The following is an 85882-nucleotide window of genomic DNA, read 5'->3' on the forward strand; positions in this document are numbered from 1 at the left end:
CCTCCAGCCTCTAGCTCGTCTTCATCGCATAATCGAGCACGATGCCCAGCAGAATCGCCAGTCCCGCCCAGTGATTGTGCAGGAAGGCCTGGAAGCATACCTGTGGCTTGCGCGAGCGGGTTGTCCAGAACTCCCAGGCAAAGCAGGCCGCGGCGATGGTCAGCCCGAGATGAAACCATTGCCCGAGTTCGAAGCGCAGGCCAGCGAGAACCAGGCAGAACAGGGCGAGGCCCTGCAGCGTGGCGATGATGACCCGGTCAGCTTCGCCGAAGAGAATGGCGGTGGATTTGATGCCAATCTTCAGGTCGTCATCGCGGTCGGCCATGGCGTAGTAGGTGTCATAGCCCACGGTCCAGACCACGTTGGCGATGAACAGCAGCCAGGCTTCGGGGGGTAACTCGCCTCGCTCGGCGGTGAAGGCCATCGGCATGCCCCAGGAAAAGGCTGCCCCGAGCACGACCTGCGGGTAATAGGTGTAGCGCTTCATGAAAGGGTAGAGCGCAGCGACGCCAAGGGCGCCGAAGGACAGCCAAACGGTCGCTGCGTTGGTGAACAGGACCAGGACCAAGCTGAGTGACACGAGGACGGCAAAGAGGATCCAGGCCTCCTTCGAGGTGACCCTGCCCGTCGCCAGCGGACGGCCCTTGGTACGGCTGACGTGCCCGTCCAGGTTGCGGTCGGCGAAATCGTTGATCACGCAGCCGGCGGCGCGCATGAGGATGACGCCGAGGACGAAGATGACAACATTCTTGACACTCGGTGAGCCCTCGCCGGCAATCCACAACGCCCAGAGCGTCGGCCAGAGCAGCAGATAGGCGCCGATCGGGCGATCCAGACGCATCAGCTTGATAAAGTCCCAGGCGCGCGGGTGGAGGCGATTGCTCGATTGCAGAAGCTTCTGATACATCGGCGGGTCTCCGGTCGGTGAGCGGCGGTTACGGGCAGCCTGTGCCGCGTTCAGGTGGTGATCCGTGCGGCCTGCCACAGTGCTGGCAGAAACACTTCGGCCACCAGCACGCGCAAGTTGCCCTGGCTGAAGCAGGAGCGGCGTGCCCAGAGCCGAGGCTGTCGAACGTCCTGCGGCAGCCAAGCGCCGGGATAATGGCGGGCCTGCAGCGGGCCGCGTGCGAAGGCCGGGTCGCTGAACAGCAGTTCGCCCAGCGAGCGGTTGCCCAGGTGTGGCAGATCCAGCCCGGACTCTTCCAGCGCACGACGCGCGGCGACACTGCGGGCGAATACCCAGGGCTCATGGTGGCCACGTAGATAGACTTCGCGAACCCAGCCCTCGCTCCCTTTGGTCACGCCTAGCGCGGCGCATTCATCCTCGCGCAGCAGTTGCCAGCCCTCGGTCAGCGGCGTCACGCTGAACGCGCCAGTGGCCAGTGCGGTGAGGCGCCGTGTGAGCGAGCCATTATCGACGTACAGCCAGTTGTGCAGGTCCGGGGCGAGCGGGGTGGGGAGGCGGTCGGCGGGCAGCCAATCTTGAGAGTCGGGCACGAGCATTTAGGGGCAGCGAAAAGAAGCGGCCAGTCTAGCATGCGGGTAGAAGAGCAGCTGCAAGCTGCAAACTGCAAGCTTCAAGCTTCAAGCTTCAAGCTTCAGGCTTCAAGCCAAAGCTGGCAGGGGCTCGCTTGCGGCTTGTCGCTTGGCGCTGCTTTTTACGTCCAGCCTTCCAGGCGCATGGTCGCGCGCACCAGGCGTTGCTCCTCCTGCTCGATCTCCTTGAGATTGTCGCGAATGCTGTGGATGTGATCCCGGGCGGCGCGTTGGGCCTGATCTGGCAGGCGCTCGGTGATCGCATGAAACAGTCGCGAGTGCTGCCGGTCGATCTGCCGTTTCTGCAGCGGCCGGTGATAGAGGTTGTTCACCGAGGCGAACACGGTGGAGAGCATCAGGTCGGTCAACGACTGCAGGGTGTGGACTAGTACGGGGTTGTGCGAGGCCTCGCTGACAGCGAGATGGAAGGCGTGGTCGAGGCGCGCATGTTCGCGCGGGTCGGCCACCTCGGTGGTGTGCGCGGCGAGCATTTCTTCGTAGCGCCGGCGCAGCAGGACGAAATCGGCGTCGGTGCCGCGCAGCGCCGCCAGCCGGGCCGATTCGCCCTCCAGCAGGGCGCGGACTTCGAGCAGGTCGTAAAGCGTGCGCGGCTGCGAGTTGAACAGATGCATCAGCGGGCTGGCATCCTGTTCGCCGGACAGCTTGGCCACGTGTGAACCGCGCCCCTGAGCGGTCTCGATGATGCCGCGCCCGCGAAGCACCCGTAGCCCCTCGCGCAGCGCCGAGCGCGAAATACCGAGCTTCTCGCACAGGCGGCGCTCGGACGGCAGTGTCTGGCCGACCTTGAGCACGCCATCGACGATCAGGCGCTCGATACGCTCAGCCACCACGTCCGCGAGCTGACGACGTTGCCCGGAATTTTCAAGCAGCATATAGGACTCCGTCACTGGTAGGACCAGTTTGGCCGAAGTCTACCGCAGCTGAGGCTGATTGGCTGCAAGGCCCCGCTACTTGTACGTTCGTGTCATATCGATCGACAGCTTCGTGAAAGAAACTGGTAGGACCAGTGGTTTTTGCGGTGGACGGCAGAGGGACGACGCCTAATGATGCGTCAAACCACCGCAGCTGGCCGTGTGCGGTGAACGCAAAGAAGAGCACCGACTGCCATGAATATCCTTTACGACGAACGCGTCGACGGTGAGCTGCCCAAGGTCGACAAAGCGGCATTGCTTGCCGAGCTCAAGGCGCAATTGCCCGACATGGACATTCTCCACCGCGGCGAAGACCTCAAGCCCTACGAGTGTGACGGCCTGTCCGCCTACCGCACTACGCCGATGCTGGTGGTGCTGCCCGAGCGCATCGAACAGGTCGAAACCCTGCTGAAGATCGCTCACCAGCGTGGCGTGCCGGTGGTTGCACGCGGCGCCGGAACCGGGCTGTCGGGCGGTGCGCTGCCGTTGGAGCAGGGCATCCTGCTGGTGATGGCGCGCTTCAACAAGATTCTCGAAGTCGACCCGGCCGGTCGCTTCGCTCGCGTCCAGCCCGGCGTGCGCAACCTGGCGATTTCCCAAGCGGCGGCGCCCTATGATCTTTATTACGCCCCGGATCCCTCGTCCCAGATCGCCTGCTCCATCGGCGGCAACGTCGCCGAGAATGCCGGTGGTGTGCACTGCCTGAAATACGGCCTGACGGTGCATAACCTGCTCAAGGTCGAGATCCTCACCGTCGAGGGCGAGCGCATGGTGCTGGGCTCCGACGCGCTGGACTCACCCGGCTTCGACCTGCTGGCGCTGTTTACCGGTTCCGAAGGCATGCTCGGCATCATCACCGAGGTGACGGTCAAGCTGCTGCCCAAGCCGCAGGTCGCCAAGGTGCTGCTGGCGGCGTTCGACTCGGTGGAAAAGGCCGGCCGAGCGGTGGGCGACATCATTGCCGCCGGCATCATTCCCGGCGGGCTGGAAATGATGGACAGCCTGTCGATCCGCGCCGCTGAAGACTTTATCCACGCCGGTTACCCGGTGGATGCCGAGGCGATCCTGCTCTGTGAGCTCGATGGCGTCGAGGCTGATGTACACGATGACTGCGCCCGCGTGGGCGAGGTGCTCAAGCTGGCCGGCGCCACCGAAGTGCGGCTGGCCAGGGACGAAGCCGAGCGGGTCAAGTTCTGGGCCGGGCGCAAGAATGCCTTCCCGGCGGTCGGGCGGATTTCGCCGGATTACTACTGCATGGACGGCACCATCCCGCGCCGCGAGCTGCCGGGCGTGCTCAAGGGCATTTCCGACCTGTCCGGAGAGTACGGTCTGCGCGTGGCCAACGTATTCCACGCCGGCGACGGCAACATGCACCCGCTGATCCTCTTCGATGCCAACACCGAAGGCGAGCTGGAGCGTGCCGAAGCGCTGGGCGGCAAGATTCTGGAACTCTGCGTCAAGGTTGGTGGCTCGATTACCGGCGAACACGGTGTCGGTCGCGAGAAGATCAACCAGATGTGCGCCCAGTTCAACGCCGACGAGCTGGCCCTGTTCCATGCCGTGAAGGCGGCGTTCGATCCCAGCGGCCTGCTCAACCCTGGCAAGAACATCCCGACGCTGCATCGCTGCGCCGAATTCGGCGGCATGCACGTCCATGGCGGGCAGTTGCCCTTCCCTGAACTGGAGCGCTTCTGATGACGGTTTCCTTCGACGACAGCCAGCAGCTGCTCGACCAGGTCAACCAGGCGTTGGCCAGCAACACCCCGCTGCGCATTCAGGGCGGCGGCAGCAAGGCGTTTCTCGGCCGCGAGGTGCAGGGCACGCTGCTCGACACCTGCGCCCATCGCGGCATCGTCACCTATGACCCGACCGAGCTGGTGGTCAGCGTTCGCGCCGGCACCCCGTTGGCGGAGCTGGAAGCCGCGCTCGACGAGGCCAACCAGATGCTGCCGTGCGAACCGCCGCATCTGGGCGAAGGCGCCACCGTTGGTGGGATGATCGCCGCTGGCCTGTCCGGTCCGCGCCGGCCCTGGAGCGGCTCGGTGCGAGACTTCGTGCTCGGTTCGCGGGTGATCACCGGCCACGGCAAGCACCTGCGCTTCGGCGGCGAAGTGATGAAGAACGTCGCCGGTTACGACCTGTCACGGCTGATGGCCGGCAGTTTCGGTTGCCTTGGCCTGCTCACCGAAGTCTCGCTGAAAGTGCTGCCCAAGCCGCGTCTGTGCCGCAGCCTGCGGGTCGAAATGCCGGTCGAGCGTGCGTTGCTCAAGCTCGCCGAGTGGGGCCAGCAGCCGGTGCCGATCACGGCGGCGAGCCATGACGGCCAGGCGCTGCATCTGCGCCTCGAAGGTGGCGAAGGGTCGGTCAATGCCGCTTGCGACCGTATCGGTGGCGAGACGCTGGACGTCGGCTACTGGAATGAACTGCGCGAACAGCGCCTGGGCTTCTTCGCTGATGCCCGTCCGCTGTGGCGTCTGTCGCTGCCTACCGATACCCCGGTGCTGGCGCTCCCCGGCGAGCAGCTGATCGACTGGGCCGGCGCCCAGCGCTGGCTCAAATCCGATGCCGATGCGCAAACCATCCGCGCCATCGTCAGCGAGGTGGGCGGTCATGCCACCTGTTTCACCGCCGGCGCCGCCGCCAGCCCGTTCCAGCCGCTGGCCGAGCCCTTGCTGCGCTACCACCGCCAGCTCAAGACGGCGCTCGACCCGCAGGGGATTTTCAATCCCGGCCGCATGTATTCCGAGGTCTAGACCTAACTATGCAAACGAATCTGAGCGAAGCGGCGAAAAAGCTGCCACGGGCAAAGGAGGCCGAAAGCATCCTCCGCTCCTGCGTGCATTGCGGCTTCTGCAATGCCACCTGCCCGACCTACCAGCTGCTCGGCGACGAGCTGGACGGCCCGCGTGGGCGCATCTACCTAATGAAGCAGATGTTCGAAGGCGGCGAAGTCACCGAGGCCACCCAGACCCATCTGGACCGCTGCCTGACCTGCCGCAACTGCGAAACCACCTGCCCATCGGGCGTGCAGTATCACAACCTGCTGGACATCGGCCGCGACTTCATGGAGCAGCAGGTCCAGCGCTCGGCGGGGGAACGGCTGCTGCGCACCGGCTTGCGTACCGTCATCCCGCGTCCAGGGCTGTTCAAGGCGCTGCTGGGTACCGGCAATGCGCTGCGCCCGTTGATGCCGGCGACGCTCAAGGCGCACATGCCACGCCAGGTCACCCCGGCCAAGCCGCGGCCCCAGGTGTTGCACCCACGCCGCGTGCTGATCCTCGAAGGCTGCGTGCAGCCGAGCCTGTCGCCGAACACCAACGCCGCCACGGCACGCGTGCTTGATCGCCTTGGCATCAGCGTGACGACCGCCCGTGAAGCCGGCTGCTGCGGTGCGGTGGACTATCACCTGAACGCCCAGCAAGCCGGCCTCGACCGCGCGCGCCGCAACATCGATGCCTGGTGGCCCGCCATCGAAGCTGGCGCCGAAGCCATCGTGCAGACCGCCAGTGGTTGCGGAGCCTTCATCAAGGACTATGGTCATCTGCTGCGAGGTGATCCGGCGTACGCGACCAAGGCCGCGCGGGTCAGCGAGCTGGCCAAGGATCTGGTGGAGGTGATGCGCAGCGCCGAGCTGGAACGGCTGAAGGTCGAGACCGACAAGCGCATGGCCTTTCATTGCCCTTGCACCCTGCAGCACGCACAGAAACTCGGCGGCGCGGTCGAAGGCGTGCTCACCCGGCTCGGCTTCCAGCTCACCGCGGTACCGGATGCGCATCTGTGCTGTGGTTCGGCGGGCAGTTATTCGATCACCCAGCCGCTGCTGTCCAAGCAGCTGCGCGACAACAAGCTCAACGCACTGGAAAGCGGCAAGCCGGATGTCATCGTCACCGCCAACATCGGTTGCCAGACGCACCTCGACGGCGTCGGGCGGACACCGGTGCGGCACTGGATCGAGATCGTCGAGGAGGCGATGCAATAAACGCGCTTATTGACCGTTAGGATGGGCTGGGTGGCGCTCTGCGTTAGATCACCATCTCAGCTGGCCTGAGCCATTGGTGGGCTAAAGCCCACCCTACAGGTTTTTACGGAATCGCCTAATAGGCGGATGCAGCGAGGCGTGAACAGGCCCGGGCAGGAGCTGAAAAAGCGCCCCGGCGTAGGGTGGGCTTTAGCCCACCAGCCAGTTGCATGACGAATTGTTTTGATGAGCCGGGTCGGAGCGGCAACGGCCCACCCGACATAGCGAACAACCAAATACCAAGACAGGAGAAAACATGAAAACCAAAGCCGTACTGACCCAGACCGAAGTGACCGCCATCATCAACGCGGCGCGCAGCGAAGCGCAGAACAACGGCTGGGCCGTGACCATCGTGGTCGCTGACGATGGCGGCCACCCGCTGGCGCTCGAGCGTCTGGACGGCTGCGCGCCGATCGCCTCCTACATCGCCACCGAGAAGGCCCGCAGCGCGGCGGTCGGTCGTCGCGAAACCAAGGGCTACGAGGACATGGTCAACGGCGGCCGCAACGCCTTTTTGTCCGCGCCGGTGGTCTGCTCGCTGGAAGGCGGCGTGCCGGTGATCGTCGAAGGGCAGGTGATCGGCTCGGTGGGCGTTTCCGGCGTGACCGCTACCCAGGATGCACAGGTCGCCAAAGCTGGCGTCGCTGCCCTCGCCAACTGATTCAGGCCAGACAAAGGAGAACAACATGACCGAACGCGTAACCCTGGGCCGTTTGCAAGTGGCGGCCAACCTGCAACGCTTTATCGAAGATGAAGTCCTGCCCGGCACCGGCGTCGAGGCAGCCGCCTTCTGGAAAGGCTTCGATGAGCTGGTTCATGACCTGGCGCCGAAGAACCGCGCCCTGCTGGCCGAGCGTGAGCGCCTGCAAGTCAAGCTGGACAACTGGCACCGCAGCCATCCCGGCCCGATCACCGAGATGCCGGCTTACCGCAGCTTCCTCGAGTCCATCGGCTACCTGCAGCCCGAACCGGGCGAGGTGAAGATCAGCCCCCGCAACGTCGACAGCGAAATCGCCACCCAGGCCGGCCCGCAGCTGGTGGTGCCGATCGGCAATGCCCGCTACGCGCTGAACGCTGCCAATGCCCGCTGGGGCTCGCTGTATGACGCGCTCTACGGCACCGACGCCATCAGCGAGGAGAACGGCGCGCAGAAAGGCCCGGGCTACAACGAAGTGCGCGGCGCCAAGGTCATCGCCTTTGCACGCAACTTCCTCGATCAGGCCGCGCCGCTGGCCGCAGGCAGCCACGCCGATGCAGTCAGCTACCGTGTGCAGGATGGCGGGCTCAAGGTCACCCTGGAAAATGGCAGTGTCACCGGGCTGAAGCAACCCGAGAAGTTCGTGGGCTTCCAGGGCGAAGCCGTCGAGCCGACTGCGATTCTGCTGAAGAACAACGGCCTGCACGTCGAGATCCAGATCGATCCGAACAGCCCGATCGGCCAGACCGACGCCGCCGGCGTCAAGGACCTGCTGCTCGAAGCCGCCGTCACCACCATCATGGACTGCGAGGATTCCACCGCCGCGGTCGATGCCGACGACAAGGTGCTGGTCTACCGCAACTGGCTGGGCCTGATGAAGGGCGATCTGGTCGAAGACCTGGAGAAGGGCGGCAAGCGCATCACCCGCCGTCTGAACGCCGACCGTGAATACACCGCCGCTGATGGCTCCAACCTGAAGCTGCACGGCCGCTCGCTGCTGTTCATCCGCAACGTCGGCCACCTGATGACCAATCCGGCGATCATCGACGGCGAAGGCCACGAGATTCCCGAGGGCATCATGGATGGCGTGATCACCAGCCTGGTCGCCAAACATGACCAGCAGCGCAAGGGCAACTCGCGCACCGGCTCGATGTACATCGTCAAGCCGAAGATGCATGGCCCGGCCGAAGTGGCCTTCACCGACGAGCTGTTCGGTCGCGTCGAAGACCTGATCGGCCTGCCGCGCCACACCCTGAAGGTCGGCATCATGGACGAGGAGCGCCGCACCAGCGTCAACCTCAAGGCCTGTATCGGCGCGGCGAAGAATCGCGTCGCCTTCATCAATACCGGCTTCCTCGACCGCACCGGTGACGAGATGCACAGCATCATGGAAGCCGGCGCCGTGCTGCGTAAAGGCGACATGAAGAGCACCCCGTGGATCCAGGCCTACGAGCGCAACAACGTGCTGGTCGGTCTGAACTGCGGGCTGCGTGGCAAGGCGCAGATCGGCAAGGGCATGTGGGCCATGCCGGACCTGATGGCGGCGATGCTCGAGCAGAAGATCGCTCACCCCAAGGCCGGCGCCAACACCGCCTGGGTGCCGTCGCCGACCGGTGCCACCCTGCATGCGCTGCACTACCACCAGGTGGACGTGCAGGCGGTGCAGAGCGAGCTGGAGAAAGTCGACCTGGCCGCCGAGCGCGAGCAGTTGCTCAACGACCTGCTGACCATCCCGGTGGTCGCCGAGGACAAGTGGAGCGCCGAGGAGAAGCAGCAGGAGCTGGACAACAACTGCCAGGGCATCCTCGGTTACGTGGTGCGCTGGGTCGAACAGGGTGTCGGTTGCTCCAAGGTGCCGGACATCCACAACGTCGGCCTGATGGAGGACCGCGCCACCCTGCGTATCTCCAGCCAGCACCTGGCCAACTGGCTGCACCATGGCGTGGTGACCCGCGAACAGGTGCAGGAAACCCTCGAGCGCATGGCCAAGGTGGTCGACCAGCAAAATGCCGGCGATCCGCTCTACCGCCCGATGGCTGACGACTATGCTCAGTCGATTGCCTTCCAGGCGGCGTGCGATCTGGTGTTCAAGGGCCGTGAGCAGCCCAGCGGATACACCGAACCGTTGCTGCACGCCTGGCGTCAGCGCTTCAAGGAGCAGGCCGGTTGAACGGATTGGTGCCGGCCATGCCGAAGCTGGCGAACAAATTCGCCCCCTACGACGGAATATGTAGGGTCGAATTTGTTCGACCGACAAGCCAGAGGCGGACCGATACGACTGAGGCGGAATCTGAAAGTTGCAATTAGACAAGCCCCGAACGCTTTCAAGCGTTCGGGGCTTTCGAGCAAGAGGGGCCGGCTAATGTGACTGGTTAGTCAGCTTTTTCGGGTTGATGTGGTTACCCTATCAACCATGCGTGGGACCGGGCTTTCCCGGATAGAAGTGGTTCACAACAAAAAACAAGGAACCCAACAATGAGTCAGACACTGCTGTCCATACTGGCCTTCGTGCCGCTGGTGCTGGCGGGGGTACTGCTGATCGGCTTTCGCTGGCCGGCCAAGTACGCAATGCCGCTGGTTTTCGTGCTCACTGCGTTGATCGGCCTGCTGGCCTGGGACATGACCTTCAACCGGGTCCTGGCTTCCACGCTGCAAGGCCTGATTCTCACCGCCGCGATCCTCTGGATCATCTTCGGCGCCATCCTTCTACTGAACACGCTTAAGCACTCCGGGGGCATCGCCTCGATTCGTCGCGGCTTCGCCAACGTGAGTCCGGACAAGCGTGTTCAGGTGCTGATCGTGGCCTGGCTGTTCGGCTGCTTCATCGAAGGCGCCTCGGGCTTCGGTACGCCGGCAGCGGTGGCTGCACCGTTGCTGGTCGCGCTGGGCTTCCCGGCACTGACGGCGGTGGTGCTGGGGATGATGGTGCAGTCCACACCGGTGTCCTTCGGTGCGGTGGGTACGCCAATTCTGGTGGGCGTCGCGGGTGGCCTCGACCAGGCCACGCTCGGCGGTCAGCTGGCAACCGTGGGGAGCAGCTGGGAGGTGTTCTTCCATCTGATCTTCTCCCGCGTGGCAATCATCCATGCGCTGTGCGGCATCCTCATGCCGCTGATCATGATCTGCATCATGACGCGCTTCTTTGGCCGTAACCGCTCCTTGCGCGAAGGCTTGTCGATGGCGCCGTTTGCGATCTTCACCGGTCTTGCGTTCGTCATTCCGTACGCCGCGGCGGGCGTATTCCTCGGTCCGGAATTCCCGTCGATGATCGGCGCCCTGGTCGGTCTGGCCATCGTCGTACCGGCGGCCAAGGCGGGGTTCCTGCTGCCCAAGGACAGCTGGGATTTCGCCCCCGCCAGCGAGTGGCCGGTGGAGTGGATGGGCAAGATCGAGATGAAGATCGAAGACGTCGCCGGACGCACGCCGATCTCCGTGCCGATGGCCTGGGCGCCCTATCTGCTGCTGGCGATCTTCCTGGTGATGTCGCGGGTGTTCCCGCAGCTCAAGGCGGCACTGATGTCGGTCAGCTTCGGTTGGAAGGACATCCTCGGTGAAACCGGCGTGTCCGGCACCCTGGAGCCGTTGTATCTGCCAGGCGGGATTCTCTGCATGGTGGTACTGGTGACCTTCTTCCTGCACCGGATGAAGGCCGCCCAACTGGGCGCCGCGATTTCCGAGTCGAGCAAGACGCTGCTGGGCGCCGGCTTCGTGCTGATCTTCACCATTCCGATGGTGCGGATCCTGATCAACTCCGGCGTCAACGGTTCGGATCTGGTCTCCATGCCGGTGGCCATGGCACAACTGGTGGCCAACAGCGTGGGCGGGGTCTACCCCTTCTTCTCGCCAGCGGTTGGCGCACTGGGTGCTTTCATTGCCGGCTCCAACACCGTGTCGAACCTGATGCTGTCGCAGTTCCAGTACAACACCGCTGGGCTGTTGGGTATCTCCGGCGCGTTGATGGTAGCGCTGCAATCAGTGGGCGCCGCAGCCGGTAACATGATTGCCATTCACAACGTGGTGGCGGCCTCGGCCACGGTCGGTCTGCTGGGTCGCGAGGGCATCACGCTGCGCAAGACCATGCTGCCGACCCTGTACTACCTCGTACTGGCTGGCACCATCGGTCTGATCGGCTTCTATGTGATGGATATCAGCGATCCGCTGGTGGGGATCGCGACCGCCAGTTAAAGGCAGCTGCAAGATGGACCCGGACGGGCGGCTCAGGCCGCCCGTTTCGATTTGGTGCAAGCCGCTCTGTGCGTGCGGATGCACACCGGAGCGCTGGCATTTGGCGGTCCGTGGCGTTCTGGTATAGCGTGCAGCGCAACCGAGTCTGATCGAGGTGAATAATGAAAAAGTGGCAATGCGTGGTGTGTGGGTTCATCTATGACGAAGCCGAGGGCTGGCCGGACGACGGCATCGCGCCAGGCACCGCCTGGGAAGACGTGCCCGAGGACTGGCTGTGCCCCGACTGTGGCGTCGGCAAGATGGACTTCGAAATGATCGCGATCGGCTGATATGAACGACTCGAACACAACCGCACCCTTGGTCATCATTGGCACCGGCCTGGCGGGCTACAACCTCGCCCGGGAATTCCGCAAGCTGGACCGGGAAACGCCGCTGTTGCTGATCACTGCTGACGATGGCCGCTCCTATTCCAAGCCCATGCTCTCGACCGGCTTCGCCACGAACAAGGATGCCGATGCCCTGAGCATGACGATGGCCGGCCTGATGGCCATTCAGCTCAACGCCGAGATTCGCACCCATACCCGAGTGACGCGTCTCGATCCGGCCAACCGTCGCGTCTGGATCGGCAACGAGCCCGTGCCCTACCGCGATCTGGTGCTCGCCTGGGGCGCGCAGACCATTCGGGTATCGGTCGACGGCGATGCGCAGGACGCCATCTTCCCGATCAACGACCTGCTCGATTACGGGCGCTTCCGCGAGGCCGCACAGGGTAAGCGGCGCGTGTTGATCCTCGGGGCCGGGTTGATCGGCTGCGAGTTCGCCAATGACCTGCTGCAAGGCGGCTACGAGGTCGATCTGGTCGCGCCGTGCGAGCAACTCATGCCGTCACTGCTACCACCCGAACCCGCGGCCGCGGTCCGCCGAGGGCTTGAGTCTCTGGGTGCGCGGTTTCACCTGGGGCCGGTGCTCGAACGGCTGGAACGTAACGGTGACGCCCTGCAGGCGCAGCTGTCAGACGGCCAGCGGCTGGAGTGCGATCTGGTGGTCGGCGCGGTGGGATTGCGTCCACGTATCGAGCTGGCCGAGGCGGCAGGCTTGAAGGTCAATCGCGGCATCGAAGTGGACCGCCTGCTGCAGACCTCGACCGGGCATGTGTATGCATTGGGCGATTGTGCTGAGGTCGACGGGCTCAACCTGCTCTATGTGATGCCGTTGATGAGCGGCGTCCGGGCGCTGGCCAGAACGCTCGTTGGTCAACCGACGCCAGTCACCTACGGGCCGATGCCTATCACTGTGAAAACACCGGTGTGCCCCCTGGTGGTGTCCCCTCCCGCTGCCGGTAGCCACGGCAGCTGGACCGTTGAAGGCGAGGGCAACAACCTCAAGGCAACCTTCCATGGACCTGACGGCAAGCTGCTCGGCTACGCACTCACCGGAACGGCCGTGCAAGAGCGCCTGGCGCTGAACAAGCAATTGCCGCCGGTGTTGGCGGAACTGCCGCAGGTTCTGTCGTTAAAGTCATCGTAATGATTCGGCAAAGCGCTGGCGAGGACTGGCGCGCGTGCTAGCAGCGTGCCATGCTCCATAGGGCGCTGCCGCAGTGTAGAGCTGTTGCAGCGCTTCGGACGCTGTTCGGAGAGCAGCGGATCACAACAACAAGAAAGTCCTAGAGGCTACCTATGCGCAAACCGGAACTCGCAGCCGCTATCGCCGACAAGGCCAATCTCACCAAGGATCAGGCCAATCGTGTACTCAACGCCGTACTGGATGAAATCACCAGCGCACTCAACCGTAAGGACAGCGTGACCCTGGTGGGTTTCGGCACCTTCGTACAGCGTCACCGTGGGGCCCGTACGGGCAAGAATCCGCAAACGGGCGAACCCGTCACCATCAAGGCCAGCAACACCGTGGCTTTCAAGCCGGGAAAGATGCTGAAAGACGCGATCAATTAAAAGCGCGTCGCCCGGGGCCGTCCAGGCTCCGGATCAGCCTGACTGAACCGTCCACTCCAGACCTTTCTGTTCTCCTGCTTTCGCCACTCAGACCAGCCGCTACAATGGCGCTTTCCTGCCAACGGTCGGCCAATCATGAAATTTCGCTTTCTTCTCTGGATGCTGGGTCGCCTGATGACCAAGGCCAGTCGCAACAACCCTGATTTCCAGACGCAACTCGGCGACAAAGACCTGACCTTCCAGCTGCACACGCTCGACGGCAAGGCGGCTCGGCATTACCGGGTCAAGGATCAGCGCGTCACCAGCCACGGCGGCCCCGTCACCGATCCGGCGTTTGCCATCGGCTTCAAGGACAGCGCCTACGGCTTTGCCACCATGAATGCGAAGAACAAGCAGCTCGCCTTCATGCAAGGCATCCAGAACAAGGACATCCAGATCCAGGGCAACCCGGCGCTGGTGATGTGGTTTCAGGGCCTGACGAAGTACCTCAAGCCTCGAAAGCCTGAGGCGGCGTGATTCGCCGGCTTTGCCGGCCCGGCGAGAGCCTTTAGGTTGAGTTGATCGGTGCAGCGCCTCTGCCGGTCGGTAGCGGCTATTGCTGCGCCGCCAGCCATGCTCGGGCTTCGTCGAGCAGCCAGTCGCGAAAGGCATTCAAGGCCGCGGACTCCACGCGTCGATCCGGGATCATCAGGTGGTAGGCCTGATCCTCACGCCGGAACGAGTGTGGATGGGCAATTACAAGATGCCCCGCGGCCAGTTCGCGCTGGATCAGGAACGGCGGAATCAGCGCCACGCCCATCTGGTGCTCGGCGGCCTGGGCGAGCATCGAGAACAGCTCCAGGCGGGGGCCAGTCATATCCCGGGCGACCTTCATGCCCAGCGAATCGAACCACTGGCGCCAGGCATAGGGGCGAGTCGTCTGCTGCAGCAAGGGCATTTCAGCAAGGGCCTGGGCACTCAGCTGGCCGGTTTCACCCAGCAACGCCGGACTGCAGACGGGTAACGAATGCTCCGGCATCAGCGGATGGGCGACCGTACCGGACCAGTCGCCGTCACCGAAGTAGATCGCCGCATCGAATTCGGTATCGGCGAACAGGAAGGGGCGGGTGCGGTTGGTCAGGTTGACGGTGATTTCCGGATGCAGCGTCTGAAACTGCCGCAGCCGTGGCAGCAGCCATTGCGTGCCGAAGGTCGGCACCAGCGCCAGCTCGATGGTCTGCGCACCCTGTTGGCCCATCACCGACAGCGTATCGCGCTCAACCGCATCGAGCTGGGTGGCGACCCGCCGTGCATAGGACTGCCCGGCCTCGGTCAGTTTCACGCCGCGGCGGGAACGGCGGAACAGCTCCAGCCCGAGGAATGCCTCCAGCCCGCCGATCTGTCGGCAGATCGCGCTCTGGGTCAGGGCCAGCTCCTCGGCAGCACGGGTAAAGCTTTGGTGGCGCGCGGCCGCCTCGAAGGCGACAAGCGCGGCGGTGCTGGGAATCTTGCGGCGCATTATGCGGCTGCCTCACTAATGAGCGGGTATTCATCCCAGTCAGCATAGCCTGGAGTGAGAAAATCGCACAGATCATTGCGAATTACTTGTTTGCCGGCTGGCGTCACAGCTTCTAGGATCAATGCATCGAATGCTGCACCGGGCGCTGAGTCCGGTTCACCGTCTACGACAAGAGGACCACCCATGGCCGGCAAAGCAAGCTTCAACTGGATCGACCCGCTGCTGCTCGATCAGCAGCTCACCGACGAAGAGCGCATGGTGCGCAACAGCGCCCAGCAGTTCGCCGCCGACAGGCTGGCGCCGCGGGTGCTCGAAGCCTTCCGTCACGAGCGCACCGATGCGGCGATCTTCCGGGAGATGGGCGCTACCGGTCTGCTTGGCGCGACCATCCCGGAAGCCTACGGTGGCAGTGGCTTGAACTACGTGTGCTACGGCCTGATCGCGCGTGAAGTCGAGCGCATCGACTCTGGCTACCGCTCGATGATGAGCGTGCAGTCGTCGCTGGTGATGGTGCCGATCAACGAGTTCGGCAATGAAGAAACCAGGCAGAAGTACCTGCCCAAACTGGCCAGCGGCGAATACATCGGCTGCTTCGGCCTGACCGAGCCGAACCATGGCTCCGACCCGGGCTCGATGGTCACCCGGGCGAAGAAGGTCGACGGCGGCTATCGCCTGTCCGGCGCCAAGATGTGGATCACCAACAGCCCGATCGCCGACGTCTTCGTGGTCTGGGCCAAGGATGACCAGGGCGCCATTCGCGGCTTCGTACTGGAGAAGGGTTGGGAAGGCCTGAGCGCCCCGGCGATTCACGGCAAGGTCGGCCTGCGCGCCTCGATCACCGGGGAGATCGTCATGGACAACGTGTTCTGCCCGGAAGAGAACGCTTTCCCCGATGTGCGCGGCCTGCGCGGTCCGTTCACCTGCCTGGATTCGGCCCGTTACGGCATCAGCTGGGGCGCGCTGGGCGCCGCCGAGTTCTGCTGGCACACCGCCCGTCAATACACCCTGGACCGCCAGCAGTTCGGTCGCCCGCTGGCTGCCAATCAGCTGATCCAGAAGAAGCTGGCCGACATGCAGACCGAGATCACCCTGGCGCTGCAAGGCTGCCTGCGCCTCGGCCGGATGAAGGACGAGGGCACCGCGGCGGTGGAGATCACCTCGATCATGAAGCGTAACAGCTGTGGCAAGGCGCTTGACGTGGCACGCCTGGCCCGCGACATGTTGGGTGGCAACGGCATCTGCGACGAATTCGGCGTGGCCCGGCATCTGGTCAACCTCGAGGTGGTCAACACCTACGAAGGCACCCATGACGTGCATGCGCTGATTCTCGGCCGCGCGCAGACCGGCATTCAGGCGTTCTTTTAAAGAGCCGAGAAGAGCGGCTATAGGCTGAAGGCTGGACGAAAGGGTGCGGGTGAAATCCTTCGTCCAGCCTCCAGCCTCGGTTTTCACCCTTCCGTTTAAGCCAATCCAGGAGCCTCGATGCCCTCCGCGTTGTCCCATATCCGCGTCCTCGACCTGTCGCGTGTGCTTGCTGGCCCGTGGAGCGGGCAGATTCTTGGTGATCTTGGCGCCGAGGTGATCAAGGTCGAGCGGCCTGGCACCGGAGATGACACTCGTCATTGGGGCCCGCCCTACCTGAAAGATCAGGAGGGCGAGAATACTTCGGAAGCGGCGTATTACCTGTCGGCCAACCGCAACAAGCAGTCTCTGACCCTGGATTTCACCCAGCCCGAGGGCCAGCGGATCATCCGTGAGCTGGTATCGCGGTGCGATGTGCTGCTGGAAAACTTCAAGGTAGGCGGGTTGGCAGCCTACGGACTCGATTACGAAAGCCTCAAAGCAATCAACCCCAAGCTCATCTATTGCTCGATCACCGGTTTCGGCAGCGATGGTCCCTATGCCCAGCGTGCCGGCTATGACTTCATGATCCAGGGCCTGGGCGGCCTGATGAGCCTGACCGGTCGCGCCGAGGACGAAGAGGGCGCCGGTCCGGTCAAGGTCGGCGTGGCGCTGACGGATATCCTCACCGGTCTGTACGCCACGGTTGGCGTGCTCGCTGCGCTCAACCATCGCGAGCAGAGCGGAATTGGCCAGCATGTCGAACTGGCGCTGCTGGACGTCCAGGTGGCCTGTCTGGCCAACCAGGCGATGAACTACTTGACCACGGGTGTCGCGCCCAAGCGCATGGGCAATGCCCATCCCAACATCGTGCCGTATCAGGATTTCCCAACCGCCGACGGCGACATCATCCTCACCATCGGTAACGACGGCCAGTTCCGCAAGTTTGCCGAAGTGGCCGGGCACCCAGAATGGGCCGAGGATCCACGCTACGCCAGCAACAAGGCACGCGTGGCGCATCGCAAGGAGCTGGTGCCACTGATCCGCCAGGTCACAGTGTTCCGCACAACGGCGGAATGGGTCACCTTACTCGAGCAGGCTGGCGTGCCCTGTGGGCCGATCAACGACCTGACCCAGGTGTTCGCCGATCCCCAGGTACAGGCGCGCGGATTGCGTGTCGAAATGCCGCATCCATTGGCCGGTACCGTACCCCAGGTAGCCAGCCCGATTCGGTTGTCCGAGTCGCCGGTGGAATATCGCAGGGCCCCGCCGCTGCTCGGCGAACACAGCGAAGCCTTGTTACAATGCCTGCTGGGCTTCGCTCCCGAGCAGATCGACACGCTGCGGCGTGCCGGGGTGATCTGACATCATGACAACCTGAACTCTCGGGCCGCACGGCTATCCTTATGCTGTACCCTGGATTTTTGGATGGACGAGCGAATCATGCAGATGCAGCGTTATCGATTCACCTGGCAACTGACGGTTGTCCTGTTCATGTCCTGGCTGCTGGCCGGCTGTGGCATCAACAACATTCCCCAATATGATGAGCAGGTGAAGTCAGCCTGGTCCCAAGTCGAGAATCAGTATCAGCGCCGCGCTGATCTCATTCCCAATCTCGTCGAGACGGTCAAGGGCTACGCCCGTCAGGAGCAGGACACGCTCACCGCAGTTACCGAGGCGCGCGCCAAGGCAACCTCGATTCAGATCAGCGCAGACGACCTCGACGATCCGCAGAAGATGCAGCAGTTTCAGCAGGCGCAAAGTCAGCTGACCGGCGCACTGAGCCGGCTGATGGCGGTGTCCGAGCGCTACCCGGATCTCAAATCCAACCAGAACTTCCTTGCGCTGCAGTCGCAGCTCGAAGGCACCGAGAACCGTATCGCTGTCGCACGTCGCGACTTCATCGCTGCCGTCGAGCGTTACAACACCGAGATCCGTACGTTTCCCGGCCGCATCTGGCACACCCTGATGTACAGCGACATGCCGATCCGCGAGAACTTCGAGGCGACGGCCGAGAACGCCGATCAAGCGCCACAAGTGCAGTTTCAATGACGCGAACGCTGCCCCTGTTTCTGGCACTGCTGTGCTGGGCTGGCAGCCTGCTGGCCCAGACGTTCGAAGTGCCCGCATTGACAGGCCGGGTGGTGGATCAGGCCGACTTGCTCGATACCCAGACCAGGGCGAGACTGACCGGCATGCTTGCCGCCCACGAGCAGGCCACCGGTGAGCAGGTGGTGGTGGTCACGCTGCCCGATTTGCAGGGTCGCAGTATCGAGGAGATTGGCCTGCAGCTGGGCCGTGAGTGGGGTATCGGGCAGAAGGACGAAGACAGCGGCGCGCTGCTGATCGTCGCCCGGGATGATCGGAAGATTCGTATCGAGGTGGGCTATGGGCTCGAAGGGCGCCTGACCGACGCGCAGTCCTCGGTGATCATCAACAGCATCATTACCCCCGCGTTCCAGCAGGACGACTTCGCTCGCGGCATCACCGAGGGCACCGCGGCGATCATTCGCGTGCTGGGTGGCGATCCGCTGCAAACGGCCGGCACCCAACCGGCCATGCCCATGGGTGCGCAGGAGCCTGGCGGGCTCGGCATTCTCGGGTTCTTTCTGATGCTGGTGGCGATCTTCGTGATCGGCGGGGGACGTGGTGGGCGCGGCGGCGGTCGTGGCGCCGGACGCGCGCTGCTGCTCGGCGCGTTGCTGGGCGGTATGGGCCGTGGCGGTGGTGGCGGCGGCTTCGGCGGCGGTGGTTTCGGTGGCGGCGGTGGCGGCTTCGGCGGCGGGGGTGCTTCCGGTGGCTGGTGATCCGACCAGCCCCAACGAGTCACGGACGGGGCCGCGTGGCGGGCTGGCATCCAGCCACCGGGTCCTCGAACCGATCAGCGCAGCACAACGAGAATTTTCATCAATGACTGACGCGCAATGACCTTACTGACCGAAAGCGAACTGCAACAGGTCGCCGAGGCGATTGATCGCATCGAACGCGACACCGATGCCGAGCTGGTGACGGTACTGGCGGCCCAGGCGGACGACTACCGTTACATCCCGCTGCTCTGGGCCAGTCTGCTGGCGCTGCTGCTGCCGGGTGCGCTGCTGTTCTTCAGCGGCTGGCTGGCGGCCTGGCAACTGCTGCTGGTGCAGTGGCTGACCTTCATCGTACTGGCGGCGGTGTTCCGCATCCCGAGCCTGACCAGCCGGCTGATCCCGCGCGCGGTGCGGCACTGGCGCGCCTGCAACCTGGCGCGGCGGCAGTTCATCGAACTGAACCTGCACCACACCGCGGCGGGCACCGGCATGCTGATCTTCGTTTCCGAAGCCGAACGCTACGTGGAAATTCTGGTGGATCGGGGAATTTCCAGCCGTATCGATGACAGCGCCTGGCAGTCGGTCGTCGACGCCTTCACCGAAGACGTGCGCAACGGCCAGGTGCTGGACGGCTTCCTCCGTTGCATCGAGACCTGCGGCTCACTGCTCAAGCAGCATGTGCCGGCGACCCATGAGCGCAACGAACTGCCGAATCATCTGGTCGTTCTGGACTAAGTCGCGGGAGGCTGGAGGGCTGGAACCACAAGCGGCCGCCGCGCAGAGCGATAGTCGGCACGCCGATCGACGCCGGCGCTTGACTGAGAACCTCAGCTTCCGCTGACCGCGGCATCACGCTCACCCAGGCCACCGGCTTCCAGCCACTGCCCGACAGCACACCACTTGGTTGCCCGGCTCTGCAGCGCCGGCATCCTGACGTCCAGCGTCCAGCGTCCAGCGTCCAGCGTCCAGCGTCCAGCCTCTTTTAAACCATCCCCGGGCCGTCGTCGTCGGGTTGTTCCACGGGTGCCAGATCGAGGAACGGGGCATTCTCCATGGCGCTGGCGGCGACGCGGTCGATGCTGCTCATGGCGTGACCGATGATCGAGCTGACGCTGGCCTGGTGATGCTGCTCGGGCAGGCGTTCGATAGCCGCGACGACGTCTTCGCCGAGTACGGTTTCCTCGGCCAGCAGCTTGTCGGCGACTTCATCCAATGCCGGTTTGAGCCGCTGCAGCAGCGCCATGCATTCGCGGTCGAGCTGCTTGAGCAGGTTATCCGCCGCGCGGATGGATTCGCCCGAATCGAACTCAATGTGCGCGTCGCGTACCGCCTGCAAGCTCAGCAGCGAACCGTTCGGGCCCATCCCCAGTGCGCCAACCATCGACAGCGCGATCTTCGAGGCTTCCTGCAGGTCCTGGCCGGCACCGGAGGAGACTTCGCGGAAGTACAGCTGCTCGGCACCCCGGCCGGCCAGCAGCATCTGGATGCGGTTGCGCAGCTCGGATTCCATGTGCAGACGCTTGTCTTCGACCGGCGTGACCAGTGTCACGCCCAGCGCCTGGCCGCGTGGCAGTATGGTGACTTTCTCTACTCGACCGGTTTTCAGCGCAGCGGCAACCAGTGCGTGACCGGCTTCGTGCACGGCAATGCGCTTGCGGTCAGTGGACGACATGGGGGTCACACCCGAAGGTTGCTCGCCGATGCGGCAGGTTTCCACCGCGTCGACGAAATGCGCCATGGTCACCGTCTTCGCGGCGCCACGTGCAGCAAGCAGGGCGGCATGGTTGGCGATGTAGGAAATAGCGGCGGGCGTCAGGCCCACGCTGTTACGCGCCAGCTGGGCGAAATCCAGGTCCTGCTCGGCGCGGATCTTGTCGGCATACAGGCGGAACAGCGCTTCGCGGTCGTTGAGTCCCGGCAGGCCGACGGCAATCGAGCGATCGAAGCGACCTTCGCGCACCAGGGCCGGGTCCAGCGAGTTGGGGAAGTTGGTGGCGCCCAGCACCAGCACGCCGCTGGCACCGTCGAAGCCGTCCATCTCGGCGAGGAACTGGTTGATGATGCGGTTGCTTTCGGCGTCGCTGGAGCGTTGCTGCTCGGCGCGCTTGCCGATGCCGTCGATTTCATCGATGAAAATGATGCACGGTGCCTGCTTGCGTGCGGTGCGGAACAGCGCTTTGACCTTCTGGATGCCGACGCCGAAGTACATCGAGGAGAAATCGCTGCCGGTGACCTGGATGAAGCTGGCGTTGGACTCGGTCGCCAGCGCCTTGGCCAACTGGGTCTTGCCGGTGCCGGGTTCACCGGTCAGCAGCACGCCTTTTGGCGGGCGGGCACCCAGCGCGGCGTAGGCGGTGGGGTCGCGCAGGTAGGCGGTGACATCGCTCAGGGCCTGCTTGGCTTCGCTGGCGCCGATCACATCGGCAAAGCTGATGCCGCTGCCTTTACGTTGTACCCGGAAGGCCTGGCTCTTGATCGCCAGGTAGCTGAGCGCACCGACCAGCAGGAGGATGAAGGGGGCGTAAGGCACGAGCGCCTTGTACCAGGGCGTCTCGCCATCGGTTTCGAACAGCGTCAGCGGGAACAACTGGCCGTCGTTGCTGGCGTAATGATTGAGCAGCAACTGAGCCACACGACCGGACTGGTCGGGTAGCCAGTAACGCAGGCCGTCGTTCAGGCTGACATAGACGGCGTCCTTACCGAGCGCCGCACTGGCGATACGGTTACCGCGCAGGTCGCTGAGCAATACCGAGAGATCCTGGCGATTGGATTCCCAGGGGGCGGTGGATTCCCGCAGAGCGTCGAGCATGCTGGCCGCGATACCTGTGGCAGGTACTTGCGGGACGGCGGGCTTGAATTGCCAGTACGCCAGGCAAGCGGCTACGGCAAGCGCCAGCAAAACGCAGAGCACAGGGCCGCGGCGACCGTGTGGCAGACGTGGTGTTTTCATTTCACATCCAATCGGGGAAGCCCGATGTTTCGACAAACAACCGCCTTAGGCGGACCACAGTTGTTCGCGGGTAAGCCCGCGGCGCCAATTGCGTGGCGCGGTACAGTACGGGAGTGTTGGATGCGATTTATATGCCGTACTGCGAGTCGGGCGCTCCGGCTCCGATAGCCGGCGAGGATACGACAAGTGCCATCATGCGCGTGGGTTGGCGACGAATGGCGGGGCTGTTTGCGACGAATGACCCTTTGACCGGGAACCTAAGCGGAGCGGCGCACTCGCTATGCGTCGATCCTTCGCTCAGGTTCGGCGCGTCGTAGTGTGCGAAGCGATCATCCATCGCGAAGTTTTTCGCTGACACGGTGCGTTAGTCTTCGTCATAGAGGGCGCGGACGTGGCGCCGTGCCGGGTGGCACGGAGCGCCGCAGTGTGCGTTCCTGCGCCGCGCGCCGGGATTGCTAAACCCGCCGTAGGATGGAGTTGAGCGAAACGATACCCATCAATCAGACGAGAGATGATGATAGGTATTCAGGATCGGCTGCTCCACGATGCGGAGTCGCGCACGCATGATTCAGTGACCTTCGTTCCGTCGCTCCGCAATCGTTTCCGGTTCCAAGTCGCCAGCCTGCGATCCGAAGTGACTGAGCATGAAATTGCTCAGTGCCGACACTTCTCGATCATTGAAATGGCGACTGAATGCCGGCATCAGATGGTGCCCGCTTGGCCCGTGGAGGGCGTCGCCCTTCAGGATCACCTGGACCAGATTCAAGCCGTTCGGATCGTTCAGCGTGCGCAGGCCACGCAGCGCGGCGTAGTCGCTCTGGCGGCCGCTGCCGTCCCACCGGTGGCAACTGGCGCAGGTATCGGCGAACAGCTTCTGCCCCAACGGATGTTCGGTCTCGGCCGGTGGCTCGTTCGCCAACGTCTTGTCAGCGGGCCGTTTGACGTCGGCCGGCTGGCCGGGCACTGACTTGAGGTAAACCACCATGGCCTGGATGTCCTCCGGCGTGAGGTGGCGCAGGCTGTGGTTGACCACCTCGGCCGGCGTGTCCAGGCGTCGGGTTGGCTTGCCGATCAGCCTGAATTGCTCGGCGGGCTTGAGCGGGATGTCTTGCTCGCGAACAGGTGGCACAGGCGCTTCGCGAGCAAGCTTGCTCTACAGATTTGGAGTTTTATTTTTCCACAAAGGCGCGCTCGATCACGTAGTCACCGGGCTCGCCCTGCTGCGGTGAGGCCTCGAAGCCCATGGCGTCGAGCATGCCGGTCAGCGCCTCGAGCATCGCCGGGCTGCCGCAGAGCATCGCTCTGTCGTTGTCCTTGTTCAGTTGCGGCAGGCCGATGTCGGCGGCGAGCTTGCCGGTTTCCACCAGGGTGGTGATGCGGCCTTGGTTGCGGAATGGCTCGCGGGTGACGGTGGGGTAGTAGATCAGCTTCTCGCGTACCTCTTCGCCGAGAAATTCATGCGCCGGCAGCTCATGGGTCAGGTAGTCGTGGTAGGCCAACTCACTGACCTGACGCACGCAATGCACCAGCACGATCTTGTCGAAGCGCTCAAAGGCTTCCGGATCGCGGACGATGCTCATGAAGGGCGCAAGACCGGTGCCGGTGCCGAACAGATAGAGATGCTTGCCGGGCCGCAGGTCGTGCATGACCAGCGTGCCGACCGGCTTGCGGCTGACGATGAGTGGGTCGCCGACCTTCAGATGCTGCAGACGTGAGGTCAGCGGGCCATCCGGCACCTTGATGCTGAGAAATTCAAGGTGCTCAGCGTGGTTGGCGCTGACGATGCTGTAGGCTCGCATCAGCGGTTTGCTCTCGACCTCGAGCCCGATCATCACGAAATGCCCGTTCTCGAAGCGCAGCGCCGGGTCGCGGGTGGTGGTGAAACTGAACAGCGTGTCGTTCCAGTGACGGACGCTGAGAACGCTTTCGGTACCGAGTGCAGCCATGACAAATCCTCCAACAGTAAGGGAAAACAAGGCAGAACAAATCGTCAGGGCGAGGCCATCGCCAGCATTGCCATCGCGGCCAACAGCAGCCCGATGCTGAGCACCGCCAGAAGCGCCATCGGCCGCCAGCCCTGGGCCAGGAGATCGCCTAGAGTGGTACGCATGCCGAGTGCTGCCATGGTCACCAGCAAGCAGGCATTGGAGGTGGCGATCAGGCCATCACGCAGCCCGGCCGGAAGCCAGCCGAAGCTGTTCAGGCCGAACAACGCCAGAAAGCCGAGCAGGAACAGCGGGAATTCGGTGCGGCCGGAATCGCCGCGACGCAGCAGCCAGCCGAGCAGCACGACCAGTGGCGCCAGAAGCGCGACCCGCAGCAATTTGGTCAGGGTGGCGACGTCACCCGCCGACTCCGAGACCAGATAACCGGCCCCGGCTGCCTGTGCGACATCATGGATGCTGGCGCCGAGCAGCAGGCCGCTTTCCACGTGGTCATAACCCAGCGTGGCGAGCAGCGGCGGATAGATGAGCATCGACAGGGTGCCCAGCGCCGTAACGCCGACGACGACACCCAGCAGTCGGCGATCTTCCAGTCTTCCGCTGGGGATGACGGCGGCGACGGCGATGGCCGCCGAGACACCGCAGATGGCCACCGCCACACCCGCCACCAGGCTGTGCAGCGTCGGCAAGCCTAGCCAGCGGCCGAGCAACAGCGCAGCACCGATCACCAGCGGGACGCTGATCAGCACCATCAATAGCGGCAGGCTACCGACCACCAGCAGCTGCTCGACACCGATCCGTGCGCCCAGCAAGGCCACGCCGATGCGCAGAATATGCCGACTGCAAAAGGCGACGCCGGGCTGCATGCGCGCATCGGTGCCCTGGTTGGCGAAGCCGAACCCCAGCAACAGGACCAGCATCAGCGCCGGCGCGCCGTAATGCTCGGCAAGAAAGCGCCCGGCCAGCGCCAGCACCGCGCACAACGCCGCGCCGGGATAGAGCCGGCAAAGCGTGGCGAAGGGCGGGGCCAACAGTTGTTGGGCGCGCGTACTCATTGCAGGCGCTCGCCCAGTTCACGCAGGTAGGCCCAGGGATAGAGGCCGCGGTAATGACCGTCGCTGAAGTAGAGCTGGACGCCGGCGACACCGGAGACTTCCAGTCGGTCGACGCCCACATCGGCGTCGATCAGCGTCAGCATGCCGCGTTGCTGCGCCTGGGCGCACATGGAGCAGGCGCAGGATTTGCGCAGGGCGAGACAGCTCAATTGGCTGCGAGCACCATCGGGCCAGAGCACTTCAAGCATCTTCTGCGCTTTGCGCAGGCGGATCTCAGTAGGCGGTGCGGTCAGGATCTGGGTAGTCATGGGCAACTCCTTAACCAATCAGAAAAAAGGGGAGGGGCAGGCGTGGTGGGTAGCCGTCCGGAACGATCAGCGCGGGCGCTTCCGGGGCTCTGACGAAGTGGCTCAAGCCCTCGACCGGGCGGGCACTCCCGGACAGCGCGGCGCTGCTGATCAGCACCCCCAGCAGGAGCCGGCTGAGCCAACTCGTCATGACAAGTTCGGGCATGGGTCAGCGCTCCAGAAACTGCAGCTTGTCGCCCTGGTCGACCCAGGTGTCGGCCTCGGCCAGCGGGCTGTTGGTCTGGGTGATCACCGGCCACACCTCGGCCAGTTCAGCGTTGAGTTCGATGAAGTGGCTCTGGCTCGCGGGCAGCGCGTTGTCGGCGAAGATCGCGTCGGCCGGGCATTCCGGTGCACAGAGGCTGCAGTCGATGCAGGTCTCCGGGTTGATCACCAGGAAGTTCGGGCCCTCGTGAAAGCAGTCCGCCGGGCAGACCTCAACGCAGTCGGTGTATTTGCAGCGGATGCAGTTCTCTGTAACGACATAGGTCATTTGGTCCTCCTCGAAACTACTGTGCGTGCGGATGCTGCGTTGAAGGTGGCGCGCGGAATGCTCATTTACCGCCAGTAAACTCCGCTTCCGCGCGCCACCTTCGCCTTGGCTAGGCGACCCCGCCCCGCCCCGCCCCGCTGCGCTCGTGACGTTTCGGCTTTAAATCCTGTGCAAAGAAAAAGGCGTAAGGATCACGCGGCCGCGTCGAGCTTGGACATGGCCCATCGCGCCAGCTTGCGGACATCCGGGTCGGGATCGTCCATGGCGGCTTCGACGAAGGGGCGACCGTCGCTGTGGCCGATGGATCCCAGCGCGCCGATGGCGGCCTTGCGCAGGTTGCTCATCGGGTCGCGGGCGCAGACGCCGAGCGCCGGAATGGCACCGATGGAACCGAGCTTGCCGAGTGAATCCACGGCCTTTTCGCGGACCTGCCAGAAGCTGTCATGGGTGGCGTCGACCAGCGACTGCAGGGCGGCCTGGTAGTTGAGCTTGCCGATGCTCACCGTCGCCTCGACGCGCACCTGCCAGTGCTCGTCGCGCAGCAGGCCAACGAGTGTCGGACCGACCTGTTCGGGCGTCGCGTAGACCAGCGCACCGGTAGCCGCGCGGCGTACCTCGGCATCACTGTCGTGCTGGGCGCGCTCCATCAGCGCGGGGAGGTTTTCGGTCTGTTTGAGCCAGCCGAGTACCGCGACCGCCTCGCGGCGCACGCCGGCATCGTTCGCCTGCATGCGCTGCAGCGCCGGGGCCTGGGCCGCCGGGTTACGCAGCGGCTTGACCGCGCGCAGGATGCCGGCCACGACGAAGGGGTCGTCCGTGCCTTCCAACGCCTCCAGCAGCGGAAGCGCGGCGGCCGGATCCTTCAAGTCGGCCAGCGCATGGGCGGCGGCGTTGCGCACCACCTCGTTGCTGTCCTGCAGCGCGGCGATCAATGCATCGGCGATATCCACCGCATCGAACTCGTCGACTACCTTGGCGGCCTCCTGGCGCACTGCGGGGTCTTCGTCGTTGAGCGCCAGGATCAGCAGTTCGGCGGCTTCCGGCTCGCCGCAATCGACCAGATCGAGCACGGCGACGCGGCGGATGCCTGGGTCGTCGGAGCCAAGGTTGTCGGCGATCTGCTGCAGCATGGGGTCGTCATAAGTCTTCATCAGCGGCTCCTCAGCGCAGCAGGTAGGGAATGTTCACCTTGACCGCATCGGTCGGGCAGTCGGTCTCGCAGGGCATGCAGTACCAACATTCGTCGTATTTCATGTGCGCTTTGCCGGTGTCCGGGTTGATCCACAGGACGTCCAGCGGACAGACGTCAATGCAGACGCGGCAGCCCTTCTCGGCGATGCATTTGTCTTCGTCGACGATGACCGGGACGGCAGAACGGTGGTTGGCTACGGGCATGATTTATCTCCTCGGGTCCAGTCGAGCGGCACGGCGGCCGCTCTTGTAGGGGCGAATTCATTCGCCCTCGTATGTCCGGTTCGGCGGGCGAATAAATTCGCCCCTACGGTCAGGCATTGGCGGCTTTTTTCACCCGCAGCTTGCTGTAGGCATCCTTTTCCTCGCCGAGCGGGACGATGTAATCGGCGACCGGGCGCTTGCCATGGGCCATCTGGCCGTTGGCGTCCTTGAACAGGCGGCTGTGGTAGAACCACTCGGTGTTGTCCTGCTCGGGGTAATCAACGCGGTAGTGGTACAGGCCCCAGCGTGATTCGGTGCGGTAGAGGGAGGCGCGCGCAGCCATCTCGGCGCAGTCGATGATCGATTGCACCTCCAGCGCACGGAGCAGTTCGTGCGGGTCGGCGGCGCTGAGCATGTGCAGGTCGTTGCGCACGGCCATGATTCGCTCCAGGCCGATCTCCATCTTCTTGGTTACTTTCGGCGGCTGCAGGTAGTCATTTACCAGGCGGCGCACCTTGTATTCCATCTGCTCGGGCGGGATGCCGTCCTTGACGTTAAGGGGCGCCTGAATGCGTGCCAGCTCCGCCTGGATAAAGGTTTCATCGAGCACCGGCACAGCGCGATCCTTGACGAACTCGGCCGCGCTTTCACCGCAGATCTGCCCGTAGACGAAGGCGCCGAGCATGTAGTTGTGCGCCACGGAGGCCATGTCCCCTGCGCCATACAGTCCGGGCACGGTGGTGGCGCCGGTTTCGTCGGTCCACACGCCGGAGGCGGAATGCCCGGAGCAGAAGCCGATCTCGGAGATGTGCATCTCCACCATGCGCTGGCGGTAGTCGACCTGGCGACCTTCATGGAAGCGGCCACGGGTCGGACGCTCGTTGGTGTGCAGAACGGTTTCGATCTCCTGAATGGTTTCCTCGGCCAGGTGATCGAGCTTGAGGAAGACAGGTCCCGTGCCGGATTCGAGCTCCTTGAAGAACTCCAGCATCATCTGCCCGGACCAGTAGTCGCACTCGATGAAACGCTCGCCGTAGGCGTTGGCGGTAAAGCCGCCGAGCGGACCGGTGACGTAGGCACAGGCGGGGCCGTTGTAGTCCTTGAGCAGCGGGTTGACCTGGAAGCACTCCAGGTTCACCAGGTCGGCGCCCACGTGATAGGCCATGGCGTGGCCGTCGCCGCAGTTGGCGGGGTTTTCATAGGTGCCGAACAGGTAACCGGAATTCGGTAGCCCGATGCGGCCGGCGGCGCCGGTGGCCATGATAACCGCCTTGGCGCGGATGATGATTGGCTCGGCGGTGCGGGTGTTGACGCCGATCATGCCGGCGATGTTGCCGTCCTGGTCCTTGAGCAGGCGGGTGGCCTGGAAGCGGTTTTCGATCTCCACGCGTACGCGGCGCAGGCGGCGATAGAGGATCTTCTTGACGTTGTGCCCTTCCGGCATCGGCAGTACGTAGGTGCCCAGGTGGTGCACCTTCTTCATGTCGTAATCGCCGGTCTCGTCCTTCTGGAAATGCACGCCCCAGGAATCGAGCTTTTCGATCATCGGGAAGGAACGAGTGGCATAGGCCATCAGCGCCGGCTGGTGCACGATGCCGTCATTGGCGATGGTGATTTCCTTGACGTACTGCTCGGGCGTGGCGTGGCCGGGGACCACCGCATTGTTGAGCCCGTCCATGCCCATGCAGATGGCGCCGGAGCGTTTGACGTTGGCCTTCTCCAGCAGGATGACCTTGAGATTCGGGTCCTGCTCTTTGACGGTCACGGCGGCCATGGGGCCGGCCGTGCCGCCGCCGATGACCAACACGTCAGTGTCGATGACTGGGATGCCGTTGATAGTGGTCATGTTGCCTCCTATTTCCGATCCACTCGGAACTGGTATTTGAATGCGTCGCCGCGGTAGCAGAGGTATTCGAAGTCGATGGGACGGCCGGCGCGGTCGTGGGTCAGCCGCTCGACGCGCAGGATGGGTTCGTCCGGCTTGAGCGCCAGGTAGTGCTGGTGTTCCTCGTCTGCCAGGGTGGCGTCGAGGCTGATGTCGGCCCGCCCCAGGGCAATCCCGAAGGTGTTTTCCAGCATCGGGAAGATGTCGCCGGACAGGTCCATGCCGAACATCCGTCGGCCGATGTCGAGGGGGAAGTAGCTGTTCTCGACGCACACCGCCTCGCGGTTGAGGTAGCGCACGCGCTTGACCTCGACCACCTCCTCACTGGTGAGCAGATGCAGTGCCGCGACTACCGCCTTGGGTGGCTTGCGCTCTTGGATCGACAGCAGCCGTGCGGTCGCCTCGTAGCCTTGCGCGGCCATGGCTTCACCGAAGCCTTGCAGGCGCTGAACGTTCTGCACCGCTTTGGGCTTGCTGACGTAGGTGCCCTTGCCTTGGGCGCTGAACACCAGCCCTTCGTTATGCAGGTCACGGAGGGCCTGGCGAATGGTGATGCGGCTGACGCCAAAGGCCTTCATCAGCTCGTTTTCCGAGGGCAGGCGCTCATGAATCACGTAGCTGCCTTCGAGAATCTTGCGCCGCAGGTCATCGCGAATCTGCACGTAAAGCGGCAGTGGGGAATGGCACGGGGCGAGTGGTTGGGTTCCTTTCATTGCTGGGGCTCCAGCCTGTCATGACAGGTCATGTCGAGCCCAGGCGAATAACGGAATGGGTTACTCATGTTCAGCCTCCGTTCTGCTGCTGAAAGGCGCGCAGGGTTTCCTGACGGATCAGGTCCAGGCACTGGCGCTTGTAGTCCATGAACGCCGCGCTGGTAAGCAGGCTCTGCTCGCGCGGCCGGGGCAGGGTGACCTTGATGTCGGCGATGATCCGGCCGGGGCTGGCGCTCATCACCACGATGCGGTCGGAGAGGAACACCGCCTCGTCGATGTCGTGGGTAACGAACACCACGGTGTTGCGGAACTCGCGCCAGATTTCCAGCAGGTTCTCCTGCATCATGATTCGCGTCTGCGCATCCAGCGCGCCGAAGGGCTCATCCATCAGCAGCACGCTGGGGTAGTTGGCCAGCGCGCGGGCAATACCGACGCGTTGCTGCATGCCGCCCGACAGCGTGCCGGGGTAGGCGTCCTCGAAGGCGGCCAGGCCAACCAGCGACAGAAAGGTGCGGGCCACGCCACACGCCTCATTGCGCGATGCGCCGGCCATCAGCGGGCCGAAGGCGACGTTGTCGCGCACGGTTTTCCAGGGGAACAGCGAGTGTTGTTGGAACACCATGCCGCGGTCGGGGCTCGGCGCATCGACGCCCTTGCCGTCGATGGTCAGCTCACCGCGGGTTGGGCTGACGAACCCGGCCATGGCATTGAGCAGGGTCGACTTGCCGCAGCCTGAGGGGCCGAGCAGGCAAACGAACTCGCCGGGACGGATGTCCAACTGGGCGTCTTGAACGGCGGCGCGCTTGCCGCCCTGATGGTCGAACTCGATGTGCAGGTTGCACACGCTGATATGGCCGCGTCCCTCGTCCTTGCTGTTGGCTTTGGCGCGCAGGCGGCTGTGGTCGAGCACGGCGAGGCGGTTGTCCTGGATGGCAGTGTTCATGGGCGACCTCCTTTGGCCTGCCAGTGCAGCAGCGGTGCGCAGGCCTTGCGCACGAGCAGCGTGCACAGGGTGCCGAGGCCGCCGATGGTGAGCATGCCGATGATGATTTCCGGGTACTTGACCAGGGTGTAGCTGGTCCAGGTGAAATAGCCGATGCCGTACTGGCCGCTGATGATTTCGCCAGCCAGCAGGGAGAACCAGGCCACGCCCATGCCGATCGCCAGCCCTGCGACAATGCTCGGCATCGCGCCAGGTATCACCACATGCCAGAGGATGGCCTTCTTGCTTGCCCCCAGGCTGCGGGCGGCGCGGACCAGCACATCGGGCGTCTGCTCCACGCCGTGCACGGTGTTGAGGACGATGGGGAAGAACGCACCGAGAAAGGTGATGAAGACGATGCTCGACTGTTCGGTGGGCAACATCAGGATCGCCAGGGGGATCCAGGCCACCGCCGGAATCGGCCGGAACAGCTCGATGTACGGCAGGATGATGTCTTCGGCCCAACGCGAGCGCCCCATCATCACCCCGGCCAGCACGCCCAGCACCACGGCGTAGGCGTAGGCAATGGCGATCCGCTCCATGCTGTGGACGATGTGCAGGTAGAACTCGGCGCTGGAGAGCTGAGTCACCAGCGCCTCACCTACCATAAGCGGCGTCGGCACGTTCTCGAAGTTGATGAAGACGTTGAAGCCACGACTGGCGGCGAAATGCCAGATCACCAGCGCCATCAGCAACGCGGCGACACGCACCAGATAGCGACCGGTCATGGCTGGCAGACGCCGCCGGGGCCGGTTGGCTGCGGGCGAATCGGGCTCGGCTGACGGGCTTGGCGCGGCGGCGACTTCCAGCGCGGGTGCCACCGTTATGGCAGGCACCGGCGTGGCTGGATCGAACACGGGGTTCGGCTTGACACTCATGGCTACGCTCCTCGGCTCAGGTTTGCTTTTGCGCTCTGCGGCGCCTATGCGCGGATCAGGGCAACATCGCGACCGGTTGCGAGGCAGTCAGTGGTACGCCGCCGCTCTCGGCCATATGCCGCTCGGAGTCAGCCTTTTTCATGAACGCGAGGACTTCGCCGCTCGGGTCCCTGATCAGATAGGCGGCTTTGCCGAACAGCTTCAGCCCGGTGAGGTTGTCGTAGACGTAGGTGGCGTAGACGGCGGCACCGTCGGCCTTGGCCTTCTCTTCGGCGGCGAGCATCTCCGCGGCGCTGTCGTAGGCGACCACTCCCTGGTCGGCGAACCAGATCTCCGCAGGCTTGCGGCCGGGAGCGCGCGGAGCCGGGCTGACCACGTTCTGCACCATGGCGGCGTAGTCCAGGTCCGACGCCGCGTAAGCGCGCTTGAGGTAGGAGTCGTCGATCCAGGCGGCGAAATCCAGGTCGGGAATATCCATTTCTTCCTGCAGCAACCCATGGTCGTACTTCATCGCCTCGACCCACTGCGGCTTGATGCTCGCTTCCATGGTCGAGATGCCGCCGTCACTGAAATAGAGGTAGAGCACTTCTTTATCGACGCCGGTCCACTCGGCCACCTGGGTGGCGGCGCGCATCGGGTCTTCGCTGATCCACTTCTGCGCGGCCAGCGTGGCCTTGAGCACGCCTTCGACGACCTCCGGGTACTTCCGTGCAAAGGCTTCGCGCACCACGATGCCGTGAAAGGTAGGAATGCCGGCCTCGCTGCCGTCGTAGATCTTCCGGCCGGTGCCACGGAACTCCATGATCTCCGACCAGGGGCAGAAATCGGCGTGGGCGTCGATCTTGCCGGCGGCAATATTGGCGGCGCCCACCGGTGGTCCCTGGTTGACCAGGGTGACCTGGTCCGATAGCCCTGCGTCGCGCAGCACCTTGAGCGTCATGCCCCAGGCAGCGCTACCAACCGGGGTGGACAGGCTCTTGCCGGCTAAATCTTGCAAACTCTGCACGGAAGACGCCGCCGGTACCACGATGCCATTACCGGTTCCCTTGAGGTTATAACCGGTCACCGCGATGAAACGCGTCTGCTGCCTACCGGTGGCCTGGAACTTGGCGCCGTTGACGATCAGCGGGTAATCGCCCATGACGCCGAAGTCGAGCTTGCCGGCCAGCATCTGATTGGTGATTGGCGGGCCGGAATCGTAATCGCGGAACTCGATCTGGTAATCGGCGCCCTTGTATTTGCCGGTCGTGGGCAAGTGCTGCTTCAGCAGGCCGAGCTTTTCCAGCACGACGCCACCAGAAACGGTGTTGGTGACCATGCTCTGATGGCCGATGCCGACGCGGATGGTTTCCGCCGCGGCAGGGCCGCTCAAGACCATGAGCGATCCGATCAACGAGGTTGTAAGCAGGCTATTCCGGTTGTCCATTTGTCTTCACCTTGGCGGTTGAGCAACTTGTACTAACAGGGCATGACGCCTGTGTTTGAAGGTGCACCGGCTGTGCCAGAACGCCGTGGTTCGGACTTATCTCCTTGTTTTGGGAATGGATTTATTGGGGTTGCTGACTGTACGGTCAGGGCCAGGCAGGCACCCGCTGCGCTCGCCTATGGTGCGTATTTACTACGAGCGTCCCAGCACGGCGCAGCGCGCGATGTAGCCTTTAGAACAAGTGGAACAAGTCGGGGAACGGCGGGCGGCTGCTTTGCCGAAGGTCGCTATTCTGGACGGCGTGCCGTGAACAACTCGGTCGTGGACGGGCTCGCTCTCAGGGCGAAACGAACCGTTCCGATGAGCGGCCTGCTAAGCGTCGGCTGCTTCGCGCAATGAGCGCCTGTTCGTAGTAAATAGCCTGGCTTTTCGCACCCAGAGCATTATCCGCACCATGTCCACCCTGACCGAGTTGGCGCAGCAGGTTGCCGCGCTCTATCCATTGCAGGACAAGACCGCCGGCAAGCGTTACCGCATCGTCAGACAACTCGCAGGCATGACGGAGCTGGAGGAGATCGGCGGCATGCCGCGTTACGTCGACACCTGCCAGCTCGACGACGAGGAGCTTTGGGATGGTCGCGTCGCCAGTTGATAAAAGTCAGCGGCACTCAGGTCGCGGTTGCAATCGGGCGCTGCAGCATTCCAGTAGCGTTCCCCGCGCTGATTGGCTAGCTGGGTATCACTCGAGCACCATGATGGCGTCCATTTCAACTTGTGCAGCCTTGGGTAGTGCGGCGATGCCGATGGCGGCGCGGGCGGGGTAGGGCTGCTGGAAATAGCGGCTCATGACCTCGTTGACAGTGGCAAAGTTGCCGAGGTCGGTGAGAAAGATATTCAGCTTGACGAGGTCCTTGAGCGAACCGCCAGCGGCTTCGGCGACAGCCTTGAGGTTTTCGAAGACCTGTACGGTCTGTGCTTCGAAGCCTTCCACCAGTTCCATGGTCTTCGGGTCCAGCGGAATCTGACCGGACATGTAGACGGTATTGCCGGCCTTGATCGCTTGGGAATAGGGGCCAATGGCGGCGGGTGCGTTGTCGCTGTTGATGACGGTGCGGGGCATGGTAAAACTCCGTTCAGAAGACGATAAAATCGCTGGGACATTGAAGGCTGAACGAATACGCGTGTTTCGTCCAGCCTCTAGCTTCCAGCGCTCTTCTCGGCTTTTTAAGCCTTCATCCGGGTGATACGCATGACGCCCTTGATCGCCCGCAGCTTCTTGATCACGCGCGCCAGGTGTACGCGGTCATGCACACTGACCACCAGCTGAACGACGCTGATGCGGCCGTCGCGCTCGTCCATGCCGATCTTTTCGATGTTGCCGTCCGCCGCATTGACGCTGCCAGCCAACAGGGCGATCAGGCCCCGCTGGTGTTCCAGTTCAACGCGTAGCTCGACGTTGAACTCACCGGTGACGTCCTTGGACCAGGACAGCTGAATGCATTTATCCGGGTTGTGCCGAACATCGGCGATGTTCCGGCAGGTGTCGAGGTGCACCACCATGCCCTTGCCCGCGGACAGGTGGCCGACGATGGGATCGCCAGGAATCGGCGTGCAACACTTGGCATAGTTGAGCACCAGACCTTCGGTGCCGCGAATAGCAAGTGGCCCTTCAGCGCTCGGTGCTTGTTCGCCTTCACTGGCCAGCAAACGTCGGGCAATGACGTAGGCCATGCGATTGCCCAGGCCGATATCCTCCAGCAGGTCTTCGATGACCTCCATATGGTACTCATTGAGCACCGTGCGGATGCGCTCCGGGGCAAGGCTTTCCAGGCTGGTGTCGAAACCGGCCAATGCCTTGTTTAGCAGGCGCTCGCCGAGGTTGATCGATTCCGAGCGACGCTGCAGCTTCAGCGCATGGCGGATGTGCGTTCGCGCCTTGCCGGTGACCACGAAATTCAGCCAGGCCGGGTTGGGGCGCGCGCCCGGAGCGGTAACGATCTCAACGGTACAACCGCTTTCCAGCGCTTGCGACAGAGGTGCCAGGCGCCTATTGACGCGGCAGGCAATGCACGTATTGCCGACGTCGGTGTGCACGGCGTAGGCGAAGTCCACCGCGGTGGAGCCCTTCGGCAACTCCATGATGCTGCCCTTGGGCGTGAAGACATAGACCTCGTCCGGGAACAGGTCGATCTTCACGCTTTCGATGAACTCAAGGGAATTGCCGGCGCGTTCCTGCAGTTCCAGCACGCCTTTGACCCACTGTCGTGCGCGGGCGTGGGTGCCTTTCGCGGTTTCTTCCCCGTTGGACTTGTACAGCCAGTGCGCAGCGATGCCGTTGTTGGCCATCTCTTCCATCTCGCGGGTGCGGATCTGGATCTCGATGGGCACCCCGTGCATGCCGAACAGGGTGGTATGCAGGGACTGGTAACCATTGGCCTTGGGGATCGCGATGTAATCCTTGAAGCGGCCCGGGAGGGGCTTGTAGAGGCTGTGTACCGCGCCGAGTACGCGATAGCAGGTATCGACTTTGTCGACGACGATCCGGAACGCGTAGACGTCCATGATCTCGTTGAACGCCTTTCGCTTGCCGCGCATCTTCTTGTAGATGCTGTAGAGGTGCTTCTCGCGGCCGACGATCTCGCCTTCAAGGCCATCGCGTTCGAGGCAGTGGATCAGCGACTGCTCGATCTTCTCGACGATCTCGTTGCGATTGCCGCGCGCGCGACGTACCGCGGCGCGTATCCGCTCCGAGCGCATCGGGTACATGGCCTTGAAGCCCAGATCCTCGAATTCCACGCGCATCGCGTGCATGCCCAGCCGGTTGGCAATGGGTGCGTAGATTTCCAGGGTTTCCTTGGCGATGCGCCGGCGCTTTTCACCGGCCAGCACCTCCAGGGTGCGCATGTTGTGCAGGCGGTCAGCGAGCTTGACCAGAATCACCCGGATGTCGCGTGCCATGGCCATGGCCATCTTCTGGAAGTTCTCGGCCTGGGCTTCGGCCTTGGTCTCGAACTTCATCTGGGTCAGTTTGCTGACACCGTCCACCAACTCGGCGACAGTTTCGCCAAATTGCGCGGTGAGCGCCTCCTTGGCGATGCCGGTGTCCTCGATGACATCATGCAGCATGGCGGCCATCAGGCTCTGATGATCCATGTGCATATCGGCGAGAATGTTGGCTACCGCAAGGGGGTGGGTGACGTAGGCTTCACCGCTGCGCCGACGCTGGCCGTCGTGGGCCTGCTCGGCGTAGAAATAGGCACGGCGGACCAGATTGACCTGGTCAGCGCCGAGATAGGTCGACAGGCGATCGGCAAGAGCGTCTATGGCTGGCAAGGGATTACTCCTTGCCGGCGGGGCGCTATGGCTGCGGTTCGACTTCGACCTGGCATTTAATCAGAGGGCCTCGTTGGGCTCTTCCTCGTACTGAACGAACAGTGGCTCGTCGACGACAATGTCGTCCTGAGCGATGACGTCATAATCCACCAGGCCTGAGGCGATTTCACGCAGGGCCACGACGGTCGGCTTGTCATTTTCCCAGGCTACCTTGGGCTCTTTGCCGCCGGTGGCCAGTTGGCGCGAGCGCTTGGTAGCGAGCATGACCAGCTCGAAGCGGTTATCTACGTTGTCCAGGCAGTCTTCAACGGTAACGCGGGCCATGGTGTTCCTCATCAATAACGGTAACGCGTGCCCGAATGGGCGAGCGGACGGGATAGTTTAAAAAATCACCAGCCAATAGGGAAGCGGTAAATCGCAGCCATGAGCTTCAAGCTTCAAGCTTCAAGCTGCAAGCTACAAGCTGCAAGCTGCAAGTGAAAGCGGGGAAGCTTGACCGCGATTAAACGCCTCCCTTCACCCCTAATCGCTTGCAGCTTGCAGCTCCTTAAGCCAGCAACTCCTCCAGCAGCGTACGGAAGCGCTGTTGCTGAGCGGCCTGCAGGAGCTGATTGGCACGGAAGATCGCCTGCAGGTCAATCAAGGCGTGGGCGAAGTCGTCGTTGATCACCAGGTAATCGTATTCGACGTAATGGGTCATTTCGCTGACCGCCTCGCGCATGCGCTTCTCGATCACCTCGTCGCTGTCCTGGCCGCGGTTGGTCAGGCGCTGGCGCAGGGCTTGCTGGGTGGGTGGGAGGATGAAGATCGACTTGGCCTGTGGCATCAGTCGACGGACCTGCTGCGCACCCTGCCAGTCGATTTCCAGGATCAGGTCGTAACCTTCGTTCAGGGTCTGCTCAAGCCAGCGCTGCGAGGTGCCGTAGAGGTTGCCGAAGACTTCGGCGTGTTCGAGAAATTCGTTCTGCTCCAGGCGTTGCAGAAACTCCCCACGGCTGACGAAGTGGTAGTTGACCCCGTCTACCTCGCCCGGGCGCATGGGGCGAGTGGTGTGTGAAACCGAGACGCGGAGCTGCGGCTGCGCATCGAGCAAGGCCTTGACCAGGCTGGTCTTGCCGGCCCCGGAAGGCGCGGAAACAATGTAGAGCGTACTGGTGGAGGCTGCCATGTAATTCTCTGAACGGTTGCTGAGGTATGCCTGGCGGGTGGCCGGCCGGTCCGCCATTGAAGGCCAAGCGTAGTTGCTATTCGATGTTCTGGACCTGTTCGCGCATCTGCTCGATGAGCACCTTGAGACTGACCGCCGCCTGGGTGCTGCGTGGGTCGAACGCCTTGGAGCCGAGGGTGTTGGCCTCGCGGTTGAGTTCCTGCATGAGAAAGTCCAGGCGCCGCCCGGCCGCTCCGCCGGACTTCAACACCCGGCGCACCTCGGTGACGTGGGTGCCAAGACGATCGAGCTCTTCGGCGACATCGCTCTTCTGCGCCAGTATTACCAGCTCCTGCTCGAGGCGCTGAGGGTCCAGTTCGACGCGCATTTCAGCGCAGCGGTCGAGGAGTTTCTGGCGCTGTGCCGCGAGCATCTGCGGCACCTGGCTGCGAAGCGTGGTGGTTTCCGTGCCGACGGCATCGAGGCGTTCGTTGATCAGGCGGGCAAGCTCTTCGCCTTCGCGTAGACGGCCGGCTTTCATCTGCTCCAAGGCCTGATCAAACAACTGCAGGGCCGCATTGTTCAGTGCTTGCGGGTCCGTCGAGTCGCCCACCAGCACGCCTGGCCAGGCGAGAATTTCCAGCGGGTTGAGTGGTGCGGGTTGCTTGATCAATGCCGCAACGCTTTCAGCCGCGCTGATCAGCTGGCGAGCCCGCTCCGGGTCGACTTGCATCGATCGTCCAGCGGCCTCTTCCGTGAAACGCAGGGTGCACTCGACCTTGCCGCGCGACAGCCCCTTGCGCAGCGCCTCCCTGACCGGGCCTTCGAGGTCGCGGAAAGCCTCGGGTAAGCGCAGGTGCGGTTCAAGGTAGCGATGGTTGACCGAGCGGATCTCCCAGCTGAGGGTGCCGTGCTCGCCGGCCTGCTCGGCACGGGCGAAAGCGGTCATGCTGTGAATCATGGGAAACCTCTCGGTACGATGACGAAAGGCGGAGGATTGTAAAGGAAAATGCAGCCAGTGACGCCGGTGTCTCGTCTCCTGCAGTTGAGCCGCTTGGCGTATCAGGCGCTCGATTGGCATGGCTGCCTGCCGATGCGAATGGTTCGGCGATGGCCCTTAGCGTAGGTCAGGCCTCTATAATGGGCTTCAATTCACTCAGACCAGGATAAGCCTCATGAAGCGTCCCAGTGGCCGCGCCGCCGATCAGCTGCGATCGATCCGCATTACTCGCCATTACACCAAGCACGCCGAGGGCTCGGTTTTGGTGGAGTTCGGCGACACCAAGGTGATCTGCACCGCCAGTATCGAAAATGGCGTGCCGCGCTTCCTCAAAGGGCAGGGGCAGGGCTGGTTGACCGCCGAGTACGGCATGCTGCCGCGAGCGACCGGCGACCGTAACCAGCGCGAAGCCAGTCGGGGCAAACAGGGTGGACGTACGCTGGAAATCCAGCGCTTGATCGGCCGTTCGTTGCGTGCCTCGCTGGACATGGGCAAGTTGGGCGAAAACACCATCTACATCGATTGTGACGTGATCCAGGCCGATGGCGGTACTCGCACTGCGTCGATCACCGGGGCGATGGTGGCGCTGGTCGATGCGCTGAAATTGCTGAAGAAGCGCGGCGGGTTGAAGAGCGGCGAGCCACTCAAGCAGATGGTCGCGGCTGTGTCGGTAGGTATGTACCAGGGCGAACCGGTCCTCGACCTTGATTATCTCGAAGACTCGACGGCCGAAACCGACCTGAACGTGGTGATGACCAGCGCTGGCGGCTTCATCGAGGTGCAAGGCACCGCAGAAGGGGCGCCGTTCCAGCCAGATGAGTTGAATGCCATGCTGGCATTGGCGCAGGCCGGTATGCAGGAGCTATTCGCTCTGCAGGTTGCCGCGCTGGCTGATTAAACCGGAGGAGAGCATCTCATGTCCGATCAGGAATTGGTTCCGCTGCCCTCTGTGCAAGCGCGGCAGTGGGCCATGTTCTGTCATTACTCGGCGTTCTTCTGGTTTCTGGTGCCAATGATCGGCAATGTGCTGGGCCCGTTGATCGTCTGGCAGTTGAAAAAGGACATGGATCCCTTCGTCGACGAGCAGGGCAAGGAAGCGCTGAACTTCCAGATCACATTCAGCATCCTGCTGATGATTTGCGGGGTGCTTGCCTGGATACTGATCGGCTTTCCGTTAATGGCGCTTATCAGCGTGGTGGCACTGGTATTGGTGGTGATCGCGGGCATCCGTGCCAACGAGGGAAAGCCCTATCGCTATCCGTTTTGCTGGCGCATTGTCAGGTAGCGTCGCGTCAGGTTGAGCCAGTCAGGTTTTTTATCTGACGGCGATGCGGGGGGCAGCGGGGTGGTCCGATCACCGCAGCGCTTCCATGAGTGGCTGAGAGCCCCGCACGCGGTGATGCGGGGCGCGCTATCAGACGGTGTGCAGGTACCAGTTGTATTCGAGGTCGGAGATGGAGTGCTCGAATTCTTCCAGCTCGCTTTCCTTGCAGGCCACGAAAATGTCGGTGTACTGCGGGCTGATGTAGCGCGCCAGGATCTCGCTGTCGTCCAGCTCGCGCAGCGCATCGCGCAGGTTGGAGGGCAGGCTCGGCTCGACCTGCTCGTAGGAGTTGCCCTCGATCGGCTCGTCCGCTGCGATCTTGTTGGTCAGACCATGGTGAATGCCTGCTAGAACGCTGGCCAGCAGCAGATAGGGGTTGGCGTCTGCGCCGGCCACCCGATGCTCGATGCGCACGGCATCGGGGCTGTCGGTTGGCACGCGCAGCGCCACGGTGCGGTTGTCCAGGCCCCAGCAGGGCGCGTTCGGTACATAGAACTGGGCACCGAAGCGGCGATAGGAGTTCACGTTGGGGCAGAGGAAAGCCATCGAGGCGGCCATGGTCTGCTGGATGCCGCCGATGGCGTGGCGCAGCGTTTCGCTTTCCAGCGGATTGCTGGTGGCGAAAATATTGTTGCCGTTCTTGTCCAGCAGCGAGATGTGCACGTGTAGCCCGTTGCCGGCCTGGCCCGGGTAGGGCTTGGCCATGAAGGTGGTGTCCATCTCGTGGTCGTAGGCGATGTTCTTGATCAGCCGTTTGAGCAGCACCGCGTAGTCGCACGCCTTGATAGGGTCGGCGACGTGATGAAGGTTGACCTCGAACTGCGCCGGGGCGCTTTCCTTGACGATGGCATCGGCGGGAATGCCCTGTTCCTTGGCGCCTTCGAGGACGTCCTGCAGGCAGTCGACGTACTCGTCCAGATCATCGATCAGGTAGACCTGGGTAGAGTGGGGGCGTTTGCCGGAGATGGGCGAACGTGGTGGTTGCGGACGACCGTTCACGTTTTCCTGGTCGATCAGGTAGAACTCCAGCTCGAACGCGGCGCAGATGGTCAGGCCCAGTTCATCGAACTTGCTGACGACCTGACGCAGCACTTCCCGTGGATCGGCGAAAAATGGCGAGCCGTCCCGCTCGTGCATGGTCATCAGCAACTGGGCGGTGGGGCGTTTCTGCCAAGGTTCGTTGCTGAGCGTATTGGGAATGGGAAAACAGGTCCTGTCGGAGTCACCGATGTCCATTCCGAGGCCGGAGCTCTCCACGGTGATGCCGTTGATGTCCAGGGCGAACAGCGAGGCCGGCAGGTTGATGCCTTTTTCATACACCTTGTGCAGGCTGGCGCGCTCGATGCGCTTGCCCCGGACGACACCGTTCATGTCTGCGATCAGCAGGTCGACGTACTGGACCTCCGGGTGTTCCTTTAGAAATGCGTTCGCTTCGTTGAGCTGAACGGCACGCGGCGGCGGAAGCATGATGAAGCACCTTAATTGTTAAAAATTTCAATCATCAAACAGCTTGTCTTGGAGTCAATCGAAAAGCCCTGCTGCTGTCAATAGTGCCCCGAAATGCCTCTTCGAGGCCCGCGGTGGGCGTTTTCGGGGCAGTCCGGAGAACGATCGCGAAACGCTGACATGGCTTTGCGAAGCGGTAACCCTCGGCTATTGTCTATAAAAACGAACAAGACTACTCTTCGAAGAGCCCCATCTGGAAAGACGAGTATCCCATGCCTCGCGTGCCATTGATCGGCGTTTCCGCCTGTACCAGGCAGATCGGCCACCACAGCTTCCATATAGCCGGCGACAAGTACCTGCGCGCGGCGGCTGTAGCCGGCATGCCGCTGGTCATCCCGGCACTCGGCGATCTGATCGACCCGGCTGCATTACTGGATAGCGTAGACGGCCTGCTCTTTACCGGCTCACCATCCAACGTCGAACCGCACCATTATGGCGGCCCGGCCAGCACCGAGGGCACCGCCCATGACCCATCCCGTGATCAAGTGACGCTGCCGCTTATTCGTGCGGCGGTGGCTGCGGGTGTTCCCGTATTCGGCGTCTGCCGCGGGTTTCAGGAAATCAACGTCGCTTTTGGCGGCAGCCTGCATCAGGAGGTTCACGAGGCCGGGCCTTATGCCGATCACCGTGAGCGCGCCGAGGATCCAGTCGAGGTGCAGTACGGTCTAAGTCATCCGTTGCACGTCCAGCCGGGTGGATTGCTGCAGCGCCTCGGGTTACCCGCGCAGATTGACGTCAATTCGCTGCATGGACAGGGCGTCGAGCGGCTCGGCGAGGGCTTGCGCATCGAGGCGCTGGCACCGGATGGGCTGATCGAGGCCTTTTCCGTCGAGGGGGCGCGCAGCTTTGCCCTTGGCGTGCAGTGGCATCCGGAATGGAAGGTGCATGAGCATCCTCATTACCTGGCGTTGTTCGAGGGCTTTGCCCGTGCCTGCCAGGAACGCGCGGGGCGGCGCTGAGCGCGGGCCGACCGGTGCTCGTTTTCTTAATTTCTGAGGTCGATATGTCCAGCAAGCTCGACCAGCTCACCGGCTGGCTGAAAGAACGCAAGATCACCGAGGTGGAGTGCCTGATCAGCGACCTGACCGGCATCGCCCGCGGCAAGATCTCACCCACCAACAAGTTCCTCGACGAAAAAGGCATGCGCCTGCCGGAAAGCGTACTGTTGCAGACCGTGACTGGCGATTATGTAGAGGACGATATCTATTACGAGCTGCTCGATCCCGCCGATATCGACATGTTCTGCCGGCCCGATCCGGGCGCGGTATTTCTTGTGCCATGGGCCATCGAGCCCACCGCGCAGGTGATCCACGACACCTACGACAAGATGGGCAATCCCATCGAAATCTCGCCGCGCAATATCTTGAAGCGTGTGCTGAAGATGTACGCCGATAAAGGCTGGCAGCCCATCGTCGCACCGGAGATGGAGTTCTACCTGACCAAGCGCTGCGAAGACCCGGACCTGCCGTTCCAGCCACCGATCGGGCGCTCGGGCCGGCAGGAGACGGGCCGGCAGTCGTTCTCCATCGATGCGGCCAACGAGTTCGACCCGCTGTTCGAGGACATGTACGACTGGTGCGAGGCCCAGGGGCTGGATCTGGATACCCTGATCCATGAGGAAGGCACCGCGCAGATGGAAATCAACTTCCGTCATGGCGAGGCGCTGCACCTGGCCGACCAGATCCTGGTGTTCAAGCGCACCATGCGTGAGGCGGCGCTCAAGCACAACGTCGCCGCCACCTTCATGGCCAAGCCGATGACCGGCGAGCCGGGCAGCGCGATGCACCTGCACCAGAGCGTGGTGGATCTGGAGACCGGGCGTAATATCTTCTCCAGCAGCGACGGCACCATGAGCCAGCTGTTCCTGTACCACGTCGGCGGCCTGCAGAAATACATTCCCGAGCTGCTGCCGCTGTTCGCGCCGAACGTGAACTCCTTCCGCCGCTTCCTGCCCGACACCTCGGCACCGGTGAACGTCGAATGGGGCGAGGAGAACCGTACCGTCGGCCTGCGAGTGCCGGACTCCGATCCGCAGAACCGTCGCGTCGAGAACCGCTTGCCGGGCGCCGACGCCAACCCTTATCTGGCCATCGCCGCCAGCCTGCTGTGCGGCTACATCGGCATGGTCGAGGAGCTGCCGCCAAGTCAGCCGGTCAAGGGTCGCGGCTACGAGCGTCGCAATCTGCGCCTGCCGCTGACGCTGGAAGCGGCTTTGGAGCGGATGGAGAACTGCCGGGCGCTGGAGAAATACCTGAGCCCGAAATTCATCACCGGCTATATCGCGGTCAAGCGCGCCGAGCAGGAAAACTACCACCGGGTGATCAGCTCCTGGGAGCGGGAATTCCTGATGCTCTCGGTGTAAATAAAGCAGCCGGAAGCCGGGCTTTTGGCTTTGTGCTTTGTGCTTTGGCTTCAAGCTTCAGGCTTCAGGCTTCAGGCTTCAAGCTTCAAGCTTCAAGCTTCAGGCTTCAGGCTTCAGGCTTCAGGCTTCAGGCTTCAGGCTTCAAGCTTACGAACCAATATAAAGAGGCGACCGATGAGCGATACGCAAACCCAGCAATGGCAAGCCCTGAGCCGCGACCATCACCTGCCGCCGTTCACCGATTTCAAAGCGCTCAATGCCAAGGGCACGCGCATCATTACCCGGGGTGAAGGCGTCTATCTCTGGGACAGCGAAGGCCACAAGATCCTCGATGCGATGGCCGGGCTCTGGTGCGTCAACCTCGGTTATGGCCGGGAAGAACTGGTGCAGGCGGCCACCAGGCAGATGCGCGAACTGCCCTACTACAACCTGTTTTTCCAGACCGCCCACCCGCCGGCGCTGGCACTGGCCAAGGCCATCGCCGAGATCGCGCCGGAAGGCATGAACCATGTGTTCTTCACCGGCTCCGGTTCGGAAGCCAACGACACCGTGCTGCGCATGGTGCGCCACTATTGGGCGATCAAGGGGCAGCCGCAGAAGAAGGTGGTGATCGGCCGCTGGAACGGCTACCACGGCTCGACCATCGCCGGCGCCAGCCTTGGCGGCATGAAGGCCATGCACGAACAGGGCGACGGTCCGATCCCGGGGATCGAGCACATCGACCAACCTTATTGGTTCGGCGAGGGCGGCGATCTGGACCCCGAGGAATTCGGCGTCCGTGTGGCCGAACAGCTGGAGCGCAAAATTCTTGAGGTGGGTGAGGACAAGGTCGCCGCCTTCATCGCCGAACCGATCCAGGGCGCCGGCGGCGTGATCATCCCGCCGGACAGCTACTGGCCGAAGATTCGCGAGATCCTCGCCCGCTACGACATCCTGTTCATTGCCGACGAAGTCATCTGCGGCTTCGGTCGCACCGGCGAGTGGTTCGGCAGCGACTACTACGGCAATGCGCCGGACCTGATGCCCATCGCCAAGGGCCTGACCTCCGGCTACCTGCCCATGGGGGGCGTGGTGGTACGCGACGAAGTGGTGCATACCCTCAACGAAGGCGGCGAGTTCTATCACGGCTTCACCTATTCCGGGCACCCGGTGGCGGCTGCGGTGGCGCTGGAGAACATCCGCATCCTGCGCGAAGAGCAGATCGTCGAGCGGGTCAAGACCAAGACGGCACCCTATTTGCAGTCTCGCTGGCGCGAGCTGGTCGAACACCCGTTGGTGGGCGAGGCCCGTGGCGTCGGCATGCTCGGCGCGCTGGAGCTGGTGAAGAACAAGAAGACCCGCGAGCGTTTCGCCGATCCGGGCGTGGGCATGCTCTGCCGCGAGCACTGCTTCCGCAACGGTCTGGTGATGCGCGCAGTCGGTGACACCATGATCATTTCGCCACCGCTGGTGATCAGTGCGGAGCAGATCGACGAGTTGATCGGCAAGGTCAGGCTGTGCCTGGACGCGACGGCCCGGGATGCCCTGGGCTAAGGCTGTCGATTGTGTGGCCGGCATGCGTTGGGCTTGTTGAAAAAACGCCCCCGACCTTGCCAGACTGCGCGCGTGCTGGAAGCCAGACCTACCGAGGGGTGTGTCGATGCCGGCACACCTCCAGGCCGCCGCGCTGTTCATGGCCTGTTCCACTGCCCCGACATTAATGATGACAACAGGAGCTGCACGGATGAATCCCTTCGCCAAGACCCTTCTTGCCATGACGCTGGCCGGCACCGTTGCCGGGGCTGCGCAGGCCCAGGAAAAGGTACTGCACGTCTACAACTGGTCCGACTACATCGCCGAAGACACCCTGGACAACTTCACCAGGGAAACCGGGATCAAGGTCGTCTACGACGTGTTCGACAGCAACGAAGTGCTGGAAGCCAAGCTGCTCGCCGGCAGCTCCGGTTACGACGTGGTGGTGCCGTCCAACCCCTTCCTGGCCAAGCAGATCAAGGCCGGGGTATTCCAGAAGCTCGACAAGAGCAAGCTGCCGAACTGGGAAACCTCGACAAGGACCTGCTCAAGGCGCTGCAGTCCAGCGACCCGGGCAACCAGTACGCCGTGCCGTACATGTGGGGCACCATCGGCATCGGCTACAACCCTGAGAAGGTCAAGGCTGCCCTTGGCGAAGATGCGCCGGTCGACTCCTGGGATCTGGTGTTCAAGCCGGAGAACATGGAAAAGCTGAAATCCTGCGGCGTCTCGTTTCTCGATTCGCCCACCGAAATCCTCCCGGCTGCACTGCATTACCTGGGCTACAAGCCTGACACCACCAACAAAGACGAGCTGAAGAAGGCCGAAGAGCTGTTCATGCAGATTCGTCCGAGCGTCGCCTATTTCCACTCCTCGAAGTACATCTCGGACCTGGCCAACGGCAACGTCTGCGTCGCCATCGGTTATTCCGGTGACGTCTACCAGGCCAAAGCGCGGGCTGAGGAAGCAGGTGACGAGGTCAAGGTCAGCTACAACATTCCCAAGGAAGGCGCAGGCACTTTCTTCGACATGCTGGCTGTACCGGCCGATGCGAAGAACGTCGATAACGCCCATGTCTTCCTTGACTACCTGATGAAGCCTGAGGTGATGGCCTCGATCACCAACTATGTGCAGTTCCCCAACGGCAACGCGGCAGCCACCGAACTGGTGGATGAAGCGATTCGCACCGACCCCGGCATCTACCCGAGCCAGGCCGTGCTGGAAAAGCTCTACACCTTCCCGGACCTTGATTCGAAGACCCAGCGCACCATGACCCGCAGCTGGACCAAGATCAAATCCGGCCGTTGATCCAGCCGCCTCGCCAGGTCTGCTTGCGGGCCTGTGCGAGGCCTCATCATCGGTGCCTCCAAGGGCTGGTTCGGATTTGCAAATCTGGCGTGCGGTCTGGCTGTAGCGCACCCTTTGAGCCTGACCGTCTCGCCAACGCGCCGGTTGATCTTTAGAGGTTTTTCCAATCAACAGCCCGCCGTTTGCCCACTGATCGCGCGGTCTGCACCCAGAGGACACTCTCATGCGCTCGACATTGAAGTCGCTTCTTATAGCCGCTGCGGTCAGCGGTGCTGCATCCGCTCAGGCTGCCACGGTGCATATCTACAACTGGTCCGATTACATCGGCGAAACCACGCTGGAAGAATTCGAGAAAGAGACGGGTATCCAGCCGGTCTATGATGTGTTCGATTCAAACGAAACCCTCGAAGGCAAACTGCTCGCTGGCCGCACCGGCTATGACGTGGTGGTGCCTTCCAACCATTTCCTCGGCAAACAGATTCGCGCCGGGGCCTTCCAGAAGCTGGACAAGAGCAAGCTACCCAATTGGGAGAACCTGGATCCCGCACTGCTCAAGCAGCTGGAGAAGAACGATCCGGGCAATGCCTACGCCGCGCCCTATCTCTGGGGCACCAACGGCGTCGGCTACAACGTTGAAAAGGTGACCGCTGCGCTGGGCATCGAGAAGGTCGATTCCTGGGCCGTGCTGTTCGAGCCGGAGAACGCCAAGAAGCTTGCCGGCTGCGGTATCGCCTTCCTTGATTCGGCTGACGAGATGATCCCGGCCGTGCTCAACTACCTCGGCCTGGACCCCAACAGCACCGATCCGGACGACTACGCCAAGGCTGAGGCGAAGCTGCTTGAGGTACGCCCCTACGTCCGTTACTTCCACTCATCCAAGTACGTGTCCGACCTGGCCAACGGCAATATCTGCATTGCCGCCGGTTTCTCCGGCGACGTGTTCCAGGCTGCGGCACGTGCCGACGAAGCCGGAAAGGGCATCGACATTGCCTACGCAATCCCCAAAGAAGGCGGCAACCTCTGGTTCGACATGTTGGCCATTCCGGCCGATGCGCAGAACGTCGACGAAGCCCATGCCTTCATCAATTACCTGCTCGAACCCGAGGTTATCGCATCGGTCAGTGACTATGTGGGCTATGCCAACCCGAATATCAAGGCAGACGAGTTGATGGACCAGGAAGTCCGTAACGACCCTTCGGTCTACCCGCCGCAAGCCGTGCTGGACCGCTTGTACGTCTCCGCAGAGCTGCCCCAGAAGGTCATCCGCCTGATGACCCGGACCTGGACCAAGGTGAAATCCGGTCAGTAGCGATACCGGGCACGCCGGGGCCGATTGCGGTTTCCCGTCGCGCCCTTACACGATGCTGTTCCCCGGCGCCGTCCGGGCCCATTATTTCAATCGGGAGTTCGTGCATGGCCGTTGCCTCCAGCGCCTACAAAAAGGCCCTCAGCGGTGAGAGCCAGAACAAGCAGGTGCTGCTGAAGATCGACCGCGTCACCAAGAAGTTCGACGAAACGGTAGCGGTCGATGATGTCTCGCTGAGCATCCGTCAGGGTGAGATATTCGCCCTGCTCGGTGGCTCGGGTTCGGGCAAGTCCACCTTGCTGCGCATGCTGGCTGGGTTCGAGCGGCCGACGGAGGGGCGGATCTTCCTCGACGGTCAGGACATCACCGACATGCCGCCGTACGAGCGGTCGATCAACATGATGTTCCAGTCCTATGCACTGTTCCCGCACATGAGCGTGGAGCAGAACATCGCCTTCGGCCTCAAGCAGGACGGACTGTCCAAGGATGAGGTAAAGACCCGCGTCGATGAAATGCTGACGCTGGTACAGATGAGCCAGTACGCCAGGCGCAAGCCGCATCAGCTGTCCGGCGGCCAGCGCCAGCGCGTGGCACTGGCCCGCTCGCTGGCCAAGCGCCCGAAGCTGCTGCTGCTCGACGAACCCATGGGTGCGCTGGACAAGAAGCTGCGCTCGCAGATGCAGCTGGAGCTGGTGCAGATCATCGAGCGCGTCGGCGTAACCTGCGTGATGGTCACCCACGACCAGGAAGAGGCCATGACCATGGCCGAGCGCATCGCCATCATGCATCTCGGCTGGATCGCTCAGGTCGGCAGCCCGATGGACATCTACGAGACCCCGGCGAGCCGCTTGGTCTGCGAGTTCATCGGCAACGTCAACCTGTTCGATGGCGAGCTGATCGAAGACGCCGAGGACCATGCGGTGATCGACTGTGCGCAACTGGAGCGGCCGATCTATGTCGGCCATGGCATCAGTACCCGCGCCGAGGACAAGCGTGTGACCTACGCCCTGCGCCCGGAGAAGCTGTTGATGAGCCTGGACAAGCCGGTGCTCGAGCTGGCCGGGTACAACTGGGTGCAGGGCGTGGTGCACGACATCGCCTACCTCGGCGGCCACTCGGTGTACTACATCAAGCTGGAGTCGGGGGTGCTGCTGCAGGCGTTCGTCGCCAACGCCGAACGCCATGTGAAATGGCCGACCTGGGAAGAGCAGGTCTACCTGCACTGGCTCAGCGACAGCGGCGTGGTACTGCAGGCATGAGCCGGGTACGGCTGAACGGCGGGCGCCGACTGGTCATCGGCGTTCCCTTCCTGTGGCTGTTCCTGTTTTTCCTGCTGCCGTTCGCCATCGTCCTGAAGATCAGCTTTTCCGAGGCGGATGTGGCAATTCCACCGTATACGCAGATCTATACGTACGCCGAGCAGCAGCTGCAAGTGGTGATCAATCTCGGCAACTACATCTTCCTCAGCGAGGACGATCTGTACTGGGCGGCCTACGCCGGCTCGCTGCGCATTGCCTTCTTCGGCACGCTGATCTGCCTGCTGGTGGGCTATCCGATGGCCTACGCTATCGCTCGAGCACGCAAGGACCTGCAGACCGTGCTGCTGCTGCTGATCATGATGCCGACCTGGACGGCGATCCTGATCCGCGTCTATGCCTGGATGGGCATTCTCAGCAGCAACGGCATTCTCAACGGCCTTTTGCAGGGCCTGGGCCTGATCGACGAACCGCTGCGCATCCTCAACACCGATCTCGCCGTCTACATCGGCGTGGTGTATTCCTACCTGCCGTTCATGATCCTGCCGCTGTACGCCAACCTGGCGAAGCATGACCTCAGCCTGTTGGAGGCTGCGTCCGACCTGGGCGCTCGCAATTTGACCAGTTTCTGGAAAATCACGGTGCCGCTGTCGAAGAACGGCATCATCGCCGGCTGCATGCTGGTATTCATTCCGGTGGTGGGCGAGTTCGTCATCCCCGAGCTGCTCGGCGGGCCGGAGACGCTGATGATCGGCAAGGTGCTGTGGCAGGAGTTCTTCAATAACCGCGACTGGCCGGTAGCGTCTGCACTGGCGGTGGTGATGTTGGCGATCCTGTTGGTGCCGATCATTCTGTTCAACCGCAACCAAACCAAGGAACTGGAGGGCAAGCTATGAAGCGTTACAGCTTTTCCAACCTGATCCTGTTCCTCGGGTTGTTGTTCATCTACCTGCCCATGGTGCTGCTGGTCATCTACTCCTTCAATGCCTCGCGGCTGGTAACGGTGTGGGGCGGCTGGTCGCTGAAGTGGTACGCGGGTTTGCTGGACAACAGGCAGTTGATGGGCGCGGTCATGCGGTCGCTGGAGATCGCTTTCTACACCGCCATTGCCGCGGTTGCGCTGGGCACCATGGCCGCCTTCGTGCTGACGCGAATACCCAACTTTCGCGGGCGCACCGTGTTTGGCGGTCTGGTCACGGCGCCGCTGGTGATGCCGGAAGTGATCACCGGTCTGTCGTTGCTGCTCTTGTTCGTGGCCATGGCGCAGCTGATCGGCTGGCCCGCCCAGCGCGGCATCGTCACCATCTGGATCGCCCATACCACCTTCTGCTCGGCCTATGTCGCCGTGGTCGTGATGGCGAGGCTGCGTGAACTTGACCAGTCCATCGAGGAAGCAGCGATGGACCTCGGGGCACGGCCCTGGAAGGTGTTTTTCCTGATCACCATGCCGATGATCGCGCCGTCACTGGCGGCCGGTGGCATGCTCTCGTTCGCCCTGTCGCTGGATGATCTGGTCCTGGCCAGCTTCGTCTCCGGTCCAGGCGCAACGACGCTGCCGATGGAGATTTTCTCGGCGGTGCGCCTGGGTGTGAAGCCGGAGATCAACGCCGTTGCCAGCCTGATCCTGCTGGTGGTGTCGCTGGCGACCTTCATTGCCTGGTACATCGGCCGTCGCGCCGAGAAGCGCCGTGTACGTGCGATGCGCCAGGCAATGGATGACAACAATGCCAACCCGACCTGGCGTCAGGTGATCGACAGTCGCAAGGTAATGACGCCACCCACGGCGCACAGCTGACCGGCGCTGCTGGCGCTCAGCGCTCAGCCGTTGACCGCTGGTTTGCCGAGGATTCAGCGACCGGCGAAGGCGCCCAGTCACAGAAACAACCTACCGCGAGCGAGTGCGTCGCCTTGACCTGGCGGCCAGCCAGCACGGCCTCGAGGACGGGCTCGATGAAGCTGTTGTCGGAGCTGCACACGGCCCCTTCGCTATAGGGGCCGATGTATACCAGTCGTCCATCGGCATCCCAGATCCCAACCGCCGGACTGGCGGGCAGGCTGCTGGCCCCCGGCAGATCGGCGAGCGCCTGCAGACCGGCCAGCTGGTCCGGCAAGCGGCCCTGGCTACCCGGCTTTTGCAACGAATAAAAGCTGACGCCCCGCCTACCGAAGCGTTGCACCAGCTCGGCCAGGTGTTGCTGGTTGCCTGCATTGCAGGGGCAGGCCGGATCCCAGAAGTGCACCACACGAACCGGCCCGGCGCCGCTCAGCGGCTCGGGCAATGCCAGCTGATCGCCAAAGAACAGCTCGGCCCGCTCGTTCTCGAACGGTCGCAGGTAGCGCGCCTCGAACCACCAGAAGGCAGCCAGCATGGCGCCACCCCAGAGCAGGGCAACGAGCGCTGCAATCAGATATTTGTTGCGTGCGGACATGATGGGGCTCTTGGATGGATGCACCAGCTTGCCACGTCGCGCTGCAGAGCTGAATATCTCGCTTACTCCTAGCAAGAAAACCGCTCATGCCTTCGCGAATCGATCCCGACGCACTCCGCGCGCAATTAAGCCCGCTTCGCCAGGCGGCCGAGCTTACCGCCGATGCACGCTTCTATCAGGCCTACTATGGGTTGGATCTGCCTCACCACGGCGGTATTCAGCGGCGCCTGGGGCGGTTTCAGGTACACGGTTATGAGGTGGTGGCACAAGCGTGGTGCCCCGAGCAGCCGGTCGCGACACTGTTGGTCCTGCACGGTTACTACGACCATATGGGCCTGTACCGGCACGTGGTGGATTGGGGGTTGCGCATGGGCTTCGCCGTGCTCGCCTGCGACCTGCCGGGGCATGGACTTTCCAGCGGGCCTCGCGCCAGCATCAATGAATTCGATGAATACCAGGCCGTGCTGCAGGGCCTGCTGCACGAAGCCGCAGCGATGAATCTGCCGCATCCCTGGCATTTGCTGGGGCAGAGCACCGGCGCCGCCATCGTGCTGGATTACCTGCTCTGCCAGCCGCTGCACCCGGCGCTGGGGCAGGGCATTCTGCTGGCGCCCCTGGTGCGGCCACGGGCCTGGGGATGGTCACGCTTCAGTTATGAAGTGATGCGGCGCTTCGTCCAGCAGATTCCCCGGCGCTTCAGTGAAAACTCAGGCGATCCGGCATTTCTCGAATTCGTCCAGTTCCATGATCCGCTGCAGCCCGATATCCTGCCAACCGCCTGGGTGGGCGCGCTGTCGCGCTGGATCCAGCGTATCGAAGGCGCGCCCCCCAGCCGGTACAGCCCGCTGATTGTTCAGGGCGAGGCCGACATGACGGTCGACTGGCAACACAACCTGCCGGTTCTGCAAGACAAGTTCGCAGCCCCGGAGATCCTTCGGCTACCCGCAGCGCGGCATCACCTGGTCAACGAGCAGGAAGCCCTGCGCCGTGAATATTTCGGGTTTCTCAGCGAACGCTTGAAGTAGCTCGGCGCGCTGGCTGAGAGGCCGTTTGCGCCTGGGTCTGGTTGCCGCTCAAGCCGACCGCCAGCCCGGCACGCAGGGCCTGCAGTGCTGCGCTGTAATAGCGCTGACCGGCCTCCGACTGGGCGAACTGGACAAACTCCTCCAGTTCGGCATCGGAGAGGTCGCGATAGATATACAGCAGCGTGTTGTCCAGATCACTCTCGACCTGTTGCTGCAAACGCTCGCGTTGGCTGTCCAGCAGCCCCTGCGCCTGGCCACCGCCGAGCAAGCCCGGAATCATCTGGCTGAGGCTATCGGCTGCGACACCGGCCAGCGCCAGGCTGACCTCAGCACCGGCTTCGGCAGCCGGCAGCGCCTGGGCCAGATGACGGATCAACAGCTGCCGGTTGCTGCCGGCCTCCATTCGAGGGATGCCGTTTTCGTATCTGGCCAGCTGCTCGCGGCGCCCGGCCAAGGCCTCGGCCGCGACCACCTTGTGGCCGAGCGGAGATTGGAAGAACGCCAGTGCTGGTTGCGGGTTGGCGAGGCTCTCCCGCAGCGCCTGCTTGGCCCGCTGATCGATGGCGTCAACCGCGAAGCGGCGATTGCTGTTGGTTACCAGCGCCTGGTAAACGGCGGGTGGCAGGGTGTTCTTGTAGCGCTGTTGAGCGGCGGTCAGGGCATCGCTGAAATTGGCGCGTTGTTCGGTCCAGCCAGCGGTCTCGTACAGCTCGTCATAGGTATCGGCGAGGGTGTTGAAGCTCAAAGCAAGTAATACACAAGCGATTAAGGCGCGCATGGAAGCTCCTGTCTGACGGGCAGTTTATTTTCAGCGCCCTGACGGCTGCTGTCGAGGCGCGAAAGTGCTGCTGCTAGACTCCAACGCAGTCCTTTCGGAGTCTCTTCCTTGCAGTTCGTTCCCATCATTGACGACCTCGCCGAGCATGGCTGGTCGCTACGTCATTCGTTCCTGTCAGATGATCTGACCCTCGGTTTGGCAGCGGAGTGCCGCAAGCGCGAGGCACAAGGTGCCCTGGTCCCGGCCGGTATCGGCCGCGGCGATGCGCTGACCATTCGCCAAGGAATACGTGGCGATCAGATTGAATGGCTCGAACCGGGCCAGTCGCCGTTGTGTGACCGCTATCTGGAACTGATGGATGGGCTTCGATTACGCATGAACCAGACGTTGTTCCTCGGTCTGGAAGAGTTCGAATGCCATTTCGCGCTGTACCCGCCGGGCGCTTTCTATCAGACGCATCTGGATCGCTTCCGTGATGATGACAGCCGCTGCGTCAGCACGGTGGTCTACCTCAACCCGGACTGGCAACCCGCTGATGGGGGAGAGCTGCGCATGCATTTCGCTGACGGCTCGCAGCGCGACATTCCACCGCTTGCGGGTGATCTGCTGGTTTTCCTGTCTGGCGAGTTCCCTCACGAAGTGTTGGTCACCCATACCGACCGCCTCTCCCTGACGGGCTGGTTTCGCCGACGTCCTGCAGATGTCCTCGCGCTGTAGCGCAGAGCAAAAAAAGCCCGGCGCGAGCCGGGCTAATAGGGAAGCGGTGTGACCGACGCGCGTTACATGCCAAGCAGGTTCGGCAGCGCCAGGGAGATCGACGGCACGTAGGTGATGATCATCAGGAAGCTGAGCAGCAGCGCAAGCCACGGCATCACGGCACGGATCACCTGAGTCACCGGCATGCCGGTTACGGCCGAGGCGACGAACAGGTTCAGCCCCACCGGCGGCGTGATCAGGCCGATTTCCATGTTCACCACCATGATGATGCCCAGGTGGATCGGGTCGATGCCCAGTTCGATGGCAATCGGGAACAGGATCGGCGCCAGGATCAGGATGATGGCGGACGGCTCCATGAATGCACCGGCGATCAGCAGCACGATGTTCACCACCAGCAGGAACATCCACGGCTGCAGGCCGGCCTCGAGCACCATGGCAGTGATCTGCTGCGGGATCTGTTCGGTCGTCAGCACATGCGCGAACAGCATGGCGTTGGCGATGATGAACATCAGCATGATCGTGAGCTTGCCCGACTCCAGCAGCACCTTCGGGCAGTCGCGCAAGCTGATGTCCTTGTACACGAACAGCGCGATGAAGGCGGAGTACACTGCCGCGACAGCCGCCGCCTCGGTCGGCGTGAACATGCCCGAGTAAATGCCACCGAGGATGATTACCATCAGCAGCAGGCCCCACAGTGCCTTGCGGGCTGAAGACAGCCACTGGCGCAGGGTCGCTCGCGGCATGGCTGGCAGGTTTTTCTTCACCGCGACGATGTAGATCGCGACCATCAGCCCGACGCCCAGCAAAAGGCCTGGCACCACGCCGGCCATGAACAGCTTGCCTACGGAGGTTTCGGTGGCGGCCGCGTAGACCACCATGACGATGGATGGCGGGATCAGAATGCCCAGCGTACCGGCGTTACAGACGATGCCGGTACCGAAGGCCTGCGGATAGCCGGAGCGCACCATGCCGGCGATGGCAATGGAGCCGACTGCGGCCACGGTGGCCGGGGATGAGCCGGACAGGGCGGCGAACAGCATGCACGCCAGCACCGCACCGATGGCCAAACCGCCGCGAATATGACCGACGCTGGCGTTAGCGAAGTCGATCAGCCGCTTGGCGACGCCGCCGGTGGTCATGAACGCACCGGCCAGCAGGAAGAACGGAATCGCCAGCAAAGTGTAATGTTCGGACGTCTCGAACAGCTTGATCGCCAGTGAGCGCACCGAGTCGGGGCTGAAGAAGAAGATCGTCAAGGAGCCGGCAAGGCCAAGCGAAATGGCCACCGGCACGCCGATGAACATCAGCGCGAAGAGTGCCAGGAAGAGAAACAGGATAGTCATTGCTTCGGCTCCTCTTTACCGAGCCTGGCCGCTTCGGCCGCTTCGTCGGCCAGGCCCAGGCCGGTTTGCTCGTTGCGTAGGATGCGCACGAAGATTTCCGCGAAACGAATGAACACCATGGCAAAGCCGATCGGCACGATCATGCCAATGTGCCATTGCTTGACACCGAAGTGGCCGAGGTCTTCGGCGCCGATGTTGGCGGTGAACAGGGCCTGGATCCACGCGAAGCTCGCCACTGTCAGCAGCGCGGCGTAACCGAGGCAGAACAGGCAGGCAAGCACCCCGATGTAGCGCTGCACCTGTCGCGGGGCCAGCTTGACCAGCGCGTCGACCCCGATATGGCCGGCGGTGCGCACGCCATAGGCGAGGCCGGAGAAGATCAGCCAGGCGAACAGGGCCTTGGTCAGCGCCGTGCTCCAGGTCATGGCTTGAGCCATGCCGATCAGAAAATCGCCGATGGCGAAGAAGAAATCTTCAGCGGCCGGAAAGGCGTCGGCCAGGCTGTAGAAAACGGTGTAGAGGTTGTTCAGGACCACATAAACAAAGGTCACCAGAGTCATGGCGGCCAGCAGGAAGGCGATGAAACCCTCCTCGAAGTGGTCCCAGACGCGCCAGAGGGCGTTCATGGATGACATCTCCCGATGGAATGCATTGTTTCGACAGGCGTACGGAACGTGCGCCATGAGCCGGTCTGGTAACCGGTTGACAGAGCAGTGAAAAGGCTTGTTCTGGACAAGGCGGGGGCGCTGATTCAGCTGCCGTCCTGGTCGCGATGTCGTTATGTTTTTCGCTGCGCTGTCGGTACAGCTTTTGCCGAAATGAAGGGAGCGAGTCACCTCGCTCCCTTCCAGTCAGTACTTACTGAGCGTTGGACGCTTCAGCGGCCTTGATCAGGTCAGCACCGATGTCGTTCTCGAACTTCTTCCAGACCGGCTTCATGGCTTCGCGCCACTTGGCACGCTCTTCCGGCGTCAGCTCGAGGATTTCAGTGGTGCCGGCAGCCAGAATGTCAGCCTTGGCCTTCTGGTTCAGCGCGTCAGCCTGCTTGTTCACCTCAACGGTAACCTCGTCCAGGATGGTGTCCAGCTCGCCGCGGATGTCAGCCGGCAGGCCATTCCAGAACTTGGTGTTGGTGATCAGCATGTAGTCGAGCAGACCATGGTCGGACTCGGTGATGTGCTTCTGTACTTCGTGCATCTTCTGCGAGTAGATGTTCGAGTAAGGGTTCTCGGCACCGTTGACTACGCCAGTCTGCAGGCCCTGGTAGACCTCGGCGAAGCTCATCTTGCGCGGATTGGCGCGCAGCGCCTTGAACTGCTCGTCCAGTACGGCGGAGGCTTGAACGCGGAACTTCAGGCCACGGGCGTCTTTCGGCTCGCGCAGTTCCTTGTTGGCGGACAGCTGTTTCATGCCGTTGTGCCAGTAGCCCAGGCCGGTGATGTTCTTGTCTTCCATGGAGCTCAGCAGGCTCTGGCCGGCGTCGCTCTGCTGGAAGCGGTCAACCGCCGCAATGTTGTCGAACAGGAACGGCAGGTCGAATACCTGGACGCCCTTGGAGTAGTGCTCGAACTTGGCCAGCGACGGCGCGATCAGCTGCACGTCGCCCAGCAACAGCGCTTCCATTTCCTTGCCGTCACCGAACAGCGACGAGTTCGGGTAAACCTGAACCTCGACCTTGCCGGGCAGGCGCTCTTCCACCAGCTTCTTGAACATCAGGGCGCCCTGGCCTTTCGGCGTGTTTTCGGCAACCACATGGGAGAACTTGATCAGGACCGGGTCGGCAGCCTGGGCCAGGCCTGCGATACCGAGGGACAGAGCACAGGCGAGCGCTGTGGCAGTCAGCTTGAACATTGTTGCGTTTCCTCTTGTTGTGGATAAGCCGCTGCAATCAGACAGAAGCTGGCAGAAGCTGGGCTGTAACCAGCAAGACAAGTCTAGGCGCCATTGAATAAATCGCCGCGCCGGATTGCGGCTGGGCTTGCCGGTTCATCGAGTTTGCGAGAGCAAGTGCTGTGCCAGATGCGCGCAACGGGCGCCCGCGAGCATGAGTTTACGCGCATGATGGCTAAATATTGATGAAGACTTCTCAGCATAAGGCGTCTGGCTCGCAGGTTTCGTCAGCGTTACCAAGCCAGGGCAAGGCGCCGAGTTCAGCCAGATAAAGATGTCCAAACCATGTCGGCTTTGCTCTGGACGCTACGATTTGATTGCGGTGAGCGGAGGCTTGGCGGAAATCCGCCGTCTATTCGTTATCCTCGGGCGGGGTTCCGCCAGCATCATTGAACACCAGGCCATGCTTGCGCAGCTTGTCGTGCAGCGTCTTGCGTGGCAAGCTGAGGGCCTCGGCAACGCTGCGCAGCGAGCTATGGGGTCGCGCGAGTTCGGCCGCGATCAGGGCGCGCTCGAACGCATCTACCTGCTCGCCAAGCCCGTTGGCTGCGTCGGTACCGCTGGCTTCAGCAGCGCGAGCGGGATCGTCGAGACCCAGTTCAAGCCCCAACGCGAAGCGTTCGGCAGTGTTCTGCAATTCACGCACATTGCCCGGCCAGGCATGCCGAAGCAGTTGGGCACGCTGCTCCGGACGCAGTTCACGGATCGGCAGGGCGTGGCGGTTCGCGGCGGCCTCGGCGAAGTGCTGGAACAGCAGGAAAATGTCCTCGTTGCGCTCACGCAGCGGCGGGATGCGCAGGGGGGCAACATTCAGGCGGTAATACAGGTCGGCGCGGAAGCGGCCCTGGTCGGCGGCGACGCGCAGGTCTTCCTTGGTCGCGGCGATGACGCGGATATCCAGCGGGATCGACTGGTTGCCGCCGAGTCGCTCGACCACCCGTTCCTGCAGCATGCGCAGCAGTTTGACCTGCACGTCCAGGCTCATGCTCTCGATTTCATCCAGGAACAGCGTGCCGCCGTTGGCGAACTCGAACTTGCCGATACGGCGTTTTTGCGCGCCGGTAAAGGCTCCGGCTTCGTGTCCGAACAGCTCGCTTTCGACCACCGACTCGGCCAGCGCCCCGGCATTGATCGCCACGAACGGCCCGTTGCGGCGACTTGAAAGGTCGTGCAGCGCACGGGCTACCACCTCTTTTCCCGCGCCGGTTTCGCCGAGGATGAGCACGTCGGCCTGGGTCCCGGCGAGCGCGCCGATCTGCTCACGAAGGCGCTGCATGGCCGGTGATTGGCCGAGCAGGCGGGTCGACAACTGCTGACGGTCGGCCAGCGCCAGCCGCAGGCTGCGGTTGTCCAGCACCAGCTGGCGTAGCGCGAGGGCGCGCCGTACGCTGTCGAGCAGTGCCTCGCTGGGGAAGGGTTTCTCAAGAAAGTCATAGGCACCGGCGCGCATGGCTTGAACCGCCAGCTGGATATCACCATGGCCGGTAATCAGCAGCACCGGTAGCTCGCGGTCGATCGCATGTAGCTGTTGCTGCAGCTCCAGGCCGTCTATGCCGGGCATGCGGATGTCGCTGACCACCACGCCTCCCCACTCCGCCGGCAGCATGCCTGGAAGGCCGCGGGCATCGCCCAGGCTGAGCACCTTGAGCCCGGCGAGGTCGAGGGTCTGGCTCAGTGCCTTACGCAGATGGGGATCGTCATCGACCAGGATGACCTGAGTCTGCGGGTCGATCGGGTGGCTCATGCTAGTCCTCGCTCGGGAAGGCGACACCGGGGTCGGCGCAATGCAGGTAAAGACTGACCTGCGCGCCGCCGTCTGGATGGTTGGCCAGGATCAGTTCACCGTCCAGGGCGCGGGCCAGGGTATCGCAGATGGCCAGTCCCAGGCCCAACCCCTGGGCGCTGGTCTTGGTGGTGAAGAAGGGCTCGCGGGCCCGTTGCATCGCCTCGTCGGAAAAACCCGGTCCGTTATCGCGCAAGGTCAGCAGCACGCCCTCGCCCTGCCGCTCGGCGCGCAGCCAGATGCGCCGCACCGGTGGGCGCTCGACCAGGGCGTCCAAGGCGTTGCTCAACACATTGGAGATAATCTGCCGTAGCCGCGTCTCGCCGGCCTGAACCCAGAGTGTGGCGCCCGGTAGGTCACGAATCAGTTCTACGCCCATGGCCTGACGTCGCTTGGCCAGCAACGCCAGCGCGTCGTCCAGCGCCGGCTGCAGCGCAATTCGCTCAGGGGCATGGCGGTCGCGGCGGGCGAAGGCACGCAAATGAGCGATGATCGAAGCCATGCGCCCGGTCAGCTCGCTGATCAGTCGAAGGTTGTCGCGCGCCTCGTCGTTGCGCTGCTGGTCGAGCAGGACGCCTGCGTTGTCGGCATAGCTGCGAATCGCCCCAAGCGGCTGGTTGAGTTCATGGCTGATGCTCGCCGACATGGTGCCAAGCGCCGACAGCTTGCCGGTCTGCAGCAATTCGTCCTGGGCGCGGACCAGCTCCTGCTGGGCTTGCTCGCGTTCCAGCACCTCTTCCTTGAGTCGGCTGTTCAGGGCTTCCAGGTCGTAGGTCCGTTCCTGCACGCGGCGCTCGAGTTGTTGCCGCGCCTTGGCATCGAGGGCGATACGCTCGAGGTAATGGCGACGTCGCTGCATCAGCAGGCCAAGCAACAGCAAGAGCGCTGCGAGGGTGGCCGCGCCGATCGCGACGACCGTCTGCACGGGCCGCTCGACCAGGCTGATCGGCGCCAGGATGCGCACCGTCCAACCGGTCTCCTTGAGCTCGCGGCTCTGAATCAGCCAGGTATCGATATCGAGCGTCAGGTCGCGGGGTTCGAGCGTCGGGTAGGGCCGTTCGGAGGCGATCTGCTCGCGTTCTTCGATATCCAGCGCCCGGCTGGCGCGGAATCGCCATTCCGGCTTGGAGGTGAGGATCACCACACCGAAACCGTCGGTCACCATCAGTTGCTCGGGCGTGCTGCCCCATAGCGTCTCGGTATGGTCCAGGTCCACCTTGACCACCAGCACGCCGAGCACCTCGTCGCCGTCGCGCACGGCCGCGCCGAAGTAATAGCCGCGTTTGCCAGAAGTAGTGCCGAGGCCGAAGAAGCGACCCAGCTTGCCGGCCATGGCTTCCCTGAAATAGGGCCGGAAGGCGAAGTTGCGATTGACGAAGCTGTCTTCCTCGTTCCAGTTCGACGCCGCCAGGGTGTTGCCATCCGGTGCCATCAGGTAGATCACATCGGCACCGGTTTCCTTGCGCAGTTGATTCAAAAGGCGGTTGGCCTGGTCCTTGGCGGCTGGGTTGTCGAGCTGACGCAGCGCCGTGCGCAGGGTCGGCAGATCACCGAGGATGCGCGGCAGCACTTCGTAGCGGCGCAACGAGCCGAGCAAGTTGGCGACGTAGAGATCGAGCGTCTGGCGGTTCTGCTCGATCAGCTCATTGCTGTAATAACGTTTGGCCAGTTGCTGCAGCGGCCACAGCAGCGGCGCCAACAACAATGCAACCACGGCCAGGTTGCGCCAGCGAGGACGGCGGGGGAAATCGGGTGAAGTCATGCAGATGCGCCTGTGGTTCGGGCGCCATTATGCACGTCCGACCCGCTTTGGTGCTTGCGGCTGGGTGAGCGGCACGGTCGCCTGGGACGGCGTCGCTGCTATCAGAGGCTTTGCGCAGCCGGTGCGCTGTGCTCCGCCTGAGCATGGGGCATACCGCCAAGGCACTGCTGCAGGGCGGTTTCCCAGTCTGGCAGGGTGATCTGCCAATCGCGCTGCAGGCGCGCGCAGCTGAGGCGGGAATTGAGCGGCCGCTGAGCAGCCGTGGGGTAGTCGGCAGACAGGATCGGCTCTATCCGTGCGCGCAGCAGGCCCTGGCTCTGCAGATGTTGAGCGATCTGGCAGGCGAAGCCGTACCAGGACGTCTCCCCTCTGGATGTCAGGTGATAGAGCCCGCTGGGTCCACCGCCACCGCTGCGCCGTTTGCGTACCATCTCGGCGGTGACCGCTGCGATGGTGCCGGCCCAGGTTGGCGCGCCGATCTCATCGTCGACCACCGACAGCGAGTCGCGCTCCTGGAGCAGGCGCTGCATGGTCAGTAGAAAGTTGCGCCCGTGCAACGAGTAGATCCAGCTGGTACGCAGGATCAGATGGTCGCCGCCTACGGCCTGAATCGCTTGCTCACCGGCCAGCTTGCTCGCCCCGTATACGCTCAACGGAGCTGGTACATCCTCTTCACTGTAGGGCCCGGTCTTGCGGCCGTCGAAGACGTAGTCGGTGGAATAGTGAATCAGCGGTACACCCAGGGCTGCCGCCTCCTCGGCGAGCACACCCGGGCCGATAGCGTTGACCGCGAAGGCTCGCTCACGGTCGTCTTGCGCGGGATCAACCGCGGTGTAGGCGGCCGCGTTGATGATCAGGTCGGGACGCAAAAGTCGAACCTGTCGACGAATCTGCGCCGGCTCGGCCAAGTCCAGCAGCTTGTGACCCAGCGCGAGCACCTTTCCTTCACCGGCCAGCGCCAGTTGCAGCTCCCGAGACAGTTGCCCGGTGCTACCGGTGACCAGGATTTTCATGCAAACAGCTCCGCTTCGCTAAGTAGTTTGCCGCCAATATCTTTCTTCGAAAGCTGGGGCGGCTCGGTGAATGGCCAGTCGATGCCGATCTGCGGGTCATTCCAGAGCAACGAGCGCTCATGGGCTGGGGCGTAGTAGTCGGTGGTCTTGTAGAGGAACTCGGCGCTTTCGCTGAGCACCACGAAACCATGTGCAAAGCCTTCGGGAATCCACAGCTGGCGCTGGTTCTGCGCACTCAGGTGTGTGCCGAACCAGCGGCCGAAGCTCGGCGAACTCTTGCGCAGATCGACCGCGACATCGAACACCTCGCCGGCCACTACCCGCACCAGCTTCCCCTGCGGCTGCTGGATCTGATAGTGCAGCCCGCGCAGCACGCCGCGCTGGGACTTGGAATGGTTGTCCTGAACGAACTGGCGCTTGAGCCCCGTGGCCGCTTCGAAAGCGGCCGCGTTGAAGCTCTCGTAGAAGAAACCGCGTTCATCGCCGAAGACCTTGGGCTCGATGATCAGCACATCGGGAATGTCGGTTTCGATGACGTTCATGCGTCTTCACCCGCCAGCTTGAACAGGTACTGGCCGTAGCCGGTCTTGCCCAGCGCATCGGCGCGGCGCAGCAGTTGCTCGCGGTCGATCCATTTGTGCTGGTAGGCGATCTCTTCCAGGCAGGCGACCTTCAGGCCCTGACGATGCTCGATGGTCTGCACGTACTGCGAGGCCTCCAGCAGGCTGTCGTGGGTCCCGGTGTCCAGCCAGGCGAAGCCGCGGCCGAAGCGTTCGACGCTGAGGTCGCCACGCTTGAGGTAGGCGTTGTTGACATCGGTGATCTCCAGCTCGCCGCGCGGCGATGGCTTGATCGACTTGGCGATCTCGACCACGTCGTTGTCGTAGAAATACAGGCCGGTCACGGCGTAGCTGGACTTGGGCTTCGCCGGCTTCTCTTCGATCGACAGCGCCTTGCCGGTCTCGTCGAAATCGATCACGCCGAAACGCTCCGGGTCCTTGACCCAGTAGCCGAAGACCGTGGCGCCCTTCGTTTGCGCCGAGGCGCGCTGCAGCTTCTCGGTGAAGTGCTGACCATGGAAGATATTGTCGCCGAGGATCAGGCACACCGGGTCGCTGCCGATGAACGCTTCACCGATCAGGAAGGCCTGGGCCAGGCCGTCCGGCGAGGGCTGCTCGGCGTAGCTGAAGTTGACCCCGAACTGGCTGCCGTCGCCCAGCAGGTTGCGGTACTGCGGCAGATCCTGCGGGGTGGAAATCAACAGGATGTCGCGGATGCCGGCCAGCATCAGCACCGAGATGGGGTAATAGGCCATCGGCTTATCGTAGATCGGCAGCAGCTGCTTGGATACGCCCAGCGTGATGGGGTGCAGACGGGTGCCGGAGCCCCCGGCGAGGATGATTCCTTTCATGCGTTCTCCAGGGCGCCGAGGCGCTCACGTTGATAGCTGCCGTCCTGGACGCGACGGCACCATTCGAGGTTGTCCAGATACCACTGCACGGTCTTGCGCAGGCCGGTCTGGAAGGTTTCCTGCGGCACCCAGCCCAGTTCGCGCTCGATCTTGCCGGCGTCGATGGCGTAGCGCAGGTCGTGGCCGGGGCGATCCTTGACGAAGGTAATCAGGTCTTCATAGCGCGCAAGCCCGGCAGGCTTGCTCGGCGCCAGCTCTTCGAGCAGGGCGCAGATGCCGCGCACCACCTCGATGTTCTTCTGCTCGTTGTGACCGCCGATGTTGTAGGTCTCGCCGACCTTGCCCTCGCTGACCACCTTGAGCAGGGCGCGCGCATGGTCCTCGACGAACAGCCAGTCGCGGATCTGCGAGCCGTCACCGTAGACCGGCAGCGGCTTGCCATCCAGGGCGTTGAGGATCACCAGCGGGATCAGCTTCTCGGGGAAGTGGAACGGCCCGTAGTTGTTCGAGCAGTTGGTCACCAGCACCGGCAGCCCGTAGGTGCGCTGCCAGGCGCGGACCAGGTGATCCGACGAGGCCTTGCTGGCCGAATAGGGCGAGCTGGGCGCGTAGGGCGTGGTCTCGGTGAACAGGTCATCGACACCATGCAGGTCGCCGTACACCTCGTCGGTGGAGATGTGATGGAAGCGGAAGGCTTCGCGGCGCTCGGCCGGCAGGCTCTGCCAGTAGGCACGCGCCGCCTCCAGCAGCTGATAGGTGCCGACGATGTTGGTCTGGATGAATTCGGCCGGGCCGTCGATGGAGCGGTCGACATGGGACTCGGCGGCCAGGTGCATGATGGCGTCCGGCTGGAATTCCAGCAGCGCCTCGCTGACCCGCTCGCGATCGGCGATGTCGGCCTGGAGGAACTGATAGCGCGGGTTGTCTTCCACGGCTGCCAGCGACTCCAGGTTGCCGGCGTAGGTCAGCTGGTCCAGGTTGAGGACGCGGTGCCCGGTGTCGTGGATGAGATGGCGGATCAGTGCAGAGCCGATGAATCCGGCTCCGCCGGTTACGAGAATGCGCATGATTGAGAGGCTTCCTTGGCGCGCTACAGAGCTACAGGCTCTTGGCATGTCGGCAGGATAGACCCGCCGAAAATACAAAAATTCCCGCCCGTGGCGCTGAGCCTCGAACGGGTATGAAGGTGACTGACTGCGTTGTTCCGGCAAACCGCTGGCCAGAGCCCTGCCAAGCCTGACAGGTCGATTCGCCTGTTTTGTTCATGAGTTAGCGTGCATGACGCAAACGCGTCTGGGCTCAACCCAGACGTTAGGGTAATTCGACCAAAGCGGCGATACAGGCAAACGGCGAAAATGCGGTAATATCATTCTGATATCAACTGTTGGGTGGCAATGGAATGCACACGGGTAACGAACAGCTCGCCGAGTTTCTGAGCATGACAGCGCGCAGCCTGTCGCAACTGAGCGAGGCCGTGACCACCTTCTCGTTCGAGATGATGGCCAGCGAAGACCCTGCCGTGCGCATCGCCAGCCGCCGCATGGTGTCGCGGGTCACGCAGATCCAATCGAGTTTTGAGCATCAGCTACGACAGTTCAGTGCGCTGACCGGCGTCGAGCACGCTGCGGGCGGTTCGGTGTTCGAGGTCGAACTGCAGCCGTCGCCCGGGGGCGACCCGCCCACCAGCAACGATCACTAGCGCAACGACTGACGCAGCCGCGACAACGCGCCAAGGAAAAACACCGCGCCGATCGCCAGCAGCGCCAGCAGTTGCGGCCAGACCACTGAGACGCCGGCGCCGCGGAACAGGATGGCCTGCGCCAGTTCGACGAAATGGGTGGTCGGTGCCGCCAGCATGATGTGCTGGATCAGCGCGGGCATGCTTTCGCGCGGGGTCATGCCGCCGGAGAGGATCTGCAGCGGCATCAGCACGAGGATGATCAGCAGGCCCAGCTGTGGCATCGAGCGCGCCACGGTGCCGAAGAAGATACCCATCGAGGTGGTGGCGAACAGGTGCAGCGCGGCGCCGCCCATGAACAGCAGCAGCGAGCCCTGGATCGGAATCTGTAGCCAGCCCTCGACGATGAAGCGCAGGGCGAAGGCCGAGGCCAGCAGCACCACCAGGCCCATCGCCCAGACCTTGGCCAGCATGATCTCGAACGGCGTCACCGGCATCACCAGCAGGTGCTCGATGGTGCCGTGCTCGCGCTCGCGGATCAGCGCGGCACCGGTGAGGATGATCGAGAGCATGGTGATCTGGTTGATCACCTCGTTCACCGCGCCGAACCAGGAACGCGTCAGGTTGGGGTTGAAGGCGGTGCGCACCACCGCCTCTACCGGTAGCGCGGCGTCGGCGCGGTAGCGCTGGGCGAAGGCGCTGACCTCGTCGTTGATGATCTGCTGGATGTGCCCGGCGCCGGTGAACGCCTGGCTGACCTGGGTGGCGTCGACGTTGAGCTGGATGGTCGGGCTGCGACCGGCCAGCAGGTCGGCCTGGAAGTCCGGCGGAATGTTCAGGGTGAAGGTATAGGAACCGGCATCCATGCCGCTGTCCATCTGCCGCAGGTCGATGGGGATCGGCGGCAGAAAGTAGGGCAGTTGGAAAGCATTGAGGATGCGCTGCGAAGCCTGCGACTGGTCCTCGTCGACCACCGCCAGGGTGGCGCGGTTCGGCGCTTCGGGCAAGGCGCGGGCGGCGGTGTAGATGGCCAGGGTGAAGGCATAGACGATCAGCACCAGCAGCGCCGGGTCGCGATACAGGCTGCGCAGTTCCTTGATCCCGAGCTGGAAGACGTTGCCGAATGTACGCATGTCATTTTTCCTGCTTGCGCAGGCCGGCGACGCTGAGCAGGGTCAGCAGCGGGATCGCCAGCAGCAAGGGGATGAAGTACCAGTAGAGATCGGCCATGCCCAGCGCCTTGGAGAACACCCCGCGGCTGATGGTCAGGAAGTGGCTGGTCGGGTAGATCCGGCCGAAGAAGGCGCTGGCGCCTTCCAGCGCCGATACCGGGTGGGTCAGCCCGGAGAATTGGACAGCCGGCAGCAGGGTGGCGATGGCGGTGCCGAAGATCGCCGCGATCTGGCTGTTGAGCACCGACGACATCAGCAGGCCCAGGCCGGTGGCGCAGGTGACGTAGAGCAGCGCGCCGATCACCAGGGTGAGCAGGCTGCCCTTGATCGGGATGCCAAAGACGAATACCGCCAGCAGTACCAGCGTGACGAAATTGATCATGCCCAGGGCGATATAGGGCAGCTGCTTGCCAATCAGGAATTCCAGGCGGGTGACTGGCGTGACGTAGAAATTGGTGATCGAGCCCAACTCCTTCTCGCGCACCACGCCGAGCGCGGTGAGCATCGCCGGGATCATCATCAGCAGGATCGGGATCATCGCCGGCACCATGGCTGGCAGGCTCTGCACGTCGGGGTTGTAGCGGTAGCGGACAGCGACATCGACGAGCCCGGCGCCGCGCCCCCCGGCACCGCGCGCCAGATCCTGCAGGTAGCTGGCATGCAGCCCTTGCACGTAGCCCTTGATGGTGTCGGCGCGCATCGGCATGGCGCCGTCGATCCAGAACGCTACCTGTGGGCTGGCGCCGCGCTTGAGGTCGCGGCCGAAGTTGGGCGGGATTTCGATGGCCAGGCTGATGTCGCCGCTGCGCATGCGTCGCTCCAGTTCGTCGGGGCTGGTCAGCGGCGCCTTCTCGATGAAGTAGCGCGAGCCGGCGATGGTCAGCGCATAGGCCTGGCTGGCGGTGGTCTGGTCGCGGTCGAGCACGGCGTAGGTCAGGTCCTCGACGTCCAGGCTGATGCCGTAGCCCATGATGAACATCAGCATCACGGTGCCGAGCATGGCCAGGGTGGCGCGGATCGGATCGCGGCGCAGCTCCATGGATTCACGGCGGGTGTAGCTGAGCAGGCGGCGCATGCTGAAGCGCGCCTGCAGTGCTCCGCTACTCGCGACTTGTGCCGGGCGCTGGCTATCTGATGGAGCGACGGCGCTCGGTGGTGCCTTTGCCGCACTTTCGGCCATGGCGTCTTCGAGATACGCGATGAATGTTGCCTCGAGAGTCGGCAGTCCGCGCTTGTCCATCAGGCCCTGCGGTGTATCGCTGTCGAGCACGCGGCCGGCGTGCATCAACGAGATGCGGTCGCAGCGCAGCGCCTCGTTCATGAAGTGGGTGGAGATGAAGATAGTCACGCCGTCTTCGCGCGACAGCTGCACCAGCAATTCCCAGAAACCGTCGCGCGCCACCGGGTCGACGCCGGAGGTGGGTTCGTCAAGGATCAGCATTTCCGGGTTGTGGATCACCGCCACGGCCAGCGACAGGCGCTGGCGCACGCCCAGCGGCAAGGCTTCAGGCAGGCTGTCGGCCTCCTCGACGAGCTCGAAGCGTTCGAGCATTTCCCGAATGCGCGGCTCACGACGCTCGGCCGGCAGGTGGAACAGCCGCGCGTGCAGGTCGAGGTTCTGCCGTACCGTCAATTCGCTGTACAGCGAGAAGGCCTGGGACATGTAGCCGACCCGCTGGCGGGTCTGCAGGTCGTGGGGGTCCACCGGCTTGCCGAACAGCAGGGCGTGGCCCTCGCTGGCCGGCAGCAGGCCGGTGAGCATCTTCATGGTGGTGGTCTTGCCGCAGCCGTTGGAGCCGAGGAAGCCGAAGATCTCGCCGCGCTCGATACGCAGATTGACCCGGTCCACCGCGACGAAGTCGCCGAAACGCATGGTCAGATCGTGGGCCTCGATGGCGATGTCGTCGCTGGCCTGGCGCGGCGGGATTTCCAGGGTGCGATGGCGGCGGCTCTTCTCTTCCGGCAGCAGGCGAATGAACGCCTCTTCCAGGCTGTCGCTGTCGGTGCGCGTCAGCAGTTCAGCCGGCGTGCCGGTGGCGAGAATCCGCCCTGCGTCCATCGCCACCAGGTGGTCGAAGCGTTGCGCTTCGTCCATGTAGGCGGTGGCCACCAGCACGCTCATCTGTGGGCGCTCGCTGCGGATGCGGTCGATCAGCTCCCAGAATTGCGCCCGCGACAGCGGGTCGACGCCGGTGGTGGGCTCATCGAGGATCAGCAGGTCGGGGTCGTGGATCAGCGCGCAACAGAGGCCGAGCTTCTGCTTCATGCCGCCGGAGAGCTTGCCCGCGGGGCGGTCGACGAAGGGCGCCAGGCCCGTGCTCAAGGTCAGCTCGGCGATGCGCCAGTGGCGCTCCTCGGCGTCCTGACCGAACAGCCGACCGAAGAACTCGAGGTTCTCGAATACCGTCAGTGTCGGGTACAGGTTCTTGCCCAGCCCCTGCGGCATGTAGGCGATGCGCGGGCAGACCGCGCGGCGATGGCTGGCATCGCTCATATCACCGTCGAGCACCTGCACATGGCCCTGTTGCAACTTGCGCGCACCGGCGATCAGCGCCAGCAGGCTCGACTTGCCGACCCCGTCCGGGCCGATCAGGCCGACCATGCAGCGTGCCGGCAGGTTCAGGCTGAGGTCATCCAGCGCGCGGGTCTTGCCGTATTGCAGGCTGACTCCGCTAATCTCGGCGACCAGGGCAGGGGACTGGTTCATTGGCCGACATTGATCTGCAGGTGCGCCGGCCACTCGGCGTCGGCGTCGAGCTTCAGATAGGCCATGCCCGGCAGGCCGGTCTTGACCTGCTCCATGTGTTTTGTCAGCAGTTCGGGGTCGATCCGCGCCTTGACCCGGAACATCAGCTTCTCGCGCTCGCTCTCGGTCTCCACGGTCTTCGGCGTGAACTGCGCGACGCTGGCGACGTAGCTGACCTTGGCGGGAATCACGTACTGCGGCGCGGCGTCGATCACCACCCGCACCTCGGTGCCGATCGCCACGCGCCCGGCCTGGCGCTCGGGCAGGAAGAAGGTCATGTAGACGTCGGCCAGGTCGACCAGATTGAGCAGCTTGCCGCCGGCCGCCAGCACTTCGCCGGGCTGCGCCACGCGGTATTGCACGCGCGCCACCCGATCGGTTTTCAGTTCGCTGTCGCGTATGTCCGCTTGCAGTCGCTCAACGCCGGCTTGTGCCGCCTCGACAGCCGAGCGCGCCTCGATCACCTGGGATTTCGCTGCGGCGATGCCGGCGTCGGCAGACACCACTTGTGAGCGTGCGGCGGCGAGCGCCGCCTGGGCGCTTTGCATCGCGGCCAGGTCATCGTCGAGCTGCTGTCGCGCCATGGCGTTGCGCGCCACCAGGGTTTCGGTGCGTTGATGGCGTTTCTGGGCGGCGGTCAGTTCGGCGCGGCGCTGCAGCACCACGGCCTCGGCGGTGGCCTTCTCGCTCTCGCGCTGGGCGACCAGCGCCTGGGCGGTAAGGATGGCGTTTTCCGCCTGACGCACCTGGGCCCGGGCCTGGTTGAGCTGCGCCTCCAGCACCTCGGTGTCCATGCGTGCGATGACCTGGCCCGGTTCCACGAAGTCACCTTCGTCGACGGTGATTTCGCGAATGCGTCCGCCAAGCTTGGTCGCCACATCGATCTCGGTGGCTTCGATGCGTCCGTTGCCACTGGCGAAGCCGTCGCCGAGCCCGTCCGTGCGCAGCTCCCACCAGGCCAGCAGGCCAATGACGACGAGCGCAACGACCACGAGCAGAATCCGGCGGAGGTTTTTCCGTGCTGGCGCTTTCATGGGTGTTCCTTATGCTGGCGCGATAGTTCGCATGCTAAGCGATTGGCGTGAAGGTTACGCTTGGCCTGAGTCAATAAAATCACCGATTACCGATTTATACGACTGTTTCACCGGATTTCACTGCGCAGACTGGCTTTTTGCCGCATCGATCGTCCAGCGTTGCAGCTGGCGGCTGAGCTCGTCGCTGGCCCGGCCGAAGGCAGCCACCACGCTTTCCAGCTGCGGGCTCGCGCTGGGCTGGCGGATCTCGAAGCGCCGGCTGGCGAGGATGCGCTGGTCGCCCGCCGAGGCCAACTGAGCATCCAGCCGGACCAGCACCTGCGGCTGGCCATCGACGTATACACTCTGGAAGGCGCGCAGATCGCTGAACAGCTCCAACTCGGCGAACAGGTTGCTGTCCTCGCTGCTCACTGCCACCGGCCCGCTCTGGCGGAACTGCTCGATCAGCCGATCGCGCAGCAGCGTCGGTGCCGCATCGCCCCAGCGCGCACCCTGGTAACTGCTGATCCGGTTGCCGTCCGGCACCACGGCAATGCGCGGCCCGGCGAGGATGCGGCTGGCATGCGGCGTATGGATGCGCAGCGCCTGTTGTAGCGGGCCTGCGGTCTGGTTCGCTGGCGCTTCTGCGGTCGGCAACAGAAACACCCGGATCGGTTCGGCATCGGGCAGCAAGGTACACGCCGAAAGCGTGCCCAGCAGGGCCGAGAGAGCGAGCTGGCGGATCGGCGCAAGGCGGCTCATGGGGTGAACTCCTGAATCTTTTCGCGGCCAAGCAGGAAACCGCTGGGGTTGTCTTCCAGGCGCTGGGTCACGCGGCGCAGGGCGCCGAGGGTGCCGCGCAGTTCGTTGATCGCCGGGCCGAGGTCGCTGAAGCCCTGCAGGCCGTTGGCCAGCGCGCCCTGGTTGTCGGCGAGCAGGGCGTCCAGGCGCGAGGTGGCGCGCTCCAGCGCGGCCATCGATTCACCCGCGCTGCTCAGCAGCTGGCGACCTTCATCGTCGATGAGGCCGTTGGCGTTCTGGGTCAGGCGGGTGATTTCCTCCAGCGCAGTGTTGGTCTGCTGGCCCAGCTGGCCGAGCTGGGTCAGCGCCTGGCTGAGGTCGCCGCGCTGCTCAGCCAGCACGCTGGTGGCCTGCTCCAGATTGGCCAGGGTGCGACCGATGCGCCCGGCGTTGTCCTCGGAGAGCATCAGGTTGGCGTTGCGCAGCAGGTTGTTGATGTTGCTCAGCAGGTCCTCGCCGTTTTCCAGCAGCGCGCTCAGGGGCGAGGGGTCGGCGATGATCAGCGGCAGTTCGCCGCGCTTGCCCACCAACGTCGGGCTGTGTGGCGTGCCGCCGTGCAGCTGGATGATCATGCTGCCGGTGATGTTGGCCAGCGCCAAGCGCGCGCGGGTGTCCTGCTTGATCGGCGTGCCGGTGTACACGCGGATGCGCGCGCGCACCTTGCGCGGGTCGTCCGGTTCCAGCCATAGCGCCTCGACGTCACCGACCTTGATGCCGCTGTACTCCACCGAGCTGCCGTTGGACAGCCCGCTGACCGCCCGATTGAAGCTGATTTCGTAATAGTTGTACTCACGGTCCATGCTCGACTTGCCAAGCCACAGGGCGAACAGCAGCGCGCCACCGACGGCGAGGACGGTGAACAGGCCGATCAGTACGTGATGGGCACGGGTTTCCATGTCAGTTCTCCAGCTCTGGCAGGCCGTTGGAAACTACCTGCGTTGGCAATACTGCGTTAAAAACAGGCTCGGGTGCGAGCTCAGTCGGAATGCTCATTTAGGTAATCAAACTCCGCTTGATTCGCTGCGCTTACCCTGCGGGTGAGCATTCGGCTGTTACTCCCGCTGGTCGTTGCGCCTGTCTTGCCTGCCTCGCATAGGTTTCAACGACCCGCCAGGGCGACCTGTTGCGCCGCCCGGCCGCGTGGGCCATGGAAATACTCGCGAATCCATGGGTCATCGGTGGCTTCCACCACGTCCAGACGGTCGGCTACCAGCACCCGCTTGCGTGCCAGCACGGCGACCCGATCGCAGATGGTGTAGAGCGTATCGAGATCGTGCGTTACCAAGAACACGCTCAGGCCCAACGCATCGCGCAGCGTCAGGATCAGCTGGTCGAAAGCCGCCGCGCCGATGGGGTCGAGGCCGGCAGTGGGTTCGTCGAGGAACAGTACTTCCGGGTCGAGCGCCAGCGCGCGAGCCAGCGCAGCGCGTTTGACCATGCCGCCGGACAGCTCGTCGGGGTACTTGCAGGCGGCGTCCGCCGGCAGGCCAGCCAGCGCCAGTTTCAATCGCGCCAGGTGCTCGGCATCCTTGCGCTCGAGGCCGGCGTGCTCGATCAGCGAGAGGGCGACGTTCTCCTGCAGATTCAGCGAGGTGAACAGCGCGCCGCGCTGAAACAGTACACCGAAGCGTCGCTCCACCTGTGAGCGGCGCTCGGCGGAGAGTTCCAGCAGGTTCTCGCCGAACACGCTGACGCTGCCGGCATTCGGCCGGCGCAGGCCAACGATGCTGCGCAGCAGCACCGACTTGCCGGTGCCCGAACCACCGACCACGCCGAGGATCTCGCCGCGACGAATATCCAGGTCGAGGTTCTCGTGCACGGTCTGGCTGCCAAAGCGATTGACCAGCCCACGTACCTGGATCAGCGCATCGTTGCTCGTCACCAGCCCATCTCCATGAAGAACAGCGCGGCGATGGCATCCAGCAGGATCACCATGAAGATCGCCTGGACCACGCTGGAGGTGGTGTGCTCGCCCACCGACTGCGCACTGCCGCTGACCTTGAAGCCCTCCAGGCAACCGATCACCGCGATGATGAAGGCGAACACCGGCGCCTTGCCCAGCCCAACGAGGAAATGGCTGACGGCGATATCGCGCGCCATGATGTTGAAGAACATCGTCGGCGAGATGTCCAGCGCCAGCACGCACACCACCAGCCCGCCGGCGATGCCGCTGAGCATGCCGACGAAGGTCAGGATCGGCAGCGTGATCAGCATCGCCAGCACCCGCGGCAACACCAGCAGCTCGATGGGGCTCAGGCCAAGGGTGCGGATCGCGTCGATCTCTTCATTGGATTTCATCGAGCCGATCTGCGCAGCGAAGGCGCTGGCGCTGCGTCCGGCAAGCAATATCGCCGCCAGCAGCACGCCGAACTCGCGCAGGAAGGAGAAGCCCACCAGATTGACCGTGTAGATGGTCGCGCCGAAGTCGGCGAGCACGGTCGCGCCAAGAAAGGCCACCACCGCACCGACCAGAAAGGTCAGCAGGGCGACGATGGGGATCGCATCCAGCCCGGTTTGCTCGATGTGCGCCACCAGCGCGGTGAGCCGCCAGCGCCGCAGGTTGGGGAGCACGGTGAACAGTGTCTGTAGGGTCAGGCCGATGAAGCCGAGCAGGGTGCGCTGCTGATTCCAGACACCCGACACGCTACGTCCAACATGGGCCAGCACATCGGCAAAGCCATTGGTGGCCGGCGCCTGCTCGGCTTCTGACTGGTCCAGCGCGGCGGCGACGGTTTTCAACAAGGCTTGGCGTTCCGCCGGCAGCTGCGGCGCCCAGTCGCTCAGGCGGGCCACCCGTGCGGCGCCGATCAGTTCGATCAGTAGCCCGGCGCCCGCGGTATCCAGCTCGCCAAGCGAATCGAGCTCGACCCGATCGGTATCTGTGACCTGGCGGCGCGTGCGCTCAATCTCCCGCCGCAGCGTCGCGTAGTGCTGCAGGGTCCAGTCGCCGGCAATGGTGAGTGCGGCGTGGGCGTCCTGTGTCGGCTGCCGCTGCAGACTGCCTGGCAGCGAAGTGGGGTGCGTCAAAGTGATATCCCGTAGTGCTGGTAGCGGGGCGGCTGCGCCGCTACCCTTTAGCATCGCCCAGATCCTAACAGTTCGGACCTCGATCATGAGGTTACGTTTAGGTCTCCGAGGCTTCGAATAGGGGCAGTTGGCCAATGGCGGCGCAATTTGTTACAGGCCGGCACGAACTATCGACCGCTTCCGCCCTCCATAGCGTGCACGCCGACGACCATGCTCGGTACCGCGCTGCGTCGAGGGGCTGCTATCTTACGCCGTCTTTGCTGACGTCTTCATCACGCCCGGATTCGGCCCCTGCCAACTTCACCTTTGCGATCTCAGCAAGAGCTACCGATTGCCTATGAATTACTTGCGCGTCCTGCCGTTCCTCGCGGTGCTAGCGGTCATCCTCTTCAGCGGATTGCGGCCGGAACCGGTTCCCCAGGTGTTCGACCAGCAGGACAAGCTGCATCACATGCTTGGCTTCGCCGCCCTGATGTTCACCCTGCGCCTGGCCTTCCCGCAGTGGCGCGTATTCTGGGCCGTGGCGGCAAGCCTGGTAGCGGCCACGCTGATCGAGGTCGGCCAGAGCCTGCTGCCCAATCGACAGGCGTCGCTGGGCGACATGCTCGCCAATACCCTTGGCGTTCTGCTTGGCTGGGGTTGCGCTTACGTGGCTCATCAGTGGTACCTGCGCCGGATCGGCATCAACACCGATCCCGAGCCATCCGACTCGCCCGAGCGGCTTGGAGACGCCGCCCGTCCGTGAGACCGGTGACAGTCGTCATCCGCCCGAGTCGCCATGCCGGCGCCGTGTTCGGCTGACGATTCCGGTAATGATCATGGCGACCAGCGCGCCGCCGGCTGCCAGGGCCATGTCCTTCTGCGGGTCCCAGCGATCATTCTGAGTGGCGAGAAAGGTGCGTCCCAGACCGCCGCCCAGCATCTCCGCGCCAAACCATTCGATCAGCTCGTAAATCGCCGAGGTCGACAGTGCGATGTCTATCGGCAGTATCAGGCTCCAGAATCCAGGGCGCAGGCCCCTGCGGACCAGCAGTTCACGCATCGGATAGGCCAGGAGCAGCCCATAGCTGAAGTGTGCCAAGCGGTCGAACTGATTGCGTTCCCAACCCAGCTGTTCATTCAAGCCTTCGCCGGACAGTGCCTGCCACCAGTCGTTGTAAGGCACGTTGGCGTAGGTGTAGTGGGCGCCAAGCTGATGAATGCAGAGATAAAGGAAGATCAGGGTCGCGGCGCCGCGGGAAGGCAGGTAATGCTTGTGCCCCAGCAGCAAGACGGCTGCCAACCCCGCAACCAGGAGGTTCTCCAGCAGCCAGTCATGGCGGTTGAGCGGATCGATCGCCAGCGCACCCCAGATCAACAGGAACAGGCCGAGCAAGGTCAAAAGGTAGCGTCGGTGTCGTCTGTCTGTGGCCATGCATTCCCCTGAGTCGATTTCCTTGTTTTTTAGGACAAGCGCAACGACTTAAGGGTCCACCGCTTACGCATTCGACCGGTTATCCAACTTTTCCCGGCTGCGCAGTGTCACAAAACGTGACCCACAGCGAGGCGGACCATGCGGCTGACCCTAATAAACGACCTCATCCCAGCATGCTTTCAGCGCGTGGTGTCTGCCTGTTGCTGCTGAGCGCGGTGCTGGTGGGGTGCGCCGGCCCGCAGTCGGCGCTGAACCCCGCTGGTGCCGGCGCGCAGAGCATCGCCACGCTGTTCTGGTGGATGGCGGGCGGCGCGCTGGTCATCTGGCTGGTGGTGATGGGCATCGCCCTGTATGCCACCCAGGCACACCCGGAAGCTCACGGTATCCGCAGTGCCCGTTGGCTGATCATCGGTGGCGGGATCATTGTCCCCGTTGTGGTTCTGACCGGCCTGCTGATCTACGGGCTGATGCTGATGCCGCAGTTGCGCTCCGCCGAAAACGTGGCCCTGCGAGTGGATGTGTCGGGTGAGCAGTGGTGGTGGCGGGTGCGCTATCGGACCGATGCGGGGGAGGTCGTCGAACTGGCGAACGAAATACGACTGCCGGTGGATGAGCGGGTGGCCTTCAGCCTGACCAGCCCGGACGTGATCCACTCGTTCTGGATCCCCTCGCTGGGCGGCAAGGTCGACATGATTCCCGGTCGGGTCAACGAGCTGGTGCTGGAGCCGACCGAGACCGGCACTTTCCGTGGCGCCTGTGCCGAATACTGCGGCACCTCCCACGCGCTGATGAATTTCGCCGTAGTGGTGATGACCCGTGAGGCCTTCGATCAATGGCTAGCCGAACAGGCCGAGCCCGCGCAGCAACCGGAAACGGAACTGCAGCAGGCGGGCCAGCAGGCCTTTCTCGCCAATGGCTGCGGTGCCTGTCATCAGGTGCGCGGCACGGCCGCCGACGGCACGGTCGGGCCAGACCTGACCCACGTCGGCAGCCGCCTGACCCTGGCAGCCGGCACGCTGCCGGCCGATGTCGACGCCTTCCGGCGCTGGATCGGCCACAGCCGCGCGATCAAGCCAGACGTGAAAATGCCCGCCTTCGGCATGCTGCCTGAGGCACAGCTGAGCGCCATGGCGCATTACCTGAAGGGCCTTGAATGAGCGAGCCGATTGCATACCGCGACCCGCAGGACGAAGCCCGCGCCAAAGGGCAGGCCGAACGCCTGGCCGCAGCCTGGAAGACACCCACCGGCTGGCGTTACTGGTCTGCGGTAAACAACACCGAGGTGGGCCTCTGGTACACCGGCGTGTCGTTCCTGTTCTTCCTCTTTGCCGGCGTGCTGGCGATGCTGATTCGCGCTCAGCTGGCGGTGCCGGATAACGATCTGCTGTCGGCCGAAACCTATAACCAGGTGTTCACGCTGCACGGCTCGGTGATGATGTTTCTCTTCGGCGTGCCGATTTTCGAAGCGTTTTCGATTCTGATCCTGCCGCAGATGCTCGGCGCGCGAGACTTGCCGTTCCCGCGCCTGTCAGCCTATGGCTTCTGGTGTTTCATCATTGGTGGCGTGTTCGTCTGTGGCTCGATCTTTTTCGGCGTCGCGCCGCAGGGTGGCTGGTTCATGTACCCGCCGCTCACCACCACCTATCAGGACGGCCTCGGCGCGGATATCTGGCTGCTCGGGCTGTCATTCATCGAAGTGTCTTCGATCGCGGCGGCGGTGGAGCTGATCGTCGGCGTGCTGAAAACACGGCCGCCGGGTATGCGCATCAACCTGATTCCGCTGTATTCCTGGTACATCCTGGTGGTCGCGGGAATGATCCTGTTCGCGTTTCCACCGCTGATCGCCGGCGACCTGTTGTTCGAGCTGGAGCGCGCATTCGACTGGCCGTTCTTCGATGCCAGCCGTGGCGGCGACCCGCTGCTCTGGCAGCACCTGTTCTGGATCTTCGGCCACCCCGAGGTCTACATCATCTTCCTGCCCGCCGTGGCGCTGGTGGCGACCATCGTGCCCACCGCAGCCGGGCGGCCCATCGTTGGCTACAGCTTCATCGTGCTGGCAGCGGTCGGCACCGGGTTCATCAGTTTCGGGCTGTGGGTCCACCACATGTTCACCACCGGGATGCCCGGCATCTCGCTGGCCTTCTTCTCGGCGGCATCCGAAGCGGTGGCGATCCCCACTGGGGTGCAGATCTTCTGTTTCCTCGCGACAGCATTGGCGGGACGCTTCGTCAAATCGGTGCCGATGCTGTTCGTTGCCGGTGCGCTGGCGATCTTCGTGCTGGGCGGGCTGACCGGGGTGATGGTGGCGTTGGCGCCGTTCGATTTCCAGGCGCACGACACCTATTTCATCGTCGCGCACCTGCACTACGTGCTGATCGGCGGCATGCTGTTCCCGGTCATCGCCGGCCTCTACTACTTCTTCCCGCTGGCGCGCAGCAAGACGCTGTCGGACCGGCTCGGGCGGATCGCCTTCTGGCTGATGTTCATCGGCTTCAACATCGCCTTTTTGCCCATGCACTTCACCGGTCTGCTCGGGATGCCGCGGCGCGTCTACACCTACGCGCCGGGTATGGGCTTCGACGTGCTCAACATGGTGTCGACGGTGGGCGCCTTCATTCTCGCCGCCGGCGTCGCGGTGCTGGTCTGGGACGTCATGCGGCCCAAGGGCAAGCAGCCCTACAGCACGCGCAATCCGTGGAACGCCGGGACCCTCGAATGGCTCGCGGAAATGCCCGGTATGCCGTGGGGCTCAAGATCGATCCCGATCATCAAGAGCCGCTACCCGCTGTGGGATCAGCCAGACCTGATGCGCGACGTGGATGCCGGGCGCTTTTACCTGCCCGACGCCGAGGAGGGCAAACGCGAGACCCTGATCAGCAGCATCATCGATGCCGAGCCGATCCAGTGCCTGCGCGTGCCGGGCCCGACCTTCCTGAGCATGTGGGCGGCGATCTTCACCGGCGGCCTGTTCATCTTCGCCACTTACAGCTGGTACGTCGCGGCGCTGGTCAGCGGTGGCCTTGCGCTGATCACCATCCTGATCTGGCTATGGACCGGCACGGCGGTGATCCCGGAAAAACCGAAAAAGGACATCGGCCTGGACGTGACGGTGCCGCTCTATGCCTCCGGCGCCAAGTCGGTGGGCTGGTGGGCCACCTTCATCACCATGATCGGCGACATGAGCGCCTTTGGCAGTCTGGTGTTCGGGTACTTCTTCTTCTGGACCGTGCACGAGGATTTTCCGCCTGCAGATGCGGCCGGCTCAGGCGCGGCCGGCCCCGGCGTGTTCTGGCCGGTATTGGGGCTGGGGTTGATTGCCGCGTCCTGGGCGCTGACGCTGCTGGCACGACACTGCAACTTTCGCGATCAGGCGGCGGGCTTCTACGGCTCGCTGGGGTTGGCGGCGATCTGCACCCTGGCGGGGGCCTACTCCATGTGGGCCGGGCCGCATTTCAGCGGCCTCGATCCCACCAGCAACGTCTATCCCGCCACGGTGTGGGTGCTGGTGCTCTGGTGCCTGATACACCTGTCCATCGGCCTGATCATGCAGCTCTATTGCCTGGCGCGACGTGCGGCCGGCCGGATGACGGCGGTGCATGACATCGATATCCGCAATGTCGCGTTGTACTGGCATTTCATGCTCATCACCGTCGGCGTGACCGTCGCGGTCATCGCCGGCTTTGCGGAGGTGCTATGAGGGAAAATCCGAGCGAACAGCAACGGAATGGCGATCAGCAAGCCCCTGAAGCACCGCCGCAAGAGCGCGACACCCTCTGGCTGATCACCTTCAGCCCGACTATCTGGGCGGCGCATTTTCTGCTGTCTTACCTGGCTGTGTCTGTGTGGTGCGCCAAGGTGGCGGGCCGCAGCGGCGAGTTGGGCGACATCCGCCTCGCCATCGGCGTGCTGACGCTCGTTGCGCTGGCCGGGATCTCACTGACTGGTTGGCGCGGCTGGCGCAAACACTCCTTTGGCCACGCCACGGCACCACATGACTTCGACACCCCCGGCGATCGTCATCGCTTCCTTGGCTTCGCGACACTGCTGTTGAGCGGCCTGAGTTTCGTGGCGACGATTTTCGTTGCCTTGAGCGTGGTGTTCATCAGGAGCTGCACATGATCTGGCGTCCGCTCTCGTTGCTGCTCGGTCTGGCCACGCTGGGCGCAGTCTGGCTCGGGCCCTTGCCAGACATGGCCGATCGGCTGTTCGTCGGCCACATGCTGATGCATGTGATGGTGGTGGCGGTGGCGGCGCCGTTGCTGGCGATCGGCCTTGCCGGCGGCCGGTTTGATTGCTCCAATCGCATCCCGTTTCTGTTCTCGCCGATCCTGGCCTCGGTGATCGAGTTGTTCGTGGTCTGGGCCTGGCACATGCCGGCGCTGCATCATGCGGCGCGCACCTCGCAAGCGGCGCAGCTGCTGGAACAGGGCAGCTATCTGTTCGTTGGGCTGTTGGTCTGGCTCGCGGCATTCGGCGGCGTGCGTCATCAGCGCGCGCTGGCCGGCATTGCCGGCCTGCTGCTGACCTCGATGCATATGACGCTGCTCGGCGTGCTGCTGGCGATGTCGAGCCGACCGCTGTTCGAGCACACCGGCTCGGCACTCTCGGGCATGAGCCCGCTCGAGGATCAACAGATGGGTGGCGTGATCATGCTGGCTTTTGGCGGCAGCGCCTATCTTATCGGCGGGCTGTACCTGCTGTTCGGCCTATTACAGGACAAGCGCAATGCCCTTTCCGTCAGCTAAACGCAGGGTCCGGAGATGCCCGGCGCCGCTGCGGCGCTGGCTGTGCTGGCTGACCGGTGGCTCGTGGAAGCGCGTCGTGGCGGCCATCGCGTTGATGGCAGCGTTGGCGGGGGCGGGCGCGTTCGTGCTGGTTTCGCTGGGACTGGTCTCGATCAGTGCCAGCTCGGGTCACTGGAAGGCGACCGGATGGATGCTGCACTACGCCATGCGGCGTGCGGTGAGCACGCAGTCGATGGGCATCAAGGTGCCGCCGCTGGACGATCCGGCGTTGGTGCTCAAGGGGGCTGGGCACTATCACACGGGCTGCCTGGCCTGCCATGGCGGCCCAGGCCAGGAACGCTCGCTGATTGTCCAGCAGATGACACCCGAGCCGCCTTACTTGCCGCCGCGGATCGAACACTGGGAGCCGCAGGAGCTGTTCTGGATTGTGAAGAATGGCGTGAAATTCACCGCCATGCCGGCCTGGCCCGCGCAGAAAAGAGACGATGAGGTTTGGGCCGTGGTGGCATTCCTCCAGGCGATGCCGAGCATGTCGCCCCAGCGCTATAAGCAGCTTGCGCTGGGCGGGCGCAGCGAAGAGACCGCCAAACCCGTCACGCCCGATCATCCGCGGCCGCTGAAGGATCCGCTGGGTCCGGTGTTGGCCAACTGCAACCGTTGCCATGCCGAAGACGGCGGCGGCCGGGGTGAGGGCGCGTTCCCCCGATTGGCCGGGCAGAGCGAGGCTTATCTGCTGGGTGCGTTGCAGGCGTATGCCAGGGATAAGCGCTATAGCGGCATCATGCAGCCGATCGCCGCAGGTCTGGAGCCGGCGGTGCTCGAAGCACTGGCGCAGCATTACGCTGATCTGCCGCCAGTCAGTCGCATAGACGCTCCAGAGCCGACGTCGGACATCCTGGCCCAGGGCCTGTCGCTGGCGGAGCGCGGTGTGCGTGAACGCGGCATCCCGTCCTGCGTCCACTGCCACGGGCCCAAGGACGGTCCTCGCAATCCGATGTACCCCAACATCGCCGGGCAGTACGCCCGCTACCTGAACTTGCAGCTGGAGCTGTTCACGGCTGGTAAGCGTGGCGGTACGGAGTACGCCCATATCATGCACAGCGCCGCGCAGCGGCTCACGCCGGAGCAGATGCAGGCACTGGCCGATTACTACGCATCGTTGCCGACAAAGGTGGCCGGGGCGCTCGATAAGCCCGCCCCAACCCTCACCGAGCCGTCCATGCAGACCCCTTTACCGCAAAAGCAGAGGTAACCGATGTTCGACAAAATCGTGGAAATCGTTTCGGCATTGGGCTATGTCGGGGTTTTCCTGCTGATGTTGCTGGAGAACATCTTCCCGCCCATCCCGTCGGAGCTGATCATGCCACTGGCGGGCTTCGTCGCGGCACGGGGTGACCTCAACTTCATCGCGGTGATTCTGGTCGGCACTGCTGGTTCAGTGGTCGGTGCGCTGCCCTGGTACTACGCCGGCGCCACACTTGGCCAGAAGCGCATGAAGCACTTCGCCGCACGCTGGGGCCCCTGGTTGACCCTGTCACCAGAGGACGTCGACAAGGCCAGCGACTGGTTCGATCGCCACGGCAAGAGCGCGGTGTTCTTTGGCCGCCTGATTCCGACGGTGCGCACCCTGATTTCGGTGCCCGCGGGCATCGCCGGAATGTCGATGACCAAATTCCTGATCTATTCGACGCTGGGCTCGCTGATCTGGACGGCGCTGCTGGCCCTGGCCGGTTACCTGCTTGAGTCGCAGTACCAGAGGGTCTCTGAGTACCTCAATCCGGTTTCCACCGCAATCGTGGTCTTGATGGTGCTCTACTACCTGTACCGGCTGATTCGCCAGCGTTTCGCCAGCAAAAAACAGTAGGCCGTGGCGCCAGTTCGCGGCGCCACGGCGGTCACTCAGGCCGCGCCAGCGGTGTGGTGCTGCGTCTGGTGTGTACGCTGACACTGATCGATCACGGCGAAGACCTCCTGCCACATCTGCTCGGATTGTTGCTTGAGCTGGTCGGTACGGGTCTGGATCAACGCCTGGATCCGCGCGGCATCATCCGTCACCAGGTCGATCTTGCGCTTGATTTCCGCCTCGTCAGTGGTGACCTGCACCAAGCCTTCCGGAAAGCCATAGTCTTCGAACAGCATCTGGTACTTGTGACTCCAACCAGTAGCGAGTGCCGGCACGCCTTGAGACAGCGCGCTGACCAGCCCGTGGAAACGACTGCCCAGGGTGCCGCTGCAGGCGCCGAGGATGCCTTTGATTTCCAGCGCGCCGCTTTCCTTGACGATCGGGATGCCGCCCACCGCCGCAGACAGTTCGTCAGCCAGGCGCTGATCGTCCTTGCCTTCATGCACCAGCACGAAAGGCTTGGCGCCCTTTTCGAGCAGGTAGCGCGTGCAACTGATCAGGAATGGCAGGTAGGCCTCGCGCGTCTGCTGATCGGTCTTGTCCAGCATCCGGCAGTTGGGGACGATGCAGAAGCGATTCTGCTCGGTATCGAAGCCCTGCGGCAGCACACCGGTGATGAGGTTGGTGAAGTCCGGTGATTGCTTGATCTTCGCCTGCTCACCCACCAGCTCGGTGAGATGCTCGTAGGAAACGCGCTCGCGCGGGAAAATCAGGTCGACATTATCGACCACCGTTTTCATTGCCGCCCGGTTTTTCTCCGATTTGAACGGCCCAAGCGCTTGCGGCATCAGGATCACCCGGGTGCCGTTCTTGTTCCAGCGCCTGGTCGACTGCGCCAGCTCCGCACAGGGACCTTCGCCCCATTGATCGCTGTAGGCGAAGCCCGCCGCATCGATGACCACGTCGACTTCCTTATCCAGCACCACGCCGTACATCTCGCGCAGCGGACGCGGGGCGAAGTTGGCCAGCGTGCCCCACTGGATGCCGTAGCGCCAAAGCCAGGCCTTGGGATAGAAACCCAGCTGGACCAGCTTGCGGAACGGCTGCTCGGCTTTTTTCGGGGTCGGGGCCATCACGAAGGTAGCGTCCGGATACCGGGTCCTCAGTTTCTGCAACGCCGCGTGCAACATCAGCTCAGCGCCTTTATTGACGAAGCCTGCCTTTCTGATCTCGATAATCATCGCTTACCTCAGTTGAATACAATCAAGTCGTCTGCGGTCTTCTTGTCCGAATAGGGAATCCCTCCCGTTGGATCGGCATAGCCCACCGCAAGGAGCATCACGGTACGCTCCTGGTAGGCCAAGCCCAGTATTTTCGCCAGTTGACGTTCCCTTTCTTCGACGTCAGGCCAGTTGATCGAGCAGCTCGACAAGCCCAGGCTTTCCAGTGCCAGCATCAGCTGCATGGCGGCCAGCGAGCCGTCGATATAGACCACGTGGCGGTCGCGTGCCTCTGGATAGCAGCCCAGATCGCCGACTACAGCGATCACGCAGGGCAAATTGTCGTGGAAACCCGCCGTGCCGCCGGCGCACTTGGCGACCTCGGCGGCCTTTTCCTTGCCGTTGCTGACATAGAAGCGAAACGGCTGGCGGTTACACGCCGAAGGGGCGAGCGTCGCGGCACGCACGGCCTGTTCGATCAGCGCGTTGCTGACCGACTTGTCCTGATACCAGCGCACCGAGCGGCGACGGCGGAACAGCACCATCAGCTGGTCATAGCTGACCGGGCATTCGGGGAGTTCGCTGTGCGGATAGGGCACGCAGCGGCTGGCGTCGTCCTCGCGCTGGGCGCCGGAAAACTCACGGCGGGCCGAGTCGATACGCGGGGTGCTTTGCACGGCTGAAAAGTAATCGGTGAGCACGTCGTTGGCCCAGCGCTGTTGGCCGTTGAGGACGCCGGCCCGGGTCGCATCGGCATAGCAGCGCACCGTCGCGCCGATGTAATCCTCGGCAAAGGTGCTGCGTCGGGGACGCATGATCAGGCCCTTCTCCAGGCGATGCACGTTGCGGCGCAGGAAGGCGTCGTTCTCGCCCTGGCCGCGCATCCGCTGAGCGAAATGCAGCCGGCCCAGCAGCACCGCACGGTGCTCACGGTCGAACTCACGGCTGATCAGGCAGTAATAGACAGAGGACAGGAAGCCGCTGGAGGAAAACAGGCGGACCAGGGCCAGACGAGTGTTGTCCCGGGTCGCCTTGATGGCGTTCTTGACGGGATCAGGCAAGGCTCTGGCGAGCGACATGAGGCTCATCGGGTGGCTCCTGCGGCGTTGAATGCGTAACGGATCGGGCTGAACATCGATTTGGTCATCATGTAGAACACCGGGCGGGTCTTGGTGTGCAGCAGCAGTGCAGCGTACGAAGCAACCGCATAAGAAATGAGCGTGGCCATGGCGGCGCCTTCACCGCCGTACCGAGGGATCAGCACAAGGTTCAGGCCGATATTGGCCAGCGCACCGAGGCCCTGGGTGATCAACGAAAACATCAGTGCGCCCTCGATCAGGATCCAGCGGCTGAATGCCGCGCGCATGAAGATGAACACGCCGGCCCAGATATGGATGGTGAGGATCGCGGCGGAGTTCTGGTACTCAGCGCCGAACAGCAGGGCGATCAGAGGTTCGGCGACGAGCGACACCAGCACCGCCACGGCAATGGCGAGAATGAACAGGACGTCGAAGAGTTGCTGGAAGCGCTTGTTGAACAGCGCCAGGTCGGCCGCATGCAGCTTGATCAGCTTGGGGAAGAACGACGCGACGATGGCGATCGGCAGGAAGTACCAGGCCTCGGAGAGTTGCGCGGCCACGGCATAGACGCCGACCTCCTCGGCACCCACCATCCACTTGAGCATGACCTGATCGATCTTCATGTAGACCACCGCGAAGATCGAGCCGACGTAGAGAATCCAGCCCTGGCTGAGCAGCTCCTTGGCCTTGGCGAAGCTGGCCTTCCAGCTCATCAGCGAGACCGTGGTGGTGCCTTTGTAGAGCAGTGCGAGGATCACCGCGGCGATGATGAACTGCGCGGTATGCGCGAAGGCGAAGGCCACCACCCCGGCGCCGCTGACGACCATCAACAGCTTGAGGCCGGCCGAGAGCAGGATCGCACTGGACTTGGCGATAGCCGGATAGCGGGCCTGCACCTGAGACTGAAACCAGTATTCCACCACGTCAAACGTCTGGAAGAAGATCGCCGACGCGACGATCAGCAGCATCCAGAATTCGGTGCCGCCAACTTCTTCGAACACCCACGCGTAAACGAAGACCAGAATGAAACCGAGGCTCATGCCGGTCAGCTTAAGCATGAAGGTGGTGCCCAGCGTCTCCGGAACCTTGGCCGGCTGCTTTACCACCTCGCGCACCACCAGTCCTGCCAATCCCATGTGACCGGCCGAGGCGAAGATTGCGGTCATGGAAACGGCATAGGCGAGAATCCCGAACTGTTCCGGTCCCAGATAGCGGGCCAGCACAATCGCCATGAGAAAGCCCACGCCGATGTTCAGCAGCCGCTCCGCCATCATCCATGAAGCATTGAACAGGTACAGCTTGAGTGTGTGGAAGAGGGTGGTGATAGCGCTCATCGAGTGGCTCGGCTCCTCAAGGCTGACTCCGTGGTGGCAAGCTTTGCCTTCAGTTGCGCTGGAGTGGCGACGCACAGCAGACCGCGTTTTGTCTGGCATGTTCCGGGCGCAGACAGTTGGAAATGTATCGCGATGCAATCCACTAAACGCTGGCCAAAGGCCTTCGGGGCGATTCGGTTACTGGCAAATGTCGGGCTGATTACAGGTGAGACGGCTAGGCGAAAACCTGCCGCGCCGAACACAGTCAATCGGGATCGATGGCCAATTGAAATCACCGATTCGCCTCGCTGTGATTAGTCTGATGGCCTTTTCATTCTAAAAGTGGAACTTTTGCCATCACTGCCCCTCTTAACCCTGCTGCCGCTGCTAGCCGCTCCCTGGCCATTTCGATGTGCCGTGGAACGCTTGGCTCGGCGACCAGCGAAGTGACTTTTAGCTGGTGCAGGGCTGCCGCGAAGGATCTCGCGATGCGTCAGGACTGACGCAAGGAATCGCTGCTCGGAGCGGCCGAAGGGACAGGACTCAGCCCAAGCAAAAGAGCCCCGCATCGTTTGATGCGGGGCTTTTTTGTT

81 protein-coding genes and 1 pseudogene are annotated in these 85882 nt (G+C 63.3%); 36 read left to right on the top strand and 46 right to left on the bottom strand.

Features of this window, described 5'->3' with window-relative positions:
* Positions 1-10: 10 nt before the first annotated feature.
* The 3 genes from ubiA to glcC form a co-directional block, all read right to left on the bottom strand.
* Positions 11-907, bottom strand: a complete 897-nt coding sequence (ubiA, locus tag NA637_RS04095; RefSeq protein WP_256071069.1) for a 4-hydroxybenzoate octaprenyltransferase — start codon at positions 905-907, stop codon at positions 11-13.
* Positions 908-957: 50 nt separating this feature from the next.
* Positions 958-1503 (bottom strand): chorismate--pyruvate lyase family protein, encoded by a 546-nt coding sequence (locus NA637_RS04100; RefSeq protein ID WP_272888906.1) that lies wholly within the window; start codon positions 1501-1503, stop codon positions 958-960.
* Between the two features lie 155 nt (positions 1504-1658).
* Positions 1659-2429 (bottom strand): transcriptional regulator GlcC, encoded by a 771-nt coding sequence (gene glcC, locus NA637_RS04105; RefSeq protein WP_256071070.1) that lies wholly within the window; start codon positions 2427-2429, stop codon positions 1659-1661.
* 234 nt (positions 2430-2663) lie between these two features.
* Between glcC and glcD the strand changes: the two genes are divergently transcribed.
* The 10 genes from glcD to NA637_RS04155 all read left to right on the top strand — a co-directional run bounded on the left by glcD (position 2664) and on the right by NA637_RS04155 (position 13836).
* Complete coding sequence (glcD, locus tag NA637_RS04110) at positions 2664-4163, top strand: glycolate oxidase subunit GlcD (protein ID WP_256071071.1); 1500 nt, start codon at positions 2664-2666, stop codon at positions 4161-4163.
* A complete protein-coding gene (gene glcE, locus NA637_RS04115) occupies positions 4163-5221 on the top strand; it encodes a glycolate oxidase subunit GlcE (RefSeq protein ID WP_256071072.1) in 1059 nt (352 codons plus the stop codon). Before glcD ends, glcE begins: the two co-directional genes overlap by 1 nt.
* Positions 5222-5229: 8 nt before the next feature.
* Complete coding sequence (glcF, locus tag NA637_RS04120) at positions 5230-6447, top strand: glycolate oxidase subunit GlcF (RefSeq protein ID WP_256071073.1); 1218 nt, start codon at positions 5230-5232, stop codon at positions 6445-6447.
* Positions 6448-6742: 295 nt separating this feature from the next.
* Positions 6743-7147: a heme-binding protein gene (locus tag NA637_RS04125; protein WP_256071074.1), complete on the top strand. Its 405-nt coding sequence runs from the start codon at positions 6743-6745 to the stop codon at positions 7145-7147.
* A gap of 25 nt (positions 7148-7172) precedes the next feature.
* Positions 7173-9353 (top strand): malate synthase G, encoded by a 2181-nt coding sequence (locus NA637_RS04130; RefSeq protein ID WP_256071075.1) that lies wholly within the window; start codon positions 7173-7175, stop codon positions 9351-9353.
* Between the two features lie 305 nt (positions 9354-9658).
* Positions 9659-11368: an L-lactate permease gene (locus tag NA637_RS04135; protein ID WP_256071076.1), complete on the top strand. Its 1710-nt coding sequence runs from the start codon at positions 9659-9661 to the stop codon at positions 11366-11368.
* A gap of 161 nt (positions 11369-11529) precedes the next feature.
* On the top strand, positions 11530-11697 hold the full coding sequence (locus tag NA637_RS04140; protein ID WP_021207210.1) for a rubredoxin: 168 nt from the start codon (positions 11530-11532) through the stop codon (positions 11695-11697).
* Position 11698: 1 nt separating this feature from the next.
* The gene (locus tag NA637_RS04145; protein WP_256071077.1) at positions 11699-12895 is read left to right on the top strand and encodes an NAD(P)/FAD-dependent oxidoreductase; all 1197 of its coding nucleotides are present in this window, start codon (positions 11699-11701) and stop codon (positions 12893-12895) included.
* A gap of 152 nt (positions 12896-13047) precedes the next feature.
* A complete protein-coding gene (locus tag NA637_RS04150) occupies positions 13048-13320 on the top strand; it encodes an HU family DNA-binding protein (RefSeq protein ID WP_256071078.1) in 273 nt (90 codons plus the stop codon).
* Between the two features lie 135 nt (positions 13321-13455).
* Positions 13456-13836 carry a helicase gene (locus NA637_RS04155; protein WP_256071079.1) on the top strand — a complete coding sequence of 127 codons (381 nt, stop codon included), beginning with the start codon at positions 13456-13458 and terminating at the stop codon, positions 13834-13836.
* 76 nt (positions 13837-13912) lie between these two features.
* Here the strand turns inward: NA637_RS04155 and NA637_RS04160 are convergent, their stop codons facing one another.
* On the bottom strand, positions 13913-14818 hold the full coding sequence (locus NA637_RS04160; protein WP_256071080.1) for a LysR family transcriptional regulator: 906 nt from the start codon (positions 14816-14818) through the stop codon (positions 13913-13915).
* A 183-nt stretch (positions 14819-15001) separates the two neighbouring features.
* On the opposite strand from NA637_RS04160, the gene NA637_RS04165 reads away from it, so the two are divergent.
* From NA637_RS04165 to NA637_RS04185, 5 genes are all read left to right on the top strand, one after another.
* Complete coding sequence (locus NA637_RS04165; RefSeq protein WP_256071081.1) at positions 15002-16183, top strand: acyl-CoA dehydrogenase; 1182 nt, start codon at positions 15002-15004, stop codon at positions 16181-16183.
* Positions 16184-16300: 117 nt separating this feature from the next.
* Positions 16301-17524: a CaiB/BaiF CoA transferase family protein gene (locus tag NA637_RS04170; RefSeq protein ID WP_256071082.1), complete on the top strand. Its 1224-nt coding sequence runs from the start codon at positions 16301-16303 to the stop codon at positions 17522-17524.
* A gap of 63 nt (positions 17525-17587) precedes the next feature.
* On the top strand, positions 17588-18211 hold the full coding sequence (locus NA637_RS04175; protein WP_256071083.1) for a LemA family protein: 624 nt from the start codon (positions 17588-17590) through the stop codon (positions 18209-18211).
* A complete protein-coding gene (locus tag NA637_RS04180) occupies positions 18208-18966 on the top strand; it encodes a TPM domain-containing protein (protein WP_256071084.1) in 759 nt (252 codons plus the stop codon). Before NA637_RS04175 ends, NA637_RS04180 begins: the two co-directional genes overlap by 4 nt.
* Positions 18967-19083: 117 nt before the next feature.
* Positions 19084-19701, top strand: coding sequence for a TPM domain-containing protein (locus NA637_RS04185; RefSeq protein ID WP_256071085.1), 618 nt, complete (start codon positions 19084-19086; stop codon positions 19699-19701).
* A 247-nt stretch (positions 19702-19948) separates the two neighbouring features.
* Here NA637_RS04185 and NA637_RS04190 read toward each other — a convergent pair whose 3' ends face one another.
* The 14 genes from NA637_RS04190 to NA637_RS04255 all read right to left on the bottom strand — a co-directional run bounded on the left by NA637_RS04190 (position 19949) and on the right by NA637_RS04255 (position 33033).
* Positions 19949-21916, bottom strand: coding sequence for an AAA family ATPase (locus tag NA637_RS04190; RefSeq protein ID WP_256071086.1), 1968 nt, complete (start codon positions 21914-21916; stop codon positions 19949-19951).
* A 568-nt stretch (positions 21917-22484) separates the two neighbouring features.
* A complete protein-coding gene (locus tag NA637_RS04195) occupies positions 22485-23045 on the bottom strand; it encodes a c-type cytochrome (RefSeq protein ID WP_256071087.1) in 561 nt (186 codons plus the stop codon).
* 40 nt (positions 23046-23085) lie between these two features.
* Positions 23086-23862 carry a ferredoxin--NADP reductase gene (locus NA637_RS04200; protein WP_256071088.1) on the bottom strand — a complete coding sequence of 259 codons (777 nt, stop codon included), beginning with the start codon at positions 23860-23862 and terminating at the stop codon, positions 23086-23088.
* Positions 23863-23906: 44 nt separating this feature from the next.
* The gene (locus NA637_RS04205) at positions 23907-24914 is read right to left on the bottom strand and encodes a YeiH family protein (RefSeq protein ID WP_256071089.1); all 1008 of its coding nucleotides are present in this window, start codon (positions 24912-24914) and stop codon (positions 23907-23909) included.
* On the bottom strand, positions 24911-25222 hold the full coding sequence (locus NA637_RS04210) for a gamma-butyrobetaine hydroxylase-like domain-containing protein (protein ID WP_256071090.1): 312 nt from the start codon (positions 25220-25222) through the stop codon (positions 24911-24913). Before NA637_RS04210 ends, NA637_RS04205 begins: the two co-directional genes overlap by 4 nt.
* Before the next feature lie 10 nt (positions 25223-25232).
* Positions 25233-25427, bottom strand: a complete 195-nt coding sequence (locus NA637_RS04215) for a hypothetical protein (RefSeq protein WP_256071091.1) — start codon at positions 25425-25427, stop codon at positions 25233-25235.
* A gap of 3 nt (positions 25428-25430) precedes the next feature.
* Positions 25431-25754, bottom strand: coding sequence for a ferredoxin FdxA (gene fdxA, locus NA637_RS04220; protein WP_256071092.1), 324 nt, complete (start codon positions 25752-25754; stop codon positions 25431-25433).
* Between the two features lie 191 nt (positions 25755-25945).
* Positions 25946-26905, bottom strand: a complete 960-nt coding sequence (locus NA637_RS04225; RefSeq protein WP_256071093.1) for a HEAT repeat domain-containing protein — start codon at positions 26903-26905, stop codon at positions 25946-25948.
* Positions 26906-26915: 10 nt separating this feature from the next.
* Entirely contained in the window at positions 26916-27149 is a 234-nt protein-coding gene (locus tag NA637_RS04230; RefSeq protein ID WP_003296164.1) for a 4Fe-4S dicluster domain-containing protein, read from the bottom strand.
* Between the two features lie 109 nt (positions 27150-27258).
* Entirely contained in the window at positions 27259-28995 is a 1737-nt protein-coding gene (locus NA637_RS04235) for a fumarate reductase/succinate dehydrogenase flavoprotein subunit (protein ID WP_256071094.1), read from the bottom strand.
* A gap of 8 nt (positions 28996-29003) precedes the next feature.
* Positions 29004-29747 (bottom strand): GntR family transcriptional regulator, encoded by a 744-nt coding sequence (locus NA637_RS04240; protein ID WP_256071095.1) that lies wholly within the window; start codon positions 29745-29747, stop codon positions 29004-29006.
* Between the two features lie 70 nt (positions 29748-29817).
* On the bottom strand, positions 29818-30690 hold the full coding sequence (locus tag NA637_RS04245; RefSeq protein WP_256071096.1) for an ABC transporter ATP-binding protein: 873 nt from the start codon (positions 30688-30690) through the stop codon (positions 29818-29820).
* On the bottom strand, positions 30687-31607 hold the full coding sequence (locus tag NA637_RS04250) for an ABC transporter permease (RefSeq protein ID WP_256071097.1): 921 nt from the start codon (positions 31605-31607) through the stop codon (positions 30687-30689). The genes NA637_RS04245 and NA637_RS04250 overlap by 4 nt, the downstream gene beginning before the upstream one ends.
* A gap of 55 nt (positions 31608-31662) precedes the next feature.
* On the bottom strand, positions 31663-33033 hold the full coding sequence (locus tag NA637_RS04255) for an ABC transporter substrate-binding protein (protein WP_256071098.1): 1371 nt from the start codon (positions 33031-33033) through the stop codon (positions 31663-31665).
* 454 nt (positions 33034-33487) lie between these two features.
* Here NA637_RS04255 and NA637_RS04260 point away from each other — a divergent pair, with 454 nt between their 5' ends.
* Entirely contained in the window at positions 33488-33685 is a 198-nt protein-coding gene (locus NA637_RS04260; RefSeq protein WP_256071099.1) for a hypothetical protein, read from the top strand.
* 87 nt (positions 33686-33772) lie between these two features.
* On the opposite strand, the gene NA637_RS04265 is transcribed toward NA637_RS04260, so the two are convergent.
* From NA637_RS04265 to NA637_RS04285, 5 genes are all read right to left on the bottom strand, one after another.
* Positions 33773-34153 carry a RidA family protein gene (locus tag NA637_RS04265; RefSeq protein ID WP_256071100.1) on the bottom strand — a complete coding sequence of 127 codons (381 nt, stop codon included), beginning with the start codon at positions 34151-34153 and terminating at the stop codon, positions 33773-33775.
* Between the two features lie 104 nt (positions 34154-34257).
* Positions 34258-36366, bottom strand: coding sequence for a bifunctional GTP diphosphokinase/guanosine-3',5'-bis pyrophosphate 3'-pyrophosphohydrolase (gene spoT / locus NA637_RS04270; protein WP_256071101.1), 2109 nt, complete (start codon positions 36364-36366; stop codon positions 34258-34260).
* A 60-nt stretch (positions 36367-36426) separates the two neighbouring features.
* A complete protein-coding gene (gene rpoZ, locus NA637_RS04275; RefSeq protein ID WP_256071102.1) occupies positions 36427-36690 on the bottom strand; it encodes a DNA-directed RNA polymerase subunit omega in 264 nt (87 codons plus the stop codon).
* Positions 36691-36913: 223 nt separating this feature from the next.
* Positions 36914-37534 carry a guanylate kinase gene (gmk, locus tag NA637_RS04280; RefSeq protein ID WP_256071103.1) on the bottom strand — a complete coding sequence of 207 codons (621 nt, stop codon included), beginning with the start codon at positions 37532-37534 and terminating at the stop codon, positions 36914-36916.
* Positions 37535-37610: 76 nt separating this feature from the next.
* Entirely contained in the window at positions 37611-38474 is an 864-nt protein-coding gene (locus tag NA637_RS04285) for a YicC/YloC family endoribonuclease (RefSeq protein WP_256071104.1), read from the bottom strand.
* A gap of 214 nt (positions 38475-38688) precedes the next feature.
* On the opposite strand from NA637_RS04285, the gene rph reads away from it, so the two are divergent.
* Together rph and NA637_RS04295 are read left to right on the top strand one after the other, a co-directional pair.
* Positions 38689-39411: a ribonuclease PH gene (gene rph, locus NA637_RS04290; RefSeq protein WP_256071105.1), complete on the top strand. Its 723-nt coding sequence runs from the start codon at positions 38689-38691 to the stop codon at positions 39409-39411.
* Between the two features lie 18 nt (positions 39412-39429).
* Positions 39430-39798, top strand: a complete 369-nt coding sequence (locus NA637_RS04295) for a DUF4870 domain-containing protein (RefSeq protein WP_256071106.1) — start codon at positions 39430-39432, stop codon at positions 39796-39798.
* A gap of 129 nt (positions 39799-39927) precedes the next feature.
* Here NA637_RS04295 and NA637_RS04300 read toward each other — a convergent pair whose 3' ends face one another.
* Entirely contained in the window at positions 39928-41304 is a 1377-nt protein-coding gene (locus tag NA637_RS04300) for a glutamine synthetase family protein (RefSeq protein ID WP_256071107.1), read from the bottom strand.
* Positions 41305-41555: 251 nt separating this feature from the next.
* On the opposite strand from NA637_RS04300, the gene NA637_RS04305 reads away from it, so the two are divergent.
* From NA637_RS04305 to NA637_RS04340, 8 genes and pseudogenes are all read left to right on the top strand, one after another.
* Positions 41556-42302: a gamma-glutamyl-gamma-aminobutyrate hydrolase family protein gene (locus tag NA637_RS04305; protein ID WP_256071108.1), complete on the top strand. Its 747-nt coding sequence runs from the start codon at positions 41556-41558 to the stop codon at positions 42300-42302.
* 44 nt (positions 42303-42346) lie between these two features.
* Positions 42347-43705 (top strand): glutamine synthetase family protein, encoded by a 1359-nt coding sequence (locus NA637_RS04310; protein ID WP_256071109.1) that lies wholly within the window; start codon positions 42347-42349, stop codon positions 43703-43705.
* A 174-nt stretch (positions 43706-43879) separates the two neighbouring features.
* Positions 43880-45238: an aspartate aminotransferase family protein gene (locus NA637_RS04315; protein WP_256071110.1), complete on the top strand. Its 1359-nt coding sequence runs from the start codon at positions 43880-43882 to the stop codon at positions 45236-45238.
* 190 nt (positions 45239-45428) lie between these two features.
* Positions 45429-46525 (top strand): annotated as a pseudogene (locus NA637_RS04320) (polyamine ABC transporter substrate-binding protein).
* Between the two features lie 223 nt (positions 46526-46748).
* On the top strand, positions 46749-47834 hold the full coding sequence (locus NA637_RS04325) for a polyamine ABC transporter substrate-binding protein (protein ID WP_256071111.1): 1086 nt from the start codon (positions 46749-46751) through the stop codon (positions 47832-47834).
* A gap of 104 nt (positions 47835-47938) precedes the next feature.
* The gene (locus NA637_RS04330; protein ID WP_256071112.1) at positions 47939-49090 is read left to right on the top strand and encodes an ABC transporter ATP-binding protein; all 1152 of its coding nucleotides are present in this window, start codon (positions 47939-47941) and stop codon (positions 49088-49090) included.
* Positions 49087-49983: an ABC transporter permease subunit gene (locus NA637_RS04335; protein ID WP_256071113.1), complete on the top strand. Its 897-nt coding sequence runs from the start codon at positions 49087-49089 to the stop codon at positions 49981-49983. The genes NA637_RS04330 and NA637_RS04335 overlap by 4 nt, the downstream gene beginning before the upstream one ends.
* A complete protein-coding gene (locus NA637_RS04340; RefSeq protein WP_256071114.1) occupies positions 49980-50882 on the top strand; it encodes an ABC transporter permease subunit in 903 nt (300 codons plus the stop codon). The genes NA637_RS04335 and NA637_RS04340 overlap by 4 nt, the downstream gene beginning before the upstream one ends.
* 16 nt (positions 50883-50898) lie before the next feature.
* On the opposite strand, the gene NA637_RS04345 is transcribed toward NA637_RS04340, so the two are convergent.
* Positions 50899-51516 (bottom strand): DUF6436 domain-containing protein, encoded by a 618-nt coding sequence (locus NA637_RS04345; RefSeq protein ID WP_256071115.1) that lies wholly within the window; start codon positions 51514-51516, stop codon positions 50899-50901.
* Positions 51517-51602: 86 nt separating this feature from the next.
* Here NA637_RS04345 and NA637_RS04350 point away from each other — a divergent pair, with 86 nt between their 5' ends.
* Complete coding sequence (locus NA637_RS04350; protein ID WP_256071116.1) at positions 51603-52541, top strand: alpha/beta hydrolase; 939 nt, start codon at positions 51603-51605, stop codon at positions 52539-52541.
* Here NA637_RS04350 and NA637_RS04355 read toward each other — a convergent pair.
* On the bottom strand, positions 52522-53319 hold the full coding sequence (locus NA637_RS04355) for a hypothetical protein (protein ID WP_256071117.1): 798 nt from the start codon (positions 53317-53319) through the stop codon (positions 52522-52524). The genes NA637_RS04350 and NA637_RS04355 overlap by 20 nt on opposite strands.
* A gap of 108 nt (positions 53320-53427) precedes the next feature.
* On the opposite strand from NA637_RS04355, the gene NA637_RS04360 reads away from it, so the two are divergent.
* On the top strand, positions 53428-54036 hold the full coding sequence (locus tag NA637_RS04360; protein ID WP_256071118.1) for a 2OG-Fe(II) oxygenase: 609 nt from the start codon (positions 53428-53430) through the stop codon (positions 54034-54036).
* 62 nt (positions 54037-54098) lie between these two features.
* Here the strand turns inward: NA637_RS04360 and dctM are convergent, their stop codons facing one another.
* From dctM to rfbB, 9 genes are all read right to left on the bottom strand, one after another.
* The gene (dctM, locus tag NA637_RS04365) at positions 54099-55379 is read right to left on the bottom strand and encodes a C4-dicarboxylate TRAP transporter large permease protein DctM (protein WP_256071119.1); all 1281 of its coding nucleotides are present in this window, start codon (positions 55377-55379) and stop codon (positions 54099-54101) included.
* Positions 55376-56005 carry a TRAP transporter small permease gene (locus NA637_RS04370; protein ID WP_256071120.1) on the bottom strand — a complete coding sequence of 210 codons (630 nt, stop codon included), beginning with the start codon at positions 56003-56005 and terminating at the stop codon, positions 55376-55378. Before NA637_RS04370 ends, dctM begins: the two co-directional genes overlap by 4 nt.
* A gap of 232 nt (positions 56006-56237) precedes the next feature.
* The gene (dctP, locus tag NA637_RS04375; RefSeq protein WP_256071121.1) at positions 56238-57230 is read right to left on the bottom strand and encodes a C4-dicarboxylate TRAP substrate-binding protein DctP; all 993 of its coding nucleotides are present in this window, start codon (positions 57228-57230) and stop codon (positions 56238-56240) included.
* Between the two features lie 391 nt (positions 57231-57621).
* Positions 57622-59013 (bottom strand): sigma-54-dependent transcriptional regulator, encoded by a 1392-nt coding sequence (locus NA637_RS04380; protein WP_256071122.1) that lies wholly within the window; start codon positions 59011-59013, stop codon positions 57622-57624.
* 1 nt (position 59014) lies between these two features.
* The gene (locus NA637_RS04385) at positions 59015-60814 is read right to left on the bottom strand and encodes a sensor histidine kinase (RefSeq protein WP_256071123.1); all 1800 of its coding nucleotides are present in this window, start codon (positions 60812-60814) and stop codon (positions 59015-59017) included.
* Positions 60815-60915: 101 nt separating this feature from the next.
* On the bottom strand, positions 60916-61827 hold the full coding sequence (gene rfbD, locus NA637_RS04390) for a dTDP-4-dehydrorhamnose reductase (protein ID WP_256071124.1): 912 nt from the start codon (positions 61825-61827) through the stop codon (positions 60916-60918).
* Positions 61824-62369, bottom strand: a complete 546-nt coding sequence (gene rfbC, locus NA637_RS04395) for a dTDP-4-dehydrorhamnose 3,5-epimerase (protein ID WP_256071125.1) — start codon at positions 62367-62369, stop codon at positions 61824-61826. The genes rfbD and rfbC overlap by 4 nt, the downstream gene beginning before the upstream one ends.
* A complete protein-coding gene (gene rfbA, locus NA637_RS04400; protein ID WP_256071126.1) occupies positions 62366-63238 on the bottom strand; it encodes a glucose-1-phosphate thymidylyltransferase RfbA in 873 nt (290 codons plus the stop codon). Before rfbA ends, rfbC begins: the two co-directional genes overlap by 4 nt.
* Complete coding sequence (rfbB, locus tag NA637_RS04405; RefSeq protein WP_256071127.1) at positions 63235-64305, bottom strand: dTDP-glucose 4,6-dehydratase; 1071 nt, start codon at positions 64303-64305, stop codon at positions 63235-63237. Before rfbB ends, rfbA begins: the two co-directional genes overlap by 4 nt.
* A gap of 332 nt (positions 64306-64637) precedes the next feature.
* On the opposite strand from rfbB, the gene NA637_RS04410 reads away from it, so the two are divergent.
* Positions 64638-64937 carry a hypothetical protein gene (locus NA637_RS04410; RefSeq protein WP_256071128.1) on the top strand — a complete coding sequence of 100 codons (300 nt, stop codon included), beginning with the start codon at positions 64638-64640 and terminating at the stop codon, positions 64935-64937.
* Here NA637_RS04410 and NA637_RS04415 read toward each other — a convergent pair.
* The 7 genes from NA637_RS04415 to NA637_RS04445 form a co-directional block, all read right to left on the bottom strand.
* Complete coding sequence (locus NA637_RS04415) at positions 64934-66049, bottom strand: ABC transporter permease (protein WP_256071129.1); 1116 nt, start codon at positions 66047-66049, stop codon at positions 64934-64936. The two genes, NA637_RS04410 and NA637_RS04415, sit on opposite strands and share 4 nt — an antisense overlap.
* A 1-nt stretch (position 66050) precedes the next feature.
* The gene (gene rbbA, locus NA637_RS04420) at positions 66051-68795 is read right to left on the bottom strand and encodes a ribosome-associated ATPase/putative transporter RbbA (RefSeq protein ID WP_256071130.1); all 2745 of its coding nucleotides are present in this window, start codon (positions 68793-68795) and stop codon (positions 66051-66053) included.
* Positions 68792-69868 carry an HlyD family secretion protein gene (locus NA637_RS04425; protein WP_256071131.1) on the bottom strand — a complete coding sequence of 359 codons (1077 nt, stop codon included), beginning with the start codon at positions 69866-69868 and terminating at the stop codon, positions 68792-68794. Before NA637_RS04425 ends, rbbA begins: the two co-directional genes overlap by 4 nt.
* Positions 69869-69985: 117 nt before the next feature.
* Entirely contained in the window at positions 69986-70609 is a 624-nt protein-coding gene (locus NA637_RS04430) for an ABC-type transport auxiliary lipoprotein family protein (RefSeq protein WP_256071132.1), read from the bottom strand.
* Positions 70606-71544, bottom strand: coding sequence for an MlaD family protein (locus NA637_RS04435; RefSeq protein WP_256071133.1), 939 nt, complete (start codon positions 71542-71544; stop codon positions 70606-70608). The genes NA637_RS04430 and NA637_RS04435 overlap by 4 nt, the downstream gene beginning before the upstream one ends.
* Positions 71545-71747: 203 nt before the next feature.
* Complete coding sequence (locus tag NA637_RS04440; RefSeq protein ID WP_256071134.1) at positions 71748-72530, bottom strand: ABC transporter ATP-binding protein; 783 nt, start codon at positions 72528-72530, stop codon at positions 71748-71750.
* Positions 72527-73675 carry an MlaE family ABC transporter permease gene (locus NA637_RS04445; RefSeq protein ID WP_256071135.1) on the bottom strand — a complete coding sequence of 383 codons (1149 nt, stop codon included), beginning with the start codon at positions 73673-73675 and terminating at the stop codon, positions 72527-72529. The genes NA637_RS04440 and NA637_RS04445 overlap by 4 nt, the downstream gene beginning before the upstream one ends.
* 337 nt (positions 73676-74012) lie before the next feature.
* Here NA637_RS04445 and NA637_RS04450 point away from each other — a divergent pair, with 337 nt between their 5' ends.
* Positions 74013-74420, top strand: coding sequence for a VanZ family protein (locus NA637_RS04450; RefSeq protein ID WP_256071136.1), 408 nt, complete (start codon positions 74013-74015; stop codon positions 74418-74420).
* A 15-nt stretch (positions 74421-74435) separates the two neighbouring features.
* On the opposite strand, the gene NA637_RS04455 is transcribed toward NA637_RS04450, so the two are convergent.
* Positions 74436-75089, bottom strand: a complete 654-nt coding sequence (locus NA637_RS04455; protein WP_256071137.1) for a DUF2238 domain-containing protein — start codon at positions 75087-75089, stop codon at positions 74436-74438.
* A 173-nt stretch (positions 75090-75262) separates the two neighbouring features.
* On the opposite strand from NA637_RS04455, the gene coxB reads away from it, so the two are divergent.
* The 6 genes from coxB to NA637_RS04485 all read left to right on the top strand — a co-directional run bounded on the left by coxB (position 75263) and on the right by NA637_RS04485 (position 81698).
* Positions 75263-76246 (top strand): cytochrome c oxidase subunit II, encoded by a 984-nt coding sequence (gene coxB / locus NA637_RS04460; protein ID WP_256071138.1) that lies wholly within the window; start codon positions 75263-75265, stop codon positions 76244-76246.
* Positions 76243-78786 carry a cytochrome c oxidase subunit I gene (gene ctaD, locus NA637_RS04465; RefSeq protein ID WP_256071139.1) on the top strand — a complete coding sequence of 848 codons (2544 nt, stop codon included), beginning with the start codon at positions 76243-76245 and terminating at the stop codon, positions 78784-78786. Before coxB ends, ctaD begins: the two co-directional genes overlap by 4 nt.
* Positions 78783-79208 carry a hypothetical protein gene (locus NA637_RS04470; protein ID WP_256071140.1) on the top strand — a complete coding sequence of 142 codons (426 nt, stop codon included), beginning with the start codon at positions 78783-78785 and terminating at the stop codon, positions 79206-79208. The genes ctaD and NA637_RS04470 overlap by 4 nt, the downstream gene beginning before the upstream one ends.
* The gene (locus tag NA637_RS04475) at positions 79205-79834 is read left to right on the top strand and encodes a cytochrome c oxidase assembly protein (RefSeq protein ID WP_256071141.1); all 630 of its coding nucleotides are present in this window, start codon (positions 79205-79207) and stop codon (positions 79832-79834) included. The genes NA637_RS04470 and NA637_RS04475 overlap by 4 nt, the downstream gene beginning before the upstream one ends.
* A gap of 76 nt (positions 79835-79910) precedes the next feature.
* On the top strand, positions 79911-81086 hold the full coding sequence (locus NA637_RS04480) for a c-type cytochrome (RefSeq protein WP_256071142.1): 1176 nt from the start codon (positions 79911-79913) through the stop codon (positions 81084-81086).
* A gap of 3 nt (positions 81087-81089) precedes the next feature.
* Positions 81090-81698 (top strand): DedA family protein, encoded by a 609-nt coding sequence (locus NA637_RS04485; protein ID WP_256071143.1) that lies wholly within the window; start codon positions 81090-81092, stop codon positions 81696-81698.
* A gap of 35 nt (positions 81699-81733) precedes the next feature.
* Here the strand turns inward: NA637_RS04485 and NA637_RS04490 are convergent, their stop codons facing one another.
* Genes NA637_RS04490 through NA637_RS04500 form a run of 3 tightly spaced genes read right to left on the bottom strand, consistent with a single transcriptional unit; the run spans position 81734 to position 85310 of the window.
* Positions 81734-82918, bottom strand: coding sequence for a polysaccharide pyruvyl transferase family protein (locus tag NA637_RS04490; protein ID WP_256071144.1), 1185 nt, complete (start codon positions 82916-82918; stop codon positions 81734-81736).
* An 8-nt stretch (positions 82919-82926) separates the two neighbouring features.
* Positions 82927-83985 (bottom strand): nitroreductase family protein, encoded by a 1059-nt coding sequence (locus NA637_RS04495; protein WP_256071145.1) that lies wholly within the window; start codon positions 83983-83985, stop codon positions 82927-82929.
* A complete protein-coding gene (locus tag NA637_RS04500; RefSeq protein WP_256071146.1) occupies positions 83982-85310 on the bottom strand; it encodes a flippase in 1329 nt (442 codons plus the stop codon). The genes NA637_RS04495 and NA637_RS04500 overlap by 4 nt, the downstream gene beginning before the upstream one ends.
* Positions 85311-85882: the final 572 nt, after the last annotated feature.

The organism is Stutzerimonas stutzeri (assembly GCF_024448935.1).
Taxonomy (GTDB): Bacteria; Pseudomonadota; Gammaproteobacteria; order Pseudomonadales; family Pseudomonadaceae; genus Stutzerimonas; species Stutzerimonas stutzeri_AO.

What these genes read in the sequence shown, in the direction of transcription:
- rfbC (WP_256071125.1), bottom strand. Translation starts at nt 62,369, where the DNA reads ATGAACGTCATCGAAACCGACATTCCCGATGTGCTGATCATCGAGCCC.
- NA637_RS04265 (WP_256071100.1), bottom strand. Translation starts at nt 34,153, where the DNA reads ATGCCCCGCACCGTCATCAACAGCGACAACGCACCCGCCGCCATTGGC.
- NA637_RS04230 (WP_003296164.1), bottom strand. Translation starts at nt 27,149, where the DNA reads ATGCCCGTAGCCAACCACCGTTCTGCCGTCCCGGTCATCGTCGACGAA.
- rbbA (WP_256071130.1), bottom strand. Translation starts at nt 68,795, where the DNA reads ATGAACCAGTCCCCTGCCCTGGTCGCCGAGATTAGCGGAGTCAGCCTG.
- NA637_RS04130 (WP_256071075.1), top strand. Translation starts at nt 7,173, where the DNA reads ATGACCGAACGCGTAACCCTGGGCCGTTTGCAAGTGGCGGCCAACCTG.
- NA637_RS04490 (WP_256071144.1), bottom strand. Translation starts at nt 82,918, where the DNA reads ATGATTATCGAGATCAGAAAGGCAGGCTTCGTCAATAAAGGCGCTGAG.
- NA637_RS04175 (WP_256071083.1), top strand. Translation starts at nt 17,588, where the DNA reads ATGGACGAGCGAATCATGCAGATGCAGCGTTATCGATTCACCTGGCAA.
- NA637_RS04125 (WP_256071074.1), top strand. Translation starts at nt 6,743, where the DNA reads ATGAAAACCAAAGCCGTACTGACCCAGACCGAAGTGACCGCCATCATC.
- NA637_RS04430 (WP_256071132.1), bottom strand. Translation starts at nt 70,609, where the DNA reads ATGAGCCGCCTTGCGCCGATCCGCCAGCTCGCTCTCTCGGCCCTGCTG.
- NA637_RS04315 (WP_256071110.1), top strand. Translation starts at nt 43,880, where the DNA reads ATGAGCGATACGCAAACCCAGCAATGGCAAGCCCTGAGCCGCGACCAT.
- NA637_RS04285 (WP_256071104.1), bottom strand. Translation starts at nt 38,474, where the DNA reads ATGATTCACAGCATGACCGCTTTCGCCCGTGCCGAGCAGGCCGGCGAG.
- NA637_RS04225 (WP_256071093.1), bottom strand. Translation starts at nt 26,905, where the DNA reads ATGAAGACTTATGACGACCCCATGCTGCAGCAGATCGCCGACAACCTT.
- rph (WP_256071105.1), top strand. Translation starts at nt 38,689, where the DNA reads ATGAAGCGTCCCAGTGGCCGCGCCGCCGATCAGCTGCGATCGATCCGC.
- NA637_RS04245 (WP_256071096.1), bottom strand. Translation starts at nt 30,690, where the DNA reads ATGAACACTGCCATCCAGGACAACCGCCTCGCCGTGCTCGACCACAGC.
- NA637_RS04475 (WP_256071141.1), top strand. Translation starts at nt 79,205, where the DNA reads ATGATCTGGCGTCCGCTCTCGTTGCTGCTCGGTCTGGCCACGCTGGGC.
- coxB (WP_256071138.1), top strand. Translation starts at nt 75,263, where the DNA reads ATGCTTTCAGCGCGTGGTGTCTGCCTGTTGCTGCTGAGCGCGGTGCTG.
- ubiA (WP_256071069.1), bottom strand. Translation starts at nt 907, where the DNA reads ATGTATCAGAAGCTTCTGCAATCGAGCAATCGCCTCCACCCGCGCGCC.
- NA637_RS04435 (WP_256071133.1), bottom strand. Translation starts at nt 71,544, where the DNA reads ATGGAAACCCGTGCCCATCACGTACTGATCGGCCTGTTCACCGTCCTC.
- NA637_RS04170 (WP_256071082.1), top strand. Translation starts at nt 16,301, where the DNA reads ATGCCCTCCGCGTTGTCCCATATCCGCGTCCTCGACCTGTCGCGTGTG.
- dctM (WP_256071119.1), bottom strand. Translation starts at nt 55,379, where the DNA reads ATGACTATCCTGTTTCTCTTCCTGGCACTCTTCGCGCTGATGTTCATC.
- NA637_RS04205 (WP_256071089.1), bottom strand. Translation starts at nt 24,914, where the DNA reads ATGAGTACGCGCGCCCAACAACTGTTGGCCCCGCCCTTCGCCACGCTT.
- NA637_RS04150 (WP_256071078.1), top strand. Translation starts at nt 13,048, where the DNA reads ATGCGCAAACCGGAACTCGCAGCCGCTATCGCCGACAAGGCCAATCTC.
- NA637_RS04235 (WP_256071094.1), bottom strand. Translation starts at nt 28,995, where the DNA reads ATGACCACTATCAACGGCATCCCAGTCATCGACACTGACGTGTTGGTC.
- NA637_RS04295 (WP_256071106.1), top strand. Translation starts at nt 39,430, where the DNA reads ATGTCCGATCAGGAATTGGTTCCGCTGCCCTCTGTGCAAGCGCGGCAG.
- NA637_RS04190 (WP_256071086.1), bottom strand. Translation starts at nt 21,916, where the DNA reads ATGAAAACACCACGTCTGCCACACGGTCGCCGCGGCCCTGTGCTCTGC.
- NA637_RS04470 (WP_256071140.1), top strand. Translation starts at nt 78,783, where the DNA reads ATGAGGGAAAATCCGAGCGAACAGCAACGGAATGGCGATCAGCAAGCC.
- NA637_RS04340 (WP_256071114.1), top strand. Translation starts at nt 49,980, where the DNA reads ATGAAGCGTTACAGCTTTTCCAACCTGATCCTGTTCCTCGGGTTGTTG.
- NA637_RS04100 (WP_272888906.1), bottom strand. Translation starts at nt 1,503, where the DNA reads ATGCTCGTGCCCGACTCTCAAGATTGGCTGCCCGCCGACCGCCTCCCC.
- NA637_RS04305 (WP_256071108.1), top strand. Translation starts at nt 41,556, where the DNA reads ATGCCTCGCGTGCCATTGATCGGCGTTTCCGCCTGTACCAGGCAGATC.
- NA637_RS04335 (WP_256071113.1), top strand. Translation starts at nt 49,087, where the DNA reads ATGAGCCGGGTACGGCTGAACGGCGGGCGCCGACTGGTCATCGGCGTT.
- NA637_RS04370 (WP_256071120.1), bottom strand. Translation starts at nt 56,005, where the DNA reads ATGAACGCCCTCTGGCGCGTCTGGGACCACTTCGAGGAGGGTTTCATC.
- dctP (WP_256071121.1), bottom strand. Translation starts at nt 57,230, where the DNA reads ATGTTCAAGCTGACTGCCACAGCGCTCGCCTGTGCTCTGTCCCTCGGT.
- NA637_RS04495 (WP_256071145.1), bottom strand. Translation starts at nt 83,985, where the DNA reads ATGAGCCTCATGTCGCTCGCCAGAGCCTTGCCTGATCCCGTCAAGAAC.
- NA637_RS04450 (WP_256071136.1), top strand. Translation starts at nt 74,013, where the DNA reads ATGAATTACTTGCGCGTCCTGCCGTTCCTCGCGGTGCTAGCGGTCATC.
- NA637_RS04140 (WP_021207210.1), top strand. Translation starts at nt 11,530, where the DNA reads ATGAAAAAGTGGCAATGCGTGGTGTGTGGGTTCATCTATGACGAAGCC.
- glcD (WP_256071071.1), top strand. Translation starts at nt 2,664, where the DNA reads ATGAATATCCTTTACGACGAACGCGTCGACGGTGAGCTGCCCAAGGTC.
- NA637_RS04325 (WP_256071111.1), top strand. Translation starts at nt 46,749, where the DNA reads ATGCGCTCGACATTGAAGTCGCTTCTTATAGCCGCTGCGGTCAGCGGT.
- glcF (WP_256071073.1), top strand. Translation starts at nt 5,230, where the DNA reads ATGCAAACGAATCTGAGCGAAGCGGCGAAAAAGCTGCCACGGGCAAAG.
- NA637_RS04425 (WP_256071131.1), bottom strand. Translation starts at nt 69,868, where the DNA reads ATGAAAGCGCCAGCACGGAAAAACCTCCGCCGGATTCTGCTCGTGGTC.
- NA637_RS04455 (WP_256071137.1), bottom strand. Translation starts at nt 75,089, where the DNA reads ATGGCCACAGACAGACGACACCGACGCTACCTTTTGACCTTGCTCGGC.
- NA637_RS04135 (WP_256071076.1), top strand. Translation starts at nt 9,659, where the DNA reads ATGAGTCAGACACTGCTGTCCATACTGGCCTTCGTGCCGCTGGTGCTG.
- NA637_RS04380 (WP_256071122.1), bottom strand. Translation starts at nt 59,013, where the DNA reads ATGAGCCACCCGATCGACCCGCAGACTCAGGTCATCCTGGTCGATGAC.
- NA637_RS04410 (WP_256071128.1), top strand. Translation starts at nt 64,638, where the DNA reads ATGCACACGGGTAACGAACAGCTCGCCGAGTTTCTGAGCATGACAGCG.
- rfbB (WP_256071127.1), bottom strand. Translation starts at nt 64,305, where the DNA reads ATGCGCATTCTCGTAACCGGCGGAGCCGGATTCATCGGCTCTGCACTG.
- NA637_RS04210 (WP_256071090.1), bottom strand. Translation starts at nt 25,222, where the DNA reads ATGACTACCCAGATCCTGACCGCACCGCCTACTGAGATCCGCCTGCGC.
- NA637_RS04345 (WP_256071115.1), bottom strand. Translation starts at nt 51,516, where the DNA reads ATGTCCGCACGCAACAAATATCTGATTGCAGCGCTCGTTGCCCTGCTC.
- NA637_RS04355 (WP_256071117.1), bottom strand. Translation starts at nt 53,319, where the DNA reads ATGCGCGCCTTAATCGCTTGTGTATTACTTGCTTTGAGCTTCAACACC.
- NA637_RS04250 (WP_256071097.1), bottom strand. Translation starts at nt 31,607, where the DNA reads ATGAGTGTCAAGCCGAACCCCGTGTTCGATCCAGCCACGCCGGTGCCT.
- rfbD (WP_256071124.1), bottom strand. Translation starts at nt 61,827, where the DNA reads ATGAAAATCCTGGTCACCGGTAGCACCGGGCAACTGTCTCGGGAGCTG.
- NA637_RS04485 (WP_256071143.1), top strand. Translation starts at nt 81,090, where the DNA reads ATGTTCGACAAAATCGTGGAAATCGTTTCGGCATTGGGCTATGTCGGG.
- ctaD (WP_256071139.1), top strand. Translation starts at nt 76,243, where the DNA reads ATGAGCGAGCCGATTGCATACCGCGACCCGCAGGACGAAGCCCGCGCC.
- NA637_RS04255 (WP_256071098.1), bottom strand. Translation starts at nt 33,033, where the DNA reads ATGGACAACCGGAATAGCCTGCTTACAACCTCGTTGATCGGATCGCTC.
- gmk (WP_256071103.1), bottom strand. Translation starts at nt 37,534, where the DNA reads ATGGCAGCCTCCACCAGTACGCTCTACATTGTTTCCGCGCCTTCCGGG.
- NA637_RS04240 (WP_256071095.1), bottom strand. Translation starts at nt 29,747, where the DNA reads ATGAAAGGAACCCAACCACTCGCCCCGTGCCATTCCCCACTGCCGCTT.
- NA637_RS04260 (WP_256071099.1), top strand. Translation starts at nt 33,488, where the DNA reads ATGTCCACCCTGACCGAGTTGGCGCAGCAGGTTGCCGCGCTCTATCCA.
- NA637_RS04200 (WP_256071088.1), bottom strand. Translation starts at nt 23,862, where the DNA reads ATGGCTGCACTCGGTACCGAAAGCGTTCTCAGCGTCCGTCACTGGAAC.
- NA637_RS04350 (WP_256071116.1), top strand. Translation starts at nt 51,603, where the DNA reads ATGCCTTCGCGAATCGATCCCGACGCACTCCGCGCGCAATTAAGCCCG.
- NA637_RS04500 (WP_256071146.1), bottom strand. Translation starts at nt 85,310, where the DNA reads ATGAGCGCTATCACCACCCTCTTCCACACACTCAAGCTGTACCTGTTC.
- NA637_RS04310 (WP_256071109.1), top strand. Translation starts at nt 42,347, where the DNA reads ATGTCCAGCAAGCTCGACCAGCTCACCGGCTGGCTGAAAGAACGCAAG.
- NA637_RS04185 (WP_256071085.1), top strand. Translation starts at nt 19,084, where the DNA reads ATGACCTTACTGACCGAAAGCGAACTGCAACAGGTCGCCGAGGCGATT.
- fdxA (WP_256071092.1), bottom strand. Translation starts at nt 25,754, where the DNA reads ATGACCTATGTCGTTACAGAGAACTGCATCCGCTGCAAATACACCGAC.
- glcC (WP_256071070.1), bottom strand. Translation starts at nt 2,429, where the DNA reads ATGCTGCTTGAAAATTCCGGGCAACGTCGTCAGCTCGCGGACGTGGTG.
- NA637_RS04385 (WP_256071123.1), bottom strand. Translation starts at nt 60,814, where the DNA reads ATGACTTCACCCGATTTCCCCCGCCGTCCTCGCTGGCGCAACCTGGCC.
- NA637_RS04300 (WP_256071107.1), bottom strand. Translation starts at nt 41,304, where the DNA reads ATGCTTCCGCCGCCGCGTGCCGTTCAGCTCAACGAAGCGAACGCATTT.
- rfbA (WP_256071126.1), bottom strand. Translation starts at nt 63,238, where the DNA reads ATGAAAGGAATCATCCTCGCCGGGGGCTCCGGCACCCGTCTGCACCCC.
- NA637_RS04415 (WP_256071129.1), bottom strand. Translation starts at nt 66,049, where the DNA reads ATGCGTACATTCGGCAACGTCTTCCAGCTCGGGATCAAGGAACTGCGC.
- glcE (WP_256071072.1), top strand. Translation starts at nt 4,163, where the DNA reads ATGACGGTTTCCTTCGACGACAGCCAGCAGCTGCTCGACCAGGTCAAC.
- NA637_RS04155 (WP_256071079.1), top strand. Translation starts at nt 13,456, where the DNA reads ATGAAATTTCGCTTTCTTCTCTGGATGCTGGGTCGCCTGATGACCAAG.
- NA637_RS04330 (WP_256071112.1), top strand. Translation starts at nt 47,939, where the DNA reads ATGGCCGTTGCCTCCAGCGCCTACAAAAAGGCCCTCAGCGGTGAGAGC.
- NA637_RS04160 (WP_256071080.1), bottom strand. Translation starts at nt 14,818, where the DNA reads ATGCGCCGCAAGATTCCCAGCACCGCCGCGCTTGTCGCCTTCGAGGCG.
- rpoZ (WP_256071102.1), bottom strand. Translation starts at nt 36,690, where the DNA reads ATGGCCCGCGTTACCGTTGAAGACTGCCTGGACAACGTAGATAACCGC.
- NA637_RS04165 (WP_256071081.1), top strand. Translation starts at nt 15,002, where the DNA reads ATGGCCGGCAAAGCAAGCTTCAACTGGATCGACCCGCTGCTGCTCGAT.
- NA637_RS04215 (WP_256071091.1), bottom strand. Translation starts at nt 25,427, where the DNA reads ATGCCCGAACTTGTCATGACGAGTTGGCTCAGCCGGCTCCTGCTGGGG.
- NA637_RS04180 (WP_256071084.1), top strand. Translation starts at nt 18,208, where the DNA reads ATGACGCGAACGCTGCCCCTGTTTCTGGCACTGCTGTGCTGGGCTGGC.
- NA637_RS04145 (WP_256071077.1), top strand. Translation starts at nt 11,699, where the DNA reads ATGAACGACTCGAACACAACCGCACCCTTGGTCATCATTGGCACCGGC.